We start from the raw sequence: 115,343 nt of genomic DNA, 5'->3' as shown, positions 1-115,343 counted from the left end.
GTCTTCATGCGGTGGATGTCCGGGATTCTCGTGGTGTGGTGTGGTGTGGTGTGTGGACGGCGTCGGAACCGACCGGTTGGTATGTGCGAACACCATAACCCCGGAGGGGGCAGCCGGCGCAAGGGTTCTGGGGAAAGAATTCCGGCGCGGCATGAGGAACGGACTTCCTGGCTCCTTTACAGTCGTTGGCATGACGCAGCCCGTATATCCGCCGCTCCCGTTTCAGCCGTCCGCTCCCGACTCCCCGGGCTGGCCCATGCCGGCGTCGGTACCTCCGGGGATGCGGATGGAGTTGAGTCGGGCTCGGTTGTTGGATTCCAGGGAAGCGGAGTTCGACAACTGGATGGCGATGCTGCATGAGCGCTATGACGAATGCGTTGCGACTCTGGGCCGGGAACTGATGGCTGTGGAAGCCACCTTCCTGAACCAGGAAGCGGACGGATCCTGGTGGATGTACCATTTCCAGTTGCTGGGGGAGGCCAGCCCAGGGTTGATTCCCGACAATCCGCTGGACCAGGCGCACCTGGAGTACGGCATGAAGACCAAGCATCGGGGGTGGGAGGAGTTGCAACCGCGGTTTTTTCTTTGCCCTCCTGCGGTGCGTGCCGCTGTCGAGGAGGCTGCTGCTCCTCGGGATTAGGGGCTGAGTGGGCTGGTGCTGGCGCTGGCGGTCGCGTTGGGCAGTCGATTTGCTGACGGCTTGCCGATATTTCTGCTGGCGCTTCGCTACAACGTCAGGTCCGATCGGATAAACAGAAGAACCCCGCACCGACGGATCGGTGCGGGGTTCTCTGTTGTCTCTTGTGCCCTCGATAGGATTCGAACCTACGGCCTGTTGCTCCGGAGGCAACCGCTCTATCCCCTGAGCTACGAGGGCAAGGACTCCGGTAAACCGGCAGGTCCTGTGGGACTCAAGAAGCTTAGCAGGTTTCAGGCGGACGGGGAAAACCCATGTTCCGGAGCGCAGGCGGGGCACCGATACGCTTCCCCGCTGTGCTGTCCTGAGGAATGAACTCTGCGGCCGAACGTTTGGGTGCAAATCGGTTCTCAGAGCTCTGTATTACGGGTAGGTAGTGGTCTTCGAAAGACAGGTATTTCTTGTTTTCCGGGAGGGCCGTTTTTGGTCTGTTTCCGGCCCGGAAATGTCAGTGCCGGGTGAAATCCTGAGGGTATGGATCAGCTCGGAAACACCGGACGGACAACCGAAAAACAGGATCGTAACGACCAGCAGCCAGCAGGCTCGGCTGGCGACGAGGATGCTTTACGCACGCCCTGCACGCTGGCGGTATATCGGGCGGTTCCGGATGCCAGTGGCGACGCTGGCGACGGTACGGACTCCGACGACGGCGGCACTCAGGCCGGCACTGACGGTTCCGCAGACACCGACACCGGCGATGCCTCTACCGATCCCGCCGCATCTCCTGCTGCCACCCTCTTTGACGCGGCCATTCCCGCGCCGGATTCCGACTTCACCGCAAGACCGGCGGCAGGGTCCACATCGGATTCCGCTGCGGGGCCGGAGACCGGATCCGCATCCGCCGACCACGGCCGAACGGCTGCAGCCGCCGAACCCGAACCCGTCCCAGAGGACACCACGGGTTCGGCGGCCGCTGAGCCTGCGGAGCCCGCCACAGGTGCCACCGGTGCTGATGGTGAGGGCTTTCCGGATGGGTTTACTGGGGTGCTGGCGATGGCGAATCTGGAGTCCTTCGACGAACACGCCACCGGCGAGGTGTTGGCGAGGCTGTCGCATTTGGTTCGGTGGACGCAGGCCCAGCAAGCCCGGGCGATCAACCATATGGAGGAACTCTTCCGGAACCATCTGTCGTCTACCTGGGGGAAGGAAGGGCCGGGGATCGCGTTCAGCCTCGCTGCCTCCGAATGCGCCGCGATCCTGAACGTTCCCCAGACCACCGCCCAAGGCATGGTGGTCGAAGCCGGCAGACTCTGCACCACCCACACCGCCACCCTCAACGGATTGGAACAAGGACGCTTCAGTTACGCGCACGCGCAGGTGGTCCTGGATCAGTGCGAGAACATACCCTCCGCGGAACTTCCCGGGTTTGAGGCGGAGCTGCTCGCCAAAGCCGAAGGCATAACCCGGCCACAGTTCTGCGCCAAAGCCCGCCGGCTGCGGGAGAAAACCTATCCCGAAACCATTCCCGAACGGCACCGGACAGCGTTCGAGAAACGCAAGGTGGTCCTGGAACGCGATGAGGACGGCATGTCCTGGCTGTCGGCCCATCTACGGGCCGAGCATGCCCAGCAGATCTACACAGCGTTGTGTACCTCAGCCCGTGGTGAACAGGCGGACGGGGACCCGCGGACAGCGGACCAGCTGCGGGCCGACATCCTGACCCAACTGCTCATGGGCGGCCTTGGTTCACCCCGTAGCGGCGGTGGCGGGGTCCTGCGGGAGGGTGCTGGTCGGAGCGGAGGACGCGGCGGGGCCGGTAGAGAGGACGGGTTCAACGTGCGCGGTGGACGCGGCGGACGTGGAGCCGGCAACGCTAACCAAGCAGGCACGCCCGGCAAAGTCGGTGACCCCGAATCTGATGAGTCGTCCGGGTCCATGGGTGTTCTGCCTCGGGCGGAGATCATGGTGTTGATCAACGCCGAAACGTTGTTCGGTGCCGACGAGAAGCCTGCCGAGCTGCACGGCTACGGGCCGATCAGCGCCGACGCAGCCCGCAGACTCGCCCGCAACGCCGCCCACTGGACCGGACTGGCCCAGGACCCCACCACCGGAGAGATCCTCGGGGTAGGCAGACGCCGGAAAGTCCCCGCCGGACTCGCCCGCTGGCTCAGAGCCCGGGACGGAACCTGCCGGTTCCCCGGCTGCCGGGTCAGCACCGCGGTCACGGAAATCGACCACACCACCGACTGGGCGAAAGGCGGCGACACCGAACACGGAAACCTGGAACACCTGTGCCGCCGGCACCACCGGTTCAAGACCCTGGGATTCTGGAAAGCCACCCAACCCGAACCGGGAGTGATGGAGTGGACCTCACCGACGGGACGGGTCTACCGGACCGAACCGTTCCTGGAACTGGGGCGCTCAGAAGCGGGACGTCTGAAACCGGAATCGCCCGCTCAGGATCGGGATCGGCAGGATCGGGACCGGCAGGGACAGACATTCCCGCTCGGCGGCCAGGAGGACGGCAGGGAAGAGCCTCCGCCCTTCTAAGCGGCGGACGTTCTAATCCATGGCCAGGCTGAGCCGCCGCCGGTTCACCCACGAGCCTGTAGCCTGCCTCGGTCTCAACCGGAGAACCCGGTCTTTACACCGGATGGATGAGGGCGCCTCGGCCGGCGGCGTATCTCTGCGGCGGGTACCCGGTGGTCCAGACGTGGGCACTTGGCAGCCATGTTGGAACCCAAGAGCCCCGGAACCCAGGAGTTCAGGAACCCCGGAGCCCAGGACCTAGGAGTTCAGGAGTCCAGCGAGAGGCCCGGTGCCGGGTACCCGTCGCTGAGACGCCCAAGAGTCCAGGGAGAGGACCCGGTAGCCGTCGGAGTACGCCTAGTAGCCCAGGAACGGATCCGTACGGATCCGCCGCCCCCCGGCACCGCGGACGGCTTTCCGGGCCGCAGCCACTGCACCGGGCGAACCGGAAACATACACGGCCCGGTTGCTGATGTCGGGAATTTCCCGGCTGAGGACCGCCTCGTCGGGAAGCCCCGGACCCAGCCAGGTCCATCCCGGAATCCCGGGATCGGAAGGGGTGCAGACCAGCACGCGAACATCCATCGATTGCAGCTCCCCGGCATAGGCAAGTTCCTCAACGGAGGATGCCGCATACACCAGCACAATGTCCCGGTCTTCGCCGCACACCTGGCGCAGCTGGCTGATGAACGGAGTAATGCCGATACCGGAGGCAATCATCAGCACCGGTTTGCTCCGGTCCCGCGGAAGCAGGAAGTCTCCGGCCACCGTAGTCGCCGTCAGCTCGGCACCCGGACGCATCTTCAGCAGGCTTCTCTTGAAGCTGCTGGAAGGATCAGCCACCCGGAGTCCCACCGCTGCAGTGTCCGGCTCCGAAGGAGCCGTGGTGATGCTGAAGATACGGCGGGTTCCCCGCGAGTCCGGCTCAAAGTGCGGCACCGAAAGCTCAAGATACTGCCCCGCACGGAAGCGGACAGGACGGGACGGCTGAAACACCAGTTCCCGGGCGGTCGGCGTCAGTTCACGGGTTTCCAGCAGCCGCAGCCGGACAGCTCCCCGCTGTCCCAGCACAAAGGCGAGCGCATTGCCCACGAGCAGGGCCAGCTCCGGAGACATCAGAACCGGACCCAGGGACAGCGGCACGGCAAAAAGCACGCCGACGACGGCGGCCTCCAGCAGCCGCTGAACGCGCAGCGGAGGAAGGGTCAGCGGCTCGGTGAGCATGAATCCGGCCAAAAACACCAGGGGATAGGAACCCGTCACGGTGACAAGGGCATCAGCAGGCGGTTCACCGTTCGCCGCAAAGCGGAACAGGAGCACCACCACGGCTGTCAGGGCGAACACCGCGGCCATCGGGAGTAGGCGGTTCCGGTACAGGATCAGCAGCGATGCCGGCAGCACGGCAACCAGCATCCACGGCGTAGCCACCCACCAGACAGCCCCGCCGAGACCGGTGGCAGCAACCACGAAAGCTCCCACGGCCACGGGGTTGAAAATGTGCCGGCGCCGGACGGCAAGGACGTATTTCGACGCCGTCGCCACAGCACCCGCCAGTGCTACGGTGCCGAGTTGCATGCCCTCGGTGCCCGGCCAGAACAGGAAATACAGCAGCAGGCCGGTAATCAGCGAGGAGTCGGTCTGTGGACGCGTGCGCAGGAGCAGCCCGGCAACCCGGCTGGTGACCAGAGTGGAAGCCACAGCGGTCAGCAGCGTGGCCCCCAGCTCGGCCGGGGTGTAGAAAAGCACTCCGGCAAGGGAGAGCACAAAGGACCAGGCGACACAGGCCAGCAGCAGCCAGACCGTCAGCCGGTACATGGTCCAGCGGCCCAGGAAGGTGTTCAGGGTCCGCGGTGCGGCAGGGGCGGAAATGCTCATGTAAACAGGACTCCAGCCATTGCAGGGGAATAGTCGGCCCGGCCGTCGCTGAACATCCGGACATAATCAAACTCGAATTCGGAGGCCAGCGCCTGCGGTTCAGCGAAGAACAGGGCAGTGGCCAGGCCGTCGGCAGTCATGGCATCCGCTGCCAGCACCCAGGTGGCCGCCACGGTATCCACCGGGGCTCCGGTGCGGGCATCGAGCACGTGGTGCAGCCCGTCCCCCCACTGCCGCCGGTTCACGGCCGAGGCACACAACGCCCGGTCCGAAAGGGTCACCACGCCGATGCCCCGGGTGGTGTCATACGGATGCTCCAGCGCCACACGCAGGGGTTCGCCTCCGGCCTGGCGCAGGTCGGATCCCGCGTCCACCACATACTCCCGGAGGCCCGCCTCCGCCAGGAGCGCACTGACCAGATCCACCAGCTGGCCCTTCCCGGCGGCACCGATATCGAAGGTGACCGGAGCCGCCGTCGTCAGGACGGAGCCGCCGGCGTCGGCAGTCCAGGACACCGTGTCCTTCCACCCGGCTGCCCTCAGCGGGGGACCGGAGGGCTGGAAGCTGTACCCGGCGTCGTACCCCAGGACCTCCAGCGAGCGTCCCACCAGCGGGTTCACTGCTCCGTCCGTCAGCCGCTGCAGGGCATCGAAGAGCGTCAGCAGGGGTGCCGCCGAGGCGGGCAGTTTCCAGTTTCCTGCTGCCCGGGCCATCCGTGCCACGGTGGAATCGGACCGGAAGCGTGAATAGGTCCGGTCATAGCCGTCGACCAGTTCCGCGACCGCAGCCCGGGTCTCCGGGGCCAGGGGCTCTGCGGTGGACAGGGACCACTGCGTGCCGATCGCCTCAAACCCCAGGGTATGCACGGGTGCTGTCCTAAGACGTAGCTTCGGAACGGATGGCATCCAGGGCACGGTTGAAGCCCTGGCTGGTCAGCGAGGAACCGGCCACCTTGTCCACATCGAGTTCGTCCAGACTCTTACCGACCACCTGCTCCTTGACGCCGGACGTGAATTCACGCTGGTACTGCTTGGAGGTCGGGTTCTTCTGCGAGGTCTCGACGTCCAGTTCCGCCACTACGCCGTTTTCCAGCCGCAGCGTCACATCCACGTCCTCCGAGGTGCCCGACGGCGGGATGTAGCTACCGGTGCCGGTGTACTCGCCGTCGGCGTAGCTGCCGGAACCGGCTGCAGCGTCGGGGGCAGCGTCGGGGGCAGCGTCGGGGGCAGCCGCGGGGGACGACGCGGGGGACGAAGCAGGAGCCGAAGCAGCGGACGACGAAGCGGGAGACTCAGCCGGAGCCGGATCTGCGGTGGCGGTGTCCTCGCCCGAGGCACAGCCGGCGGCGGAAAGCAGGGACAGGCCGGCGGCGGCGCACAGCAGGGATTTGCTCGCTCGGTTCACGGTTCTCCTTGGAGTGGGGGACTCTACCCTTTCATTACATCGCATCGTGGATACCGTTGCAGGGTCGGCGGGCTGTGAACCCGCAGAGAGTAAGGCCCGTCATACAAAACAGGACGCAGGCCGCACCCGGCTATGCTTAACCGGTGACTCCTGAAGAACTTTCCTCCGCCGTAACCGCCTGCCTCCAAGCCGCCATCGATGCCGGTGACTTCAGCATCGAACTGCCGGGGGAGGTGCGCGTGGAGCGCCCCAAGAACCGGGACCACGGTGACTGGGCCACCAACATCGCCCTGCAGCTCTCCAAGCAGGCCGGTATGAACCCCCGCCAGTTCGCCGAGATCCTCAAGGGCCGCCTGGAACAGATCGACGGGGTGGCCAAGGTCGACATTGCCGGCCCCGGCTTCCTGAACATCACCCTCGACGCCGGTGCGGCCGGTGAACTGGCCAAGGCCATTGTCGACGCCGGCCCTGCCTACGGCACGTCGGAAATCCTCAAGGGCACGCGGATCAACCTGGAGTTCGTTTCCGCCAACCCCACCGGCCCCATCCACCTGGGCGGCACCCGCTGGGCCGCCGTCGGCGATGCCCTGGCCCGGGTCTTCCAGTCCCAGGGCGCCGAGGTCACCCGCGAGTACTACTTCAATGACCACGGCGCGCAGATTGACCGCTTTGCCCGCTCCCTCCTTGCCTCCGCCAAGGGCGAGCCCGCACCGGAAGACGGCTACGCCGGCGAGTACATCGTGGACATTGCCAACCGGGTGCTGGCGGCCGAGCCGGGCATCATGGACCTGCCCGACGCCGAAGCACAGGAACGCTTCCGCGCCGTGGGTGTGGACTTTATGTTCGGCGACATCAAGGAATCCCTGCACAACTTCGGCGTGGACTTCGACGTCTTCTTCCACGAGGACTCCCTGCACGAAAACGGCCAGGTGGACAAGCTCCTGGAACAGCTCAAGGGCTCGGGAAACCTGTATGAGAAGGACGGCGCCTGGTGGCTGAACTCCAGCGAGTTCGGCGACGACAAGGACCGCGTGGTCATCAAGTCGGACGGCAACGCCGCCTACATTGCCGGTGACATTGCCTACATCCACAACAAGCGCGAGCGCGGCTTCGATCTGAACGTCTACATGCTGGGCGCGGACCACCACGGTTACGTGGCACGCCTGAAGGCCGCGGCAGCAGCACTGGGCCATGACCCGGAGTGCGTGGAGGTGCTGATCGGCCAGATGGTCAACCTGGTCAAGGACGGCAAGCCCGTACGCATGTCCAAGCGCGCCGGCACCGTGGTCACCCTCGAGGACCTCGTGGATGCCGTGGGCGTGGACGCCGCCCGCTACACCCTGGCCCGCTTCTCCGCCGATTCCAACATCGACGTGGACCTGGACCTGCTGACCAAGCGGAGCAACGAGAACCCGGTGTTCTACGTCCAGTACGCCCACGCCCGCACCCACGCCCTGGCCCGCAACGCCGAGGCCGCCGGCGTGGACGATTCCGCGTTCGATGCCTCGCTGCTGAGCCACCCGACCGAAAGCGCGCTGCTGGCTGCGCTGGGACAGTACCCCGGCGTCGTCGCGCAGGCTTCCGCCTTCCGCGAACCGCACCGCGTCGCCCGCCACCTGGAAGTCATTGCCGGCACCTACCACCGCTGGTATGACGCCTGCCGCATCGCCCCCCAGGGCGACGAGGAAATCACCGACACCAACCGCACCAGGCTGTGGCTGAACCTGGCCGCACGCCAGGTCCTGGCCAACGGCCTGGGCCTGCTGGGAGTCTCCGCACCCGAACGGATGTAATTCATGACTGCTTCACCCCTGGCTCCGCACTGGCTGAGCCACCCCGAGGACGCCAACGTCCTGCGCCCGCAGCTGTGGGCGCAGGACGTGGCGCGGGGCGACGGCGGCGAACTGGAGATCTCCGGCATTCCCGTGTCCCGGATCGCGGAGGACTTCGGCACGCCGGTGTTCGTGATGTCCGAAACCGACTTCCGTGCCCGTGCCCGTGACTTCAAGGACTCCTTTGACGCGGCCTTCGCAGACCTGTGCGGGGGAGTGGACGTCTACTATGCGGGCAAGTCCTTCCTCTGCACCGAAGTGGCCCGCTGGGTCTCCTCCGAAGGGCTGCGCCTGGACACCTGCTCCGGCGGGGAACTGGCCGTGGCACGCCGCGCCGGCCTCCACGGCAGCCAGCTGGGCCTGCACGGCAACAACAAGTCCCTCGCCGAACTGACCCGGGCCCTGGACATGGAGCTGGGCCGGATTGTGGTGGACAGCCTGGACGAACTGGAAATGCTGGGGGACCTGGCTGCCTCCCGCGGCGAACGTGCCCACGTGATGCTCCGGCTGACCCCGGGCGTGCACGCCTCCACGCATGAGTTCATTGCCACCGCCCACGAGGACCAGAAGTTCGGCCTCTCCATGGTGCCGGACCCGGCCCTGGACGGAATGTCTCCGGCCCTGGCCGCCGTGGAGCGGGCGCTGAAGCACGACGGCGTGCTCCTGGTGGGCGTGCACTGCCACATCGGTTCGCAGATCTTCGAATCCGCCGGATTCGAGCTCGCTGCCCGGCGGCTGCTCGGCTTCCTGGCCGAGGTGAAGCAGGGCTACGGCGTCGAACTGGCCGAACTGGATCTGGGCGGCGGCTACGGCATTGCCTACACGGAAGCCGATGCCCCGCGTCCGGCGGCCGAGATCGCCAACGCGATGGCCGCCGTCGTCGGCAGTACCTGCGCCGAACTGGGACTGGCCGTTCCGCGGATCTCCATTGAACCCGGACGCGCCATCGTGGGGCCGAGCACCTTCACCCTCTACCGCGCCGGCACCATGAAGACCGTGCGGGTGGACATGCCCGACGGCGGCACCTCCCCGCGCCGGTACGTCAGCGTGGACGGCGGGATGAGCGACAATGCCCGGCCCGTGCTCTACGGAGCGGATTACTCTGCGGTGCTGGCCTCGCGGACCTCCGAAGATGACGCGGTTATTTCACGGGTGGTTGGCAAACACTGCGAAAGCGGCGACATAGTGGTGAGGGACGCCTACCTTCCCGGTGATGTTGCCGCAGGGGACCTGCTGGCCGTTCCGGGAACCGGAGCGTACTGCTGGGTGCTCGCCAGCAACTACAACTACCTGACCCGCCCGCCCGTGGTGGCCGTCCGGGACGGCGCGGCACGGCTCATTGTGCGCGGCGAGACCGAAGACGACCTGCTGGCACGCGACGTTTCCTAATCCCTGCAAGGAGTTGGCACAACATATGAAGACCCTGAAAGTAGCCCTGCTGGGGTGTGGGAACGTGGGTTCACAGGTGGCCCGGATCCTCCTCGACGACGCTGCGGACCTCACCGCCCGCCTCGGCGCCCGGCTGGAGCTCACCGGCATCGCCGTGCGCACCGTGGATGCTCCGCGCGATGTGGACCTGCCGGTAAACCTGTTCACCACGGACGCCGAGTCCCTCGTGGCAGACGCGGACATCGTCATCGAGTTGATGGGCGGCCTCGAGCCGGCCCGCACCCTGATCCTGCACGCCCTCGGAGCGGGAGCCGCCGTCGTCACCGGAAACAAGGCGCTGCTCGCGGCAGACGGCGCGTCCCTGTATGAAAAGGCCGACGCCGCGGGCGTCCAGCTCTCCTACGAGGCCGCGGTTGCCGGGGCCATCCCCATCCTGCGGCCCATCCGCGACAGCCTCTCCGGAGACCGCATCACCAAGGTCATGGGCATCGTCAACGGCACCACCAATTACATCCTCGACGCGATGGACTCCACCGGAGCGCAGTTCGTCGATGCCCTGGCCGATGCCCAGCGCCTCGGGTACGCCGAAGCGGACCCCACCGCCGACGTCGAGGGGCACGACGCCGCGGCCAAGGGGGCCATCCTGGCGTCCCTCGCGTTCCACACCGGCTTCGATCTGTCTGCCGTGTCCTGCGAGGGCATCAGCTCCGTGACCGCCGAGGACATCAGCGCCGCGAAGGATGCCGGGTTTGTCATCAAACTGCTGGCCATCGCCGAGAAATTTGCGGACGGCGACGGCGGCGAAGGCGTCAGCGTACGCGTGCACCCCACGCTGCTGCCGCGCCGGCATCCGCTGGCCGCCGTGCACGGGGCCTTCAACGCCGTGTTCGTAGAGGCGGAAAATGCCGGCGAGCTGATGTTCTACGGCCAGGGTGCCGGCGGCGCCCCTACCGCCTCGGCAGTGATGGGCGACGTTGTGACCGCAGCGCGCCGGCTGGTGCTGGGCGGGCCGGTTCCGGCCGGGCGGCCCAGCGGATCCCTGCCGGCACTGCCGCTGGAGACCGTCACCACCAGCTACTCGATCGGATTGGAGGTGGCGGACCAGCCCGGCGTGCTGGCCGCCGTCGCCCGTGTCTTCTCCGAACACGGCGTCTCCATTGAAACCATGCGCCAGACCATCCACGGTGAAGGGGCCAGCGCCGAGCTGCGCTTTGTCACGCACCGTGCTTCCGAGGCCGCCCTGGCGGCCACCGTTGAGGCCATCAAGGACCTTGACGTCATCACTTCAGTCAAATCCGTCCTGCGGGTAGAAGGAGTCTGAGCCGTGGCTCACCAATGGCGCGGCGTTATCCGCGAATACGCTGAACGTCTTCCGGTCACCGACAGCACCGAGATCATTACCCTGGGCGAAGGCGGTACCCCGCTGGTCCGGGCCAAGGCGCTGTCCGAACTGACCGGCTCCGAGGTCTACCTCAAGGTCGAAGGCATGAACCCCACCGGATCCTTCAAGGACCGCGGGATGACCATGGCGATGACCGCCGCCGTGGAATCCGGTGCCAAGGCCGTGGTCTGCGCGTCCACCGGCAACACCAGCGCCTCGGCCGCCGCCTACGCCACGCAGGCCGGCATCACCTGCGCCGTGCTGGTTCCGGACGGCAAGATCTCCATGGGCAAGCTGAGCCAGGCCATTGCCCACGGAGCGCAGCTGCTGCAGGTCCGAGGCAACTTTGACAACTGCCTGGAGGTGGCGCGCAAGCTGGCCGAGGCCTACCCGGTGTTCCTCGTGAACTCCGTGAACCCCGCGCGCATCGAAGGCCAGAAAACCGCGTCCTTCGAAGTGGTGGACTACCTCGGCGACGCCCCCGACTACCACCTGCTGCCCGTAGGCAACGCCGGAAACATCACCGCGTACTGGAAGGGCTACAAGGAGTATTCCGCCCCTTACACCAACGTGACGGGCGAGGAACTGGCGCCGGTGGCCACGAAGACTCCGCACATGTGGGGCTTCCAGGCCGAAGGTGCCTCGCCGCTGGTGAAGGGCCACCCGGTCACGGACCCGGACACCATCGCCACCGCCATCCGCATCGGCAACCCTGCCTCCTGGGACGCCGCCATTGCCGCCCGCGATGAATCCGGCGGCCTGATCGAGGCCGTCACGGACACGGAAATCCTGGATGCACACCGCTGGCTTTCCTCCCGTGAAGGCGTGTTCGTGGAGCCGGCGTCCGCGGCAGGCGTGGCCGGGCTGCTCAAAAAGCATGCCGCCGGGGAAGTTCCGGCCGGGAAAACCATTGTCATCACGGTGACCGGCCACGGCCTGAAGGACCCGCAGTGGGCCCTGCGCACCGCCGACGGCTCCGATGTTGAACCCACCAAGGTGGACTTCGACGTCGTCAGCGTGGCAGCTGCGCTGGGCCTGGAAGCGGCACCGTCCGCCGCCGGCGCCAAGTAGGTCCGCAGATGCAGGTGGATCTGCCCGGACAACTTTCCGGTGCCATGGTGCTCGCCGGCCAGGAGGTGACCGTCACGGTCCCGGCCACCAGCGCAAACCTCGGCCCGGGATTCGACTCCCTCGGCCTGGCCCTGACGTTGTATGACACGGTCCGGGTACGCACTTCGGACACCGGGGGCATCGTCGTCGACGTTGCGGGAGAGGGAGCGGGAGACGTTCCGCGGGATGCCTCGCATCTGGTGGTCCGGACCCTGCTCTCGACCCTTCAGGATGCCGGATACGGCGTCCAGGGCCTGCACCTGAGTGCAGAGAACGCCATTCCGCACGGCCGCGGGCTGGGATCCTCGGCCTCGGCCATTGTCTCGGGCGTCCTCGCAGCGAATTCCCTGCTGCCCGCCGAAGCCCGCCTGGATACTGCCGGCCTCCTGCATGCGTGCTCGGCCCTCGAGGGGCACCCGGACAACGTGGCGCCCGCCCTCGCCGGCGATCTCGCCGTGTCCTGGGAGACGGACGGGGTTTTCCGGTCTGCCCGCGCGGCCGTCCACCCCCGGGTGATTCCCGTGGTCGCCATCCCCGACGTCGAGCTTTCCACTGCCAGTGCCCGCGGCCTGCTGCCCGCCACCGTGGCGCACCGGACCGCAGCGGCCAATGCGGGACGCGCCGCACTGCTGATCCACGCGTTGACGGTGGACCCCTCGCTGCTGCTTGAGGGAACCCGGGACGCCCTGCACCAGGAGTTCCGTGCACCCGCCATGCTGCCCAGCGCACGGCTGCTGCAGGCACTGCGCTCCGCCGGCTTTGCGGCCGTGATTTCCGGAGCCGGTCCCACAGTGCTCTGCCTGGCCGACGGCGATGCTGCCGCCCGGGAGGCGGAACAGGCCATGACCGAACATCTGCGGGCAGCGGGATCCGGCGAAAACTGGCGTGTTCTGCGGCTTGGTGTGGAGCGAGATGGTGCTAGAGTGGAAGGGCACCAGCGGTAAATTCTCCGTTTTGTGCTTCCGCAGGTAGCCGTCCGTTTCGGGCCGCCCCGGGCTTTCGTTGAAAGCACTTTGCCGCCGTCAGGTGTCACTACACCCGTCTCGCGGTGATCTTCCTTGATTCAATTGCCCACCCGCGGAGGCACAGTCTCCGGTGCAGCCTTCAAAGGAACCGCCAAGAAGCGGCGTGTCCCGCTTGAACGACGCGTGTTCGGCAGCGAAGCTGTCCAGACGCTGCGTGGATTCTTCTTATGCAAGGCACCCAGCAGATTCGCCTTTCTCCGGTCAACGGACCGGTAGCCAAGCGAACCCTGGCCCAATGTCTGATCTTTGGGGCCGGGGCCAATCACCGCGGCCGGCATTGCGCCGGACCGCCCGACGAGGGGGAAGGATCCTTCGTGACAGATACCACTAGCCTGACTGCAGGCGTGGATTCAGCATCCGCCGGTTCAACCGGCGAGAACACATCCAAGAGCACAGGTCTTGCAGGCCTGAAGCTCGCGCAGCTCCAGGCGCTTGCCGGACAGCTCGGCATTACCGGGGGGTCCCGTATGCGTAAGGGAGACCTGGTGACGGCCATTTCCAATCACCAGCGCGGCGGCGCCGTAGCCGACCGCCCCGTGCGCGGTTCCCGCAGCGAAGCCGGTGACGCAGCCAAGGGCATCTCCGCACCGGAGAAGACCGCAGCTGCTCCCGCAGAGCAGTCCGCGGACGCCGAGCCGACCCGCCCCCCGCGTACCCGCAACCGCAACCGCCGCGCAGCCAGTGACGGCGTCGTCACCTCTGCTCCGGCCGAGGCTGCTCCGGTTGAGCCGGCGGCACCCGCAGCGGCGCCCGCCGAGGAAACGGCTCCGGCCCGGAACCGCGAGGCACGCGAAGACAGCGGACGCGAAGAGGGCCAGCGCGAGCGCGGCAACCGCCGCAGCCGCAACCGCCGCAGCGACTCCAACGAGTCCAACGGCACGGTAAGCGCTTCCGCCGATGCACCCGCAGAGGAGGCCGCGTCCAACAATGCTGCTTCGAACAACACTGCTTCGAACAACGCTGCGTCCAACAACGCGTCTTCGAGCAACGCTGCTTCAAACAACGCGTCTTCGAGCAATGCTGCTTCGAACAACAACGCAGCGTCGAATAACGCGTCCGGGAACGGATCCGAGAACCGGAACGCCGGCGACGACGAGCGCGGCGAACGCCGTGAGCGCCGCAGCCGCTCGGACCGCGACAACGGCGGCAACCGGGACAACAACCGCGACCGCGACAACAACCGCGACGGCGACAACAACCGGGACCGCGACAACAACCGGGACCGCGGCAACAACCGGGACCGCGATAACAACCGGGACCGCGATAACAACCGCGACCGCGACAACAACCGGGACCGCGATAACAACCGCGACGACAATGACGAGAACGGGCGCGGACGCAACCGCCGCAACCGGAACCGCAACGAGCGCAATGACCGCGGCGACCGGAACGATCGTTTCCGTGACCGCAACGAGCGCCGCCGCAACCGTAACCAGAACCCCGAGGTCGATGACGTCGAGGTCACTGAAGACGACGTGCTGCTGCCCGTAGCCGGCATCCTCGACGTCCTGGAAAACTACGCCTTCGTCCGCACCTCCGGCTACCTGCCGGGCCCGAACGATGTCTACGTTTCCCTCGCCCAGGTCAAGAAGTACAACCTGCGCAAGGGCGACGCCGTCGTCGGCGCCATCCGCGCCCCCCGCGAAGGTGAAAACCAGGGTGGAAACCAGCGCCAGAAGTTCAACGCGCTGGTCCGCCTCACGTCCGTCAACGGCAAGCCCGCCGAGGACAACAAGGACCGCGTGGAGTTCTCCAAGCTGGTTCCGCTGTACCCCTCCGAGCGCCTGCGCCTGGAGACCTCCGCCAAGGTGATCGGCCCGCGTGTCATTGACCTCGTGGCTCCGATCGGCAAGGGCCAGCGCGGCCTGATCGTTTCCCCGCCGAAGGCCGGCAAGACGCTCATCCTGCAGGCGATTGCCAACGCCATCACGATCAACAATCCTGAGGTCCACCTCATGATGGTCCTCGTGGACGAACGTCCCGAGGAAGTCACGGACATGCAGCGCACGGTCAAGGGCGAGGTTATTGCCTCCACCTTCGACCGCCCCGCCGATGACCACACCACCGTTGCCGAGCTGGCCATCGAGCGCGCCAAGCGCCTGGTGGAAATGGGCAACGACGTCGTGGTGCTGCTGGACTCCATGACGCGTCTGGGACGTGCCTACAACCTGGCCGCCCCGGCGTCGGGCCGTATCCTCTCCGGCGGTGTCGACTCCTCGGCACTGTACCCGCCCAAGCGTTTCTTCGGTGCTGCCCGCAACATCGAAAACGGCGGATCGCTGACCATCCTGGCCACGGCCCTGGTGGAGACCGGATCCAAGATGGACGAGGTCATCTTCGAGGAATTCAAGGGCACCGGCAACATGGAACTGCGCCTGTCCCGCAACCTCGCGGACAAGCGCATCTTCCCGGCCGTGGACGTCAACGCATCGGGTACCCGACGCGAAGAGAACCTGCTCTCCCCGGATGAAGTCAAGATCATGTGGAAGCTGCGCCGGGTCCTGTCCGGCCTGGATACCCAGCAGGCGCTGGAACTGCTCACCGGCAAGATCCGGGAGACGCAGTCCAACGTCGAGTTCCTGATGCAGGTACAGCAGACCACCCTGGGCACCAAGGACAACTAGCTGCCCTACGAGCCGCTCATGCTCCCTCCCGCCGGCCGGCGGAAGGGAGCCTGGGCGGCTCGTGCGTTAACGCCGGGAAACCGGCGGGCGCGCAAACCGATAAACTTCGTTGTGGGATACACAGCTTTACGCAGAACCCCGGCTTGACGGGAGATCCCGTCTTGTGGGAAACACAGCCGAAAGAGGAATCTAGAACATGTTTGAGTCCATTCAGGGCCTGTTGGATGAGCACGCTGAACTGCAGCTGCGCCTGTCCGACCCGGCAGTGCACGCGGACCAGGGCCTGGCCCGGCGGCTGGGACGGCGCTACGCCGAACTCAGCCGGATTGTGGACGCCTACAACCGCTGGCACGGACTCGAGGATGACCTCGCGGCCGCGTCCGAAATGGCCGATGAAGATCCGGAGTTCGCCGCAGAGGTGCCCGTGCTTCAGGAGCAGCTGGCAGATGCGCAGGAGAAACTGCGCCGCCTGCTGATCCCGCGTGACCCCAACGACGGCCGTGACGTCATCATCGAGGTCAAGGGCGGTGAAGGCGGCGACGAAGCAGCCCTGTTTGCCGGTGACCTGCTGCGCATGTACACCCGCTACGCGGAACACCGGGGATGGCGCACGGAAATCATCTCCGCCACGGAATCGGACCTCGGCGGCTACAAAGACGTGTCCATGGCCATCAAGGGCAACTCCAATGACCCGGCCGAAGGCGTCTACGCACGCCTGAAGTACGAAGGCGGCGTGCACCGCGTGCAGCGCGTTCCGGTCACCGAGTCCCAGGGCCGCATCCACACCTCGGCTGCCGGCGTCCTGGTGCTGCCCGAAGTGGACGAGCCCGAAGAGGTAGAGATCAGCCAGAACGATCTGAAGATCGACGTCTACCGTTCCTCCGGCCCCGGCGGACAGTCCGTGAACACCACTGACTCGGCCGTGCGCATCACCCACCTGCCCACCGGCATTGTGGTGGCCATGCAGAACGAAAAGTCACAGCTGCAGAACCGTGAAGCAGCCATGCGCGTGCTGCGCTCCCGCATCCTGGCCCACGAGCAGGAGAAGATCGACGCCGCCAACTCCGACATCCGCAAGTCGCAGATCCGGACCATGGACCGCTCCGAGCGCATCCGGACGTACAACTATCCGGAAAACCGGATTGTGGACCACCGGACCGGTTACAAGGCCTACAACCTGGACACCGTCCTCAACGGCGAGCTCGAAGCAGTAGTGCAGGCCGCCATCGAAATGGATGAGCAGGCACGGCTGGACGCCATCGGTGACGAAAGCTAATAGCCCCGCCGGGTCCGGCGCCGGGCGTGGCGCCGGCCCAACCCTGGCCGAGGCACTGCGGCAGGCGGCGGCGGAACTCGCCGCCGCCGGCGTTCCCTCACCGAAGGTAGACGCCGAACTGCTGGCTGCGCATCTGCTGGGGGAGACCCCCGGACGGATCCGGGCGCTGGCCTTCACCGACGTTTCGGCGCCGGAGGGGTTCGCGGAACTGGTGGCCGAACGGGCGGCCCGGGTGCCGCTGCAGCACCTGACGGGAAAGGCCCATTTCCGGTACCTGGAACTGGCCGTCGGTCCCGGCGTGTTTGTGCCGCGGCCGGAAACCGAAACCGTGGCGCAGCTGGCGATCGATGCCGCCCGCCGGGTGGAAAAGCCGAAGGTTGCGGACCTTGGCACAGGCTCCGGCGCCATTGCCGCCGCAGTGGCCACGGAGGTGCCCGCCGCCCAGGTGCACGCTGTGGAGCTCAGCCCCCTCGCCTACGCCTGGGCGGAACGGAACCTTGTTCCGCTGGGCGTCCATCTGGTCCTTGAGGATCTGCGGACCGCCCTGGCGCAGCACGATTCCAGTTTTGACGTGGTGGTGTCCAACCCTCCGTACATCCCTGAAGACGCGGTCCCGAACGAACCCGAAGCGGCCGTACACGATCCGGCCATGGCCCTGTACGGCGGGGGAGCGGACGGCCTGGAGCTGCCCCTCGCGGCAGCCCGTACCGCCGCCCGCCTGCTGGTGGCGGGCGGTTACTTCGTGATGGAGCATGCCGAGGTGCAGGCTCCCGACATCGCCCGGCTGCTTGCCGCCGATCCGGCGTGGACCGCTGTCCAATCCCACCGGGACCTCAATGACCGCCCCCGCGCGACGTCGGCGATCCGACGCCCGGCACCGGGGGCCTCTACAAATGAAGGAAAGTTGCTTTGAGCACCAGTTTTGACTGCAGTAACCCCGGGGAACTCAGCGAAGGCCTGGCAGCGGCCCAGCGGGCCATAGCTGCGAAGGCCTGCGTGGTCCTTCCCACCGACACCGTGTACGGGATCGGTGCAGACGCGTTCTCGCCGCAGGGCGTGGCGACGCTCCTGGCGGCCAAGGGGCGGGGCCGGAGCATGCCGCCTCCTGTCCTGATCCCGCGCCTGCAGACCATGGACGGACTGGCCATCGACATATCGGAGGACGCGCGTGCCCTGGCCCGTACCTTCTGGCCCGGCGGGCTGACCCTGATCTTCCACGCCCAGCCGTCCCTGAGCTGGGATCTGGGTGACACGCTGGGAACCGTTGCCCTGCGCATGCCCGACGACGCCGTGGCCCTGGACCTGCTGGCAGTCACCGGCCCGCTGGCCGTGTCCTCGGCCAACCGGACGGGATTCCCCGCCGGACAGACGGCGGCGCAGGCCCGCGAACAGCTGGGCGAATCCGTGGAGGTCTACCTGGAGGCAGGGCACCGGCCGGTCGCCGGAAGCGACGGCGTGCCCTCCACCATTGTTGATGCCACCAGCGAACCGATGCGCGTGGTGCGCAGCGGCGCCGTCAGCCTCTCCGCGCTGCGCGAAGTGGTCCCGGGAATCCTGGATCTCGGCGAAGAGCCGGCGTCGGCCCCGAGCCTGGCCAAGGACCCGGCACCGACCACGGACTAGGTCTCGGCCAGGGATCAGGTCCCGGCCAACGAGCCGGCGCAAGTCCCGGCACCGGCAAGGAGCCAGGCCCGGCGGGTCAGGTCCGGGAAGCTTCCAGGACTTCCCGGACCCGGGGCTCGGGCACGTTGCCGGTGGACTCTGCCCACCCGGGCTCCTGGCGCTGCCCGAACCACATCATCTCCACCCGGCGCAGGGACCCGTGCAGCCGCTCACCGGCCAGGGAGGACAGGGCGTAACCGCCGCGCAGCACCGTACGGCAGAACCAGGCAGGCAGACGGGCCGGCCGCCGGCCGCCGGCTGCTTCGAGCACGGCGGAGACCGAGGCCCGTTCCCAGGGCTGCAGCACCACGGCGGGCACCGGGCCCTGGTGGAAACCGACCCGCACCACAAAATCGACCAGTGAATGGACCGAACTCACCGGGCTCGGCGCGGAACCGGAGCCGGCCACCGAAGCGAGCGGCGAGGCCGCGAGACGGGCAAGCTTCGCCGTCGTTGCCCGGCCCGGCCCCTGGACCGAGGTGGCCCTGACCGTCGCAACGCTGCAGGATCCGCCGTCCCGGGCGGAGAGGACCTGTTCCCCCAGTGCCTTGGAACGGGAGTAGGCCGAGAACGGCTCTACATGGCCGGTTTCGTCGAGGAAGGGCCGGTGTCCCTGCACGGCGGCACTGCTCAGGTGCACCAGCCGGCGGACACCGGCGGCATCGGCGGCATCGGCGGCCAGCGCCGGCAGCAGTGCATTGGCGCCCCGGAGCTTGGGCGAGTCCGTGGCTCCCGGAGTCGCCAGCCCGGCGGCATTGACCACCACGTCCGCACCGTCGAAGGCGTCGGCCAGCCGGCGGCGTTCACCATCGAGGGCCGCAGCGGCGGCAATCAGTGCCGCGGCGTCGGTACCCTCGGCGCTCAGCCGGGGAGCGGACACCTGACGGACAGTCACGCCCCGTTCTGCCAGGGCGGAGCAGATGGCCGAACCGATGAACCCGGAGGCGCCAAGGACCGCCCATACCGGGGAAGAGCCGGGGGCCTGCTCCGGGGAAGAGGCGGGGGAAGGGACGGAGGAATCTGGAGCGGAAGACGTGTGGTTCAAACCTGTTGCTTTCGGATGGCTGGTTCCGGTTTGCCGGATCCCAGCGGGGACATCGGGAGCCAGGACGGATCGCGCAGAATGCGCCGGGCACCGCGCCAGCCGGCCCAGAGCCGGCCGACACCGCGCAGCTGATGCTCGACGGCGGTTAGCCGCAGCAGTTCCTTCCCGGCGGTGAGGAACGTGCCCAGGGCGAATCCGAACCGGTGATACCGGCCGCGGAGCTGGAGGTACCGGGCGGTATGGCCCCGGTTGCGCATGGACGTGAAGCGGCCGAGGTCGCTGGAATCGTTGAGGTGCCGGATGCCGAGGTCAATCTGCCTCTGCGCACGGACCTTGCGGAGGACAAAATCGTTGACGTAAGCCACCGGCCGGTCCAGGGAGGCGAGCCAGCCGTACATCAGGTCGTCGCCGTTAATGAAGTAGCGCGCATCCGGCAGGCCGATCCTGCGCACCTGAGCGGCGCTGATCAGCATCCCTTCGAAGCAGCCCACATTCGTCTCGAAGACGGGGGAGTCACGGAAAACGTTGCCCCGGACGGGCAGATGCACTCCCAGGAACGGCACAAAGCGGTGCTGCCAGAAAAACGGTTCGCCGGCTTCATCGAAGCGCCGGCCGTGGATGCAGTCATAGCGGCCGGTCCATTTGCGCAGGGAGGCCACGGCGTCCGGAAGGACCTCGACGTCGTCGTCCATCAGCCACATCCACTCGGCGCCCGCGGCCAGGGCGGCATCCACGCCGGCCGCGAAACCGCCGGCCCCGCCGGTGTTCGTATCCAGCCGCAGCACGGTCAGGGGCACCGGAAACCCGTCACGGGCTGCCTCCAGGACCTGCGGCGTCGCGTCGGTGCTCGCGTTGTCCACCGCGATGACCGCCGCGGGAGCCGGGTCGAGGGCCGCCACACTCTCCAACAGCCCGGCGAGGTAGCCCGAGCGATTGAACGTGGTGATGACGATCGTCAGCCGGGCCTCGGATGATGCGGCCACGTCAGAACCCGAAGTCCGACGGCGGCCCGAAGCGGCGGCCGCCCATGCCTGCCGCGTACGCGCGCAGCCAGTTTGCGAAGCCCCGGGGATCCCGGGTTCGAGCGAAGTGGAGGGGGTACCCCGCCGCGTCGGCCACGAAGGACTTGACCCGTCCGTAGCGGCGGGTGAGGAAGCCGCGGTTGCGGTAGAAATAGAACTGCTTGAACGGCGTTTCGGGGACCAGGACATGCATCCGGTCTCCCAGGACAGGCTGCACCTCGGCCCAGGCGGCCGGGTGTGTGAGGGCCACCGTGGTGACGGTGCCGAAGCTGATCCCCGCACGGCGCAGCCGGATCATGAAGTCTGTTTCGTCACCCCGGATGAACAGCCGCAGGTCCGGAAGCCCCACCCGGTAGAACACGTCGGCCCGGATCAGGGCCCCGTTGAAGAAGTGGCCCACGTTGGGCAGGAAGCCGCGGGCAGCCACCTGCGCCCGGTCATGGGTCAGTTTTCCGTCCAGGCGGAAGTGGAAGGAAAGCGTGTCGGGCGCGCCGGGGGCCACCACGAGCGGCAGGACCACGTCGAGCTGCCGGTCCTTGGCCGCGGCCAACAGGGTTGCCACACACTCGGGATCCTCGGGATGGGCGTCGTCGTCCATGATCCAGATCCATTCGGCACCCGAGGCCATGGCTGACAGAATCGCCAGCGAGAATCCGCCCGCACCGCCCAGGTTGGTGTTGGACCGGATGTAGTTCACCGGTGCCGGGGAGTTTTCAGCGATATCCGAAACCGGGTTCTTGCCGGAGTCCACGAGTGCCACGGACGTGATGTTGCCGCTCTGCGCGGCCAGTGCCTCCAGCAGCGTCTTGACGTCATCCGGACGGTCGAAGGTCACTGCTGCTACGGCCACGGAGTCCGGCAAGATGGTCCTTTCGGGCAACCCGGGGGATCGGCCTAAACCGAAACCGGAGAGGGTGTGCAGTTAGTATGCTGAATAGATTCCAGTCTATTACACCGGATTCTTTCACCAGTTCTTCGCACTACCGAGAAGAGAGCCGGGTAGCTACCCGTTGAGGACCATGAGGCAAAAACCTACGGACAACCACCACCTTCCCCGGGGGGAAAAGCCGGTCCTGTGGCTCTGGTCGCAGTACATGCTGGACTCCCTGGCCTGGATTGTGGCCATCTTCCTTGCGCTGGTGCTCCGCTACGAACTCACCGTTGAGCAGATCAACCCCGGCGGACTCGCTGTCTTCTGCGCGGTCGCCGTCCTGACGCAGCTGGTTGTCGGCTATTCGTTTGCCCTCTACCGCGGCCGCTACAGCTTCGGCAGCTTCCATGAAATGCGCCTGCTGGCCGTGGTGACCCTCATAGTGTCCGCCATCCTGGTCCTTGCCAGCGCACTGTTCGGCCTCGTGATCGACATTCCGCGCAGCACCGGCATGATCGCCTTCCCGTTCGCGTGCCTGTTCATGGCCGCCATCCGTTACCTCAAGCGGATGTACGTGGAAAGCAAGGCGCGCCCGGGCGAGGAAGCCCAGCGCACCCTCGTGTACGGCGCCGGCTTCCTCGGCGGATCCCTGGTGGCCCGGATGATGAAGGACCCGGAATCCCCGTACTACCCCGTTGGCCTGGTCGACGACGACCCGGCCAAGAAGCACCTGAGGCTCGCTACCGTTCCCGTCCTCGGCAAGCTTGTGGACCTCCCCGAGCTGGTGCACCGCACCCGCGCCACCGTGCTGATCGTGGCCATCGCCGACGTGGAAGCGAAGCAGGTGCGGGAGATTTCCGATCTCGCCGAAGGCCTGGACCTGCGCGTGCTGGTGCTTCCGCCGCTCAAGGACATGCTGTCGAAGGGCGACGGCGCCGGATTGGGGGATTTCCGCGACGTAGCCGTGGAGGACCTCATCGGCCGCAGGCCGGTGGACATCCACGTTGACGAGGTGGCCGGCTACCTGTCCGGTAAAAAAGTGCTCGTCACGGGTGCCGGGGGCTCCATCGGATCCGAGCTGTGCCGGCAGATCACCGCGTTCAACCCCGGCGAACTGATCATGGTGGACCGGGATGAGACCGGCCTGCAGCTCACCCAGCTCTCGATCACCGGCCGCGGCCTGTTGGACGGCCCGGACACCGTACTGGCCGATATCCGGGATTCCGAGGCACTGGAGCGTATCTTCCGGGAACGCCGCCCCGACGTCGTTTTCCATGCCGCCGCGCTGAAGCACGTCTCCCTGCTGGAGCAGTACCCGCAGGAAGCGTGGAAGACCAACGTCATCGGCACCGCGAATGTCCTGGCCGCTGCACGCAAGGCGAACGTGCGCCACTTCGTGAACATCTCCACGGACAAGGCGGCCAACCCGACCACGGTCCTCGGGCATTCCAAACGCGTTGCGGAGAAGCTGACGGCGTGGATGGCGCGGGCCACCGGGGAACAGTACGTTTCGGTGCGGTTCGGCAATGTGATCGGCAGCCGCGGTTCGATGCTTCCGCTCTTCAGCGAGCAGATCCGGCAGGGCGGCCCGCTCACGGTGACGGACCCGGAGGTAACCCGCTTCTTCATGACAATCCCCGAGGCCTGCCAGCTGGTCATCCAGGCCGGTGCGATCGGGCGCGGGGGAGAGGTCATGATTCTGGACATGGGCGAGCCCGTGAAGATCCTCGACGTCGCCCGCCGCATGATCGCCATGTCCGGCAAGGACATCGAGATTGTCTTCACCGGCCTGCGCCAGGGCGAAAAGCTTCATGAAATCCTGGTCGGCACCGGAGAAGAGGACTCGCGTCCCCTGCATCCGAAGATCTCCCACGCCGCCGTTGCCGTACTGGACCCCGCCGACCTGGACCTCGCCGACTGGCTGCGCCGCTGCAGCATTGAACCCGACAGCGTGCCGACGGACGGGGCCGAAACGGACGCCGGCGAGATTGTGCGGATCCCGGGTGCCCGCCGCCCCGGCACTCCGGGCGACGGCGTGCAGGAGCCGGGCGAACCCTACAGCGAACGGCGGACCGGCTGATGCTGCTGGCGCTCTGCGTGGCGGCCGCCTTCCTGGTGAGCCTGCTGCTGCCGTTCCTTTTTATTCCGCTGCTGCGCCGGCTGGGTGTCCTGGACATCCCCAATGAGCGCTCCTCCCACACCAAAGCGGTGATCCGCGGGGTGGGTGTCACCACTGCCGCCGGGGTCCTGGCCGGTCTCGTGCTGGCACTGTTGACCGGGCTCGTTGCCGTTGACCGGTCCGTGCTGGCCATCCTGATCGCCGTGATCGGAGCGGCCTCCCTGCTGGGCTGGATCGAGGACTTCAGGGGTGTCTCCGTCCGCACGAGGGCGGCCACCCAGCTGGCCATCGGACTGGCAGGGACGGCCGGACTTGCCTGGACCATGGAGCAAAGCTGGTGGTGGGTTCCGGTGGGCGGCATCGCTATTGCCGCCTACATCAATGTCGCCAACTTCATGGACGGCATCAACGGCATCTCGGGCCTGCACGGGCTGGTGGTGGGAGCGCTTTATTCCGTCAGCGGCGTGCTGTCGGACCATGTCTGGCTGACCGTGACGGGAGCCGTGGTGGCCGCGGCATTTGCTGCCTTCCTCCCCTGGAACCTCGGCCGCGGACAGGTCTTCCTCGGGGATGTGGGCAGTTACCTGCTGGGATCCTCCATCGCCGGTGTTGCCGTGGCAGCGTTCCTTGCCGGCGTCTATGTGGAATACCTGCTGTTCCCGCTCATGGTCTACCTCGCGGACACCTTCTCCACGCTGCTGCGCCGCATGCGACGGGGGGAGCGGTGGTACGCCGCTCACCGGCAGCACGTCTACCAGCGGCTGACCGACACGGGCCTGAGCCATGTCCAGGTCTCCCTGATCGTGACCGGCTGCACCCTCGCCCTGGGGATCACCGGCCTGCTGACGGCCGGCGCAGGCGCCGGGGCGACGGCTGCCGGAGTCCTCTTCGCCGTCGCCGTACTGGCGTTTTACCTCGCATCTCCGCAGCTGTTTGCCCGCCGCACAGTGGCATAACCAGGCCCCGCGCCACCCATGCGGGGAGCTTCTTCTATGTACTGTAGAATTCAAGGGTCGCGGTAACCCGCGCCTTCCCCCAAGCCCCAGGCTCTGAAGAACCAGCAAGGAAGACTGCCTCACCATGAGATCCGCTGAAGGTTCCCGCTCCGGCGGGTACCTGACCGCCTCCGGGCCTACGAAGGCCCCTTGGCTGGGGATTCTCAGGTCAGCCCTGGCACTGTCCGGCGGTGCAGCGGTCCTCGCGGCAGCTGCGGCCGCCCCAATCTCCGGGCCCGGCGCCGCGGCGAGTGCCCTATCGGGATGGTTCCTTATTGCCGCATTCTTCGGAATCAGCCTCCTGGTGGGCCACGTCGTAGGACGCAGCAACCCCTCCGGGGCCATTGGAATGTTCGTGGTTACTTATGCGATTAAAATCGCCGGGTTCGCCGTCATTCTTCTCGTCCTGGGAACACCGGAATGGCTGCATACGGAATGGTTTGCCCTGACCGCCGTAGGCGCAGTGGTCCTGTGGCAGTTTGCCGAGATCCGCGCTTTTTCACGGAGCCGCCACCTGATTTACAGCGATGTTACCGACACGGCCCGCAAAGGGGGATCAGATGCCTAAGAATCAGCCCGCATCGGGACCTGCAGCCTTCCAGGCTCCTGCCAGCCGCCGCCGCGCAATCGTACAGTATCTGCTGGCAGGAATCATCGCCCTGGGTTTGATAGGGTGGAGCCTGGATAGTCTCCTGGGAACTCGCTGGATTTTACCGGCCGGTATCGTCCTGGGTGCGGTCAGTGGCTATTATGTCGCCTTCGCACACAGGCGCGCCTCGGGTGCAGACCGCCCCGGAGCGGGCGGAAAACAGCCGGATACGGATAAATCGAATTGATTTCACAAAACCGAAACAACGGGCGCACCTCGAGCGTGCCCGCCAATGATATGCCCAACGACGGACACAGCAGAGAGGAAACGCGTTGATCGCGCTTGCGCTTCCCGCCTCCAATGAAGAGGGATTCGTTCCACCCACCCTCGAAGACATGCACCTCCCTGAGATCCTTCCCTGGGGCGCCGAAAGTGGTGAAGGATTTGGAAAGCAGATGCTGCTTATCCTCCTCTCCGTCATCCTTATCGGCTGGTTTTTCGTAGCCGCCGCCCGCAAGGGACAGATGGTTCCGGGCCGGCTGCAGTTCCTGGGCGAATGGAGCTACAACTTCGTCCGCAACTCGATCGGCCGGGACATCATCGGTGAAAAGGACTTCCGGTCCTTTACCCCGCTGCTCTTTGCGCTGTTCTTCTTCATCCTGATCAACAACCTGTGGGGCACCATCCCGCTGGCCCAGCTGCCGACCACGTCCCACGTGGGTACGGCCTATGCGCTGGCCGGGATTGTCTACTTCACCTGGATCATTGTCGGCATTCGGAAGCACGGCCTCGCCTACTTCAAGTTCGCCACAGTGCCGTCCGGTGTGCCGATGGCCATCCTGCCCCTCGTGGTCCTGATTGAAATCATCTCCACCTTCCTGGTCCGCCCGATCACGCACAGCCTGCGACTCTTCGCAACCATGCTGTCGGGCCACCTGATCATCATGCTGGCGGGTGCCGGAACCTCGTTCCTGCTCCTGGAGGCTGAGGGACTGCTGAAGCCGCTGGGTGTCCTCACCCTGGTAGGCGGCGTCGCCATGTTCCTGTTCGAAGTTTTGATCCAGGTCCTGCAGGCCTATGTCTTCACCCTGCTGACCGCGATCTACATCCAAGGCTCCCTGGCCGAGGAACACTAAACCTCCCCTCACCGGGGGAAACCCCTGAACCAAACAACCTGCCCCCGGGCATCTTGAAAGGAACATCCATAATGGAAATCTCCATCGACGGTAACCTCAACCTCATCGGCTACGGCCTGTCGGCAATCGGCGGCGCCATCGGCGTGGGCCTGGTCTTCGCGGCGTACATCAACGGCGTTGCACGCCAGCCGGAAGCACAGCGCGTCCTGCAGCCGATCGCCTTCCTGGGTCTGGCACTGACCGAAGCACTGGCTATCCTTGGTCTGGTTTTCGCGTTCGTTCTCTAACTTCAGCGCGAATTTTCCTAACCAAGTAGATAGGACGGATTGAAATGAACGAGGCACTAATCCTCGCCGCCGAAGAAGGCGCGAATCCTCTGGTCCCGAACATCTGGGAGATCCTCGTAACACTGCTTGGCTTCGCCGTGCTGATGTACATCGTCGTCAAGTTTGTCGTCCCGATGTTCGAGAAGACGTATGCAGAGCGTACCGAGGCCATCGAAGGCGGACTCAAGAAGGCCGAAGCTGCACAGGCTGAGGCCAGCGCGGCGCTCGATGAATACAAGCAGCAGCTGATCGATGCCCGCACCGAGGCTAACCGGATCCGTGAGGAAGCACGCGCCGAAGGCGCCCAGATCCTCGCAGACCTGAAGGCCAAGGCCGGCGCAGAATCCGCCCGCATCATGGAACAGTCCCACGTCGCCATCGAGGCTGAGCGCCAGGCAGCTGTCGTCTCCCTCCGCAGCGAAGTGGGCACCCTTGCCACCGAGCTGGCCAGCAAGGTTGTCGGCGAGTCCCTCGCCGACGATGCGCGTGCCGCCCGTGTGGTTGACCGCTTCCTTGCCGACCTGGAAACCCAGAACGCAGGTGCGGTTAAGTAATGGCAGGTATATCGAGCGAGTCACTGGCCGCAGCTCAGGAGAAGCTGGAAGCCATGCTTCCCGGTGCAACCCTGACCCTGGCCGAGGAACTCTTTGGAATTCTGGGCCTGCTGGACAGCGATGCTGGCCTGCTGCGTGCCCTGACGGATCCGGCTCGTGAAGCCTCTGCAAAGGGAGCCCTGGTCTCCACGCTGGTCGGCGGCAAGGTTTCGACCGATGCCGAGCAGCTGGTTGCTTCTCTGGTGGAGTCCCGCTGGCGCACGCCGCGTGACCTGGGCGATGCCCTGGAAACGCTGGGCGCTACGGTCGTCTCCGCTGTCGCGGAAAACAAGGGTCCCGGCCTGGCCGGCCTTGAAGCCCTGGAAAGCGATTTGTTCCGCTTCAACCAGGCCGTTGCAGCCAACCACGACGTGCAGCGTGCACTGCAGGAACCGCAGGCATCGGCTCAGGCGAAGGCCGTACTGGCACACAAGCTGGTACCGGGCATCGGAGCCGAAGCAAAGGTGCTTATTACGCAGGCAGTAACCGCCCCGCGCGGTCTGCGTCCCGCAGCACTGGTTGCCCGCTTCATGGAACTGGTGGCCGGCCGCCAGCAGCGGTGGATTGCAGAAGTGCAGTCCAGCCGTCCGCTGACGCAGGAACAGCAAAAGCGTCTGCAGTCCTCTCTCAACGGACTGTATGGCCGTGAGCTGAAGATCAACGTCAATGTGGACCCGGCGATTCTCGGCGGCATTCGTGTCACAGTGGGGGATGAAGTAGTTGATTCCACCGTTGCGACGCGCCTGACTGAACTTCGCCGAAAGCTCGCTGTCTAGTCACTTTGACGGCCCTCACCGGCCTTCAAGAACAATTGAGAACCAATCACGGTCATCGGCTTTTATTCGATGATCACAACATAGGAGAGCAGGGACTGCAGATGGCCGAATTGACCATCAACGCCGACGACGTCCGTAATGCGTTGAATGAATTCGCGGCGTCCTACGAACCCGGAAACGCAGAGCGCGTTGAAGTTGGCCGCGTAACAACCGCCAGCGACGGCATTGCCCGTGTGGAGGGCCTGCCCTCCGTTATGGCGAATGAGCTGCTTCGGTTTGAGGACGGCACGCTGGGCCTGGCCCAGAACCTTGACACCCGTGAAATCGGTGTCGTTGTACTTGGCGATTTCGCCGGTATCGAAGAAGGCCAGGAAGTTCACCGCACCGGTGAAGTCCTGTCCGTACCCGTAGGCGATGCCTTCCTGGGCCGCGTTGTCGACCCGCTGGGCGAGCCGATGGATGACATGGGCCCGATCGCCGCTGAGGCACGCCGTGCACTGGAACTCCAGGCACCGGGCGTGACCATGCGAAAGTCGGTCCACGAGCCGCTTCAGACCGGCCTCAAGGCAATCGACGCCATGATCCCGATCGGCCGCGGCCAGCGTCAGCTGATCATTGGTGACCGCAAGACGGGTAAGACCGCCATTGCCGTTGACACCATCCTGAACCAGAAGGCCAACTGGGATTCCGGCGATGTGCAGAAGCAGGTTCGCTGCATCTACGTTGCCATCGGCCAGAAGGCTTCCACGATCGCTGAAATCAAGCGGACGCTGGAAGACAAGGGCGCCATGGAGTACACCACCATCGTGGCCTCCCCGGCATCCGACCCCGCAGGCTTCAAGTACCTGGCACCGTACGCCGGCTCGGCCATCGGCCAGCACTGGATGTACGGCGGCAAGCACGTCCTGATCATCTTTGATGATCTGTCGAAGCAGGCAGAAGCGTACCGCGCCGTGTCGCTGCTGCTGCGCCGTCCGCCGGGACGCGAAGCCTACCCGGGCGACGTCTTCTACTTGCACTCCCGCCTGCTGGAGCGTTGCGCCAAGCTCTCCGACGAGCTCGGTGCCGGTTCGATGACCGGCCTGCCGATCATCGAAACCAAGGCAAATGACGTCTCGGCCTACATTCCGACCAACGTCATCTCCATCACCGACGGCCAGATCTTCCTGCAGTCGGACCTCTTCAACGCCAACCAGCGCCCCGCCGTCGACGTCGGTATTTCCGTCTCGCGCGTCGGTGGTGCTGCACAGCAGAAGGCCATGAAGAAGGTCTCCGGTACGTTGAAGCTGGAACTGGCCCAGTACCGCGACATGCAGGCGTTTGCCATGTTTGCCTCGGACCTGGACGCCGCTTCCCGCCAGCAGCTGACCCGCGGTGCACGCCTGATGGAACTGCTGAAGCAGGGCCAGTACGCCCCGTTCCCGGTGGAAGACCAGGTTGTCTCCATCTGGATGGGTACCAACGGCTACCTCGACGACGTCCCCGTTGAGGACGTCCGCCGCTTCGAGTCCGAGTTCCTGGAGCACGTACGCCGCTCCTCGTCCGTCATGACCGTCCTGGCCGAGACGAACAAGCTCGAGGATTCCACGGTTGATGAGATGAAGAACCTCATCACCAACTTCAAGCAGGGTTTCTTCGGCGAAGGTGACAACCGCATGGTTGCCGCCGGCCACGAAGAGGCTTCCGCCTTGGACGAGGACGCCGTAGACCAGGAAAAGATCGTCAAGCAGAAGCGCTAGCGGCTGTGGAGTTCCGCTGCCGGGCTTAGGTGCCCGGCAGCGGAACCCCGAGCCATTGCCTTAGCCCCTAGCTCCAACGCTAGGAACTGAAAGGAAGAGTATGGGAGCCCAAATTCGGGTCTACCGCCAGAAGATCGCGTCGACCACGTCGATGCAGAAGATCTTCAAGGCGATGGAGCTGATTGCTGCCTCTCGCATTGGAAAGGCGCGCACCCGTGTGGCTGCGTCACTGCCTTACTCCAATGCGATCACCCGTGCCGTTTCTGCTGTGGCATCCCAGTCGGAGATCGATCATCCGCTGACCACCGAACCGGAGCAGATCCGGCGCGCAGCCGCGGTCATCATGACCTCCGACCGCGGTCTTGCCGGATCCTACTCCGCCGGTGTCCTCAAGCAGGGCGAAGCACTCAATGAATTGCTCCGTGAAGAGGGCAAGGAAGTTAAGACCTACCTTGTTGGACGCAAGGGGCAGGCGTACTACGACTTCCGGAACCGTTCCGTGGAACGGGTCTGGACCGGCGGTACCGACGCACCCGAGTTCGAAACAGCCCGTGAAATCGGCAAGGCACTCCTCGATGACTTCAACACGGCCTACGAAGACGGCGGCGTGGACGAAATCCACATCGTCTACACGCGCTTCAAGTCCATGGTTATTCAGGAACCTGCGGTTATCCGACTGCTGCCGCTGGAAGTAGTAGAGGAAGAAGCCCAGTCAAGCGCTGAGTTCCTGCCGCTCTACGAATACGAGCCTGAGCCGGAAAAGGTCCTGGACGCACTGCTGCCGCGCTACATCGAGTCGCGCATCTTCGCAGCCATGCTCCAGGCAGCCGCTTCCGAGCTTGCAGCCCGCCAGCGCGCCATGAAGGCCGCAGGGGACAACGCCACGGACCTGATCAAGAAGTACACGCGACTCCGCAACAACGCGCGTCAGGCCGAAATCACCCAGGAACTTTCCGAGATCGTAGCCGGTGCGGACGCGCTCAGCGCCTCCTGACCAGCTGCAGTTCAAGACAAGTTCCAACGCATAAAAAACTTAGTCCACACGCCATCTAACTGAGTGAAGTGAGAGAGATGACTGCCCAAACTGTCGAGCACGGAGCTAATTCCGTAGCCTCGGGTGCCACCGGCCGTATCGCCCGTGTCATCGGCCCGGTTGTCGACGTCGAATTCCCGGCTGACGCAATCCCCACCATCTACAACGCACTGACCACCGAGCTGACGCTCGACGGCCAGACCCGCACCATCACGTTCGAGACCTCCCAGCACCTGGGTGACAACCTCGTCCGTGCCATCTCCCTGCAGGCCACCGACGGCCTGGTCCGCGGCGCTGCCGTATACGACACGGGTGCTCCCATCTCCGTCCCCGTAGGCGACGGCGTCAAGGGCCACATCTTCAACGTCCTGGGCCAGCCCCTGGACGTTACCGAAGACAAGCTGGAGATCTCCGAGCGCTGGCCGATCCACCGTTCAGCCCCGAACTTCGCTGACCTTGAGGGTTCCACCGAGATGCTGGAAACCGGCATCAAGGTGATCGACCTTCTCACCCCGTACATCAAGGGCGGCAAGATCGGCCTGTTCGGCGGTGCCGGCGTCGGCAAGACCGTGCTGATCCAGGAAATGATCACCCGTGTTGCCCGCAACTTCGGCGGTACCTCGGTATTCGCCGGTGTCGGCGAGCGTACCCGTGAAGGCAACGACCTCTGGGTTGAAATGGAAGAGGCGAACGTCCTGAAGGACACCGCCCTTGTATTCGGCCAGATGGATGAGCCGCCGGGAACGCGTCTGCGCGTGGCACTGTCGGCTCTGACCATGGCGGAGTACTTCCGCGATGTGCAGAACCAGGACGTGCTGCTCTTCATCGACAACATCTTCCGCTTCACGCAGGCAGGCTCCGAGGTTTCCACTCTTCTCGGCCGCATGCCTTCCGCCGTGGGCTACCAGCCGAACCTGGCTGACGAGATGGGTCTGCTGCAGGAGCGCATCACGTCCACCAAGGGCCACTCGATCACGTCCATGCAGGCCATCTACGTGCCTGCAGATGACTACACCGACCCGGCCCCGGCCACTACGTTCGCCCACCTGGATGCGACCACGGAACTTTCCCGTGAAATCGCTTCCCGTGGCCTGTACCCGGCCGTGGATCCGCTGACCTCGACGTCGCGTATCCTCGACCCGCAGTACGTCGGCCAGGCGCACTACGACACGGCCATCCGCGTCAAGCAGATCCTCCAGAAGAACAAGGAACTGCAGGACATCATCGCCATCCTCGGCGTTGACGAGCTCTCGGAGGAGGACAAGATCGTCGTGTCGCGTGCACGCCGCATCCAGCAGTTCCTCTCCCAGAACACCTACACCGCCAAGCAGTTCACCGGTGTGGAAGGCTCGACGGTTTCCATCAAGGACACCATCGAAGGCTTCCGCATGATCTGCGACGGCGACGTTGACCACATCGCCGAGCAGGCCTTCTTCAACGTCGGCGGCATGGACGATGTCGAGCGTCAGTGGGCAAAGATCCAAGAGCAGACCGGAAAGTAAGCCACATGGCCAACGAACTCGAAGTTGAGATTGTTGCTGCCGACCACTTCGTGTGGTCGGGAGCGGCAAAAATGGTCAAGGCCCGCACCAGCGACGGCGAGATCGGGATCCTTCCCGGACACTCACCGGTGCTGGCCATCCTGGCAGAGGGCGGCCTGGCCATCGAGCCGGTGTCCGGTTCCCGCATTGAGGTAAGTGTTGACGGTGGATTCTTCTCCGTGGACAACAACCGCGTAGTCATCGTGGCAGACAATGCCAAGGTGACCAGCGACGCACCCGCCGGGACCCGCTGACCCCTTCCGATGGACAGCTCCTATGTGTTCATTGCGTTGGCCGCCCTGTTTGGGCTGCTTGTCCTTGCAGTAGTGCTTTTCGGGGTGCGCCGCAGCCAGCTGCGGCGCGCCCTGGGAACCTTCGATGCCTCCATCCGCTTCCCCCCTTCGGGGTGGCGGATGGGGGTATGCCGTTATACGGACACCCATCTGGAATGGCTGCGCCTGGTCTCGCTGAGTCCCCGCCCCCCGTACCGTTTCCTGCGCAGTTCGCTGGAAATGGCCGGCTGGCGGGAGCCCACCGAGGCCGAGCGTGCCCGGATCCAGCCGGGCGCCGTCGTCGTCCGGCTGAATTACCAGGGCAGCGAAGTCCTCGTCGCCATGAACTATGAGGCCTACGCCGGACTGTCCTCTTGGGTGGAAGCCGGCCCCGTTGTGGGCATCGGCACCTGGCGCTAGCGCCCGCGGAAAAAGGCACAGGGAATTTCCCTGTGCCTTTTCTGCTGCCCGGAGACGGCGCCCGCGGCCACTTAGGATGGAGTCATGGAAGACGTCATTGTTGTTACCGGTCCGTCCACCCTCCGCGGCACCGTCACCGTCCCGGGCGCCAAGAACAGCGTCCTGAAGCTTATGGCAGCGACCCTGCTGGCGCAGGGCCGCTCCGTCATTACGAATGTGCCCAACATCCAGGACGTATGGATCATGGCCGAGCTGCTGCGCCGGCTGGGCTGCACGGTGGATTACGACGTCGATGCGGGCTCCGTGGCCGTGGACGTCCCCCAGGAACTGGGCCACCAGGCGGACTATGACCTGGTCCGGGCCATGCGTGCCTCCATCTCGGTGCTGGGGCCGCTGGTGGCACGCTGCCGCCGGGCGGAAGTGGCCCTGCCCGGCGGTGACGCCATCGGCTCCCGCGGACTGGACATGCACCGGGCCGGGCTGGAACTGATGGGCGCCGAGATCGGCATCGACCACGGATACCTCGTCGCATCCGTTCCGGAAGGGCTGCACGGCGCGGACCACATCCTGGATTTCCCCTCGGTGGGCGCCACCGAAAACCTCATGATGGCCGCCACCCTGGCCCGGGGACGCACCGTCATCGACAACGCCGCCCGGGAGCCGGAAATCACGGACATTGCCCGGATGCTCAACGGCATGGGCGCGAAAATCAGCGGCGTGGGGACCAACACGCTGGTCATCGACGGGGTGCACGAACTGTCTCCGGTAGAGCACCGGGTGGTCCCGGACCGGATTGTCGCCGGGACCTGGGCCTTCGCGGCGGCAATCACCGGCGGCGAGATCGAGGTGCGCAATGCTGACGCGTCCGCCCTGACGGTGGTGCTGGACAAGCTGGTCCAGTCGGGCTGCCGGGTCAGCACGGAGGATAGCGGCTTCACGGTCAAGGGGCCGGCCCGTCCCGAGCCCATCAACGTGTCCACGCTGCCCTACCCCGGCTTCCCGACCGATCTGCAGCCCTTCGTGGTGGCACTGAACGCCGTATCCACGGGGTCCGGCATGGTGACCGAGAATGTTTTCGAGGCGCGCTGGGGCTTCACCTCGGAACTGGCCCGGCTTGGAGCCGTGGTGCGGCTGGACGGGCACCACGCCCTGATCCAGGGGGTGCCGCGGCTCTCCGGTGCTCCGGTGGTGGCCAATGATATCCGCGCCGGTGCTGCCTTGGTTATTGCGGGTTTGGCGGCGGAGGGGACCACGGAAGTACGCGGTGTGGAGCATATTGACCGCGGTTATGAGCGGTTCATGGAAAACCTGCGCGGTCTGGGAGCCGGTGCGGTCCGCCGCCGCGGATAAAGATTCCCGGAAGGAAAATCAACAAAACACAAAGGAAGGCCCCCGGCAGGTGCCGGGGGCCTTCCAATATGTCAGATAGGCAATTGTCTGCGGTGCCTACGAAAGCTGTGCCTACGAAAGCGGTGCCTACGAAAGCTGTGCCTTGGAGGCGAGTGCCTTAGCGACGAGTGCTTTAGAGAGCGGTGCTTTAGAGGGCGGTGACGCCGGTGGCCTGGGGGCCCTTGGCGCCCTGGCCGATCTCGAAGGAAACCCGCTGGTTCTCGTCGAGGGTCTTGAAGCCGTTGGTCTGGATTTCGGAGTAGTGGACGAAGACGTCGCCGTCGGAGTCGTCCGGGGTGATGAAGCCGAAGCCCTTTTCGGCGTTAAACCATTTGACGGTGCCCTGAGCCATTTGTTTCTCCTCATAATGTGGAACCTGCCGGCACGGTCCGTGCCGGTTATGTTACTGAAGCAAGAAAGCCCAAGTTCTTGCTGTTCAGCAGTTCCTTGAGGAGCTTCTCACTCGCAACGGTCTTGCGAGCATGAAAAAACACCTACACAAAGACTTGATATCAGCGTGGCATAACCGAAATGGCTGGTCAATGGAGAAAACGAAATATTTAGGAAAGTTTTTCTCCTAAGTGTTTCTTCAGCGAGGCAGCCACGTACCGCTGCGCAGGACGGCATGCAGTTCGAGTTCCGGCGACACCACCAGGGCGTCGGCACGCAGGCCCCGGCGCAGGGCACCGACTTCGTCGGCCAGCCTCAGGACGTCCGCCGGCACCGCGCTTGCTGCCTGCACGGCGTCGGCCAGGGGAACCCCGGCGTCAACGGCGGTCCGCACGCACTGCAGGAGCGTGGCGGTACCGCCGGCCAGCCCGCCGTCCGTTCCCAGCCTGGCGGTACCGCCGCTGACCACGACGTCGGCGGGTCCCAGGCGGTAGCTGCCGTCCCCCAGCCCGGTGGCGGCCATCGAGTCGCTCACCAGGGCCACATTCGCCGGACCGGCCAGGTCAAAGACGGTGCGGATCATCGCCGGGTCCAGGTGCACGCCGTCGGCAATCAGCTCCACCACCGCATCGCCCCGCCTGGCGGCCCGCAGGCACGCGGCAACGGGGCCGGGGGAGCGGTGGTGCATGGGGGCCATGCCGTTGAACAGGTGCGTCACGGTGGGACGTGGGGCGTAGCCGTCAAAACCCGCCTCCTCCATTTCCTCCCGCGCCCACTCCAGGGACGCGGCGGCGGTGGAATCCGAAGCATCCGTGTGGCCCAGGGACGGTGTCACGCCCCGGGTGATCAGCCGGTCCACCAGGTCTTCGGCACCCGGCAGTTCCGGTGCGTAGGTCATGGTGACCAGTTCGCCGTCCGAGGCAGCGAGGAATTCATCCACGAAGCCAGGCTCCGGGGCAAGGAGGGACGCGGGGTCCTGCGCCCCGCAGCGGACGGCGGAGAGGAAGGGCCCCTCGGCATGGATGCCGGCAATGAGTCCCTCCCGGGCCACGGCCCCGAGCCGTCCCGCGGCAGCCAGCAGCACGTCCTTGGGTGCGGAAACGGTGCTCGCCAGCAGTGTGGTGGTGCCGGCTGCATGCAGGAACGCGGCAGCACGGCGGATTCCCGCTGCGTCCGCCGTGGTGAAGTCGCTGCCGACGGCGCCGTGGCAGTGCAGGTCCACCAACCCGGGAATGATGAGGGCACCCTCCGGCGCGGTGACAGGATCCGGCCAGCCGCGGCCGTCGAAACCGTCCGCCGGCCCGGCATAGACGATGCGGTCACCCTCGAAGGCCAGTGCGCCGTCGGCAATGAGTTCGTCCGGGGCGAGCAGGGCGCCGCGGATCCAGCCGCGGTCCCGGCTGCGTGCAGTTGGGTTCATGCACCGATTCTAAGCACGGGTGCCGGTCCGGCAGGCGGGCGGGGTGTCAGAACAGCCGGGAATCCCGGTCATCCACGCCGCGCATGGCGTCATAATCGAGCGTGAGGCAGGTGATCCCGCGGTCCTCGGCCAGCACGCGGGCCTGCGGCTTGATCTGCTGGGCGGCGAAAATGCCCCGCACCGGTGCCAGCAGCGGGTCGCGGTTGAGCAGTTCCAGGTAGCGGGTCAGCTGCTCCACGCCGTCAATGTCTCCGCGGCGCTTCAGCTCCACGGCCACCGTGGCGCCCGTGGCATCGCGGGCGAGGATGTCCACGGGACCAATGGCGGTCATGTACTCGCGGCGGATCAGCGTGTGGCCCTCGCCGAGCCGGTTGATCTGTTCAGCCAGCAGACGCTGCAGGTCTGCTTCGACGCCGTCCTTGATCAGGCCGGGATCAGTACCCAGGTCATGGGAGACATCGGAGAACCGCTCATAGATGCTGATGACGAGGCGGTCATCGGTTTTGGCGCTCTGGACGTTCCAGACCTCGGTCACGCCGGCCTCGGCGTCCGTTTCGTCGGGTTCCAGGGTCCGGAGGGTGGCCGGAGGGCTCATCCAGTTCAACGGTTTGTAGGATCCGCCGTCGGAATGGATGAGGACGGAACCGTCGGCCTTCACCATGAGGAGCCGAACGGCCAGGGGCAGATGGGCACGGAGGCGGCCGACGTAGTCAACGGAGCAGCGGGCTATTACTAAACGCACAGTTGCACTTTACCGGCTGAACTGCGGCAAAATGACTTATATGCCCCGTTCGAATCATCCCCGCCGCGCGCCCGCCTCGGGCAGCGCCGCCGGCCGGAACGCACGCCGCAAGTGGGCATCGGCGCCGCCGGAGCGGGATCTGGAGCGCACCCGGGCCGGTATTCCGATGCGCGAAAGCGGTCCCGACGGCGAGTGGTCCGTGCGCCAAATCACGGCCGGAAACGCCGCAAAGGACTACCGGTGCCCCGGCTGCGCGCAGATCATCCCGCCCGGCACTGCCCACCTGGTGGTGTGGCAGGAAGACTCGCTGCTGGGACGGCAGAGTGCCGTCGAGGGCCGCCGGCACTGGCACAACCACTGCTGGCGGATCCGCCGCCGGTACTGACCGGCCGCCGCGGCCGGTGCTGCGTCAGTTGGCCGGATCAGTGCCCGGTCAGTGCCCGTCCTGGCGTGCGATAAAGACCTCCTTGAGCAGCAGCAGGGTGGCAGCCGCCGTCGGAATGGCTATCAGCGCCCCCAGCACCCCCAGCAGGCTGCCGCCGGCAATCACGGCGATCACGGCGACGGCGCCGGGCACCGCCACGGCCCGCTGCATCACGCGCGGGGAGACGAAGTACGCCTCAAACTGCAGGTAGGCCATGTAGAGGATGGCGAAGACCACCGCTGTCTGCCAGCCGGCGGTGAGGGCCACCAGGGAGACCAGCACCAGGGCGATGGGCGGGCCCACGAGGGGAATGAAGGCCAGCAGCGCCACCAGGAAGGCCAGCAGCACGGAGAAGGGCACACCGGTGATGGTCATGACTATGAAGGCATAAAGGGCGTCGAGCAGCGCCACGAAGCCCTGGCCGATCACGTAGTTGCCGACGCTGCCGGTGATCTCCTCGGACAGGGCCTCCACCCGACGGCGGCGGCTGCGCGGCGCCAGCCGGTAGGCCCACTTCTTCATCGAGGGTAGGGACGCCAGGAAGTACAGGGTCAGGACCAGGATGATCAGGGCGCCGAACAGGCCGTTCGCGATCACGGTGCCGGCGCTGAGCACGCCGCCGAAGATGCCGCCCACGGCGTCGCTGTTGGAGAAGAACTTGGTGACCTCCTCATTGATGCGGTCACGGATCTGGAACTGTTTGTCGACGTTGACGAAGAAGTCGGACGCCAGGAACCTGTTGATGTATCCGGGGGCGTTGGCGATGATTTCCGTCGTCTGGCTCACGATGGTGGGGATGAGCGTGGCGAAGAAAGCCGCAATCACCCCTGCCAGCACCAGAACCGTGATGGCGATGCCGGCGGGGCGGGGTATTCCCCGTGCCGCGAGCCAGCGGACCACCGGATCCAGTCCGAGGGCGATGAACAGGGCGGCACCAATCCAGACGAGGAGCTCGCCGACGTTGGTGATGACGAAGAAGAGCAGCAGAGCCAGGCCCACGCCGACCGTGAGCATAAAACCAAAGTAGATGGGGTGGGAGCGCATGCTCCCGGGCTCGGCATCCTGTGCGCGTCCGCTGCCGCTGACGCTCAGGCGCTCATCGGGAAGACGCACGTCCTCGTCGACGGTGATTTCCGGATCAGCCGTTTCCTGGGGCGGGAATTCGGGCGGAATTTCGAAGCGCGGCCTCGGCCTTGCGCCGGGCATTCCGTGGCGCAGGCTGTAGCGGACCCGGTCCGCAGCCGTGGAAAGGAACCCGGGCAGCGGCGTGCGGCCCGCTGCGGGGCCGGGACCGGTGTCGGCTGCACCGCTGTCCGGAGCGGCAGCGCCTGCCGCATTCCTGCCTGTTGCACTCCGGCCGGAGGTGCTTTTGCCTGCTGCACCTTTGTCCGGGGCATTTTTTTCCCCGGGTCCGGGGAGCGGCGCGTGGACGGGCACGTCCTCCTGATCGCTCATTTCGCGCCTTTCTCCTCTGCCTTCGGGGGCTCTCGTACGAACCGAAACCTTACCAGCAGGCGCGCCGCCGGCACCGGGTTTCCGGTGGACCCGGGACCGGGAACATGCAGGCCTGCGGGAGGGCGAATGGGTGCTCCGAACGGATTTCGTTACCATTGGGTTACCAAGTGCCAGGACAATTTGTGCCCGCCGTGATTTCGCGCCTGCATTCCGGAGCCCTCGTTCCAGCGTGCCTGCGGGGAATTCGCCGCCCTGCCATGTCATTTGCCCAGACCGAAGATAGGTAAGTTGTGCGAAAAAAATTTGCAGTTCCGCTGATAGTCCTCGGGGTGCTGCTAATGCTCGTAGGCATTGGCCAGCGCACGTTCTGGGCACCCCCGGAAACCGAGTCGGTCTCCGTGGATCCCCGCAGCAGCGAAGAATCCGCTGCAGTCACCGTCCTGGAACCGGAGCTGCTGGCGGACTATCCGGACGGCGTGGACATCACGGTCCGCTCGGAGCAGCCCTTCACGCTGGCGGTAGGCCGCGCCAATGACGTCCAGGCCTGGGTGGGAGACGCTTCCGCCACCCGGGTGGGCCCCGGCGAGGACGGACTGTCCCTGACAGTGGGCACTGACCGGACCGGAATCACGGCCCCGAATCCCGCAGGGTCGGACCTCTGGGTCGTGGAGAAATCCGGCGAAGGCGAACTGTCCTATGCCTGGGAGGCGCCTGCCGAGGGCGACTGGCGGATTCTGCTTGCCGCTGACGGCACCGCTGCCGCACCCACCGACATCACCCTGAGCTGGGAAAGCGATGCCACCAGCCCGTTCGCCGTTCCCCTGATCGTGGCCGGTGCCCTGCTGGCCGTGCTGGGCCTGGCCCTGGCCTTCCTGCGCAGCGGCTCGGACGGTCCGCGCCGCGGCGGGAACCGCAGCACCGAACCCGGCACCGAGCCGTCCGGCCCGCAGCCGAAAGACACGCAGTCGAAAGACACCGCGCCGAAAGACACCGCGCCGAGCGTGTCGGGAACGACGTCGGCCTTCGCCGCCGCCGCCTCCGGCCGCCGTCGTCCGGCCTTCCTGGCTGCTGCCGCTGCCGCCGTCCTGGTGGCCGGCTCCGCCCCCGCAGCGGCGGTAGCGGAGGATTCCGCGCCCCGAAGCCGTCCGGTGATCGTGGATTCCCAGCTGACCCGCATCCTGGATTCCGTCGCCGGGACGGTCCAGGCAGGGGACGCTGCCAAGGATGCCTCGCTGCTGGCCCCCCGCGTCGGCGGCGCCGCCTACGCCATGCGGGAAGCGAACTACGCCGTGGCGGCAAAATCCGCCGACCACTCCGCCCCGGTGCCCGTGGCCGCCGAGACGCTGCGCACCCAGTCCATCGGGACCGCCGCTGGCTGGCCCCGCACCGTGGTCGCCGTCACCCAGGGCAAGGACAACCCGGTGCCGCATGCACTGCTGCTGGTCCAGGACTCGGCCCGGGACAACTACAAGCTGGTTTCCGCTGTGCAGATGCTGCCCGCCAGCACGTTCCCGCAGCCCCCTGCCGCCGACGCAGGCGCAGACCAGATCCGCACGGAGTCCGACAACGGGCTGGCCATGTCGCCGCAGTTCGCCGTTGAGGCGCTGGCTGATTCCCTGACCGTGCCGGACGGCTCGCAGAAGGACACGTTCGCCGCCAACCGGTTCAGCGAAGACGTGGTCAAGTTCCAGCAGCAGGTGCAGACCGACCCGAAGAACGAGTTCGCCTCCAACAAGTTCCGGCACGCAGCCGACCCGTTGGCTACGTATGCCCTGCGGACCGACGACGGCGGTGCCCTCGTGTTCGGCTACCTCTACAACTCCTTCTCGAGCACACCCAAGGAAGCAGGCGACACGGTCAACCTCGAAGGCACTGTGTACGAGGCACTGACGGGCAAGCCGAGTACCGACAAGGGTATTGACGTCCTCCACGGCGAAGCCGTGATGCTCTACGTTCCGGCAGCCGGCGGCACGTCCCAGGCCCTGGTGGTGGGCGCATCCCAGGAACTGCTGTCCGCAAAGCTCAAGTAGGCCCGGTGCGGGCTTGCCGGTGGACGGGCGGGGCGTAATAAGGTGAAGAAATGAGTACACCGAACCACCGCCCGTCACCGGCGGCCCCCTCCTCCATGAACCTGCGGGGGGCAGTAGACCTTTCCGCCCTCAAGGCCCGGTCAACTGCTCCGGCGGCACCGGCGTCGACAACCCCGGCAGCCGGCACCGCTCCCGCTCCGTCGCCGTTCGTGGTGCAGGTCTCCGAGCAGACCTTCCCGCAGGTGGTCCAGCTGTCTGCCGAAGTCCCCGTGGTCATTGACCTGTATTCGGACGCGAGCCCGGACTCACAGCAGGTTTCAGCCATCCTGGCTGCCATTGCCGTGGAACAGAACGGACGGATGCTGCTGGCCCGTGTGGACGCCGCTGCCTACCCCCAGATTGCCCAGGCCTTCTCTGCGGTTGCCGTTCCCACGGTTGCCGCGGTGATCAAGGGCCAGCCTGTCCCGCTGATGGACCGGCTGCTGCCCGAGGACCAGATCCGGGCCCTGATCGGGGAACTGATGCAGGTGGCCGCCTCCAACGGCGTCAACGGCTCCCTCGAAGGCGGGACGGAGCAGGGCCCCGCAGAGGACGCGCCGCTGCCTCCGCTGCATCAGGAAGCCTTCGACGCCATCAACGCCGGGGACTATGACACCGCCGCCGCGGCGTACCGCCGGGCGCTGGCCGAGCAGCCCGCCGATGCGGAAGCCAAGGCCGGGCTGGCACAGGTTGAGCTCATGGCGCGGCTGCGCGACGCGGACGCGGATGAGCTGCGCCGGGCCGGCGCCGAGGAACCGGACAACGTGCAGGCACAGCTTGCCGTTGCGGACCTGGATATTGCCGGCGGGCACGTTGAAGACGCCTTCCGCAGGCTGACCGGCCTGATCGGGAGGATCCGCGGCGAGGACCGCGAAACTGTCCGGCTGCGGCTGCTGGACCTGTTCGAGGTGGTGGGGGTGTCCGATCCCCGGGTCACCAAGGCACGCTCTGCCCTCGCCCGGGCACTCTTCTAGGACGGCGGACCACTCCATGGACACCCCGTCCCTCTTTGACCCCCTCACCCTGCGCGGCCTGGAACTGTCCCACCGCGGCTGGGTTGCCGCAATGTGCCAGTACAGCGCCGACGCCGAAAACCCGTCGGATCCGGCCAACGCCCCCGGAGTGCCCAACGACTGGCACCTGATGCACCTGGGTTCCTTCGCCGCCGGCGGAGCCGCCCTGATCATCACCGAGGCGGCCGCCGTGAACCCGGCGGGGCGGATCAGCCCGCAGGACGCCGGCATCTGGAACGCCGAGCAGGCCGGCGCCTGGCAGCGCATTACCGATTTTGTGCACCGGCACGGCGCGGTGGACGCCCGGATCGGCATCCAGCTGGCGCACGCCGGCCGCAAGGCCTCCACTTACTCACCGTTCGCCGCCGGGCACGGCAGCGTGCCGCCGGAGGACGGCGGCTGGCAGACGGTTGGACCCACCCCGCAGCCGTTCGGCAGCTATGCTGCCCCGGCGGAGCTGGATGAAGCCGGGATCCGGCAGGTCATCCGCGACTTCGCCGACGCCGCCGTCCGCGCCGTGGACGCCGGCTTCGACACCATCGAAATCCACGGCGCGCACGGCTACCTGCTGCACCAGTTCCTCACCCCGCTGGTCAACACCCGAACCGATGCATGGGGCGGCGACGAGGCCGGGCGGAACCGGCTGACCCTGGAGGTCATCGACGCGGTTCGGGCCGTGATCCCCGATTCCATGCCCCTGCTGCTGCGCATCTCCGCCACGGACTGGATGCCCGGGGGAGTCGACGCCGAGTCCTCGGTGGTCCTGGCCCGCGCCGCCCGCGAGCACGGCGTGGACCTGGTGGACGTTTCCACCGGCGGAGCCGTTCCCGGGGCCTCCATCAAGGTGGGCCCGAACTACCAGGTGGAATATGCCGAGGCGGTCCGCCGCGGTGCGTCCATCCCCACGGCCGCCGTCGGGCTCATCGACTCCGGGGCCCAGGCCGAGGAGATCCTGAAGGCCGGCTCCGCAGACGCGGTCCTTATTGCCCGTGCCGCGCTGCGGGACCCGCACTGGTGGATGCGTGCCGCCGCGGACCTGGACGCCAAGCTGCCCTGGGTGCCGCAGTACGAACGGGGTGCCCGCCCCGGGAAGTTCTAAGCGGACGGCCGCCCGGCCTAGTCCGCGTGGCGGATGGCCGGGCGGCCGGAGCGGGGGACAACCAGTCCCTTGTGCGGAGGACGGGGCGGTGCCCGGTGGCTACGCTGGTGCCATGACATCCACACCGGATCCCGTCCCGGCCCTATCCCTCCGGGGGCTCGTCAAGCAATTCGGCAGCAAGACGGCCGTCAACGGCATCAGCCTCGATGTTCCGCAGGGTTCGTTCTACGGGCTGGTGGGCCCCAACGGGGCCGGTAAGACCACCCTGCTGTCCCTGGCCACCGGGCTGCTGCGCCCGGATGCAGGATCGGCCCGTGTGCACGGCACGGACGGGTGGGCGCAGCCGCTGGAAGCCAAGCGGCTGATGGGGATCCTGCCGGACGGGGTCCGCCTCTTTGACCGGCTGACCGGTGAACAACTGGTGACCTACGCCGGACTGCTGCGCGGGATGGACCGGGAAACCGTACAATCCCGCACCAGGGACCTGCTCGCGGCCATGGACCTCACGGCCGACGCCGGCACGCTCGTGGTGGACTACTCCGCAGGTATGACCAAAAAAGCAGCCCTGGCCTCGGCTCTCATCCATGCACCCCGCCTGCTGGTCCTGGATGAGCCGTTTGAAGCGGTGGACCCCGTCTCGGCCGCCAATATCCGCGACATCCTTACCGGGTACGTCCGCTCCGGGGGCACGGTGATTGTTTCCAGCCACGTCATGGACCTGGTGCAGCGGATGTGTGACCACGTGGCCGTCGTTGCCGGCGGCAACCTGCTGGCGGCGGGCACGGTGGACGACGTCCGCGGGGACGGCAGCCTGGAAGACCGCTTTGTGGCCCTGGTCGGCGGCCGCACGCACTCGGAGGGGCTGGAATGGTTGCGCACCTTCTAAGGCTGAAGCTGCTGCTGCTGCGCAACTCGCTTCGACGCAGCCCCTGGCAGCTCGTGGGGATCATCCTCGGCGGGCTGTATGCCCTCGGCCTGCTGGCGCTGCTGCTGGCCGCCCTGTTCGTGGTCGGTGCCGATCCGGCGCTGGCACGGACTGCGGTGGTGCTGGCGGGAACGGTAACCGTTGTCGGCTGGGCGGTGGTCCCGGTGGTGTTTTCCGGGGTGGACCTGACCCTGGATCCGGCACGCTTCACTACCTACGCCATTCCGGTTCCGCAGTTGCTCACCGGCCTGGCCGTAGGCGGGCTCATTGGAATTCCGGGTGCCACCACGCTGCTGGCAGTGCTGGCCCAGGCGTTGAGCTGGTACCGCTCGCCGGTGGCGCTTGCCGCGGCGCTGCTGCTTTCCGCGGTGGCAGTCTTTACCTGCGTGCTGGCCTCCCGCGTTGCCGTGGCCGCTGCCGTGTCCCTGACCGGATCGCGCAGGTTCCGCGACCTCACGGGAGTGCTGCTGGTTCTTCCGCTGGTGCTGCTGGGCCCCATCATCAGCGCGGTGGGGGAGGGGATCAGCGCAGGCGCCTCCTTCCTTCCCCGTCTCGCCGACGGGCTGTCCTGGACGCCGCTGGGCGCGGTCTGGGCCGTTCCGGGCGATATTGCCGCGGGCAGCTACGGTCCCGCCGCGGCCAAGAGCGTCATCAGCATCCTGTTCCTGGCCGTGCTCGCTGCGGCATGGCGAACCCTGCTGCTGCGGGCGCTGGTCCGTCCGCCGCAGGCCGCCGCGGCCCGCCGGAGCGCAGGAGCCGGACTGTTCGCCCGCTTCCCGGCAACACCCACCGGGGCGGTAGCCGCCAGATCGCTGATCTACTGGCTGCGGGATCCGCGGTACAGCACCTCGCTGCTGGTAATGCCGCTGCTGGTCGTGGTGCTGGTCTTTGCGGGCCGGGATTCGCAGGCCGGCAGCGGACTCCTGGTCACCCTTGCCCTCGGCCCGCTGATCGGATTCCTGATGGGATTCTCCCCGCACGCCGATGTGTCCTATGACAACACGGCTTTCGCCCTGCACCTGGCCACGGGCGTGAGCGGGCGGGCAGACCGGGCCGGACGGGTCCTGGCGTGCGCAGTGTTCGCCGTCCCGGCCGTAGTGCTGGCCTCCGTGCTCCCGGCCGTCCTGACCGGGCATGCGGGGCTGGCGGTCCCGGTCCTCGGCGTCGGCCTGGCCGCACTGCTTGCCGGCCTGGGGCTGTCCAGTGCCGTCTCCGCCCGCTATACCTACAACGTCCCGCTGCCGGGGGAAAACGCGTTCAAGACCCCGCCGGGATCCGCCGGCCGGTCTCTGCTGGTGCAGGGGGCCTTCAGCCTGTTGCTGTTCGCGCTGCTGCTGCCGGTCCTGGTGCCGGGCGCGGCCGCCGTCGTTCTGCAAAGCACCCTCTGGGGGCTTGTGACACTGCTCGCCGGGCTGCTGGTGGGTGCCGCGGTGCTGATCTCCGGGATCCGGCTGGGCGGGCGCTGGATGGACGCCCGCGGGCCGGAGCTGCTGCAGCAGGTCTCCGTCAACAGATAGCCGCCTGGTACTAAGATGGAACGCATGAGCCTGCCTCCCGATCCTTTCGAAAACGATCCCCGCCGCCTGGACGACAACGGTACGTCCACGGCCACCATCGAGCGCGAAGAACTGCGCGAAGAGCTGGAACCCGGCGATAGTGAGCGTTTCGCGCACTATGTCCGCAAGGAAAAGATTATGGAATCCGCACTGTCGGGCGAGCCTGTCATTGCCCTCTGCGGCAAGGTCTGGACACCGGGCCGCGATCCGCAGAAGTTCCCGGTCTGCCCCACCTGCAAGGAAATCTACGACGGCCTGCGTCCCGAAGGCGACAGCCCCAAGGGTAAGAAGTAATACGTCCTTCCGGCCGTTGTATGCCCGCCCCGTTTCCAGCCTTCCGCGGTGAAGGCAGTTAGTCCTGATGCCTGCATGACCTCTGTTATTCCCTCTATGCACCTTTCACCTGCGGCTGAACCCTGCCGCGCTGCGCTGCCCCCAGCCGGCGCGGCAGCAACCCGTCGCAAGCCGGAAAGGGAGGCATATCCCGCATGAGTTCCGAAACCCTGTTCGGCGCCGGTGCGTCCCTGCCCCCGGCCTACCCGGAACGGGCCGCCTGGGGCACGGCCCCGAAGCTGCGGCAGTGGCAGGCGGAAGCGCTGGAGAAGTACTTCGCGTCCAATGCCAGCGACTTCCTCGCCGTCGCCACCCCGGGCGCCGGCAAAACCACCTTCGCCCTCCGCGTGGCCAATGAGCTGGTGGAACGGGGCATCGTCAACCGCATCACGGTCGTCGCACCGACGGACCACCTGAAGCGGCAGTGGGCCGACGCCGCCGCCAAGGTGGGCCTGGCCATCGACCCGAACTTCAAGAACGCGGACGGTCGGCACGGGCACGGGTTCATCGGCGTCGCCGTCACATATGCCCAGGTGGCGTCCAAACCAATGCTGCACCGGGCCAAGACCGAGGCCGCCCGCACCCTGGTAATCCTGGACGAGATCCACCACGGCGGCGACGCCCTGTCCTGGGGCGACGGTATCCGCGAGGCCTTCGAACCGGCAGTGAAACGGCTTTCCCTCACGGGTACCCCGTTCCGCTCGGACACCGCCGCCATTCCGTTTGTGGAGTATGTCCAGGACGGCGACGGCATCCGCCGGTCCAAGGCCGACTACACCTACGGCTACGGCCAGGCGCTCAAGGACCATGTGGTGCGTCCGGTGATGTTCATGGCCTACTCCGGGCAGATGCGCTGGCGCACCAGTGCAGGCGATGAAATGGCGGCGTCGCTGGGCGAGGCCGCAGTGACCAAGGACATTACGGCGCAGGCCTGGCGGACGGCCCTGAACCCCACCGGCGAGTGGATCCCCGCGGTGCTGGCAGCCGCGGACCGCCGCCTCACCGAGGTGCGCCGGTCCGTGCCCGACGCCGGCGGCCTGGTGATCGCCACGGACCATGACGACGCCCGGGCCTACGCGGGCTGGCTGAAAAAGATCATGGGCGAATCCCCCACGGTCATCCTCTCGGATGATGCGAAGGCTTCCGAAAAGATCGAGGAGTTCTCCGCCGGCACCCAGCGCTGGATGGTGGCCGTGCGGATGGTGTCCGAAGGCGTGGACGTGCCGCGGCTCGCCGTCGGCGTGTATGCCACCTCCACCGCCACGCCGCTGTTCTTCGCGCAGGCCGTGGGACGTTTCGTGCGCGCCCGCAAGCGCGGCGAAACGGCGTCCGTGTTCCTGCCGTCCGTGCCGAACCTGATGGCGCTGGCCAACCAGATGGAAGTTGAACGCGACCACGCCCTGGACCGGCCGGACAACCACCTCGAGGAGGAAGGCTTCGGGCTCGAGGACAGTCTCATGGAGGCTGCGAACCGTGAGGAAAAGGCCTCCGGCGAGCTGACCAAGCAGAAGTTCGAGGCGCTGGAGTCTCAGGCCTCCTTTGACCGGGTACTGTTCGACGGCGGCGAGTTCGGCACCGGAGGCGCGCTGGGCAGCGAGGAGGAACAGGACTTCCTCGGCATTCCCGGACTCCTGGACGCGGACCAGATGAGTACCCTGCTCCGCCAGCGCCAGCACGAGCAGCAGTCCCGGCGGGGGCGCCGGGCCGGTGCGGCGGAGGCGGCACCGGTGGAAGCGCCCGAAGTGGTGGACCACCGCCGGCTGACCGAGCTGCGGGGCGAGCTGGCGAAGAACGTGTCGGCCTGGTCCGCCCGGTCCGGCATGCCCCACGGGGTGGTGCACAGCGAACTGCGGCGGATCTGCGGTGGCCCGCCCGTGGCCCAGGCCAACGAGGAGCAGCTGAACAAGCGGCTGAAGAAGCTGCAGGACTGGTTCATCGGCCGGAAATAGCGTGGTTTTCGAATAGAAAAGAAGGACCGGCCGCTTCAAGGGGCCGGTCCTTCTTCTTTGCGGGTCCTTCTTCTTTGCCGGTCCTGAATCGCCGGTGCTGAATTGCCGGTGCTGAATTGCCGGTGCTAGAGGTCGATGATCTCCACGCCGGCGTCTTCGCATTCCGCCCAGGCGGCGAGTGTGGTTTCCCGCTTGATGCCGCGGCACAGTTCCGGAATCACGGCGGTGGTGTAGCCGGCGGCCACGGCGTCCAGCGCGGTGGCCCGGACACAGTAGTCTGCGGCCAGGCCCACCACGACGACCTCGTCCACATCGTTTTCCCGCAGCCAGTCGTCCAGGCTGAGCGTCTCCGTGTCGGGCTCGGCTTCCGCCTCGCCCAGGGGCACCTCGACATCCGGGGCCAGGACGCCTTCGAAACCGGAATACGCTGCTTCGTACTGTCCTTTGCGGAAGAAGGCATCCACCAGCTCGGTGTCCAGGTCCGGATGCAGCTGCGCGCCGGCAGTGCCCGCCACGCAGTGCGGCGGCCAGGACTGAGCGAAGTCCGGTGTCTCGGAGAAATGCGCACCGGGTTCGATATGCCAGTCCTGGGTTGCCGCTACGAGGTCATACCGGGCGGCGGAGGTTTCCACGTAGTCCGTGATTTCCCCCGCAAGGTCCGCCCCGCCGGCCACGGCCAGCGAACCGCCTTCGCAGAAGTCGTTCTGTACGTCCACAATGATCAGGGCGCGGGCCATGCTTACTCCTCGTATTCGGTGGGAATGGCCGGTTCGCCGCGCTGCAGGCGGTTCACCGAGGGGGGCAGTTCGGCAAGGGAGGCCGCGTGCCGCTGCACCGCACGCGTCACCGCCTCCGGGCCGGTCCAGCCGGGCAGGACCTTACCGTCGGCCACGAACTGGTGCAGCAGGGTGCGGTCATCGCCGTCGTTCTCCGGTGCGTGGCCGATGCCGATGACCTCGGCGGTGGCCGTACCCTGGCCGTCCAGACGGCGCAGCGCGTACTTCCGTCCGCCGAGGGAGACTTTGTTCTTCGCGGCCTTGGCCACGGAGACGAACTCATGGTCGTCTCCCTCGCGGCTGACCAGCTTGTAGACCATGCCGGCGGTGGGCGCGCCGGAACCGGTGACCAGGGAGGTACCCACGCCGTAGGCGTCCACCGGTGCCGAGGCCAGCGCTGCAATGGCGAACTCATCCAGGTCGGAGGTGACCATGATGCGGGTCTTGGTGTTGCCCAGCTCGTCGAGCAGATCGCGCACCCAGCGTGCCTGGGCCACGAGGTCCCCGGAATCGAGCCGGACGCCGCCCAGCGAGGGCCCGGCGACCTCCACGGCCGTGCGGACCCCCTTCTCGACGTCGTACGTGTCCACCAGCAGGGACGTGCCCGCTCCCAGCGCCGCCGTCTGCGCGGTGAAGGCTTCCTTCTCCGAATCATGCAGGAGCGTGAAGGAATGCGCAGCCGTTCCGACCGTCCGCAGGCCGTAGCGCCGTCCCGCTTCCAGGTTGGAGGTGCTGTCGAATCCGGCGATCACCGCGGCACGGGCCGCGGCCACGGCGGCTTCCTCATGCGTGCGGCGCGAGCCCATTTCTATGCAGGGGCGGCCGTCGGCGGCAGAGGACATGCGGGAGGCTGCGGAGGCAATGGCGCTGTCATGGTTGAGCATGGACAGGACCATCGTCTCGAGGATGCAGGCCTCGGCGAAGCTGGATTCGACAATCAGCAACGGAGACTGCGGGAAGTACGCCTCGCCCTCGGCATAGCCGTAGATGTCGCCGGAGAACCGGAAATCCGCCAGCCACGCGAGGGTGCCGTCATCCACCACGTTGGTGGCGGCCAGGAAATCCAGCTGCGGCTGGTCAAAGCGGAAATTCTCCAGGGCTTCAAGGATCCGGCCCGTACCGGCGGTGATGCCGTAGCGGCGGCCGTCCGGCAGGCGCCGGGCAAAGACTTCGAACACTGACCGGCGTGAGGCGGTGCCCGCGTGGAGGGCGGCCTGGAGCATGGTCAGCTCGTAATGGTCCGTGTAGAGGGCGGAATTCGGGGCGGAGGCGGGACTGTTCACAGGCAAAACTCTAACCCGCTTATCCCCGTTGGGTAGACGGTAGCCGGACGCAGGTGCTGAACGGTTTCCTCACTACAATTGAACCCATGGCTACGAGCACTGCGACCGGAACGGACACCCTGACACGTGAGGAGACGGATAGCCTCACGGCGGCGGACATCCCCTGGGTCGTGATTGTCTGGAATGATCCGGTAAACCTGATGAGCTACGTCAGCTATGTCTTCCAGAGTTATTTCGGTTACTCGGAGTCCAAATCCCACCGCCTGATGCTGGAGGTGCACGAGGCCGGGAAATCCGTGGTGGCAACGGGATCCCGGGAATCGGCCGAGCGGGATACCCTCGCGATGCATTCCTTCGGACTGTGGGCCACCTTCCAGAAGGCGGACACAGCCTAGCGCCGCCGGACACCCTTCGCGCCTTCAAAGAGACTTCAACAAGAAACGGATCGACTGTGGCCACCGGCTTCAAGCTCACCCGCAAGGGGATCACCGCAAACCTGGAACCGGGGGAGCGGGACCTGCTGCGTAAACTCTTCACCGACGTGCAGGAACTCCTGGAACCGGACACTGCGGCGGATTCCGATCCCCTTGCAGCCATGGTGGGCATTGATTCCTCAGCGGCTGTTCCCGAGGATTCCGCCCTGCTGCGGCTGCTGCCCAACGGCACCGCGGGCAGCGACGAGGATGCCCTGGAGTTCCGGCGGTTTACGGAACGCTCGCTGCGGGAATCGAAGCAGGGAGCCCTCCGTGCTGCCGCCCTGCAGCTGGAAGCGGCTCCGCTGCGGCTGGACACCGAGCAGGCGCAGCTCTTCGCGCGGGCGTTGAACGATGTGCGGCTGGTGCTGGCCGACCGGCTGGGGATTGATGATGACGAGGCAGCCGAACGGCTGCATGACATCACCGACCCCTCCAAGGCCGAGGACGTCGACGGGTATCTCGCTCTGGTGTACAACTTCGTCACATGGATGCAGGAAACGCTGATGCAGGCACTGCTCGACTCCCTGCGCTGACGGGGAATCCGCCTGGATTAAGAAAAACCCCTGTGATTAAGCGCACTGGTACGTGAATGTGCCCGTACGCGGGGGAGGGCTATTGTCGTTACATTATGAGTTCGAACCCGGCCAGCACCTCCGCACACCCACTGGGCATGTCACAGCCTGAATCACTCCGGGTCAAAGACCCGGATGCCCCGATCGGCATCTTCGACTCCGGCGTCGGCGGCCTGACGGTAGCCCGCGCCGTCCTGGACCAGCTGCCGAACGAAGCCATCATGTACGTGGGGGACACGGCCAAGGGACCGTACGGGCCCCTGCCCATCGCCGAAGTCCGCGCAAATGCGCTGGGCGTCATGGATGAACTGGTGGACTCCGGCGTCAAGCTCCTGGTCATCGCCTGCAACACTGCCTCAGCCGCCGTCCTGCGCGACGCCCGGGAACGCTACACACACCGCTACGGCATTCCGGTGATCGAAGTCATCCAGCCCGCTGTCCGCCGCGCCGTCGCGGCCACCCGCACCGGACGGATCGGCGTCATCGGCACCGCCGCCACCGTGGGCTCCCGCGCCTATGACGACACTTTCGCCGCGGCCCCGCACCTGCAGGTGTCCTCGGTGGCCTGCCCGGCGTTCGTGGAATTTGTCGAAGCCGGCATCACCTCCGGGCCGGACGTGCTGGCGACGGCGGAGGAATACCTGGCTCCGCTGAAGGCCCGTGACGTGGATACCCTGGTCCTGGGCTGCACCCACTATCCGCTCCTCACCGGCGTGATTTCCTATGTCATGGGCGACGGCGTCACGCTTGTCTCCAGTGCCGAGGAAACCGCCAAGGACGTCTACCATGCCCTGATTTCGCACGGGATTGAACGGAGCCGGCAGACCGCCCCGCAGCACACCTTTGTTGCCACCGGAGACTCGGCTTCCTTCGAACTGCTGGCCCGGCGCTTCCTGGGCCCCGAGGTCCTCAGCGTCCAGCAGGTGGACCACGTGGCAGCGCATTACCCCACCGGCAGCATGGCACGGGTCACCCCGCAGATGATTGCCGACGCCCGGGCGGACGCCCCTGAACGCTTGGAAGCGCACAGCGGCGTCTTCCGGAACGGCTCGGAATGAAACTGACCATTGTGGGCTGCAGCGGCTCCTTCCCCGGCCCGGCCTCCCCGGCGTCGTGCTACCTCGTGACCGCCAACGACGGCGTCCGCGACTGGCGGATCCTGCTGGACCTGGGCAACGGCAGCCTTGGTGCCCTGCAGCGCTACATGGACCTGCGGGACATCGACGCCGTCCTGCTCACCCACCTGCACCCGGATCACTGCATGGACCTGTGCGGGCTGCACGTGGCGGTGCACTGGGACCCGGCGGGCTGGAACCGGGACCGGATCAAGGTCTGGGGGCCCGCAGCTACGGCGGACCGGATGGCCACCGCCTACGGGCTGGAGCTGGACCCGGGCATGCACGAGGATTTCGAATTTTCCGACTGGACGGCCGGCAGCGCAGTGGAGATCGGCCCGTTCACCGTGACGCCGTATCCGGTGCGGCACCCGGCCGAAGAGGCATACGCCCTTCGCGTGGAAGCCCGCACCGTGGACGCCGACGGCGAACCCGTGCTGCGCACTTTGGCGTATTCCGGGGACACCGATTCCTGTCCCGGACTGGAGGACGCCGCCCGGGACACCGATATCTTCCTCTGTGAAGCGGCCTTCCATGAGGGCCGCGACGACGCGATCGAGGGAGTGCACCTGACTGGCCGCCGCGCCGGAGAAGCCTCCACGGCGGCAAACGCCCGGCGGCTGCTGCTCACGCACCTGCCCGTCTGGAACGACGCCAGCATCAGCGTCTCCGAGGCCCGCGAAACCTACGCGGGGGACCTGGCGGTTGCCGTCGCCGGTGTCTCCTACGACGTCGGGACCCCGTTCACGGCGCCGCTCGCCGTGCCCGGGGTCATCCGCCCGGCAGGATTGGCTCCCTAGCGGCCCCTCCCGTGTCCGTGGCCGTCCCCGTGGCCGTCGCCATGTCCGTGGCCCTTGCCGTGTCCCTTCCCATGGCCGTGACCATCACCGTGCCCGTGGCCGTGGCCGGAATCCTCCGCGTATTCGCGGTCATTGACGAATTCCGCGGGACGGTATCTGATGAAATCGGCTTCGCCCAGGCCGAGGGACTCGGCGACCCGGTCCAGCTGCCCCGCCTCGGCCACGTTCCCCCAGCGTCCGGTGTCCAGTCGCTGGTCCATGGCCAGCACAGCGGCCACCCGCTCAGCGTCGGTGAAGCTGCAGTGCCCGGTCCGCTCGATGTAGGACTGGCGCAATAGCGTGCCGGCACCGGCCTCCCGGACGGTCTCCTCGTATTCCTCCATGTACTGGACCGGCGCCAGGATGTCGGCCAGCGTATGCATGGTCAGCACCGGCATCAGGAGCTCGCCGTGCGGGGTGGAGGTGCGCTCCATCCACTGCAGGGCCTCCGGATCCGGGGTGATGTCCGCAGTGGACGTGATGGTCTGCAGATCCTCCCGCAGGTCCAGCCCGGCACCGCGGTACAGTGCCTTCACCTGCTGCTGCTGCGCCGAGTCCCGCAGCAGGGAGCGGTAATCCACCCCTTCATTCCAGCCGCTGTCGCCGTCGGCGGCGTTGACAATGGAGGAACGCGAGCCGACCACAAACGGGATCGTCTGCAGCAGCCAGTTGTACTGGGCCTCCTGCTGGGCGGCGTAATCCCTGCGGTCCGGCTCCGAGTCCCCGCTGAACCAAGTGGGGATGTTCATGAGCGCCGCCGCCAAGGCCAGCCGGGCCCGGCCCTCCGGCGTCGTCTGTGCCTGCTGCACCGCCCCCATCAGGGCGTTGATGGTGACGCCGGCTTCCTCACCGGTGCGGAATCCGGTCAGCTGCAGCTCCACGCCCGGCAGCAGCAGCTCGGCCAGCGCATGAATGCCGTCCAGCTGGTAGTTGTTCAGGTTGATCCCGCCGCCCAGCAGTCCGCAGGTGCTCACCGCCCCGTCCACGCCGCTGTCCGGGGTTTCGGCAATGAGGCTGCTGACCAGGCCGCCCATCGAGGTGCCGAAGGCGATGGTCCGGTCCGGCTCTGACGCCGCGGACGAGAAAGCCGCCAGGGTATCCAGCTGGTCCTGGACCGCTGTTCCCAGGGCCCAGCCGGGGGTTGCGTAGGACGAGGCCGCAACCGCATAGCCCCGGTCCGTGAGCGCCGAGGTTGTGGATGCGAAGCCCGTATCCTCTGCCGGATTATCCGGGCCGGGTCTGAAGCCGTGGCTGTAGAGCACCAGAGTGCCGTTCCAGTCCTGCGGTACCTGCGCTGTCCACGTTGCTCCGTTCGGGAGCGTCCCCGTGAGCTCCGCAGCCGATGGTTCAGCGGCCGTTGCCGTTGCCGGGGCCGCTGTCAGGGCCAGCGAAACGGCCACCCCCAAAAATGTCAGTCTGCGCATGTGCGTGCCGATCCTTTCTGCTTCATTGCAGCGGGTCGTGCCCTTCATCCCGCCCGTATCCGGGAGGGCCTCGAGGGGGTCCGACGGTACGGCGCCACCCTAGGGGCACGGCAGCGGGCAGGGAAGGGTGGAATGAGCATCCCGCCGGACCGGACCAGCCGGCCGATAGACTGGGCGTATGACAACCGCCGCAAACAGTCCTGTTTCCACCTCGCCCTCCACCGTCGTCCGCTCCGACGGCCGCACCCCCGACCAGCTGCGGAGCATCACTATTACGCGGGGCTGGTCGAAGCAGGCTGAAGGATCGGCGCTGATTGAGTTCGGCAATACCCGGGTGCTGTGCACCGCCTCGCTGACGCCCGGCGTGCCGCGCTGGCTCAAGGGCGAAGGCAAGGGCTGGGTCACTGCTGAGTACGCCATGCTCCCGCGGGCCACCAACACCCGGAATGACCGCGAATCGGTCAAGGGCAAGTTGGGCGGACGCACGCATGAGATCTCCCGGCTGATCGGCCGTTCGCTGCGGTCCATCATCGACACCAAGGCCCTGGGCGAGAACACCATTGTCCTGGACTGCGATGTCCTGCAGGCCGACGGCGGCACCCGCACCGCCGCGATCACCGGCGCCTATGTGGCGCTCGCCGACGCCGTGGCGTGGGCCAAGGACAACAAGCTCATTGCCAAAAACGCCTCTCCGCTGCTGGACACCGTGGCAGCCATCAGCGTGGGCATTATTGACGGTGTGCCGATGCTGGACCTGCCGTACGTCGAGGACGTCCGGGCCGAAACCGACATGAACGTCGTAGTCACCGGCTCGGGCAAGTTCGTCGAGGTGCAGGGCACGGCCGAAGGCGCCCCGTTCGACCGCGCTGAGCTCGACGCCCTGCTGGACCTTGCCCTGGCCGGTACGGCGGAACTGGCAGTCATCCAGCGCCGCACCCTGGGTCTGGCCTAATGCCGCAGCCTTCCGCCCGCCTGGTCCTGGCCACCCGTAACCCGGGCAAGCTGCGTGAGCTGCGCGAACTGCTGCGCGGGCAGGTGCCCGGACTCGACGTCGACACGCAGGTGATCGACGCCGCGGCGGCCGGGGCTCCCGACGTCGCCGAAACCGGCGTGACCTTTGAAGAGAACGCCCTGCTCAAGGCGCACGCGGTGGCGGCCGCCACCGGCCTGCCCGCCGTGGCCGATGACTCCGGACTGGCCGTGGACGTGCTGGGCGGAGCGCCGGGCATTTTCTCGGCGCGCTGGTCCGGCAGGCACGGTGACGACGCCGCGAACCTGGACCTGCTCCTCGCCCAGCTGGCAGATATTCCGGCCGGGCACCGCGGGGCTGCCTTCGTCTGCGCGGCTGCCCTGGCGCTGCCGGACGGCGGCGAAACGGTGGAACGCGGCGAACTGCGGGGGACTCTGCTCCCGGCGCCGCGGGGGACGGGAGGCTTCGGCTACGATCCCATCCTGCAGCCGTCCGGACTGACGGCCAGCTGTGCGGAACTCAGCAGCGGGGAAAAGAACGCAATCAGCCACCGCGGACAGGCCTTCCGTGCGCTGCTGCCTGCCCTGGTTGCCGCCCTGGCGGACGGGACTCCGGGCGTTTCCTGACCCGGAGCCGGGATGTGTGATGTGTCCCAAACACGCCGGGGGACGGTTCGCGGATTCTTCCCTGTCCGTGGCCCTGGGGCAGAATTGAGCGCGAGATGACTATTACACCTGCGTTGACCCCAGCCACCTCCGTTGCCGTCGAAGGCCCTGCCTCAGACGAGCCCTCCGCCCTTGGGGGTGTGGCGGACTGGGCGGTCGGCATGATGGAAACCATCGGTGCCCCCGGCGCGGGATTGGCCATCGCGCTGGAAAACCTGTTCCCGCCGCTGCCGAGCGAAATCATTCTGCCGCTGGCCGGGTTCACCGCCAGCCAGGGGAACTTCTCGATCGCCGCCGCGCTCTTCTGGACCACTCTGGGCTCCGTCGTCGGCGCCCTGGCCCTCTACGGTCTCGGTGCGTGGCTGGGACGGGACCGGACGCGCAGGCTGGTGGCCAAGGTGCCGCTGGTGGACCTGGAAGACGTGGACAAGGTGGAGGCCTGGTTCGGGCGCCACGGGAACAAGGCGGTGTTCTTCGGCCGGATGATCCCGCTGTTCCGCAGCCTGATTTCCATCCCCGCCGGTATCGAGCGGATGTCGCTTTGGACGTTCACCGCGCTGACCACGGCGGGCAGCCTGATCTGGAACACGATCTTCATCGTGGCTGGCTATTACCTGGGGGAGAGCTGGCACATCGTGGAGGAGTACGCCGGTGTCTTCCAGAAGATTGTCATCGTGGCGGTGGTTGTCGCGGCTGTCTGGTTCGTGACGTCCAAGGTCCGCAGTGCCCGGCGGAAGCGTGCGGCGCTCGACAATGCCTGAGGCAGGACTGAGCTTTACCGCAATAGATTTTGAAACGGCCAACGGCTTCCGCGGTTCCCCCTGCTCCGTGGGCCTGGTCCGGGTCCGCGGAGGACAGGTTGTTGAAGAGGCGTCCTGGCTGATGCGTCCGCCGGAGGGGCATGACTTCTTCGACCCGCGCAACGTGCGGATCCACGGCATCGAACCAGACATGGTGGCCGGGGCGCCGCGGTTCGGGGAGCTCTTCCCCGAGATCGGTGCCTTCATCGGCGAGGACCTCCTGGTGGCGCACAATGCAGCCTTTGACATGGGGGTGATCCGCTCCGCGCTGGAGGTCTCCGAGCTGGCCGGACCGGCCTACGACTACACCTGCACCGTGGTCCACTCCCGGCGCACCTACCAGCTGCCCTCACATTCGCTGCCCTTTGCGGCGGAAGCGGCCGGAGTGCCGCTGCTGAACCACCACGACGCCACCGAGGACGCCCGCGCCTGCGCCGGAATCATGATCGACATTGCCCGCCGCAGCGGCGCACAGACCATGCCGGAGTTCTTCCTCCGTGACGGACGGCCGCCGTCCCGCCTGCCGGCCTATGTTCCGGGGCAGCACCCGCTCTCCAAAGCCACGCGGGACGCCCTGGCCCGGGGAACGGGCACAGCGGCGGCAGCCGGTACGGGCTGGCAGGGCTGGCCGTCCGAGGGAGACAACCCGCCGCCGAATCCGCTGGCGGACCCGGCGCATCCCCTGTTCGGCCAAACGGTTGTTTTCACCGGCGACCTGGGCATGTCCAGGCAGTCCGCCAAGGACCGTGCCGCCGAAGTCGGGGCACGCACGGCCAGCAACGTCACGCGTGCCACCAGCGTCCTGGTGGTGGGGGACGGGTTCGAGCCCGGGGACCTGCGCAGCGGACGCCTGACCGGCAAGGCACGGCGGGTCCTGGACCTGCACGAGCGCGGCCAGCGCATTGAGGTGTTGTCGGAAGCAGAGTTCCTCCAGACACTGGGCGGGATCTGGCCGAAGGCCTCGCAGTAGGCAGGTACCCCGGGGTTAGGGGGCGATCGTCGCGGCGATGAACCCCGCAGCGAGTTTCTCAATCATGGTGCGTTCGCGCAGGGCCTCGAGATCGGCGTCGGGGAGGGCTGCAAACCGGGTCCCCAGGAGGCTTCCCGTGACGACGGCGGCCGGGGCGCCGCCGGCGGCTGCAGCGATGCGGATGGCGGCAGCCGTTGCGGCGGCGAGGTCCGCTGCGTCGTCGTCGGCGCTTGCTGGCTGTTTCCTGGCGGCGACTTCCAGAGCCGTGTCTTCCACGGCAAGGGCTGCGCGCAGGCCAATGGTTAGCGCTTCCTCAGCGGTGGGCATCCGATCCGGGATGACGGCGGCGTCGTCGTCGGCCGGTGCCGTAGCCGTCCCGGACGCGCGGGAGGGGCGATCGGCGGTGCCCGCGGCGTCGTCGGCCAGTGCCGCCTGCAGCCGGTCGGTGAAGTCGGGTGCCGCGTTTTCCCGCGCGCGGTCCAGTGCTTCCCCTGCGGCGGTCCGAAGCGTTGCCCCGGGAGCGAGCAGGCCGTGGACCGTGGAGGCGAAGACTGCAGCGCAGTGCCGTGCCGCAGGATGTCCGTGCGTCAGAGAGGCGGCGTCGAGCGCCAGCTTGTAAACCGTTTCAGTCTCCACGTAGGGGAGCAGTCCGAACGGAGCCGAGCGCACCAGGGCGGCAGGAGTGTCGGCGCCGGTGTTGAGCGGGCGCTGCCGCGTGCCCATTTCCCCCGTGGCAAGGGCCGAGAGGACGTCGGGATCCACGGCCCCGGCGTCGCCGGTTCCCTCCGGCTGCAGCAGGGGCTCGGAATCGATGGGCCTCGGCAGCGGCGACGGACCGGCCGCGGGAAGCTGCAGCCCCCGTCCGCGCATCCAGCGCAGATAGGCCAGCCAGACGCATGCCGTCTCGTCCGCTCCCACTCCTTCGTTCGCCCACTCGATGGCCTCGAGCAGCCCGTCCAGCGAATAGAGGGCCAGCTGGGTGTGGGCGGAAATCGACGTGCCGGACGACGCACCGGTCCCGGAAGCAGCATCACCCAGTGCGCCGCCGAGGAGGCAGCCTCGGATCTTGGCCGACAGGGCTGCGGAGGAAAGGAAATCGGGAGAGGAAACGGGTTCGGGGATCACTGTTCCAGCATAGGCGGTGGGTTCGGAACGTCCGGTCCGGCTGCCGGGCAGCCGGGCGGTTGGGCTGGTGGGGTGCTGGGCGCCGGGGCTGCCAGCGCTGTTGGACACCCGGGCACGGGCCGCAAGGGGGCAGGGCAATACCCTTGGCCGGGCGGGCCGGGCGGTTGGGCTGGGGGGGCCGGGCCGGGTCAACAACCTGTCCCGGGCAACACCCTTTCAGTTCGAGATCGCGGCCGGACTTCCCAGTCTTTGGGGCAGATGTCGCCTCGTGTGGTCCCACAGGTCACAGGAGCACCACTTGGTGGGAACTGCGCGATGCGGGCGTGGGCATTCCCAGCTTGTGGGGTAGATGTTCCTTCCTGTGGTCCCACAGGTCACAGGAGCACCACTTGGTGGGAACTGGTGAGGTGGATGTGGGTCCGCGGGCTGCTGCGGCCGGGTAGCTTCGGGTGCTGGGTGCTGGGTGCTGGGTGCTGGGTGCTGGGTGCTGGGTGCTGGGTGCGGGTGCCGGGGGCCGGGTGCCAGGTGTCGAGAGCTGAGAGTCGGCTGCCTGGGTCAGGGCGCACGTGCGGGAAGGGGGTGTCCGGACAGCAATCCACCGGTAAACAGGGCAAATTCAGGAAGTTAACAGGCTGCGCTGACAGGCTGGGGTAGTTTGAAGTGAGTTAGTGCATCTTCCGGCCACCGGCACGTACCGGAACGGCCTGTGTCGCAGCACCGCTTGCAAGTACCCGCGGCCGCGAATCCAGCGCCGCCAACCCCATGTTAGGAATTCCTCTTTTATGTCATCTGAGTCCTCAGCACTGCACGGAGCCCGGGCCGCAGCGCCCGTCCGCGACCGGACGCCCGTGAACGGTGGCTACACCTTCGGGTTCCTCGGACGGGCGGTAGCCGAGGCTATCGGATCCTTCCTTCTGCTCTTCGTCGGCGTCGGAATCGCCATCTTCGGCAGCAGCAGCGGCGGCGGTATCACCTCGCCGCTGGCCTTCGGCCTGGCCCTTGCCGGTGCCATGGTGGCGTTCGGCTACATTTCGGGCGGCCATTTCAACCCTGCCATCACGCTTGGCAGCGCAGTTGCCGGACGCACGGCCTGGAAGTTTGTCCTGCCGTACATCCTGGCCCAGCTGGTGGGCGCCGTCCTCGGCGTCGCCATGCTCTGGGTGGTCATCGCAGGCCATGAGCAGATCGGCGAGCAGACCCGGGAGTTCCTGAGCGCGACGGCCAACGGTTACGACGAGCACTCGACTAACCTCTTCCCGCTTGCCAGCGCGCTGCTGATTGAGGTCATCGCCGGTGCCCTGCTCACCGCCGTCTTCCTCGGCGCAGCGTCCCGCCGGGCAACCGCAGAATCCCGCCGGCCCGCCGCGGCCAAGGGCGCCTTCGCCGTCGGCGTGACCTACGCAGTCCTGCTGACCGTGCTTATCCCCGTCACCAACGGCGGCATCAACCCGGCCCGTTCCACCGCCGTCGCCGTCTTCTCCGAAGGCTGGGCCCTGGAACAGCTCTGGCTCTTCTGGGTTGCACCCGTGCTCGGTGCCGTGATTGCCGGCCTGATCTTCCGCAGCGTCGACATGACCATCGATGCCCACCGCAATGACGAAGCCCCCGCACTGGAGACGGACGCGGGCGCCACCGGTGACGCCACGGCCGCCGACCAGGCACCCGCCAAGCACACTCCCGCGAAGCACACCCTTACCAAGCCGGCCGCCGGCGCCGGCAGCACGGCCCCCGCAGCCGACGAGGAAGCCCGCGGCTTCTTCGACAAGCCCGCTGAGGGCACCGGCAGCACCGGTCCGGTGGACGGCACCACCCGTCCCGAGGACGGCACGCCGGGCACGCGCATCTAGCGCAGCAGGGATTTCCGCCGGGATTCACCACCGGCACCCCACGGGGGCAGCGGCAGGCGCCGCTGCCCCCGATCCGTTAACTGTCGGTGCCGGGCTGTACTTTTTAAGACATGCGTTTACTGCACACTTCAGACTGGCACCTGGGCCGCTCCTTCCACGGCGTCGGCATGCTCGAGGCCCAGACGGACTTCATCGACCAGCTGGTGGACACCGTCCGCAGCCGGGGGGTGGACGCCGTGCTGATCTCCGGAGACGTGTATGACCGCGCGCTGCCGGCGGTGGACACCGTACGGCTGCTGGATACGGCACTGGAACGCATTACGGAAGCCGGGGCCGTGGTGGTGCTCTCCAGCGGCAACCATGATTCCGCCGCGCGCCTGGGTTTTGGCAGCGCCCTGTTCGAACGCGCGGGCGTCTACCTGCGCACCCGCTATGCGGACATCGCCCGGCCCGTGGTCCTTCCCCTCGAGGGCCGGCCGGTGGCTGTGTACGGCATTCCGTATCTGGAACCCCGGTTGGCGGCCGGGGACCTCGGTGTCGATGTGCCGAACCACTTCACCGTCGCCGCTGCTGCGGTGCAGCGGATCCGCGAGGACATCCGTGCCCGGGAGCAGGCTGAGGGTCCCCTGGCCTCCGTGGTCATGGCGCATACCTTCGCCAGCGGCGGCATCAGCAGCGACAGTGAACGGGACCTCGCCGTCGGCGGCCTGGGCGCCGTTCCCCTGGACCTGTTCGAGGACTTCTCCTACACGGCGCTGGGCCACCTGCACGGCCGCCAGCAGCTCAGTTCCACGGTCCGTTACAGCGGGTCCCCGCTCCCGTACTCCTTCTCCGAGGCCCGGCAGGCCAAGGGCGGATGGCTGCTGGAGTTCGACGCCGGCGGCCTCGCCTCCGTGGAACCGGTGACCTGGCCGGCCCGGCGCCGCCTGGCGGTGCTGCGCGGCAAACTCGAGGAGCTCCTGGCGGATCCGTCCCTGTCCGACGCCCAGGACGCCTACTGCCAGGTCACCCTGACGGATAGCCAGCGCCCGGCCAGGGCCATGGAACAGGTGCGCACCAGGTTCCCGGACACCCTGGTGCTGGCTTTTGACCCGGAGGGCGGGGCACGGGGCCCGGCACAGACCTACAGCCAGCGGCTGGCCAAAGCCACGGATGACCTCGATGTCTGCTGCGGTTTCCTCGAGCATGTCCGGTCACGCAGCGCAGCGGATGAGGAAAAGGACCTCTTCATCGAAATCCTGGACAAGGTCCGCGAAGCAGAGGCAGCAAAATGAGAATCCACCGGCTGGAAATGCAGGCCTTCGGTCCCTTCGCGGACCGGCAGGTCATTGACTTCGACGAGCTCGGTGCCCACGGGCTCTTCCTGCTGAACGGTCCCACGGGTGCCGGTAAGACCAGCGTGCTCGACGCCGTCTGCTTCGCCCTCTACGGCACCGTCCCGGGCGCCCGGCAGCAGGGCCGGCGGCTGCGCAGCGACCACGCCGACCAGGACACGGCCCCCGAGGTGGTTCTGGAGTTCAGCTCCGGTGAACGGCGCTTTGAAGTGGTCCGGAGCCCGCAGTGGGAACGTCCCGCCAGGCGCGCCGGCGGGAAGAGCACGGTTACCGAGCAGGCCAAGACCCTGCTGCAGGAGTTCATTGACGGCGCCTGGGTGCAGAAGTCTTCCCGCAACGATGAGGCCTCCGCGGAAATCACCGAGCTCCTCGGGATGAACCGGGAGCAGTTCACCCGGGTGGTCATGCTGCCCCAGGGGGACTTCGCCGCGTTCCTGCGCGCCGATGCCGCCTCCCGGGAACAGCTGCTGCAGCAGCTGTTCGGCACCTCCCGGTTCGAAGACATTGAACGCCGGCTCAAAACCGAACTGGCTGAAGCCACCGACCGCTTCGAGGCCGCGCAGTCCCGGTCCGAGACCGTGCTGCTGCGTGCACGGGACGAGATCCGCCGCTACCGCAGTGAGCTTTCCGGCAGCGGCGAGGGCAGCGGAGAGGCCGGGGAGGACGCCGTCGAGCCCGAGGAGGGGGAGGCCGAACTCGAGCAGTTCCGGGCGGAACTGGGATTCCGCACCGCCGCTGCCCGGAAGGAACTCACCGAGCTGCACACGGCCCGGGACCGCGCCGAGAAACACCTGCAGGAATTCGAACACCGGCGCGCCCGCGGACTGGCGTTGCAGCAGCTGATCCGTGAGGAAGCCGAACACGCCCGGGCCGAAGCAGAGATTGAGCCGCAGCGGGCGGCGCTGCAGACCCACGCGGCCGCATCCGTGCTGGCCGGCAATGTCCGGACGGCGGAAGCAGCCGCACAGCGTGCCGCAGCCCGACGTACGGAAGCCGGCGACGCCCTGCAGGAGCTGGCCGGCCACGCGCTCGCGCCTGCCTACGACGTCCACCCGGACGCCGGAACACCGCTGCCGGACGGACTGGAGGCACGTGTCGGAGCGGACCTGGCAGCCGCACGTGCTGCCCTGGAAGACGAGGAACGCACCGACGCGCTGCTGGCCCGGGCCGGGACGGAAACGGAAGCCGCCGAAGGATCCCGGGACCAGGCCGCCGCCGCAGCCGCTGTGCTGACGTCCCTGCGTACGGAGCAGACGGAGCTGGCCGGGGAAGCAGCAGAGCTGGGACGGCTGGCAGAAGGGGAAACCCGGGCGGAAACCGCCCTGGCCGCTGCGCAGGAGCTGGTCGCCACCATCAGCGGCTATGCCGAGGCAACCGCCCGCGCGGAGGCTACCGGCACGGCCGCCGCCGATGCACGCCAGGATTACCAGGACCTTCGGCAGGCCTGGCAGGACCTGCTCCAGGCACGACTGGACCAGGCTGCCGCCGAACTGGCGCAGGACCTCGCCGACGGCGCACCCTGCCCGGTCTGCGGGGGACTGGAGCACCCGCGCCCGGCGCAGCTGCCTGACGGTGAGGCGCCGGCAACCCGGGAAGCCGAGCAGGAAGCGAAGGCACGCGCGGCCCGGGCGGAAGCCGCCTATGACGAAGCCCGGCAGCTGGCCGCCGCCGCCGCTGAGGAAGCCGCCGCCCTGCGTGCCCGGGGCGGCGCGGGGGATGCGGACTCCGCGCAGGAGAAGCTCGACGCCGCCCGCACCGGCCTCGAGCAGGCCCGCAGCGCCGCCCGGGCACTGGCCGACGCCGAGCGCCGCCTGAGTGAGATCGGTGCGGAACTGGCCGCTGCAGACTCAACCCGCTCCGAATCGCTCATTGCCGCCGCCCAGGCGGACTCCCGCGCCGCAGCCGCCCGCGACCAGGCCGCCGAACTCTCGGAGCGCATCGCCGCCGCGCTGCAGGGGTTCGGCAGCATCAGCGAACGCGTCCGGGCCCTGACAGCCTTCACGGAGCTTGCCGCTGCGGCGCGGGAGGCCGCCGGTGCCGCTGCTGCGGCTGCGGACGAGTCGGAGCGGGCAGACACTGAACTGGAGGCAGCACTGGCCGGAACAGCCTTCACCACGGCGGCCGAAGTCACCGCCGCTTTGCTGGACGCCCGCACGGCCGAGGCCTACGCCGCAGCCGTCTCGGACTGGGAGGACCAGGGCCGCCGGCTGCTGGTGCGCCGGGAAGCCCAGGCCACAGCGGAACCGGAGGACGCCGCGGGGGAGCCCCCCGCAGTACCGGACGAGGAAGACGTAGCCGAGGCCGCAGAACAGGCAGCAGAGATACGGAAGGCCCAGGAGGAAGCCGCAGTGCTGGTCCGCCTGCTGGAAGGCTCCGCCGTCCGGCTTGCCGAATACTCCGTGGAACTGGAGGAGGCGCTCCGGCGCACCGCACCCCTGCGTGCCCGCCGGGACCTTTTGCAGTCCGTCACTGACACCGCCCGCGGTGCCGGCGAGAACGAATACAAGATGACCCTGAGCACCTACGTCCTGGCCGCACGCCTGGAGCAGGTGGCAGCGGCGGCTACGGAGCGCCTCGCCGCCATGACCGGCGGCCGCTATGCCCTGGTGCACAGCGATTCAAAGTCCGGCAACCGCAAGGCCGGCCTGGGCCTGCACGTCACCGACGAGTGGACCGGACAGCGGCGGGATACCTCCACCCTCTCCGGCGGGGAAAGCTTCATGGCCTCCCTGGCCCTGGCCCTGGGCCTGGCCGACGTGGTCCAGCAGGAAGCCGGCGGGGTGAACATCGAGACCCTGTTTGTGGACGAAGGGTTCGGCAGCCTCGACGAGCAGTCCCTGGAACAGGTCATGGATGCGCTGGAAGGCCTCCGGGACGGCGGGCGGGTGGTTGGACTGGTCAGCCACGTAGCGGAACTGAAACAGCGGATCCCGGCGCAGCTGCAGATCCTCAAGGGCCGCAACGGGTCCACGGTGCGCTACAGCGCCGGTGACCTGGTGAGCCCGTGATGCGCAGCGGAAACCGCGGTTAGGCACAGCGGGTCCGGATGGGTAAAATCGTCTCAGAACAAGGGTCGGGCACACCGGGAGGGGGGACGGTGTGCGGTTCAACGTATCTGGATACCGCACCATGACCCAAGACACCTCCGCCCCTGCTCAGGCATCGACCCCTGACTCCACCCCCGCCGCCCCGGAAAAAACCGCGGCCACCGGCGGCCGCTACCAGGCCATCTTCGCCCTGGCCGGCACCTCCTTCTTCCCCATTGCCTTCCTTGCCCGGCTGCCCCTGGCCATGCTCACCATCGGTGCGCTGACCCTCATTACCGAGGTTTCCGGTTCCTACGCGCTGGGCGGCTTTGCCGCCGGCGCCGTGGGCATCGGTTCAGCGGTGGGAGCCCCGCTGCTGGGGTACCTCGCGGACCGGATCGGTCAGCGTCCCGTCCTGCTGGGCACCGCCGTGCTGAACCCGGTGGCCATCGGCCTGTTCCTCCTTACGGCTCTCCTCCTGGACCCGTCCGACGCGCCGTTCTGGATGCTCGCCGCCGGCCTGGTCATGGGTGCCTCCACACCCCAGGTCGGACCCATGGCACGGGTGCGCTGGATGGCCATGACCTCCCGCCGTCCGCAGGGCCGCGAAATGGACACCGCCCTGGCCTATGAGGGAACCGCTGACGAACTGACCTTTGTGCTTGGCCCGGCCCTCGTAGGCCTGCTGGCCGCCGCCGTCGCCCCCTGGCTGCCGCTGGTGCTTGCCGCCGCACTGACTCTGACCATGGTGACCGCTTTTGCCGTACACCGCACCGTGGAGCACGTGGTGCCCACCTCCCGCCGTCCCGGGATCTCCGGCGGACCGGATGCTGCCTCGCCGGCGGCCCCGCGGGAACGTCCGCAGTGGCTGCTGATCATGGTTCCGGTGCTCGGCATGGTTGCCATGGGCTCCTTCTTCGGGTCCACCCAGACCAGTCTCACGGCGTTTGCCGGCAGCTTCGACATGGCCACGTCCGCGGGCATGATCTACGCAGCCATGGCCCTAAGCTCCGCCGTTGCCGCCTTGTCCGTTGCCTTCTGGCCGGAGCGCTTCGGCACTGCCGGCCGCTGGGTGCTGTGCGCCGCGGCGATGCTGGCCTTTACACTGCTGCTGTTCGTGCCCTCCAGCATCGGAGCCATGGTGGTGATGCTGCTGATCCTGGGCCTGCCCGTGGGACCGACCATGGTCAGCATCTTCGGCATCGGCGCCATTGTGGCCCCGCGCGAACTGATGGGTACCGTGATGACCATGCTGGCCAGCGGCGTCGTCACCGGCACGGCACTGGGATCCTCCGTAGCCGGACGGCTGGCGGACTCCTCCGGCTACAGCCACGCCTTCATTGTTCCCACCTGTTCGGCGGCAGCCCTCCTGGTGCTCAGCCTGTTCGCGGTCCAGGCAGCCCGCAAGCGGACGGCAGCCTGAACCGCCGGCAGGTGTCGGCCGGGCCACAGGTGGCCTAGTATCGAATAAGCAGGCCAGAGCATGACGAAGGAGACACATCATGGGAAACAGCGATAAGGAAGCCGCCGGGAACGATCAGTCAAAGACTGGATCGCAGGGGCCCGACGGCACCATTCCCCAGAGCGAGGACGGTATTTCGGCGGCCAGCACCGGAGAAGCTTCGAACTTTGAACCCGAAGAGGATGAAGCTGCCGACGAAGGCAAGTAGCCTCCCCTGACGCAGACAGGAAACGGATCGGTCCCTCGGGACCGATCCGTTTCCTGTCTGCCGTGTGCCTAGCCGAGGCTGGGAGCGTGCGGCGGCGGAGCCGGAATGTAGATGTTGCCGGTGGTGACGCCGGCCGCTTCGCCGGTGACGGGATCGGGGTACGCGGACCCGTCCGACGCCGGTGCGGTGCCGGGGACCTCAGGCGGATGCCCTTCGGACGCGACGGAACGCAGCGCCACCGCTACTTCATGGGCCTCGGGGCGCGCGTCCACCAGACGGGAGGTCATGGCGCGCAGGATGCCCGTCCACTCGGCTCCGACCCACTCCGGAATCTCGGGATCGCGGAGCAGGCGGGCCACCGCTGACTCTACGATCGGACCCGGGAACGCCTTTTCCCCGGTGAGGCACTCCAGGAGCACCAGGCCGAGGGAGTACACATCGGTGCGCGGATCCACGGCGGAACCCTGCGCCTGTTCCGGGCTCAGATAATTCGCGGTCCCGATGGTGGCACCGTGCGCGGTGGCTATGGTGGCTTCGACCATCCGGGCAATCCCGAAGTCCGTGAGGCGCGGATACAGCCGGGTATCCATCTCTTCCTGCGGGAACAGCAGGATGTTCGCGGGTTTGACGTCGCGGTGGATGACCCCGTTGCTGTGCACGTAGTTCAGGGCGTCGGCCAGATCGGCACCCAGTGCTGCGGTTGCCGAGGAGGACAACGGACCCTCTTTGAGCATCCCGCGGAGGTCGGGACCGTCCACCAGTTCCATCACGAGGAAGCTGGAGCTGCGCCCCTCGTCATCGACGGTGACGCCGGCGTCCAGCAGGGTGACCAGCCCGGGGTGGTTCAGGGTCGCCAGAAGCTGCAGTTCGGTTTGCTGGCGGCGGGCTTCGTCATCACCGCTGATCCCGGCACTGAAGAGCTTGACGGCTACTTCCCGGCCAAGATTCTCATCCACCGCGCGGTAGACGGCAGCAGCACCCCCGGAGCCGATGAGTTCGGTGGTGCGGTAGCGCTGGCCCAGGAGTACATCCACGGGTGTCCTCCCTAGGGGTAAACGAAATCAAGCCGAAATAATCAGCAGGCTGATTATTATCCGGCTAGCCCACCGGCCATTCCATCGTAGCCGGTATCTGCGCGGGTTACCGGGACACCGCCGCCTATGTGATGAAGCTGTAATCCCGGCGGGGAGCCGCTACCGGGCCAGGAATTCCACGGCAGCGGTCTTGAACGCCCGCGACGTCACGGCATTGGCGTGGGTGCGTGCCGGCAGGGTAACCAGTTCGGCCTGTCCGCTCAGGGCCGCCAGTGCCGGCGCCGTTGCTGCCAGGTCATCCCGTTCCCCTGCAACCAGGAGCAGCGGCATGGCCGGAACTGCAGCCTCGGGGGAGAAGGGTTCCTCCTTGACGGCTTCGATCATCCGGAACAGGGCGGCCAGGTCATTGCCGGGGACCAGCTGCGCCATCCGCAGGAGTTCGGCCGTGCGGGCATCCTGCACGGGCGCCCCGCCCGCAGCCGCTTCCCGGGCGGCGTCCAGATCGAAGTCCGCCAGCGGGTCTCCGCTTCCGGGCCCTCCCAGCACCATGCGGTGCACGAGCTCGGGCTGGGTCGCCCCGAATTCCCAGGCGAGCCGGGAGCCGAGGGAGTAGCCCAGAATGTCCAGGCCGCTGGCCGGGTTCCCCTCGGCCAGCGGAAGGACGCCGGAGTCCTGAAGGATCTGCAGCAGGTCCGCCCGGATGCGGCTGGGACGGTAGGAGTCCCGGTCCTGCGGAGCAGCGCTGCCGCCGTGGCCGGGCAGGTCCACGGTGAGAACCCGGCGGCCGGCGGCGGTCAGCGCGGTGATCCAGCCCGAATCGTGCCAGTTCAACTGCGAGCTGGAGGCAAAGCCGTGCAGCAGCAGCACCGGGCGAAGCGCCGCGGCGTCCGGCCCGCCGGCAGGCTCAATGACCTCTACCAGCAGGCGCGGGTCGGTGCCTTCCACGAGGGAGCCGGTGCGGGGATCGGCCACCGGCTAGTCCTCGTCCAGCGCTGCGGTCAGACGGACCCGGCGCCGGGCGGGGGCCTCCTGCGGCACGGTGCCGACAATCCCGGCGGTGTTGTCCGGAACCTCGAAAACGATGAGCGGTTCGCCCACGTTGATCGTTTCACCGGGCTCACCGTAGGTGCGGGCAACGCGTCCGGCCTGCGGAGAGGGCAGTTCCACCGCGGATTTGGTGGTTTCCACCTCCACCAGCGGCTGGTTGCGTTCCACCTGGTCGCCCACGGCCACCAGCCACTCCAGGACGGTGGCCTCGATCAGGCCCTCGCCAAGGTCGGGAAGGGGGAAGGGGATTTCAGCCACGCCGGTACTCCAATACTCGCTGGATCCCGAACAGGATGCGGTCAATGTTCGGGATGTATTCGTCTTCAAGGTCGCCTGAGGGATACGGTACGTCGAATCCGGTGACGCGCCCAACCGGAGCGCGCAGGGTATCGAAGCACCGTTCCGTGATGAGCGCGGCCACTTCGGCGCCGAGGCCCGAGGTCAGCGGCGCTTCGTGGACGACGACGGCGCGCCGGGTCCGCGCCACGGACGCGGCAAGGCCTTCCGCGTCGATCGGCTTGAGCCAGCGCAGATCCAGGACCTCCACCTCGATGCCGTCCTCGGCGGCCAGCTCGGCAACCTGCAGGCACCGTGCCACCATGGCGCCCCAGGCAATCAGGGTGACGTGCTTGCCGGGTCGGACCACCTTGGAGCCCTGCAGGGGGCCGGCGTCGTCAAGGAATACGTCGCCCTTCTGCCAGTAGCGGCACTTGGGTTCCATGAAGATCACCGGATCCGGAACCGCCACCGAGGATTTGAGCAGGTGGTACGCCTCGTGCGGGCTGGACGGGGACACGACTTTCAGGCCCGGCACGTGGGCGAAGAGGGCTTCGAGGGATTCGCCGTGGTGCTCGGGGGCGCGGATGCCGCCGAAGCTGGGCACGCGCAGGGTCACCGGCATGGGCATGGTGCCGCGGCTGCGGTAGTTCATCCGGGCCAGCTGGGTGACAATCTGGTTGATTGCCGGGTAGGCGAACCCGTCAAACTGCACTTCGGGAATCGGATGGAAGCCGGCCATGGCCAGCCCCACCGACATTCCGAGAATGCCGGATTCCGCCAGCGGGGTGTCAAAGACGCGCTCGGCGCCGAAGCGTGCCTGCAGGCCGTCCGTGATGCGGAAGACCCCGCCGAGCCGTCCCACGTCTTCGCCCAGGACCACGGCCCGGGGATCTTCGGCCAGTGTTTCGGCCAGGGCGCGGTTCAGGGCGGCCTGCATCGAGAGGTGTTCCATCCGCCCTTCGCCGGCCTCCGGGGAGGGTGCCTCCGCGGATTCCTGCCCGGCGGCCAGGGCGGCGTTCCGGGCGGCCGCCTCCAGATCGGAGGAGGCCACGGTGTCGCTGAGCTGCTCAGACATGTTCGGATTCCTCCCGCCAGGCGCGTGCCTGGGCTTGAAGTGCGTCGGTGGGCTCGGCGAAAACGAAGTCGAACATTTCGGATCCGGGGCGGGGGCCGAGCGCCATAACCCCCTCGCGGACGCGGTCCGCGTTGGCGTTGGCGTCCTGCAGGGCCGCGTCCAGGAATGCGGAGTCGGCGATGCCGTCCGCCAGCAGGCGGTCCCCGAGCAGCCGGACGGGGTCCGGGCCTTCGTCGCGCCGTTCCTCCGCCAGGGAACGGTACCTGCCGGGATCGTCGCTGGTGGAGTGCGGGCCGCGGCGGTAGGTCATGGCCTCGATCAGCACGGGTCCGTGTCCGGTGCGGGCGTGTGCGGCAGCCTCGCGGGTGGCCTGGACGACGGCGGCGGCGTCGTTGCCGTCGACGGTGATGGCCTTGATGCCGTACCCGGCCGCGCGGGCTGCGACAGTTCCGCCCGCCACCTGCGCCTCGGTGGGCAGCGAAATGGCCCAGCCGTTGTTCTGGACGAAGAAGATCACCGGAGCCTTCAGGATCCCGGCGAAGTTCATGGCTTCATGGACATCGCCCTGGGAGCTGGCGCCGTCGCCGAAGTAGGTCAGGGCCACGCCCGGGGTTCCGGCGAGGGTCTGTCCGTGGGCCCAGCCCACGGCGTGCAGCACGGACCCGGCCACCACTGCCTGAATCGGTGCGAGCCGAGTCTGCACCGGGTTGTAGAGGCCGCCGTGCCAGCTCGCCTTATGGGTGGACATGTAGGCGGTCATGTCCACGCCCAGAGTGAGCGCCACCCCCATTTCCCGGTAGGTGGGGAAGATGAAGTCATGCTTGGGATCCATGGCAAAGGCGCTGCCTACCTGGGCGGCTTCCTGGCCCAGCTCCGGGGCATAGCCGGGAATGATGCCCTGGCGCTGCCAGGCGATCGCGGCGAGGTCCAGCTGCCGGACGGCGGTGACCAGGCGGTACAGCTCCCGGAGTTCCTCCGCAGGCAGGGCCGCAGGTTGCAGATTAGTGTCCATAGTCCGCAATTTAGTGCTTCACGCCACAGTGGGCAAACAGGCAGCCGAATATGACACAGTCTGTACAAATAGAATGGTCGACTGCGCCACCGGCTATGCACTTTGCAAGGGCCGGGCGGGCGTCAGCCGTGGCTCGGTGCGCCTAGCCGGCGGAGCTGCCGGAGTCGGCGTGCGCCCGGGCGGCACTGCGCCGTTCGAACGCCCAGGCCAGGAGCACCAGTACGGTGCTCAGGGCCGCCGTCGCCAGCAGTTGAATACGGACACTGGGGTCGAAGAAGCCGAGGACCACTATGCCCGCCAGCAGCGCCAGGGCGAAGTAGGACAGCCACGGGAAGGCCCACATCTTGAAGGTGAGTTCGACGCCGGCAGCCTCCGCGCGCCGCCGCAGGATGATCTGCGAAACGATGGAAATGCCCCAGACCACCAGGCAGGTGGAGCCGACGGTGTTGAGCAGGATCATCAGCACTGTGTCCGGGTACAGGTAGTTCAGCGCCACGGCAATGAACCCGAACACCACCGATGCCAGCACCGCCCGGCGCGGCACTCCACCGGAGCTGAGCCGGCCCAGGGCAGCCGGTGCCCGGCCGCGTTCGCCCAGGGAGTAGATCATCCGGGAGGCGCCGTACAGGTTGGCGTTCATGGCGGACAGCAGGGCAATGACGATGACCACCGCCATGACGGTATCCGCCCCGGGCACCTGTGCCGCATGCAGGACCGCAACGAAGGGTCCGGTGCTCAACGCCTCGCTGTCCCAGGGCAGGACGGTGACCATGACCAGGACCGAGCCGATGTAGAAGACCAGGATCCGCCAGATCACCGAGTTGATCGCTCCGGCAATGTTCTTGGACGGTTCCTCCGTGTCCGCGGCGGCAATGGTGATGATCTCGGTGCCGCCGAAGGCGAAGACCACCAGCAGCAGCCCTGAGGCGACGCCGGTCAGGCCGTTGGGCATGAAGCCGCCGTTGTGGAAGAGGTTGGAGGTGCCGGGGGACTCGACGCCGGGGAGCAGGCCGGCCACGAAGGCGACGCCTATTCCGAGGAAGACGACAATCGCGGCGACCTTCAGGATGGCGAACCAGTACTCGAATTCGCCCAGGCTGGCGGCTCCGGCCAGGTTGACGGCGGTGAAGATGATGATGAACGCCAGGGCCAGCATCCACTGCTCGACGCCGGGGATCATGGATGCGACGATGGCGGCTGCCGCCGTGGCCTCGGCGGCGATGACAATGACGATCTGGAACCACCACATCCAGCCGACCGTGGTCCCCGCCGTGCGGCCCAGGGCTTTCTCCGCGTAGACGGAGAATGCTCCGCTGCTGGGATCGGCTGCGGCCATCTCGCCCATCATGCGCATGATGAGGATCACCATGGTGCCGGCGATCAGGAAGGAAATCAGCACCGCGGGACCGGCCGCTGCAATGCCTTCGCCGGAACCCACGAACAGGCCGGTGCCGATGGCGCTGCCCAGGCTCATCAGGACGAGGTGCCGCGGCTGCATTTTCCGCGCTGCGGGCGGTTCCCCGGCCAATACTTCAGTGTCGGTGCCGGACGGGCGGGTGGAGCTGGGCATAGCGGGAGGGGCCTTAGAACGAACGGACGGGCTGCAGATGCAGGCACGGGCTGGCGGTGGAGCCGCCGCGGAAATGTACACCTCATTCCATCTTAAGGCCGGTTTGTGTATCCCCGTTTCCGGCCGGCGGCGCCGTTGCCTTTACAATTTGTACACTGCCTGTGTTCTGTCCCTGAAAGGACCCCATGCCCACCGACGCGCTGGACGCCCGTATCGTCACCCTGTTCACCGACAATCCCCGCATGTCGGTGCTGGAGGCTTCGCGCCGGCTCTCCGTTGCCCGGGCCACCGTCCAGGCGCGCCTGGACCGGATGCAGGAGACCGGCGTGATTGCCGGATGGGGTCCGCGGATTGACGCCGAGGCCCTGGGGTATGACGTCGTGGCGTACTGCTCGCTGACCATCCGCCAGGACACCGGGCACGATGCGGTGGTGGCAGCGCTGTCGCGCATTCCGGAAATCCAGGAGGTCCACACCGTCTCGGGGGAGAGTGATCTGCTGGCGCGGGTTGCCGCCCGGTCCAACTCTGATCTGCAGCGGGTCATCGATGCGATTGTCTCCACCAATACCGTCCTGAGGACCTCCTCGGTCATTGTGCTGAATACCCATTTCCAGGGACGAATGCTGCCGCTGCTGCACGCGGCTGCGGACACCGGATCCCAGCCTCCGGCAGCGGTCACCAAACAGTAACTTCATCTTCCGCGCGCCGGACTGAGACGTACGTCACACCCGTTACACTCGGCCCATGTCCAGCTCTGATGCGGCGCCGGCCGCCGTTGCCCTCGGCCGCGCGGCGGCCCCGAAGCTCGCCCGTCTCCTCACCTACCGCACCGTCTCCTCACGGGTGCCGGAGGAGGTGGAGGAGGACCAGTTCGAGGGCTTCATCGCGGCGCTGCCGGACCTGTTTCCCCGGGTGTCGGCGGCCCTGCAGCTGGAGCGGGTCAACGGATTCGGGCTCCTGTACCGGTGGGAGGGGCAGGACGGGCAGGAAAGGCAGGACGGGCAGCACGCATCGGGCATGACCGGCGCGGACGGGAGGGGGCCCGTGGTGCTGATGGCCCACTATGACGTGGTCCCGGTGGAGGATCCTGAACGGTGGGAATATCCGCCCTTCGCCGGCACCGTAACGGACACCACCATCGAGGGCCGCGGCACCCTCGATGACAAGGGTGCCATGGCCGCCGTCCTGGAGGCGGCAGAACAATTGCTTGTCCAGGGCTTCACACCGGCACGGGACATCTACTTCTCCTTCGGCAACAACGAAGAAACCGCCGGTGACACCGCGGCGGCCGCAGCGGCCCTGCTGGAGGCACGCGGTATCCGCCCCTGGCTGGTGCTGGATGAAGGAGGAGCGGTGGCCTCGGGCGCCTTCCCCTTCGTGTCCGCTCCGCTCGCCGTCGTCGGCGTCTCCGAAAAGGGCATTCTCGACGTTGAACTGGCGGTCCAGGACGCCGGCGGCCACGCGTCCACCCCGAACCGGATGGGAGCAACCGCGCGCCTGGCCCGCGCCGTCGTCCGGCTGGACCGCAGCCCCTTCCCGGCCTCGCTGCCGGACGTCAGCGTGGAGATGGTCCAGCGGCTTTCCGGGTCGGCGCCGCTGCTGCCCCGCCTGGTCCTGGGCAACGCTGCGCATCTGCGCGGTGCGTTGACCAAGGTGTTCGGGCTACTCGGCGGGGAGCCCAACGCCATGACCCGCACCACCGTGGCCGTTACCCAACTGCGGGGAAGCAAGGGCTCCAATGTCCTGGCCACACGAGCCACCGCCAATGCCAACATCCGGGTCGCCGTGGGGGAGACGGTGGAATCCACCATGGCGCGCCTGCGGTCCGTCATCCGGGACCCCAGGGTCACCCTGCGCGTGGTGGAAGGCAACGACCCGGCACCGGTCTCCGCCACGGACAACGCCCAGTTCGGCCTGCTGGAGGACACCATCAGGGCGGTATTCCCGGATGCCGTGCCGGTGCCCTACATCATGCTCGCGGGAACCGATGCGCGGCGCTTCACCTCCATCTGCGACGCAGTGTACCGATTTGCCCCCTTCCGGATGAGTGCCGCGGACCGGGCCGGCATCCACGCCGATAATGAGCGGCTGGGCATCGAAACGTTCGGCGAGGGCATTGTCTTCTACAAGGCCCTGATGGGAGCGCTCTGATGTCGGCGCCGTCGCTGCCCGGAATGCGCATGATCGGACCCCTGGTGGGGTTCCTGGTGCTGGTGGAAGTCACCAGCGGCATCCTGCAGGGCTACTACACGCCGCTGCTCACGGACATTGCCCGGCACCTGAACATTGACGACGGCGACGTCAACTGGTTTGAATCGGCCCAGCTGATGCTCAGTGCCCTGGCCGTGCCGATCCTGGCGAAACTGGGGGACATCTACGGGCATAAGCGCATCCTGCTGATTTCCACCGTGTTGACTGCGGCGGCTTCCTGGGGTGTGGCCTTCGCCCCGGGTTTTTGGACCTTTCTGGCCGCGTGGTCGCTCCAGGGTTTCTATGTGGTCTGGCTGCCGATGGAAATCGCCCTGATCTTCAGCCGGGTGCGCCGGGCCCCCAACCGGGCCGTGCTGACCCGCCGGGCCGCCGGCCTGCTGGTCGGCGCACTCGAGTTCGGAGTGATTGCCGGAGCACTGCTGGGCGGAATCCTGGTGGAGCAGCTGCCGCTGTGGCTCACCCTGTGCGTGCCCGCCGCGGCGGTGACCCTGTGCATTTTCGCCGTGTACTTCGGGGTTCCGGAGTCCGCAGCGCTGGACGGCGGCACCGTGGACCGTACCGGGTTCGTGCTGCTGGCCGCGGGGCTGCTGCTGCTCACCTCCGGGCTCACCTTCCTGCGGATCAACGGGCCGGGAACCTGGTGGGTGTGGGCCGTGCTGGCCGCCGGTGCCGCCGCCTTCCTTCCCTTCGTCCGGTATGAGCTCCGCCGGAAGGATCCGCTGGTGGACTTCAGGATGCTGCGCAGCCCGTCCATGTGGCCGGTCCAGCTGACCGCCGGGCTGTTCGGGATTTCGGTGCTCGGCGCGCAGGCACCCATGTCCACGTTCGCTCGCACCGATCCGGCTCTGCACGGCTACGGCCTGGGCCTGGCGGCCTCGCAGGTGTCCATCATCATCGGCACCTACGTTTTCGCCATGCTCGCGGGCGCACTGCTCTTCCCCGTGGCGGCGCGGCGGACCACCCCGCGGAACACTCTCGTGGGTGCTTCGCTCCTGGTCGGCATCGGCTACGGGCTGTTCCTGCCCTTCCATGACACGCTGCCGCAGGCCCTGATGAACATGCTGGTGGCCGGTCTGGGGTCCGGGGCGCTGGTGGCTGCGCTGCCGTCGGCCGCCGCCGCCGCGGCGCCCCTGAACCGGACCGGCATGGCGACGGGGCTGACCAACACCACCAAGACCATCGGCGGGTCCTTTGCTTCGGCGGTCTTCGGCATCGCCCTTGCCGGTGCGGCCGCGGATGCCCTCTCGGGCGGAGCGGGCGGCGGCGGGACGGCGGCCCCGCTCCCGGGGTACCTGACCGTTTGGGCCGTGTGCTCGGTGACGGCCTTTATCGCGGCGGTTGCCCTGCTGCTGGTGCCCCGCCTGGCGTTCGCCGATCCGCCGCTGGCGGCGGAAGAAGCCGCGGCCTAATCCGCCAGACTCGCCAGGACCTTGTCCGTCAGTTCCTTCAGCTGCGCCAGCTCGGCGCGGTCCAGGGCAGGGGTCAGCAGGTCATGGATTCCGCGGACGTGGACGCGGCCCAGGCGCCGCTGCACTGCCCGGCCCTCCGCGGTCAGGGAGAGTTCGACGCCGCGCTGATCATTTTCCGCGGGCCGGCGCTGCACCAGGCCGCGGGCCTGGAGGCGGTCCACCATCCGGCTCAGGCTGGGCTGGCTGATGAGCAGGTGTTCGTTAAGCTCATTGAGCCGGATCCAGCCGCCGGGGCAGCGGGTCAGGTTGAACAGGACGTCATACTCGCGCATGGTCAGGTCCCGGAACTCCGGATCCCGCTGCAGCCGCCGCATGACGCCTACCTGGACGCGGAACAGCGATTCCCATGCGTCTGCTGCCTGCTTCGTTGTGGCGTCATTAGTTGAGTGCATGGTTCCAGCCTACTGAACCGAGGGGGACGGGACCGTTTCGGCAGCTACCCGGGCAGCTACCCGTGCCGCGTGGACGGGACCCTCGGGAACGTCCGCGGGACGGCGGGCGTCCAGCTCCCTGCGCAGTTCCGGCAGCACGTATTCACCGAAGAGGTCCAGCTGCTCGAGGACGGTCTTCAGCGGCAGGCCGGCGTGGTCGATCAGAAACAGCTGGCGCTGGTAGTTGCCGAAGTAATCGGAGAAGCTGAGGGTTTTCTCCAGTACCTCCTGCGGGCTGCCGACGGTCAGCGGTGTCTGCGCCGTGAAGTCCTCCATGGACGGACCGTGCCCGTAGACCGGGGCGTTGTCGAAGTACGGGCGGAACTCGTTCACGGCGTCCTGCGAGTTCTTCCGCATAAAGAACTGTCCGCCCAGCCCCACGATTGCCTGGTCTGCACGTCCGTGGCCGTAGTGCTCGTACCGCTCCCGGTAGAGTCCGATGAGCTGCATGTAGTGCTCCTTCGGCCAGAAGATGTTGTTCGCGAAGAAGCCGTCCCCGAAGTAGGCGGCGATTTCGGCCACCTGCGGGGTGCGGATGGAGCCGTGCCAGACGAACGGGGCGACGCCGTCAAGGGGCCGGGGCGTGGAGGTGAAGTTGTGCAGCGGGGTACGGAACTTGCCCTGCCAGTTCACGGTGTCCTTGTCCCAGAGCTGGCGCAGCAGGTTGTAGTTCTCCACGGTCAGTTCCACCGAGTCCTGCGGGTCCTTGCCGAACCACGGATACACCGGTGCGGTGTTGCCGCGGCCCAGGACCAGGTCCACCCGGCCGTCGGCCAGATGCTGGAGCATGGCGAAGTCCTCGGCGATCTTCACCGGGTCATTGGTGGTGATCAGCGTGGTGGTGGTGGAGAGGATGATCCGCTCGGTCTGCGCCGCAATGTAGCCCAGCAGGGTGGTGGGGGAGCTGGCGTAGAAGGGCGGATTGTGGTGCTCGCCGGTGGCGTAGACGTCCATGCCGATCTCTTCGACCTTGCGGGCGATGGCCACCGCCGCCTTGATCCGCTCGGCCTCGGTCGGCATCTGCCCGGTGACGGGGTCCCGGGTAATGTCGCTGACGCTGAATACGCCGATCTGCATGGTGTCCTCCGGAGGTTGGGGTGTTCCTAAAGTATATGCATACGCATGTACCTACCCCTCAACGGCCGACTGCCCCGGTTCATTCCCCCGGTTCGTGCCCTCCCGGCTAGGCGCGGGCTGCCCCGGCACCTTCCGTCCGCTGCTGCCGCTTCTCGCGGGAGCCTTCCACCAGCCGGTACAGCACGGGCACCAGGATCAGGGTCAGGGCCGTGGAGGAGATCAGGCCGCCGATCACCACCACCGCCAGCGGACGGGAAATGAAGCCGCCCTCCCCGGTAATGCCGAGCGCCATGGGGGTCAGGGCGAACACGGTGGCCAGGGCCGTCATGAGGATGGGGCGAAGGCGCTGGCGGGCGCCGCGGAAGATCGCGTCCTCCACGTTCATGCCCGGTTCGTTGCCGCGCGGCTGCCGGTACTGGTTGATCAGGTCCATAAGCACGATGGCGTTGGTCACCACAATGCCCACCAGCATCAGCATGCCGACCAGGGACGGCAGGCCCAGCGGGATGCCGCTGACCAGGAGCAGCAGGATGGCTCCGGTCGCGGCGAACGGAACGGAAACCAGCAGGATCAGCGGCTGCAGCAGCGACTTGAAGGTGGCCACCATGATCACGTAGACAATAGCGATCGCCGCCAGCAGGGCCAGGCCCAGCTGGGTGAAGGACTCGTTCTGCTGGGTGGCGGCACCGCTGAGCTCGGCGGTCACGCTGGCCGGCAGATCCACCTCGGCGAGACGGGACTGCACTTCGGTAATGGTGGCTCCGAGGTTGTCACCGTCGGGCGAAACCGAGACCACCGCGGTGCGCTCGCCGCCGGAGGAGGACACCGACGTCGGCACGGAGACCTCTTCCACCGATGCGAGGGAGCTCAGGGGAACGGGACCGGAGCCGGTCGGCACGAAGATGCCGTTCAACTGCTCCAGGGAGGTGATGGGGGTGCCTTCGCCGATGAGCACGGGCAGGTCATCGGTGCCCAGCCGGACAGTGCCGGCAGGCAGCGGACTAATGGTCGAGGCCACCAGTCCCGCGATCTGCTGCTCGTTCAGGCCCGCGGCGACGGCCTTGGCACGGTCAATGGTCACCTGTACCACCGGCTGCGAGGAGGAGAGGTTGCTGCTGGCCTCCGCAACGCCGGGAAGATCGGACATGGCTTCCACCAAGGCGTCACTGGCCGGCTGGAGATCGGCCGGGTCGCCGGCGGAGAGGGCAATGTCCACCGTGTTCGACGTGCCGAAGCCGCCGCCGGTGCTGCCCAGCGTGACGGTGCCGGCGTCGTCGACGTTCTCGACGGCGTCGCGGACGGTCTCCCGCAGGGCCACCTGGTCCACGCCCTCGTCGGTGATCACGGTGAAGTTGGCAACCGAGGAGCCGCCCGCGGTGAAGGCGCCCAGCCCGGAGGTGGACGTGCCCATGGTGACCTGGACGTCCTTCACGCCGTCAATGTCTCCCAGGACCTGCTCCACCCGTTCCGCCGCCTCGGAGGTGCGTTCCAGCGAGGTGCCTGCCGGCAGCTCCTGACGGACGCTGAAGGTGTTCTGGCCGGTGTCGCCCAGCAGGTTCGTCGGCAGCAGGGGCGTCATGGCGGCGGTGGCCAGGAGGATGACCAGTCCGGCAACCACGGTGTAGACCGGGTGCCGCTGGGTGCCGCGCAGGATCGGCAGGTAGCCGCGCTGCAGCAGTGAACGTGCTTCGCGTTTCTCCGCTTCGGCACGGAAGGCTTCCGGATCGGCCACCGGGGGAGAGGACTTCAGGAACCAGTAGGCCAGCACCGGCACAATCGTCAGGGAAACCAGGAGGGAGGCCAGCAGGGCCAGCGAGGTGGTGACGGCGAAGGGGCGGAACAGCTCGCCGGCCAGCCCGCCCACAAAGGCGATGGGGGCAAACACGGCCACCGTGGTGAGCGTGGAGGCGGTGACGGCGCCGGCCACTTCGCGGACCGCGGTGAGGATGGCGGTGCGTTTTTCCTCGCCGTAGCCCAGGTGCCGCTTGATGTTTTCGATCACGACGATGGAGTCATCCACCACCCGCCCGATGGCGATGGTCAGCGCACCGAGGGTAAGGATGTTCAGCGAATATCCGAAGGCCAGCAGCCCGATGAACGTCACCAGCAGGGACAGCGGGATGGAAATCGCGGTGACCAGGGTGGAGCGGATCGACAGCAGGAAGACCAGGATCACCAGGACCGCGAAGCCCAGGCCCAGCAGGCCTTCGGTGGTCAGATCGGAAATGGATTTTTCAATGAAGGGAGCCTGATCGAAAATCACCGTGAACTTGGCGCCGTTGCCCAGTTCGTCCTGCAGGGACGGGAGGAGATCCGTGACTTCATGGGAAATCCCCACCGTGTCGCCGGCCGGTGTTTTGGTAATGGACACGGCCAGCGTGGCCAGGCCGTTGGTGCGGGTGATGGAGGTGGATTCGTCTTCGGTGATGTCCACCGAGGCGACGTCGCCGATGGTCACCGGGGCACTGCCCGGTGATGCCTTGGTGGACGCCACCGGCAGGGCGGAGACTTTCTCCAGGCTGTCCAGCGGCGCGCCCACCTGGATGGAGAGCGTGCGGCTTTCTTCGTCCACCGTGCCGGCCGGCAGCAGTGCACCGCTGTTCTCCAGCGCGTCGACTATTCCGGACGTGGTGACGCCCTGGGCGGCAAGAGCGGCATTGTCGGGCAGGATGGCCACGTGCCGGGTGGACCCGCCGGTCACCTCGGCCGTCCGGACCCCCTCGATTTTCTGCAGGCGGGGAACCGTCAGGCGGTTCAGGTCCGCGCTGAGTTCCGCCAGCGGCTCGTCCGAGGACACGGCGAGGTAGACAATCGGGAAATCACTGATGCTTCCTGCCAGCGACTGCGGATTGGCGTCGTCGGGAAGGAGCTGGCGGGAGTTGGATATGGCCCGGTCCACCTGCCCGCGGGCCCGGTCCAGGTCCGTCCCGTAGGCGAAAGTCAGGGCGATCGTGGAAATACCCGAACGGGACGTGGCCGAGGAGGATTCAAGGCCTTCGACGGCGGTGAGGGCACCTTCCAGCGGTTCGCTGATCTGCGCGTCCACCACCTCGGGGGACGCTCCGGGCAGGGCGGTGATGACGCTGATCTGGGGAAACTCCAGCGACGGGATCAGTTCCTGCTTCAGGGAGCCCATCGAAATGACCCCGAAAACCGCCACGAAAACCGTGATCAGGGCAATGAGCGCCCGGTTGGAGAGGGACAGCTTGGCCAAACGGTCCATGATCCTGCCTTAGGAAGGGCGAACTGGAGGTGGAAGACGCCGCAGAGCCGGCGTCGTAAAGCAGGTTCGCGGCGCAGGCCGCCCATCAGGGGCCGCCTGCGCCGCGGGGAGAGCGGGTGCTAGGACAGTCCCAGGACCTTGTTGGTATCGGCTTCGATTTCCGCAGCCAGCTGCTCGTTCTCGTTAAGCTTCACGCCGTAGCCCGGGATCATTTCCTTGATCTTCGGTTCCCAGCCGTCGAACTGGCGGGGGAAGGCGCGCTTGAGCAGGTTGATCATGATCGGCGTGGCCGTGGAGGCGCCCGGCGAGGCACCGAGCAGGGCGCCGATGGAGCCGTCCGCTGCGGTGATGAGTTCGGTGCCGAACTGCAGCACGCCGCCCTTCTTCGGGTCCTTCTTGATGACCTGGACGCGCTGTCCCGCAGTGATGAGGTCCCAGCCTTCGGTTTTCGCGGTGGGCATGAATTCCTGCAGTGCGGCCGTTTTGCCTTCGCGGGTCTTCAATACCTCGGTGACGAGGTACTTGACCAGGCTCATGTTGTCCTTGGCCACGCCCAGCATCGGCACGAGGTTGGACGGGCGTACCGAAAGCGGCAGATCCAGGTAGGAACCGGTTTTGAGGAACTTCGGGGAGAAGCCGCCGTAGGGGCCGAACAGCAGCGAACGCTGGCCGTTGACGAAGCGGGTGTCCAGGTGCGGCACCGACATGGGCGGGGCACCCACGGAGGCCTGGCCGTACACCTTGGCGTTGTGGCGGGAGATGATCGACTCGTCCGTGGAGCGCAGGAACTGGCCGGACACGGGGAAACCGCCGAAGCCCTTGCCCTCGGGGATGCCGGAGGCCTGGAGCAGGTGCAGGGCCCCGCCGCCGCCGCCGATGAACACGAAGCGGGCGCTTACGGTGCTGGCCGTGCCGGTGGCCAGGTCCTTGACCTTGACGTCCCAGCCGCCGGTGGAGGAACGGGTGACGCCGCCCACCTCGTGCCGGAAGTGCATGTTCACGCCGTTGGCGCCCAGGTACGCGGTCAGTTCGCGGGTCAGCGCACCGAAGTCGACGTCGGTGCCGCCGACCACGCGGGAGGCGGCAACGCGCTGGGAGGGGTCGCGGCCTTCCATGATCAGGGGGGCCCACTCCGCCAGCTTGGCCGGATCCTCGGAGAACTCCATGGTCTTGAACAGGGGCTGGGCGCTCAGCGACTCGTAGCGGCGGCGCAGGTACTCGGAATGCGCGTCACCCCAGACGAAGCTCATGTGCGGCAGCGGATTGATGAAGTTGTTGGAGATGTGGCCGGCAGAGACCATGTGGGACCAGAACTGCCGGGAAACCTGGAACTGTTCGTTGATGCCCACCGCCTTCGCCGGGTCAACGGAACCGTCCGCCGCAGCCGGGCTGTAGTTCAGCTCGCACAGCGCGGCATGGCCGGTTCCGGCGTTGTTCCAGGGGTCGGAGCTCTCCAGCCCCGCGCGGTCGAGGCGCTCGTAGAGGGAAATATCCCAATCCGGCTGGAGTTGCTTCAGGAACGCCCCAAGGGTTGCGCTCATGATGCCGCCGCCGATCAGCAGTACATCAGTTTTCGTTGCGGACTTATCCGCCGGGCTATTAGCAGTCAACTTGTTCTCCAGTCGCGTGGGCGCTAGCCCTAGAAGCGTATCCCCGACCACAGGTCTTCCTAAAATTATCGCTGCAACGAACCTTCCGGCGCGAGGGGACGGCGGGGCCCGCGGCTCGGGGCGCGGGCCCCGCGGTCTCAGCTGTCCGTCAGTTTGACGCGGTTGAAGACTTCATGAAGGACGGGGCTGGTGGGATAGGAGCCCACCCGCGGAGACAGCGCCAGGGCCGAGATGGGGAAGGCGAGCGGAACGGCCGGAACGCGCTCGGAAATGCGGTCGGTGATGCCCCGGTAGGCATCCGTCTGCTCCTGGCCTTCGGTGAGGGTCCGGGCTTTTTCGATACCGCTGAAAACTTCCGGGTCGTTGAAGGAAAACTCATCGGTATAGCGGCCGAAAAGGGTTCCGAGGAAGTTGTCCCCGGCCTCGTAGCTCCCGGCAAGCCCCAGCAGATGGAAGGCCCGGTCCTCCTTGCCCTGCACCTTTTCAAGGTAGCCCTGGGACCAGTCCACGGGGACGGGGCGGATATTGAACCCCGCGGCCGTGAGCTGGCTGCTGAGCCTGGCGTAGATTTTCTCCGGAGTAGGCAGGTAGCTGCGGGTCACGCGGCGGGGGTAGTAGAACGGCAGCTCCCGGCCGTCATACCCGGCTTCCTTGAGCAGCTCGCGGGCCTTGTCGACGTCGTACCCGTAACTGGTGACGCTGTCGGACGTGAGACCCAGCTTTTCCGGGAGGAACTGGTTGGCGGGCTTGGTGCCGTTGAGGAACAGTCCGTCCAGGACGGCCGGCTTGTCGATGGCATGGGCAACCGCCCGGCGCATGAGGACATCGTCCAGGCCGGGGAAGCTCGAGTTGATTCCCAGATAGAGAATGGAATAGGGGTCCCGCTGCTGGATCTGCAGGCCGTTGCGGGCCAGGTCTCCGACGTCGTTAACCGTCACCAGGTCATAGCCGTCCACCTCGCCCTTCTTCAGGGCCCGGAGCCGGCCCTCCGGACTGGCGATGGTCCGGAAGACAACAGTGCCGATCTGTCCCGCTTCACCCCAGTATCCGGGGTAGGCCGCCAGTTCCACGGTGTCATCGTTCCAGCTGACGAAACGGAACGGACCGGTCCCCACCGGGGAGACCCCGTAGGCGGAAACCTTCCGGCCGTTGCGCTCCTGGGTGAGTGCATCGGCGTCCGTGAGCGCCTTAGGCGAGGACATGGCAAATGCCGGAGCGGCAAGGGCGGGGATAAAGCTGTCCAGCGGCTCATTGAGCTCCACCCGGACCGTGTATTCGTCCACCACCACGCATTCGCGGTAGATAGCGGTCTTCGGGGAATCCGAGAACCCGCGGAAAACCGACCGGTACATGAGTGAATCGCTGCGCACGGATTCCGGCAGGGTGTACCAGCGCTCGAAGTTCCGGCGGACCGCCTCCGCGTTGAAGGGTTCGCCGTCGTGGAAGGTGACGTCGCGGCGCAGGTCAAAGGTGTACGTCCTGCGGTCTTCGGACTTGGTCCAGCTCTTCGCCAGCAGGGGAGTGGGGGCCGACGTCAGGGCATCGACGCCCACCAGTCCTTCCAGGACCTGCCGGGTGATCCGGTAGGACTCGGTGTCCGCCGCCAGGGCCGGGTCAAGGGTCGCGGGGGGTGCCGCAGCAGCAAAAACGAAGCGGCCCTGGGGGCCGGCCGGACCGGTGGCCGTGGGGGCTGCGGAGGGGGAATCGTCGGCGGCCTCGGCCGTGCATCCGGCAAGCATAAACGCCGCCGCCACGGCGCCCGCGCGGATAACGGAACGCCGGGAAAGGGCCGGGTTTCCGGAGTCGGAATTCGGAGTGCCGGATACAGGTTTGGCTCGGCCGGATTTTGTCACGGTGATACTCCTCCGGGACGCTCCATCCCTGATATTTCGGTGATTCTTCATTCTAAATGATTAAAAACCGGTAAACAGCTGGGAGACACGCGTCACATGGGGCCGGAGTGGGGCAGGATGGGGAAATGACTGATTTGACCACTGATTCGCCGCTGCTCGAGGTGAGCAACCTCGCTGTTAACTTCCGGACCATGGACGGGGAAGTCCCCGCCGTCCGCGACGCCGGTTTTTCCCTCCCGGCAGGCAAAACGCTGGCCATTGTGGGGGAGTCCGGATCCGGAAAGTCCACTACCGCAATGGCTGTCATCGGGCTGTTGCCGGGCAACGGCAGCATCGCCTCGGGAAGCATCCGTTTCGACGGCCAGGAACTGGTGGGCCTTCCGGAGTCCAAGATGCGCGCCATCCGCGGCCGGTCGATCGGACTGGTGCCGCAGGACCCCATGTCCAACCTGAACCCGGTCACCAAGATCGGCACCCAGGTTGCCGAAACCCTGTTGGTTCACGGTATGGCAACGTCCAAGGACGTGGACCGGAAGGTGGTGGAGGTCCTGACCGCTGCCGGGCTGCCGAACGCCGCCGAGCGCGCCAAGCAGTACCCGCACGAGTTCTCCGGCGGTATGCGCCAGCGCGCCCTGATTGCCATTGGCCTTGCGTGCCGCCCCCGGCTGCTGATTGCCGACGAACCCACCAGCGCCCTGGACGTCACGGTCCAGCGGACCATTCTGGACCAGATTGACCGGATGACCGAGGAACTCGGCTCCTCCGTCCTGCTCATCACCCATGACCTGGGCCTGGCCGCGGAACGTGCCTCCGAACTAGTGGTGATGCACCGCGGCGAGGTGGTGGAAACCGGTCCCGCCCGCCAGCTTTTGGAGGACCCGCAGCACCCGTATACCCAGTCCCTGGTCCGTGCCGCCCCCAGCGTTGCGGCCGTGCGGCTCAGCCCCGGTGCCTTTGCCGGCGGTGCCGCACCGAAGGCCGGGGCATCCGCGGGACCGGCCCAGACGCTGGCCGCCGAACCGGCCGGGACGGAACCGGACAACATCGTTGAATTCCGCGATCTCACCAAGGTCTTCAAGATCCGCGGCCGCTCCGACGATTTCTATGCCGCCAAAAACGTCACCCTGGATATTCCCCGCGGCCGTACCGTCGCCATTGTGGGGGAGTCCGGGTCCGGAAAGACCACAACGGCACGGATGCTGCTGAAGCTGATTGAACCCACCAGCGGAACCATGACCTTTGACGGCATGGACGTCGCCACCCTGGACAAGGCCCAGCTGCGCGATTTCCGGCAGCGGGTGCAGCCGATCTTCCAGGACCCGTATTCCTCCCTGGATCCGATGTACACCATCGAGCGGATCCTGGAGGAGCCGCTCAAGACCTACCGCCGCGGGGACAAGGCAGAGCGCCGGCGTCGGGTGCTGGAACTGATGGAGCAGGTGGCCCTGCCGCCGGAGATGCTGCACCGCTACCCTGCGGAGCTCTCGGGCGGGCAGCGGCAGCGCGTGGCGATTGCGCGTGCCCTGGCGCTGAAACCCGAGCTGATTGTCTGCGATGAGCCGGTCTCGGCCCTGGATGTCCTGGTGCAGGCGCAGATCCTGCAGCTGCTGGGGGACCTGCAGCGCGAGTTCGGCCTCAGCTACCTCTTCATCTCCCATGACCTGGCGGTTGTCCGGCTGATCTCCGACTACGTCTGCGTGATGAAGGACGGGGAGCTGGTGGAGGCGGCCACCTCGGAGGAAGTCTTCTCCAACCCGCGGCATCCTTACACGCGGAAACTGCTGGCGTCGATCCCGGGCAACGAGCTCAATATCGACGGCGAGCTGGCCTCGTAGCAGTGAACACTGTGCAGGCGGGGACCGGGGAGGACCTGGAAGCAGAGCTTCAACGGCTGTTCGAGGCCCGGAACCGGAAGGACATGGCGCCGACCATTACGGCACTGCTTGACGTACGGAACCGGTATCCGGGTAACGCCCGCGTCCTCTACGAAGTCGGCGGCGCCTATGACACGGCCGGCGAAGAGGAAACGGCTGCCGGATTCTACGAGCAGGCGCTGGCCCTGGGGCTGGAGGGTGACGTGCTGCGGCGGTGCTACCTCCAGTACGGCAGCACCCTGCGGCTGCTCGGCCGCGGGGAGGAGTCCCTGGCAGTGTTTGACCGCGCCCGGCAGGCCTTTCCCGGGTCGGTGTCGCTGGGCGTCTTCGAGGCGCTGAGCCTGCATGCCGCGGGCAAGGCGAATGCGGCGCTCGCAGCCCTGCTGGTCCTGCTCGCAGAGAATGTTTCCTCGGAGGACCTGCACCGGTATCTGCCGGCACTGCACGGCAACGCGGAATACCTTGCATCGCTCGACGACGACGACGGTGACGACGGCGGTGACGCCGCCGCCGCCCGGCGCGGCTGAGCTGTGCGGCTGAACCGGCGCGACTGAGCCGTGTGCCTGAACCTGTGCGGCTGAGTTGTGCGGGCCGGGCCGGGAACTGCCCGGGCCGCACAACACAAAAGGGCCTTCCCCGGAATTTTCCGGGAGAAGGCCCTTCTGCTGTCCAACGCGGTGAAAACCGCTGGCAGCTACTTTCTCCGGGTCTTGGGATCCAGAGCCTCGCGCAGGGACTCGCCCAGCAGGGTGAAGCCCAGCGCGGTAACCGCAATGCAGATACCCGGCAGGAAGGCCAGCTGCGGAGCCACACCCAGTTCGGCCTGGGCATAGGTGAGCATCCGTCCCCATTCGGCGGTCTGCGGCAGGCCGCCGCCAAGTCCCAGGAAGGACAGTGCCGCGGCGTCGATAACCGCCGTCGCCAGGGTCAGCGTCGCCTGCACAATCACCGGGCCCATGCTGTTGGGCAGCAGGTGGCTCATGGTGATGGTGCGGCGGCTCAGCCCCAGGGTCTGGGCGGAAAGGATGTAGTCGGCGCTGCGCTGGGAAATCATCGAGGAGCGCAGGAGCCGGGCAAAGATGGGCACCTGCGAAACACCGATGGCGATCATGATGGACGCGGAATTCTGCCCCAGCAGGGCTGCGATGCTCACGGCCAACAGCAGGTTCGGCACGGAGAGCAGGATGTCGACGAAGCGCATGATCACGCTGTCCACCCAGCCGCCCAGGCCGCCGGCGATCACGCCGAGCAGCACGCCGCCGGCCAGGCCGAGGGCCGTGGAGACCACGCCTATGATCAGGGACGCACGTGCACCCCAAAGCAGTTTGGACAGGACATCGCCGCCGAAGCGGTCCAGCCCGAGCGGATAGCCGTCAATATCACCCGGACCCGGAATGCTGGTGGGGGTGATGCTGGTGCGCCCGGGCAGATCGTTGCCGCCGTAGGGGGCCAGCAGCGGGGCGAGGAGTGACACCAGGATGAACAGGCCGACGATCACGGCACCGGCGACGGCGGCCGGGTTGCGGCGCAGCCGGCGGAAGGCGTCTTTCCACATGCCGCTTCCGCTGGCGGGTTTTGCTGTGGGAGCTCCTTCGGGCAGGACGGACCCGCCCGCTGCGGGAGGCAGAGTAGTACTCACTGGACACGCACCCTTGGATCGATGAAGCCGTAGGACACGTCAACGATCAGGTTGATCAGAGAGTAGGCCACGGCAATGAAGACAATGAATCCCTGCAGGACGGGATAGTCGAGGGCGAAGATGGCGTCCCTCAGGAATCTCCCGATGCCGCTGAAGGCGAAGACCGTCTCGGTCAGGACCGCCCCCGAGATCAGCAGTCCGGTCTGCAGGCCGATAGTGGTGGTCACCGGAAGCATGGCGTTGCGCAGCACGAACCGTGCGCGGATGGTTTTTTCCATCAGGCCCTTGGCCCGGGCCGTGCGGACGTAATCCGCGCCCAGGACTTCCAGGACCGATGCCCGGGTGATGCGCACGATGATCGCCAGCGGAATGGTGCCCAGGGCGATGGCGGGAAGCACCAGGTGCAGGATGGCGTCCCAGGACGCATCCCACTCCCGGGTGAGCAGCCCGTCCAAAACATAGAAGTCCGTGACGTGGGTGGCATTGATCCGTGGATTCTGGCGCCCGTCGGTGGGGAACCAGCCCAGCTGGATGGCCAGTATCCACTTGAGGATGAAGGCCAGGAAGAATACCGGAACAGTGATGCCGATCAGGGACAGGACCACGGAGGAGTGGTCCCAGAAACGCCCGTAATGGCGGGCCGCGATATAGCCAAGCGGGATGCCGATGCCGATGGCGAAGATGAGGGCGACTACGGCCAGTTCCACCGTGGCGGGGAAGCGGGTGGCGAACTCCTCGAGCACGGGGCGTCCGGTAACAATGGAGGTGCCGAAATCCCCCTTCAGGAGCTTGCCGACATAAGTGAAGTACTGCTCGATCAGCGGACGGTCGAAGCCGTAGGCCTTATTGATGTTGGCGATGGCTTCCGGAGACGCCTTGTCTCCGAGCAGTGCGGTGGCCGGACCGCCGGGCAGGTTGCGTACCCACAGGAAAAGCAGGATCGAGAGGCCGATCAGGGTGGGGATCAGCATGAGAAGGCGTTTGCCGATGACTCGTAGCACGAGTGTCCTTTCCCAGCCGGAGGCTGGAGGATCTGGGGAGGAAAAGACGAGGCGCGTTGGAGGCCGGGAACCCCGCGGGGTTCCCGGCCTCGGCGGAGCGTTACTTGGTGAGCTTGATGTCGCTGAAGACCTCGTCGTTCACCGGGCTGGCAGGGTAGGACTCCACCCGTTCGGAGAAGGCGAGCGACGGCGCCGGGTGGGCCAGCGGAACGGCAGGCACAAACTCGGCGATGTCCTCATTGATCTGCTCGTAGAGCGGGGTCTGCTCCTCGAGGGTGGAAACCTGGCGTGCCTTTTCCAGGGCGGCGAAGATTTCCGGGTTGTCAAAACCGAATTCCGGCTTGTTCTGGCCGAAGAACACTCCGACGAAGTTGTCGGTGTCGTTGTAGTCGCCGGTCCAGCCCAGCAGGTGCAGGCCGTGGTCCGATCCGGCCTGTACGCGGTCAAGGTAGTCCGGGGACCACTTGTTCGGCTGCGGATTGACCTTGATTCCTACTTCGGCCAGCTGGGCGCTCAGGTTGGTGAAGACCTGCTCGGGCGTGGGCATGTAGGGCCGGGAGACGCCGGTGGGGTAGTTGAAGTCCACGGTGAAGCCGTCCGGGTAACCCGCTTCGGCCAGCAGGGACTTGGCCTTCTCCGGGTCGTAATCGTAGGTGGTGACGTCCTCGTTGTAGCCGTTGACCACATCGGGGATGAACTGCGTGGCCACCTTGGTGCCTTCGGGAAGCGTCTGGGAGACCAGGGCTTCCTTGTCGATGGCGTAGGAGATGGCCTGGCGGACCTTGGGATCGGCCAGCTCGGGCACCTGCTGGTTCATGCCCAGGTACAGGATGGTGAAGGGGTCGCGGGGGATGACCTTGAATCCGGCGTCTGCCAGGGACTCGGTGTCCGCGGGGGCCACGAGGTCATAGCCGTCAATGTCACCGGATTCCAGGGACTGGCGGCGGGCCTGCGGATCGTCGATCACGCGGAAGATGATGTCGGTGACCTGCGGCTCTCCGCCGCCCCAGTAGTCGTCATTCAGGGACAGGGTGAGCTGGTTGCCCACGTCCCAGCCGTCGAACTTGTAGGGGCCGGTGCCGGTGGGGTGGCCCTTGGCATATTCGGTCAGCTCGGGTTCCTCGGCCGTGCCGGAGGAGTTATTGGCGCCGAACTCTTCCAGGGCGTCAGGGCTCTGCATGCTGAATGCCGGCAGGGAAAGGGCAGCCACGAAGCCGGCGAACGGCTTGTTCAGCGTTACCACTGCTTCGGAGTCCGACGTTGCGTCACAGGACTTGTAGGTTGCCGCTTCGGGGTTGTCCGAGAAGCCCTTGAACAGCATGCCGTAGTAGTAGGCCTGGCTTTCGGCCTGCTGGATGCCGCTGAAGTTGTACCAGCGCTCGAAGTTTGCGCACACCGCTTCGGCATTGAAGTCGGTGCCGTCGTGGAATTTCACACCCTCCTCGAGCTCAAAGGTGTAGGTCATGCCGTCTTCGGACGTTTCCCAGGACTTCGCCAGCAGCGGTGCCGGGTCAGCGGTGCCGGGCTTCACGCCCACCAGGCCTTCGAAGATCTGGCGGCTCACGCGGAAGGATTCACCGTCCGAGGCAAAGGCGGGATCCAGGGACTTGGGATCGGAGGAGGCGGCAAAGACGAAGGTGCCGTCGACGCCCTCGGAGCCGCCGTCGGCGCCTTCCTCACGGTCGCTCTGGGCACAGCCCGCGAGCACGAGTGCGCTCAGGGCGAGGCCGGCGGTAAGCGCGGAGGCGCGTTTCTTTGCGGACCGGCCTTTCCGGACGCTGTCTGCTGGGAACATGTTTTGGATACTCCTCAAGGGCGGATGAACGCTAAGCGAGTGTTTGCTGCGGCCGGAAAACCGGCCCGCATGTGTCCGGAGGGACACAAACGTATGGACAGAGCCTAATGGGGAAGTGTTTCTGTTACGTGACATTGATCACCGGCGGCGTGGTCACGATTTGGTCACATGCGGCGCAGCGAGGCGAAAGGCAGTTGCCGGGCACAAAAAATGCCCCGGTCCGAAGACCGGGGCATTGAATGTTCTGTGCGCGAGGAGGGACTTGAACCCACACGTCCGAAGACACTGGAACCTAAATCCAGCGCGTCTACCAATTCCGCCACTCGCGCGGATTTCCCTCCCGGCATTCACGGCCGGGTGCGGGAAACAGGTTTTAGTCTACCCGAGGTTAATCGAGCCCCAGATCACGCCGCAGCTTGGCAACATGCCCGGTGGCTTTGACGTTGTACTGGGCGAGGGCAACCCTGCCCTCGGGATCAACCACCACCGTGGACCTGATCAGCCCTTCATAGGAGCGGCCGTAGTTCTTCTTCTCACCCCAGGCGCCGTAGGCCTCGGCCACGGCGTGGTCCGCATCGGAAAGCAGGGGGAAGTTCAGGCTTTCGGATGCCGCGAACTTTTCCAGCTTCTCCACCGGATCGGGGGAAATGCCCAGAACGGTGTAGCCGGCGCCTTTGAGGCTGTTCAGGTTGTCGCGGAAGTCACAGGCCTCCTTGGTGCATCCCGGGGTGGCGGCGGCGGGGTAGAAGTACACGATGGTGCTGCTTCCGCGCAGGTCCGCCAGGGATACGGTTGTTCCGTCCGCGGAGGGAAGGGCGAATTCGGGTGCGGTTTCGTCCGGGAGCAGGCGGGGCATTGGATGTCTCCTTGATGTCGGTTTCGCGGTTGGCAGGTCACAAGGCGACATTCCAACGTGCGGTGGTTACCCTAGACTGTGGATTAGTGGATCGTCAGCCAACTGACGGTACGCACTGGCCGAAGCCGAGAGGGAGAGTTTTATTTTATGCCGGATATGGAGCGCTGGCCCACCGGACGCCTGTTGTCGACAGCCGCCCGCCTAGTAGAGCACGCATGGAACGAGCGGCTGGTCAGTATTGGCCTGACGCACGCAGGCGTCATCGCCCTGGGTGTGCTGGAATCGCAGGGACCAATGACCCAGGCACGCCTGGCGCAGCTTGTACGCGTCCAGGCCCAGACCATGGGCAAGACCCTGGCCCGTCTGGAGACGCACGGTCACGTGAGCCGTGTGCGCAATGATCTCGACAAGCGCAGCCACATGGTGACGATCACCGAAAAGGGCACCGAGGCCTTCCACGAAGCACAGAACATCGAGCGCACCCTGCTCGACGGCGGCGAGCTCCTGTCCGAGGCGCTGCGCGGTCAGCTGCGAAACGTCATCACGGAGCTCGGAAACCCGCGGTGGCAGGTCGCCGTCGCCGTGCCCGGCCTGCCGGTCCCGCCCGAGGCCGGCGTGGAGATCCTGCCCGAGCAGACGGGGGCGGCGGAGCCCGCGGAAGCCCGGGCTGACCGTTAGCTGAACCTATGCGGCAAGACTGACTTCGAGAAGGCGCATCCCCGGGTGCGCCTTCTTTCGCGTCAGGGGCCGACCGTGACGGGAGGGAACCGTGGAGCAGAAGGTCAACGGGAAATACCTGAACTTCGCCAGTGTGATTGACGGCCCCACCCTGGAGCAGAACATCAAGACCTCCCGGATGCCGTTCATTTATCCGCATTTGGCTTCCATGCCGGACGCGCATCTGGGCAAGGGGGCGGCCGTGGGATCGGTCATCCCCACGCTGGGGGCAATCATCCCCGCGGCGGTGGGCGTCGATATCGGCTGCGGGATGATCGCCGTGCGCACCCAGCACTGCGCCGAAGACCTCGCCGGGAAAAACCGCAGGGTACTCCGCGAAGCGATAGAGCATGCCGTTCCGCTCTCCGCGGGCAACAACAACCGCAGTCTCACGGATTCGGCGCGCCGCCGCGCGGAGGAACTGGCCAACGACGCCGCCGCGGCCGGCTTTGATCCTGCGTCCTACCTTCCGGGCTGGCGCCTCCAGCTGGGCAGCCTGGGTTCCGGGAACCACTTCATCGAAGTATCCCTGGATGAAGAGGGCGCCGTCTGGCTGTTCCTGCATTCGGGCTCGCGCGGGGTCGGAAACAAGATTGCGCAGCAGCATATCCGGTCTGCACAGACCTACTGCGCCAAGCGGTCCGTCGAGCTGCCGGACCGGGACCTCGCGTATCTGGAAGAGGGGACCGATGAGTTTGACCGGTACATTGCCGAGCTGATGTGGGCCCAGAAGTTCTCGCTGCTCAACCGTGAGGAAATGATGGACCGGGTCATCGGCTGCTTCAGTGCCTGGACGGGGGAACCCGTGCGGGAGCGGGAGCGGATCAACTGCCATCACAACTACACCGAGGTTGAGCACCACTACGGCAAAGACATCTGGCTCTCCCGCAAGGGTGCCATTGATGCCTCCCCGGGGCGTCCGGGGCTGATCCCCGGTTCCATGGGCACGGCGTCGTACGTGGTGGAAGGCAAGGGGTACGCGCCGTCGCTGAATTCCGCTCCGCACGGAGCGGGCCGGGAGTATTCGCGGACCAGGGCGCGCAGGACCTTCAGCCAGGACCAGCTGCGCAACGCAATGAAGGGGATCGAGTTCCGGGATTCGCCGGCCTTTATCGACGAAATCCCGGCAGCGTACAAGGACATCGATGCCGTGATGGCGGATGCAAAGGACCTGGTCACCGTCAGGCATGTGCTGCGGCAGATCATCAACGTCAAGGGAAACTAGCCAGCGGTCCGGTGGTTCCGGAAGGGTCAGTCCCCGCCGGGCAAAAAGAAAACCCCGTCCGACCCGGCGTTATGCCTGGTCGAACGGGGTTTTCGATGGTGCACCCCCCGGGACTTGAACCCGGAACCCATTGATTAAGAGTCAATTGCTCTGCCAATTGAGCTAGAGGTGCGCACTTTGCCGGGAGGAAGACCTTCGCCGTGAGGCGCGGTTCGTTCTCCGCAACGACATGAAACACTACCACGTCTGCGCAGGGTGCGCGAAATCGGTCCGCCGGACCGGCGCTGCCGCCCCCGGGCGCAGGCATCCGGCGGGGCTGGAGACGGCAACCAGGGAACAAAGGCAACAAAAAACCCCGTCCGGCCAGGTTCGTAAACCTGATCGGACGGGGTAGTTGGTGCACCCCCCGGGACTTGAACCCGGAACCCATTGATTAAGAGTCAATTGCTCTGCCAATTGAGCTAGAGGTGCGCATTCGTGATGTGGAAGTCTGCGGTTTTTCGTCCGCAGCAGCCATCAGCAACGACATGAAACATTACCAGTAGTTTCACCGGGGAATGAAATTACCCGGGTTTTTGTGTTCCGTTTCACGTTGTATCCCGGTCCGGGGTGGTTTCCGGATGCGGCAGGACCACCAGCTCGTCCGGAGTCCCGTTCCAGTCGGTGCTGTCGTCCACCACCCAGGTCCGGGAGGGAAGGATCGACGCCGGATCCGAAGTGGTCACCGTTGTGACGGCGTCGCGGGGGACGGGGGTGACCGGCAGGTCCGGATCCGGCACGCCGGCGGTGTCGATCCCTGCGGCCAGCCGCACGGCGCCGTGGCCCAGCAGCCGCTCCACCGCCGCCAGGACGGCTGCGGCGGACCCCACCCCAAGGGCTGTGAAGAGTAAGGACTTTCGAGTCACGGCGGCATCCTTCGATCGGCGGAAAGCACATTTCACGTTACGGCGGGCTCCTGCCGCTGTCCATAGCTGCGCGCCCCCGGGCACCGTCCCGCTCCGGCACCGAACACCGGTTACGCTGGCGGGCATGGCCGATATTGAATCCCGCAAGGTCCCGGTGCACACCCTGACCGTGCCCACGCCCGAACTCCTGGAAGCCCTGCAGCCGCTGCCCGAAGGCATGAACGCCGTCCTCTGGGACCTGGCAGGGGAGCCTGTCGGTGCGGCTTACGAAGCGATCGACGCCGTGGTTCTGCCCTATGCCAACGGCGCGGACCACGCCGACGCGCTGGCCAGGGTGCCGAACCTGGTGCTTCTGCAGGCACAGTCCACCGGGTATGACGGGCTGCCCGAACTGGTGGGCCGGCAGACGGCTATTGCCACTGCCGCGGGAGTCCATGCCGCTGCCACGGCGGAAATGGCCCTCACCCTGATCCTCGCCGCGCAGCGGGGGATCGACCAGGCGCTGAGCGCCCAGCACGAGGGCCGGTGGGAAGCGGTCCGCTATCCGGGACTCGCGGACCGCCGGGTGCTTCTGGTGGGGGTGGGCGGAATCGGCCGCGAGATAGCCGCCCGGCTTCGCCCGTTCGACGTCGAACTCACGCGGGTGGGCAGCACCGCCCGGACCGACGACGACGGCGCGGTGCACGGCACCGGGGAGCTGGCCGGCCTCGCCGCCGGGGCCGAGATCCTGGTGGTTATCACCCCGTTGAACGAGCAGACCCGCCACCTGATTGACGCCCGCGTCCTTTCCGCCCTGCCGGACGGAGCGCTGGTGGTCAATGTTGCCCGCGGCGCGGTGGTGGACAGCGAGGCCCTGACCAGGGAGGTGGTGTCCGGCCGGCTGCGTGCAGCCCTCGACGTCTTCGACCCGGAGCCCCTGCCCGCCGAACATCCCCTGAGGCAGGCACCCGGGGCCATTATTACTCCGCACTGGGGCGGAAACACTGCGGCGTTCGAGCCGCGGATCAAGGCCCTGCTGCGCGAACAGGTGCTGCGGCTGGCAGCAGGGAAAGAGCCGCTGAACCTGGTCCGGTCCGGCCAGTGGGGCGGATAGAGGCGCTTATGCCAGTTCCAGGTAAGAGGCCACGAAGGAACGGAAATCCTCCCAGTCGGCGGCCTGCTCCAGCAGGCGCTCGCCCTCTGAAGCGGTAGCCGGCAGCACGGCCTGCGGCTCGACGGCGAATTGGAACACGCGCCCGGTGCTCGTACCGACCTCGTAAGCCTCGGCATCCAGCTCATCCGTGTGGCTGAGGTTGGTGGTGTTCACCGACGTCGGAGCCTCGAGCCCCGCCAGGGTGTCCACGTCGAACGGAGCGAACACCACTTCGGCCGGGCGCCACCGGTAACCCAGCACATAGAAGCCGGTTTCCCCGTCGAGTCCCGGTGTGGCCAGCACCAGGTTGTAGTCACCGTAATTGGGAATCTGGGATTCGAAGACGCGGCGCAGCACCCGCTTCAGCTGGTCGCTGGTGCGGGTGCCGGACTCGGCTTCTGCGGCGGTAACTGCGTCCGGACGTGGAGATCCTGTATCCGATGTCATACCCCCAGTCTATGAACACCGTCCCCCCATTCGGGAAGCCCGGTCCTGCTGGGGGCATGAAGCTTCATCTGCCGTTCACAACCCGTAACAAGAGCTGTGCATGTCCGTCACAAGGGACGTCCATGCGGGCTTAAGTCTTACGATCTACCCATGAGCGGAGACAAAACACCGGATATCAAACCCCGCAGCCGAGTGGTCACGGACGGGATTCATGCGGCACCTGCCAGAGGCATGTTCCGAGCCGTGGGTATGGGCGACGACGACTTCGCCAAACCGCAGATCGGCATCGCCAGTTCCTGGAACGAAATCACCCCCTGCAACCTTTCACTGAACCGGCTGGCCCAGGGCGCCAAGGAAGGCGTCCATGCCGGCGGCGGGTTCCCGATGCAGTTCGGGACCATCTCCGTCTCGGACGGTATCTCCATGGGCCATGAGGGCATGCACTTCTCCCTGGTCTCGCGGGAAGTCATCGCCGATTCCGTGGAGACGGTCATGATGGCCGAGCGCCTGGATGGATCCGTGCTGCTGGCCGGCTGTGACAAGTCGCTGCCCGGCATGCTGATGGCCGCGGCACGCCTGGACCTCTCCAGCGTCTTCCTCTATGCCGGCTCGATCATGCCCGGCTTCGCCAAAATGGAAGACGGCACCGAGCGCGAAGTAACGCTTATTGACGCCTTCGAAGCCGTGGGTGCCTGCGCCGCGGGGAAGATGAGCCTGAAGGACCTGGATACGATCGAACGTGCCATCTGCCCCGGTGAAGGTGCCTGCGGCGGGATGTACACGGCCAACACCATGGCCTGCATCGGCGAGGCCCTTGGCATGTCGCTGCCCGGTTCCGCTGCACCGCCCTCAGCCGACCGCCGCCGTGACGAGTTCGCCCGCAAGTCCGGCGAAGCCGTGGTCAACCTGCTTCGCAAGGGCATCACCGCCCGCGACATCATGACCAAGAAGGCCTTCGAAAACGCCATTGCCGTCACCATGGCCTTCGGCGGCTCCACCAACGCCGTCCTGCACCTGCTCGCCATTGCCCGCGAAGCCGAAGTAGACCTCACGCTCGATGACTTCAACCGCATTGGCGACAAGATCCCGCATCTGGGGGACCTGAAGCCGTTCGGCCGCTACGTCATGTTCGACGTCGACAAGATCGGCGGCGTGCCGGTGATCATGAGGGCCCTGCTCGACGCCGGGCTCATCCACGGCGACTGCCTCACCGTCACCGGCAAGACCGTCGCGGAGAACCTCGCTGCGATCAACCCGCCGGACCCGGACGGCAAGGTGCTCCGCGCCATGGACAACCCGATCCACAAGACCGGCGGCATCACCGTCCTGAAGGGCTCCATGGCTCCCGAAGGCGCCGTCGTGAAGAGCGCAGGCTTCGACGCCGACGTCTTCGAAGGCACCGCGCGCGTCTTCGAACGTGAACAGGGAGCCCTGGACGCCCTCGACGCCGGCGAAATCTCCGCCGGCGACGTCGTCGTCATCCGCTACGAAGGCCCCAAGGGCGGACCGGGCATGCGCGAAATGCTCGCCATCACCGGTGCCATCAAGGGCGCCGGCCTGGGCAAGGATGTCCTGCTGCTTACCGACGGCCGGTTCTCGGGCGGTACCACCGGCCTGTGTATCGGGCATGTGGCTCCCGAAGCCGTGGACGGCGGTCCCATCGCCTTCGTGAAGGACGGGGACCGGATCCGCGTGGACATTGCCGCCCGCAGCTTCGACCTGCTGGTGGACCCCGAAGAGCTGGAAGCCCGCAGGGTGGGCTGGCAGCCGCTGCCGGCCAAGTTCACCAAGGGCGTCCTGGCCAAGTACGCCAAGATGGTCAACTCGGCGTCCACCGGGGCGTACTGCGGCTGATAGGCCTCCCCAATCGTCAGGCGCTGGAGCGCCTGACGATTGGGGCCCCTAAGGCCTTGCAGCCTTATTAAGCCCTGCCGCCACGGTGCCACGTCCAGATCGCCGACACTGTGCCCCGTCGCCGCGGTGGGAAGGGCATCCAAACCCTGGACCGAAGGTCCACATAGTGAGACGGGCGTCTCAATAGATTGACACCCCCGCAGGGGACCGCAAGACTGAACGGTATGCAGATCGTACCCGTCGTCCTTATCAAGCGCGTGGCCTAACAGCCCGACTTGTCTAAGACGTCACGCGCGAACCCCTACGGAGCCCACAGGCACGAGGGGTTTTTTTATTGGCAGAGTTCCTCGTGGCCCTGCCGAACACGGAAGCCGTACCGGGCACCACCCGGGCCGGCCGTCGCATGACCGCACTGACCATGGATTAGCATCCGCAAAGGAAGTTCCGATGAGTAAGGGATCGCCAGTCAGCCCTTCGCTGATGGCCTCAAGGGCACATGCCGCTTCACGCATGGCGGCCGCCAAAACCAAAGACGTGCCCGGATCCGGTCCGGCTTCTGCCGAAGCCGCGGATGAGCGCATCCAGGGGCCCAATAATGTTGTTCCGCCCACCGAGATGACCGGCTCGCAGGCCATTGTCCGCTCGCTTGAGGAACTCGGCGTCAACGAGGTTTTCGGGCTTCCCGGCGGCGCCATCCTGCCCACCTACGATCCGCTGATGGATTCGACGAAAATCCGGCACATCCTGGTGCGCCATGAGCAGGGTGCGGGCCACGCTGCCGAAGGCTACGCCATGGTGACCGGACGCGCGGGTGTCTGCATCGTGACCTCGGGGCCCGGCGCCACCAACCTTGTCACCGCTATTGCCGATGCGCACATGGATTCGGTCCCGATGGTTGCCATCACCGGGCAGGTCTCCAGCGCGTTCATCGGGTCGGACGCCTTCCAGGAAGCGGACATCGTGGGCATCACCATGCCCATCACCAAGCACTCCTACCTGGTGACCGACGCCGCCGACATTCCCCGCGTGCTCGCCGAGGCCTTCCACATTGCGACGTCGGGACGGCCCGGTCCGGTCCTCGTCGACATTGCCAAGGACGCGCAGCAGGCCAAGACCACCTTCTCCTGGCCGCCGAAGATCGATCTGCAGGGCTACCGCACCGTGGTCCGCGGACACTCCAAGCAGGTGCGCGAAGCAGCCCGCCTCATCGCGGCCGCACACCGGCCGGTGTTCTACGTGGGCGGCGGCGTGCTCAAAGCCAACGCATCCGCCGAACTCCTCGAACTGGCCGAACTGGTGGGCGCTCCGGTGGTCACCACCCTGATGGCCCGCGGCGTTTTCCCCGACTCGCACCCGCAGCACGTCGGCATGCCCGGCATGCACGGCTCGGTGTCCGCCGTGACCGCCCTGCAGCAGTCCGACCTGCTGATCACCCTCGGTGCCCGTTTCGATGACCGGGTCACCGGGGTGCTCAGCTCCTTCGCGCCCGGCGCCAAGGTCATCCACGCGGACATTGACCCGGCGGAAATCTCCAAGAACCGGCCGGCGGACGTGCCGATTGTCGGTTCGGTGAAGGAAATCCTGCCCGAGCTGACCGACGCCGTGCGCGGACAGTTCGACGCCGGGAAACCGGACATCTCCGCGTGGTGGGCCGTCCTGGACCGGCTGCGTGACACCTATCCCATCGGCTACGCCGAGCCCGAAGACGGGCTGATTGCCCCGCAGAAGGTCATTGAACGCATCGGCGCACTGACCGGACCCGAAGGCGTGTACGTGGCCGGCGTGGGCCAGCACCAGATGTGGTCCGCCCAGTTCATCAAGTACGAACGCCCCCGGGCCTGGCTGAACTCCGGCGGTCTGGGCACCATGGGCTACTCCGTACCGGCAGCCATGGGCGCCAAGGTCGGTAACCCTGACCGCGTGGTCTGGGCCATCGACGGCGACGGCTGCTTCCAGATGACCAACCAGGAACTGGCCACCTGCCTGATCAACAACATCCCCATCAAGGTCGCCATCATCAACAACTCCTCGCTGGGCATGGTCCGGCAGTGGCAGACCCTCTTCTACGAGTCCCGCTACTCCAACACGGACCTCAACACCGGGCATGACACCGTGCGGATTCCGGACTTCGTGAAGCTCGCCGAGGCCTACGGCTGCGCAGGCCTGCGCTGCGAACGCGACGAGGACATCGACGCGACCATCGCGCAGGCACTGGAGATCAACGACCGGCCCGTCGTCATCGACTTCGTGGTCAGCCGCGACTCCATGGTGTGGCCGATGGTCCCCACCGGCGTCAGCAATGACCTGATCCAGATTGCCCGCAACATGACCCCGATCTGGGAAGAGGAGGACTAGGACATGGCCCGCCACACCCTTTCCGTGCTGGTAGAAGACGTTCCCGGCGTGCTGACCCGCGTCGCCTCGCTGTTTGCCCGCCGGGCGTTCAACATCAATTCCCTGGCTGTGGGCCCCACGGAGGTGCCGGGCATGTCCCGCATCACCGTGGTGGTCGACGCTGAAGGTGACCTCCTCGAGCAGGTCACCAAACAGCTGAACAAGCTCGTCAACGTCATCAAGATTGTCGAGCTGGTTCCCGATTCCTCCGTGCAGCGGGACCACATCCTGGTCAAGGTCCGCGCGGACGCCGCAACACGGCTGCAGGTAACCCAGGCAGCCGAGCTGTTCCGCGCCTCGATAGTGGACGTCTCCACCGACTCAGTCATTGTCGAGGCAACCGGCACCGCCGAGAAACTCACCGCACTCCTCGCAGTGCTTGAGCCCTTCGGCATCCGCGAAATAGTCCAATCCGGAACGCTGGCCGTTGCCCGCGGCTCAAAGTCCATGAGCGACCGCGCGCTGCGCAGCGCGTGAGTTCCACCCAGACCCCTAAGCCTCAAAAACCAGTAGGAGATAACCACAGTGACTGACATGTACTACGACGACGACGCCGATCTGTCCATCATCCAGGGCCGCACCGTGGCCGTCATCGGCTACGGCAGCCAGGGCCACGCCCACGCCCTTAGCCTGCGTGACTCCGGCGTTGACGTCCGTGTTGGCCTCAAGGAAGGCTCCGCGTCCCGTGCCAAGGCGGAGGCCGAGGGCCTGCGCGTACTCAACGTGGCCGACGCCGTCGCCGAAGCCGACCTGATCATGGTCCTCACGCCGGACCAGGTCCAGCGCTTTGTGTACGCCGAGGAGATCGCTCCGAACCTGCAGTCCGGTGACGCGCTGTTCTTCGGCCACGGATTCAACATCCGCTACGGCTACATCCAGCCGCCGGCCGACGTCGACGTCGCCCTGGTCGCACCCAAGGGGCCGGGCCACATTGTGCGCCGCGAATTCGAAGCAGGCCGCGGCGTCCCCGACCTGATTGCCGTGGAGCAGAACGCGTCCGGCAAGGCCAAGGAACTGGCGCTGTCCTACGCCAAGGCCATCGGCGGCACCCGTGCCGGCGTCATTGAAACCACCTTCACCGAAGAGACCGAAACGGATCTCTTCGGTGAGCAGGCCGTGCTCTGCGGCGGCGCCTCGCAGCTGGTCCAGTACGGTTTCGAAACCCTCACCGAGGCCGGCTACCAGCCGGAGGTGGCGTACTTCGAGGTGCTGCACGAACTGAAGCTCATTGTTGACCTCATGGTGGAAGGCGGCATCGCCAAGCAGCGCTGGAGCGTTTCCGACACCGCCGAATACGGGGACTACGTTTCCGGTCCGCGGGTGATCGACGAGAGCGTCAAGGAAAACATGAAGGCCGTCCTGGCCGACATCCAGAACGGCGCCTTCGCCAAGCGCTTCATCGACGATCAGGATGCCGGCGCACCCGAATTCAAGGGACTGCGCCAGAAGGGTGAGGACCACCCGATCGAGGCCACCGGCCGCGAACTGCGCAAGCTCTTCTCCTGGATCAAGAGCGATGACGACTACACCGAGGGCTCGGTTGCCCGCTAGCCGTCCGTAACAGAAGCACCGATTCGCGCAGCCCCCGGGGGCAGGCGCTAGGCTCGAAAAGCAAGCCGAATCGGCAAGGAGGCCGGACCCCACGGGTCCGGCCTCCTTGCGAATAACCCCACCTGAATCTTCCACAGCTAAAGAGGTCACCGGTGTCTGCCACCAAACCAGTCGTACTCCTCGCGGAGGAACTCTCGCCCGCCACCGTCGAGGCCCTCGGCCCCGATTTCGACATCCGCTCCACTGACGGCGCCGACCGCTCCCAGCTCCTCGCCGCGATCGCCGACGTCGACGCCATCCTGGTGCGCTCCGCCACGCAGGTGGACGCCGAAGCCATTGCCGCGGCGAAGAACCTCAAGGTCATTGCCCGTGCCGGAGTGGGCCTGGACAACGTGGACATCAAGGCAGCCACGCAGGCCGGCGTGATGGTGGTCAACGCGCCGACGTCGAACATCATCTCCGCCGCGGAACTGACCGTGGGGCACATTGTGTCCCTGGCCCGGAACATTCCGCAGGCCAGTGCCGCCCTGAAGAACGGCGAATGGAAGCGTTCCAAGTACAGCGGCATCGAACTGTTCGAGAAGAAAATCGGCATTATCGGCCTGGGCCGGATCGGCGCCCTGGTGGCCGCCCGGATGCAGGGCTTCGGCACCGAGATCCTCGCCTATGACCCGTACGTGACCTCCGCCCGCGCCGCCCAGCTCAATGTCCGCCTGGTGTCCCTGGATGAGCTGCTCGCCGAATCGGACTTCGTCACCATCCACATGCCCAAGACCCCGGAAACCGTGGGCATGCTTGGTGCAGAGGCGTTCGAGAAGATGAAGGACACCGCCTACGTGGTCAACGTGGCCCGCGGCGGGCTCGTGGATGAAGCGGCCCTGTATGAAGCACTGCAGGCGGGAAAGATCGCCGGCGCCGGCGTCGACGTGTTCGTGAAGGAACCCAGCACGGACCTGTCCTTCTTCGCCCTGGACAACGTCGTGGTTACCCCGCACCTTGGCGCTTCCACCGCCGAAGCCCAGGAAAAAGCCGGCATCTCCGTGGCGAAGTCGGTCCGCCTGGCCCTGGCCGGGGAACTGGTGCCCGACGCCGTGAACGTGGCCGGCGGCGTCATCGCCCAGGACGTCCGTCCGGGCATCCCGCTGATCGAAAAGCTGGGACGCATCTTCACCGCGCTGTCCCACGACTCGGTGACCGCCATCGACATCGAAGTGGCCGGCGAAATTGCGTCGCTCGACGTCAAGGCGCTGGAGCTGGCGGCGCTGAAGGGCATCTTCACCGACATCGTCTCCGAGCAGGTCTCCTACGTGAACGCTCCGGTGCTGGCGGAGCAGCGCGGCATCGAGGTCCGGCTGCTGACCACCCCTGACGTGGATGACTACCGGAACCTGCTGACCATCCGCGGCGCCCTCTCCGACGGCAGCCGCCTGGAGGTCTCCGGTACGCTCACCGGTCCCAAGCAGATCCAGAAGCTGGTGGGAGTGAACGGTTATGACCTGGAAATCCCCATCAGCGAGCACCTGATCGTCCTGATTTACCAGGATCGTCCCGGCGTCATCGGCGCACTGGGCCGCGTGCTGGGCGAGAAGGACATCAACATCGCCGGCATGCAGGTGGCCCGGAACTCCGAGGGCGGGCAGGCGCTGTCCCTGCTCACCGTGGACTCCTCCGTGCCGCAGGATGTGCTGGAAGCACTGAAGCTCGAAATCGGCGCCTCCGTGGCCCGCGAGGTGGACCTGCAGGACTAGCAGTACCGCGTCCGGGACCGGTTCCGCCATCGCGGGACCGGTCCTGCGCGTTTAACGACATCGCCGGATGGATCCTGCCGCTGCTCCTGCTCCTGCTTCTCCTCCTGCTGCCTCCCGCTACCGGCGGAACCGGGCCAAGGCAGCAACTGAAATTACCCTCGCGGTGCTCGTCGCCATCTGCGGCACGGCCTGGTTCGGGGTGTTGGGCTACGGGCGCGGCTGGACGCCAGGACCTGGGCGTTGTAGTGGCCCTGACAGCTTGGGTTACCGCGGTCATCCCCACGGGGGCACTGCCCGGCCTGGGCTACATGGACCGGTTCGATACGGCTGAATACCCGTCCCCGGCTGAAACAGGGTAATTTTCTTATGTGACTTCTTCCGATTCCAAGACCCCGTTCTACATCACCACCGCCATCTCCTACCCCAACGGTGAACCCCACATCGGGCACGCCTACGAACACATCGCCACCGACGCCATGGCCCGCTTCAAGCGGCTTGACGGCTATGACGTGTTCTTTATGACGGGTACGGACGAGCACGGACTGAAGATGCAGCAGTCCGCGGACAAGGAAGGCATTACCGCCAAGGAACTCGCGGACCGCAACTCCGCCGCCTTTCTGCAGATGGAAGCGGACATGGGCACCTCCTATGACCGGTTCATCCGCACCACGGATGCCGACCATTACGCTGCAGCGCAGGCCATCTGGAAGCGGATGGAGGAGAACGGTGACATCTACCTCTCCAAGTACTCCGGCTGGTACTCCGTCCGGGACGAGGCGTACTACACCGAGGATGAAACCGAAGTCCGCGAGGACGGTGTGCGCTACTCCAAGGAGACCGACACCGAGGTGACCTGGACCGAGGAGGAAAGCTACTTCTTCCGCCTCTCCGCCTACCAGGACCGGCTGCTGGCCCTGTACGAGTCCCAGCCGGACTTCGCGGCACCCCGCTCGCGGTTCAACGAGGTGATCAGCTTCGTCAAGGGCGGACTGGAGGACCTCTCCATCTCCCGCACCACCTTTGACTGGGGAGTGCCGGTGCCCGGCAACCCGGACCACGTGATGTATGTGTGGGTGGACGCCCTGACCAACTACCTCACCGGCGTCGGCTTCCCCGACACCGAGAGCGAGACTTTCAAGAAGTATTGGCCGGCCGATGTCCACGTCATCGGCAAGGACATCTCCCGCTTCCACGCCATTTTCTGGCCGGCCTTCCTGATGTCCGCCAAGCTCAAACTGCCCAAACGGATCATGATCCACGGCTTCCTGCACAACAAGGGCGTCAAGATGTCCAAGTCCCTGGGCAACGTGGTGGCACCAAAGGAGTGGGCGGACCAGTACGGGCTGGATTCCGTGCGGTTCTTCCTGCTGCGGGAGGTGCCCTTCGGCGGTGACGGCTCCTACAGCCATGACGCCGTCGTGGGCCGGATGAACTCCGACCTCGCCAACAACCTGGGCAACCTCGCCCAGCGCTCGCTGTCCATGGTGGCGAAGAACTGCGGGGGAGCGGTACCGCAGCCCGGTGCTTTGACGCCGGAGGATACTGCCCTGCTGGAAGCAGCCGGAAACCTGCTGCAGATCTCCCGCGAGGCGTACGACGTCCAGGACTTCCACGGTGCGCTGGAAGCCACGTGGAAGGTCCTCGGTGACACCAACGCCTACTTCGCCGAGCAGGCGCCGTGGGTGCTGCGGAAGACCGACGTCGAACGCATGAACACCGTACTGTACGTGACGTTGGAGGTGCTGCGCATCGTGGCCATCCTGATCCAGCCCGTGATGCCGGACAGTGCGGCCAAGCTGCTGACCGTGCTGGGCCAGGACGACGACGCCGCGCGGCAGTTCAGCGCGATCGGCACGCCGCTGGTGCCGGGAACTGAGCTGCCGGCACCCACGCCGATCTTCCCGAAGTACGAGGAACCGGCCGAACAGGCCTAAGATCCAAAAACACCCCCGGCAGGTTGCCGGGGGTGTTTTTGCATCCTGCGCAGGTCAGATGGATTCGGCGGAGCCGAGGAACCGCTGCGCGGCCGTCCGTTCCATCACACCGGCCACGTCTTCCTGCTGACGTCGGGCGGTTTCGGTGAGTTCCCGCAGCCGCGCCGTATTGAACCGGTGATCCGTGGCGGAAAGCACCAGCAGGGTCCGCCAGAGAGATTCCTTCATCCGCACCAGGGACTGCAGGGACTCAAGCTCCAGCTGCCCCGTGGCGCCGCCGCCGGTGCTGAGCGGATTCAGCGGACCCAGCTTGCCTGCTGCGGCCCCTACCGCGGCAGCCGCGGCCTTGACCTTGCTGCGGGAATAGCCCAGGGCATGGATCAGGGATTCCAGCTCGTCGCGTTCATCGGAGATCTCTTCCACGAGTCGGGCGAAGGTTTCCTCATAGGGGGACCCTTCCCAGGTGCGCTGCGCGGCTGTGAAAAGGCGGACACCCGTCTCTGCCCCGACCAGATGGTCGTCCAGGTAGGCGGCCAGTGATTCGTGTTCCGTCTGGGACTGCTGCATGTGCTCTCCTCACGTTGTCCGGATGCATCTCGTCGCGCCGGCCGAAATCAGCCTGCTTAGTAATTCATCCTGTTCAGTATCCTTGCAGATCCGCGGCCGGACCGCGAGGAGCTAGTCCGCGGCCAGCCCGGCCACGGGGGAGAGCCGGGCCGCACGCCGGGCAGGAAGCACCGAGGCAGCGAGTCCCGCCAGGAGCGCCACGGCCAGGACGGCGAGCAGCTGCAGCCACGGCAGCGACAACGCCACGGTGGTAAAGGAACCCAGCGCGGATTCCGCTCCCAGCCAGCCGTACAGCGAGCCCAGGACGCTGCCCATCAGGGCGGCCACCCCGGCAATCAGCACGGCTTCCAGGGCAAGCATGCCGCGCAGCTGTCCCCGGGTCAGGCCCAGTGCGCGCAGCAGCGAGGATTCGCGGGTGCGTTCCAGTACAGACAGGGAGAGGGTGTTGGCCACACCCACCAGGGCAATCACCACTGCCACTCCCAGCAGCCCGGTGACCACCATCAGCAGGACGTTGATGATCTGCTCAAAAGCCCCCCGCTCAATGGCTGAACCGGAGACTGCGTAGTCCTCCACGTCCACCGCCGCGGCAAGGTCGGTGCGCAGGTCCATCAGCTCGTTGGTGTTCAGGCCGTCCGCCACGGCCAGCCACAGCTGCGGCTGCACAGGATAGGTATCCGCGTCCGCCGCCGGCAGACCGCCGAGGGTTTCGGCAGTCTCGCTGCTGATCAGCGGCTGCAGCTGGCTGCTGTCCGAGACCACCACCTTCAGTTCGACGCTCTTGGCCGCTCCCTGAACCGTCAGGGTTTTCTCCGTGGTTCCCTGCGGCATCAGGATGACGCCTGACTCCAGTACCAGGGTGGAATCCTGCAGCACCTTCGCGGCGTCGGCCGGGTCCAGGGCATAGACACCGTACGGTCCGTACTCCGTCTCGGTCATGCCGGCCGGAGGCACCAGCACCGCTTCCTGCACACCCTTCACGGCACGGGCCGCGTCCTCGTCGGTGGAGGTAAACGGCGAGTCGTCAATGGGGCCGCTGATGCTCACATCGACCGGGTATTCCGCGGCCAGCACACCGTCCAGGGAGGTCCGGACGGTCGCAGCGCCGGTCATCATCATGGTCACCAGGGTGACGCCGATCAGCAGGGCGGAGGAAGTGGCGGAGGTGCGCTGGGGGTTGCGGACGGCGTTGAGGGCCGCCAGCTTGCCCGGCACACCCAACGGCGCCGCGATCCTGCCGACGGTGCGCACCAGGGACGGAACAAACAACGTGGCGCACATCAGCACGCCCACGAAGCTGAGCATCCCGCCGGGCAGGGCAATGAGCAGGTTCCCTTTTACCGCGCCGACGGCCAGCAGTGCGGCGCCGACGGCCAGCAGTACCACCCCGATGCCCAGGCGGACACGTCCACGTCGAGTTCCTGCACGGACGTCGTCCGCCGGACGCAGGGCTGCCAGGGGTGCAACGGCCGTGGCGGCGCGTGCCGGAACCAGCGAGGCCAGGACTGTCAGCGCGATGCCGACACCCAGCCCGGCGACAACGGCCAGGGGGGAGACCGACAGCGTTGCGAAGCCGCTCTCCGGGATGTTCTTCAGGTAGGCGATAATGCCGCCAACGAGTGCAATGGCTGCGAGGACTCCGGCAACTGACGCCACGATGCCGACGATCAGTGCTTCCACGATGACGGAGCGGCGGATCTGCGAGCGGGCGGCGCCAATGCACCGGAGGAGGGCGAGTTCCCGCGTGCGCTGGGCCACCAGCACGGAGAAGGTATTGGAGACCACCAGGGCACAGACCAGCAGGGCCACGGCAGCGAAGGCCAGCAGAATGGTGGTGAGGATGTCCTCCCCTCCGGTGAAGGAGGCAACCACAGCATCCGTCTGTTCCTGCGCGGTGCGGACGTACACACCCTCCATGCCGCTGATGTCCTGCTGCAGTGCTGCGCGGACGTCCTCCACTGAGGCGCCGTCGGCCAGTGCCACCTGGATACTGGTGAAACCGGACTCGGGCTCACTGAACTCAGCCGCCGTGGCAGAGGTCGAATACAGCTGCGGGGTTCCCATGAGCTGCGGGTCCTTGGACGCGGACACCAGGGCAGTGACCGTAAGCTCGGCCGTTTGTTGCTCACCTGCTGGTTCATCGATAAAGGCCGTGAGGGGTAGCTTCGACCCCTCGGTCAGCTCCTGGCGCTCGGCGGTGTCCTTGTCCACGGCTACCTCGTTGTCGGCGACCGGGAGTGTTCCCTGGAGTACGTCCACGGGGAAGAGGTCCGCGTGCTCGGAGGTGTTGCCCAGCTGGGCGACGTTCAGGTCCTTGCCGAAGGCGACGTAGGACTGCCGGGCCGCGTAGATGCCCTCCACGCCGGGGGTGTCCCGGACCTGGGCGGCGGTGTCTTCATCCAATACGGCTGCGTCCGCACTGTACATATCGCTGGTGACGAGCAGATCGGCGTTCCGGTACGCCTCGCCCACGCTCTGCGTCAGCGAGGCCTTGGACGAGGAATTGATGATGAGGGTGGCAGTGAGGAAACCGACGGCAATCAGCACCGCCAGGGAAACGGCGATGAACCGCCGGGCATTCAGGCGCACCTGCGCCAGGGCTACCTGCAGCATGCCTATGCCCCCAGCTGGGTGAGGGCGGCGAGCACGGACTCGGGGGTCGGCTGCGCCAGTTCCCCGACCAGCTCGCCGTCGTTCATCAGGACCACTCGGTCAGCGTAGGAAGCGGCCACGGGATCGTGGGTGACCATGATGATGCTCTGGCCGAACTCCTTGGTGGAGCGGCGAAGGAGCGAGAGCACTTCGGCACCGGACTTGGAATCCAGGTTGCCGGTGGGCTCGTCGCCGAAGAGTACATGCGGGCGGGTCAGCAGAGCCCGGGCCACGGCCACGCGCTGCTGCTGTCCGCCGGAAAGCTCATGCGGACGGTGCCGGAGCCGGTCCCGCAGGCCGAGGGTTTCGGTGATGAAGTCCAGCCATTCACGGTCCACGGTGCCGTTGGCCAGGGACACCGGCAGCGTGATGTTCTGCTCCGCGGTCAGCGTGGGCACCAGGTTGAAGGACTGGAACACGAATCCCACGCTGTCGCGGCGCAGACGGGTGAGCTCGGCATCCTTCAGCCCGGTGATTTCGGTGCCGCCGACCCAGATGCGGCCCGAGTCTGAAGTGTCCAGGCCCGCGAGGCAGTGCATCAGTGTGGATTTGCCGGAACCGGAGGGACCCATGATGGCGGTGAACGTACCGGTTTCGAAGCTGACGTCCACGTCCTTCAGGGCGTGGACGCGGGTGTCACCGGTTCCGTAGGTCTTGTTCAGGAGCTGTGCGGCGGCGGCGAGACGCGGTTTTCCGGCGCCGGCGGCAGGGGAATGCTGTGCGAGTGATGTCATACCGCCACAGTATTGCCGAAGCGGATGCGGTTACATCGGAGGGCAGGAGGTCATTTTTCTCCGCGTCTCATACCGTGGGTGGAAGGCGGCCGGCCAGCCGGTAGGACTCTCGGAGCAGCTCGGACAGTTCATCCGGAGGCGGACGTCGTCAACCGTGACCATCTCCCTAGGGTGCGACAATCCCCGTCTCGTAGGCAATGACCACGGCGTGCACCCGGTCCCGCGCCTCCAGCTTGGCCAGGATGTGCCCCACGTGGGTTTTCACGGTCGCTTCGGACAGATACAGCTTCGCCGCGATCTCCGGATTGGAGAGTCCTTGGGCAATGAGGGTGAACACTTCGTGTTCCCGCGGTGTCAGGGAAGCAACGGCGGCGGCGTGCGGACTTCCCGGGCTGCCGGCAGTGCGCAGCAGCGGAGCAACGTGGTTCAGCAGGCGGCGCGTGGTGGAGGGGGCAATGACCGCGTCACCGCGGTGCACGGTGCGGATGGCTTCGAGCAGTTCCTCGGGCGGGGTGTCCTTGAGCAGGAAGCCGCTGGCGCCGGCCTGGATGGCGGAGAGCGCGTATTCGTCCAGGTCGAAGGTGGTCAGCACCACTACCTTGAGGTCCTCGTTCCGAACTCCGCCGGTGCCCGCCGCCAACAGCTTCGCGGTAGCCTCTATGCCGTCCATGCCCGGCATCCGGACATCCATCAGGACGACGTCGGCCCGTACCGCGGCCAGCGCTGCGAGGGCCTCGCGGCCGTTGCCTGCCTCGGCCACGACGTCCAGGTCAGGCTGGGAGTTGATCAGCATCCGGAATCCGCCCCGGACCAGCTGCTGGTCATCCACCAGCACAACCCGGATGGGTTCGGTGGAAGGGGATGGTGTTTCGGACGCGGCTGTCCAAGGGGTATCCGGCACTATGCCTAGGCCTCCGTGTAGGGGATGAATGCTTCAACGCGGAATCCTCCGCCGGCCGCCGGGGCGGCCTTCAGAGTTCCATCGTAGAGTGCCAGGCGTTCGCCCATCCCTTTGATGCCCTGGCCGCCGCCGTCGTCGTTGATGCCGGCTACTCCGGCGGCGGCGCCGTGCCCGTCGTCGCGAACGGTGAGGTCAAGACCCCGTGCGGACCACTTCAGCGCCACCTCTGCCCGGGCACGGTGTCCGGCGTGCTTGAGGACGTTGGTGAGGGATTCCTGGATGACCCGGTAAGCGGTGAGTTCCGCACCCGGGGGGAGCGGGCGGCGAGGCGCCCCCTCTGCTCGGACGGTGACCTCCACCCCGCCCCGCCGGACCGAGTCCACCAGCGCGTCCACGTCCGCGAGGGTGGGCAGGGGACGCGTGGAGGCCGCTTCATCGCCGCGGAGCACACCGAGGAGACGGCGCATCTCGCGCAGCGAGCCCCGCCCCGTTTCCGCAATGAGGCCCAGCGTTTTGGGCGCAATCTCCGGGTTTTCGGCGCTCGCATACCTGGCCCCGTCAGCCTGGGTGATGATCACGGAGAGCGAGTGGGCCACGATGTCATGCATTTCCCGGGCAATGTGGCTGCGCTCGTCGGCGGCTGCCAGGTCTCTTTCCTGCTGGCGTTCGACTTCGAGCCTGCGGGCCCGGTCTTCCAGGGCCTGCATGGCCAGGCGACGGGTACGGGCCAGGTCTCCGAAGGTCCAGGCGACAAGGACCACCGCTTCGATGGCGGTCAGGCCGACGCCGTATATCAGCACCTCTTGCGCATCCGTGATGTAGGGGAACTCAAAATACCGGAACAAAAAGAGAGCCCCGCCAGTGAGGGCCAGGGCCAGTCCGGCCAGACTTGCCCAGCGCGGTGCGAAGGCTGCCAGGGAGTACACGGTGACCAGCACGAAGATGTCTGCGGGCAGGCCGGTCACCGGGACCAGAAACAGCGAGAGGATGCATGCGGCGGCCTGGACTGCCGCACTGGCTACGGGCCGGCTGCGCCGCCACGCGAGCGTCATGCAGATGGCTGCGGAAAGGACGAACTCGATGAGGTACGCGCCCCCCGCCAAGAGGAACGGTACGGCGAAAAACAGGCTGCAGCCAAGGGCCTGCCATAGATCAACCTTGGCGCGGTTTGCCTGCATCCAGGCATAGATACGTCGGTGCAGGAGCATGATCATCAACTCTAGGGCTCGCAGCCTGCGCATGCGTCATACCGAGGGAGGAGACTGTATGCGGTGACCAGCATGTGAGATGGCTTGTTCAGTATCCGGACTATTTTCCTAGGATGGGCGGTATGAGCGAAGAACAGCCCGCAACCATTTCCCTGGCAGTCATCCCCGGCGACGGTATCGGCCCGGAAGTTACTGCCGAAGCGGTCAAGGTCCTTGAGAAGGCGACGGCGGCCGGTTCCGTCACGTTTGAACTGACAGAATACGAACTTGGGGCGGAGCACTGGCTCGCTACCGGCGAAACCCTCCCGGACGCAACGCTCGAGGCCATCAAGCAGCACGACGCCATCCTGTTCGGTGCCGTCGGGGCCGCACCGGGGGATACCGCCATTCCCTCCGGATTGATCGAGCGGGAACTGCTGTTGAAACTCCGCTTCAGCCTGGACCACTACGTGAACCTCCGTCCCTCCCGTCTGTACCCCGGCGTCGAAAGCCCCCTGGGCAATCCCGGAGAGGTCGACTTCATCGTGGTTCGCGAAGGCACCGAGGGGCCCTACGCGGGCAACGGGGGAGTACTGCGCGAGGGAACCCCGCAGGAAATCGCCACCGAGGTCTCGCTCAACACGGCCCACGGCGTCGAACGCGTGGTCCGGGACGCCTTCCGCCGAGCCTCCGCGCGCCCCCGGCGCAAGCTCACCCTGGTCCACAAGCACAATGTGCTGGTGAACGCCGGACGGCTGTGGAAGCGCACCGTCGAGAAGGTGGCCGAAGAGTTCCCCGAGGTCACGCACGACTACCTGCATGTGGACGCCGCGACCATCTTTATGGTGAGTGATCCCTCACGCTTCGACGTCATTGTCACCGACAACCTGTTCGGCGACATCATCACGGACCTGGCTGCCGCCATTACCGGGGGCATTGGCCTGGCCGCCTCCGGAAACCTCAATATGGACCGTACCTATCCGTCCATGTTCGAGCCCGTCCACGGTTCTGCCCCCGATATTGCGGGCCAGCAGAAGGCGGACCCCACCGCCGCCATCCTTTCCGCCGCACTCATGCTCCGGCATCTGGGCTTCGAGGCGGAGGCCGGCCGGGTGGAGGATGCCGTCGCTGCGGACATTGCGGCACGTACCGGTGCGCGCCGCTCGACGGCGGAGGTCGGCGATGCCATCGCCGCCGCGGTGTCATAAGCTCTGTACCAAACAACCAAGTAGTCGTAGAACGGGTCTTTGCCGTTCACCGTGGAGGAATCATGACCGTCAGCGCACTGGAATTCACCCAGGAGCTTTCCACCAACCCGAAGTCCGCCTCCGAGCGGGCCACCATCCTGGCCAACCCCGGATTCGGCGACTACTTCACCGACCACACCGCCGTTATTGACTGGAAGGCGGCCGAAGGCGGAGACGCCCAGTGGCAGAATGCCCGCATCGAGCCCTACGGACCCATCTCGATCGATCCGGCAGCCGGCGTCCTGCACTACGGTCAGGAAATTTTCGAGGGACTGAAGGTCTACCGCCACGCAGACGGCTCCGTAGTGAGCTTCCGTCCGGAGGCCAATGCTGCACGCCTGAACCTGTCCGCCCGCCGGCTCGCGCTGCCCGAACTTCCCGAGGAACTTTTCCTAGAGTCCATCCGCCGGCTGGTCGCCCTGGACCAGGACTGGATCCCGGACGGCGACGGTGCTGCCCTGTACCTGCGCCCGTTCATGATCGCCACCGAGGCGTTCCTGGGTGTCCGCCCGGCCCGTGAAGTGTCCTACCGTGTGATTGCCTCCCCGGCGGGGAACTACTTCGGCGGGGAACTGAAACCGGTCTCCATCTGGCTTTCCTCCAAGTATGCCCGGGCAGGACGCGGCGGCACCGGGGAAGCCAAGTGCGGCGGCAACTACGCGGCGTCGCTCATCGCCCAGATGGAAGGCGAAGCCAACGGCTGCAAGCAGGTGCTGTTCCTGGATGAGTTCAACGACAACGCCGTGGAAGAGCTGGGCGGCATGAACGTCTTCTTCGTTTTTGCTGACGGACGCCTGGTCACCCCTGCACTATCGGGCACCATCCTGCACGGCATCACCCGCTCGTCGGTGCTGCAGCTGGGCCGCGACCGCGGCATGGACGTCCAGGAACGCAAGATCACCCTGGACGAATGGCGCGACGGTGTCGCTTCCGGGGAAATCACCGAGGTCTTCGCCTGCGGCACCGCGGCGGTCATCACCCCGGTCGGCCAGCTCAAGTCCGAGACCGAGGTCATCGGGTCCGAGGACGCCAAGCCGGGCGAGGTCACCATGTCCATCCGCGAGCAGCTGCTCGGCATCCAGACCGGCACCGTGGAGGATACCCACGGCTGGCTCACCCGTCTGGTCTAGGCACCTATGCCCACGCTTTCGGAGTCCGGACTGGTCCGCAGCAGTGATCTGACCCGTGTACGGCTCGCGCCGAACCCGGGACCGATGTCACTGGACGGCACCAACAGCTATGTGGTGGCGGCCCCCGGATCCGGAAGCACGGTGGTGGTGGACCCCGGCCCGCAGGACGAAGAACACCTGCGGGGCCTGGCGGCGGCCGGTGTGGTGGAGCTGGTGCTCATCACCCACCGGCACGCCGACCACACCGAGGCCAGCCGCAGGTTTGCCGAACTGACCGGAGCCCCGGTGCGGGCGTTCGATCCGGCCTTTTGCGTGGACGGAGATCCGTTGGCGGCCGATGAACTGCTCTTCGCCGGCGGTGTGGACATCCGGGTGCTTGCGGCTCCCGGCCACACCTCGGATTCGGTCTGCTTCTGGCTTCCCGACGACGGCGCCAACGGTTCCATCCTCACCGGTGACACCATCCTGGGCCGGGGCACTACGGTGCTGGACTACCCCGATGGAACGCTGGGGGATTACCTGGCTACGCTCGACCGGCTGTCGGAACTGGGCCCGGCCACGGTCCTTCCCGGGCACGGGCCCGTCCAGCCGGACCTCAGCTCCCTGGTGTTGACCTACCGGGACCACCGCGAAGAACGGCTGGAGCAGATCCGGGCCGCCGTGGAGACCGTAGGACCGGATGCCCGGGCAGCAGAGGTGGCTGACCTGGTGTATTCGGATGTGCCGGCGAACGTCCGCGCCGCAGCGGAACTGTCTGTAGCCGCCCAGCTCGCATATCTGCGCAGCGGCAGCTAGGCGGTTCCTGCCGTCCAGTCCCTCAGCCGGGATGCGGGGCAGCGAATGTGACGAGGAAAACCGAACTCCGGCTTGCCCCGGCCGCCTGGGGGAGTCCTAAAATGGATGTATCAGCTGCAGGATCCGAGGAACTCAAATTCGGTTTCGGCCGGTTCCGAAGACCGTGCGGCGGATCACTTCGATCCGGTTTGCAAGGACCGGAAGCGATGTGTAAAGTAATTGGAGTCGCCGCGGCCGGGACGCTGGAAAAGCGCCCGAGCATGGCGGCCAAACCCACCAAAAAACCTGAG

At 66.6% G+C, this 115,343-nt stretch carries 100 protein-coding genes and 4 tRNA genes (1 of these 104 running past the window's edge); 63 read left to right on the top strand and 41 right to left on the bottom strand.

Annotated features, from left to right (window positions below; all coding sequences use genetic code 11):
* Positions 1–8: the 5' portion of a TetR/AcrR family transcriptional regulator gene (locus GD627_RS16350; protein ID WP_152273419.1), read on the bottom strand. The gene continues 571 nt to the left of window position 1, outside the view; only the first 8 of its 579 coding nucleotides appear in the window; it begins with the start codon at positions 6–8; the stop codon falls past the left edge of the window.
* A 182-nt stretch (positions 9–190) separates the two neighbouring features.
* Here GD627_RS16350 and GD627_RS16345 point away from each other — a divergent pair, with 182 nt between their 5' ends.
* Positions 191–640 (top strand): DUF6176 family protein, encoded by a 450-nt coding sequence (locus tag GD627_RS16345; protein ID WP_194266087.1) that lies wholly within the window; start codon positions 191–193, stop codon positions 638–640.
* Between the two features lie 164 nt (positions 641–804).
* Here GD627_RS16345 and GD627_RS16340 read toward each other — a convergent pair.
* Positions 805–877, bottom strand: a tRNA-Arg gene (locus tag GD627_RS16340).
* Positions 878–1,171: 294 nt separating this feature from the next.
* Between GD627_RS16340 and GD627_RS16335 the strand changes: the two genes are divergently transcribed.
* Positions 1,172–3,187, top strand: a complete 2,016-nt coding sequence (locus GD627_RS16335) for an HNH endonuclease signature motif containing protein (protein WP_152273417.1) — start codon at positions 1,172–1,174, stop codon at positions 3,185–3,187.
* A gap of 336 nt (positions 3,188–3,523) precedes the next feature.
* Here GD627_RS16335 and GD627_RS16330 read toward each other — a convergent pair whose 3' ends face one another.
* The 3 genes from GD627_RS16330 to GD627_RS16320 are packed head-to-tail and all read right to left on the bottom strand — an operon-like array spanning position 3,524 to position 6,445.
* Positions 3,524–5,041 (bottom strand): FAD-dependent oxidoreductase, encoded by a 1,518-nt coding sequence (locus GD627_RS16330; RefSeq protein WP_152273416.1) that lies wholly within the window; start codon positions 5,039–5,041, stop codon positions 3,524–3,526.
* Positions 5,038–5,907, bottom strand: a complete 870-nt coding sequence (locus GD627_RS16325; RefSeq protein WP_246165578.1) for an FAD:protein FMN transferase — start codon at positions 5,905–5,907, stop codon at positions 5,038–5,040. Before GD627_RS16325 ends, GD627_RS16330 begins: the two co-directional genes overlap by 4 nt.
* A 10-nt stretch (positions 5,908–5,917) precedes the next feature.
* Positions 5,918–6,445, bottom strand: coding sequence for an FMN-binding protein (locus GD627_RS16320; RefSeq protein ID WP_152273414.1), 528 nt, complete (start codon positions 6,443–6,445; stop codon positions 5,918–5,920).
* A gap of 143 nt (positions 6,446–6,588) precedes the next feature.
* Between GD627_RS16320 and argS the strand changes: the two genes are divergently transcribed.
* The 9 genes from argS (at position 6,589) to GD627_RS16275 (ending at position 18,705) form a co-directional block, all read left to right on the top strand.
* Positions 6,589–8,238: an arginine--tRNA ligase gene (argS, locus tag GD627_RS16315; protein ID WP_146361507.1), complete on the top strand. Its 1,650-nt coding sequence runs from the start codon at positions 6,589–6,591 to the stop codon at positions 8,236–8,238.
* A 3-nt stretch (positions 8,239–8,241) separates the two neighbouring features.
* Complete coding sequence (gene lysA / locus GD627_RS16310) at positions 8,242–9,666, top strand: diaminopimelate decarboxylase (protein WP_152273413.1); 1,425 nt, start codon at positions 8,242–8,244, stop codon at positions 9,664–9,666.
* Positions 9,667–9,691: 25 nt separating this feature from the next.
* A complete protein-coding gene (locus GD627_RS16305; RefSeq protein ID WP_152273412.1) occupies positions 9,692–10,987 on the top strand; it encodes a homoserine dehydrogenase in 1,296 nt (431 codons plus the stop codon).
* A gap of 3 nt (positions 10,988–10,990) precedes the next feature.
* Positions 10,991–12,118: a threonine synthase gene (gene thrC / locus GD627_RS16300; protein WP_152273411.1), complete on the top strand. Its 1,128-nt coding sequence runs from the start codon at positions 10,991–10,993 to the stop codon at positions 12,116–12,118.
* Between the two features lie 8 nt (positions 12,119–12,126).
* On the top strand, positions 12,127–13,101 hold the full coding sequence (gene thrB / locus GD627_RS16295; RefSeq protein ID WP_152273410.1) for a homoserine kinase: 975 nt from the start codon (positions 12,127–12,129) through the stop codon (positions 13,099–13,101).
* A gap of 395 nt (positions 13,102–13,496) precedes the next feature.
* A complete protein-coding gene (gene rho, locus GD627_RS16290; RefSeq protein WP_152273409.1) occupies positions 13,497–15,806 on the top strand; it encodes a transcription termination factor Rho in 2,310 nt (769 codons plus the stop codon).
* Positions 15,807–16,002: 196 nt separating this feature from the next.
* Entirely contained in the window at positions 16,003–17,082 is a 1,080-nt protein-coding gene (prfA, locus tag GD627_RS16285) for a peptide chain release factor 1 (RefSeq protein ID WP_146361513.1), read from the top strand.
* Positions 17,069–17,995, top strand: a complete 927-nt coding sequence (prmC, locus tag GD627_RS16280) for a peptide chain release factor N(5)-glutamine methyltransferase (RefSeq protein ID WP_246165577.1) — start codon at positions 17,069–17,071, stop codon at positions 17,993–17,995. Before prfA ends, prmC begins: the two co-directional genes overlap by 14 nt.
* Complete coding sequence (locus GD627_RS16275; RefSeq protein WP_152273407.1) at positions 17,992–18,705, top strand: L-threonylcarbamoyladenylate synthase; 714 nt, start codon at positions 17,992–17,994, stop codon at positions 18,703–18,705. The genes prmC and GD627_RS16275 overlap by 4 nt, the downstream gene beginning before the upstream one ends.
* A 76-nt stretch (positions 18,706–18,781) precedes the next feature.
* Here GD627_RS16275 and GD627_RS16270 read toward each other — a convergent pair whose 3' ends face one another.
* Genes GD627_RS16270 through GD627_RS16260 form a run of 3 tightly spaced genes read right to left on the bottom strand, consistent with a single transcriptional unit; the run spans position 18,782 to position 21,673 of the window.
* A complete protein-coding gene (locus GD627_RS16270; RefSeq protein WP_152273406.1) occupies positions 18,782–19,789 on the bottom strand; it encodes an NAD-dependent epimerase/dehydratase family protein in 1,008 nt (335 codons plus the stop codon).
* Entirely contained in the window at positions 19,786–20,772 is a 987-nt protein-coding gene (locus GD627_RS16265) for a glycosyltransferase (RefSeq protein ID WP_152273405.1), read from the bottom strand. Before GD627_RS16265 ends, GD627_RS16270 begins: the two co-directional genes overlap by 4 nt.
* Position 20,773: 1 nt before the next feature.
* Complete coding sequence (locus GD627_RS16260; RefSeq protein WP_146361518.1) at positions 20,774–21,673, bottom strand: glycosyltransferase; 900 nt, start codon at positions 21,671–21,673, stop codon at positions 20,774–20,776.
* Between the two features lie 157 nt (positions 21,674–21,830).
* Between GD627_RS16260 and GD627_RS16255 the strand changes: the two genes are divergently transcribed.
* The 13 genes from GD627_RS16255 to murA all read left to right on the top strand — a co-directional run bounded on the left by GD627_RS16255 (position 21,831) and on the right by murA (position 34,571).
* Positions 21,831–23,762: a polysaccharide biosynthesis protein gene (locus tag GD627_RS16255; protein WP_152273404.1), complete on the top strand. Its 1,932-nt coding sequence runs from the start codon at positions 21,831–21,833 to the stop codon at positions 23,760–23,762.
* Entirely contained in the window at positions 23,762–24,757 is a 996-nt protein-coding gene (locus GD627_RS16250) for an MraY family glycosyltransferase (protein WP_152273403.1), read from the top strand. Before GD627_RS16255 ends, GD627_RS16250 begins: the two co-directional genes overlap by 1 nt.
* A gap of 124 nt (positions 24,758–24,881) precedes the next feature.
* Positions 24,882–25,364, top strand: coding sequence for a hypothetical protein (locus GD627_RS16245; protein WP_152273402.1), 483 nt, complete (start codon positions 24,882–24,884; stop codon positions 25,362–25,364).
* 353 nt (positions 25,365–25,717) lie between these two features.
* Entirely contained in the window at positions 25,718–26,521 is an 804-nt protein-coding gene (atpB, locus tag GD627_RS16240) for a F0F1 ATP synthase subunit A (RefSeq protein ID WP_146361522.1), read from the top strand.
* Between the two features lie 71 nt (positions 26,522–26,592).
* The gene (gene atpE / locus GD627_RS16235; RefSeq protein ID WP_146361523.1) at positions 26,593–26,808 is read left to right on the top strand and encodes an ATP synthase F0 subunit C; all 216 of its coding nucleotides are present in this window, start codon (positions 26,593–26,595) and stop codon (positions 26,806–26,808) included.
* A 44-nt stretch (positions 26,809–26,852) separates the two neighbouring features.
* Positions 26,853–27,401 carry a F0F1 ATP synthase subunit B gene (locus tag GD627_RS16230; RefSeq protein ID WP_146361524.1) on the top strand — a complete coding sequence of 183 codons (549 nt, stop codon included), beginning with the start codon at positions 26,853–26,855 and terminating at the stop codon, positions 27,399–27,401.
* On the top strand, positions 27,401–28,216 hold the full coding sequence (locus tag GD627_RS16225) for a F0F1 ATP synthase subunit delta (RefSeq protein WP_152273401.1): 816 nt from the start codon (positions 27,401–27,403) through the stop codon (positions 28,214–28,216). The genes GD627_RS16230 and GD627_RS16225 overlap by 1 nt, the downstream gene beginning before the upstream one ends.
* 101 nt (positions 28,217–28,317) lie before the next feature.
* Positions 28,318–29,955 (top strand): F0F1 ATP synthase subunit alpha, encoded by a 1,638-nt coding sequence (gene atpA, locus GD627_RS16220; protein ID WP_146361526.1) that lies wholly within the window; start codon positions 28,318–28,320, stop codon positions 29,953–29,955.
* Positions 29,956–30,055: 100 nt separating this feature from the next.
* Positions 30,056–30,949, top strand: a complete 894-nt coding sequence (locus GD627_RS16215) for a F0F1 ATP synthase subunit gamma (RefSeq protein WP_152273400.1) — start codon at positions 30,056–30,058, stop codon at positions 30,947–30,949.
* Positions 30,950–31,026: 77 nt separating this feature from the next.
* Positions 31,027–32,490, top strand: a complete 1,464-nt coding sequence (atpD, locus tag GD627_RS16210; RefSeq protein WP_146361528.1) for a F0F1 ATP synthase subunit beta — start codon at positions 31,027–31,029, stop codon at positions 32,488–32,490.
* Positions 32,491–32,495: 5 nt separating this feature from the next.
* Complete coding sequence (locus GD627_RS16205) at positions 32,496–32,783, top strand: F0F1 ATP synthase subunit epsilon (RefSeq protein WP_146361529.1); 288 nt, start codon at positions 32,496–32,498, stop codon at positions 32,781–32,783.
* Positions 32,784–32,792: 9 nt separating this feature from the next.
* Complete coding sequence (locus GD627_RS16200) at positions 32,793–33,221, top strand: DUF2550 domain-containing protein (protein WP_152273399.1); 429 nt, start codon at positions 32,793–32,795, stop codon at positions 33,219–33,221.
* 84 nt (positions 33,222–33,305) lie between these two features.
* Positions 33,306–34,571, top strand: a complete 1,266-nt coding sequence (murA, locus tag GD627_RS16195; protein WP_152273398.1) for a UDP-N-acetylglucosamine 1-carboxyvinyltransferase — start codon at positions 33,306–33,308, stop codon at positions 34,569–34,571.
* A 187-nt stretch (positions 34,572–34,758) separates the two neighbouring features.
* Here the strand turns inward: murA and GD627_RS16190 are convergent, their stop codons facing one another.
* The 3 genes from GD627_RS16190 to nucS form a co-directional block, all read right to left on the bottom strand.
* Positions 34,759–34,962, bottom strand: coding sequence for a cold-shock protein (locus tag GD627_RS16190; protein WP_146361532.1), 204 nt, complete (start codon positions 34,960–34,962; stop codon positions 34,759–34,761).
* 237 nt (positions 34,963–35,199) lie between these two features.
* A complete protein-coding gene (locus tag GD627_RS16185; protein ID WP_152273397.1) occupies positions 35,200–36,420 on the bottom strand; it encodes an N-acetylglucosamine-6-phosphate deacetylase in 1,221 nt (406 codons plus the stop codon).
* 46 nt (positions 36,421–36,466) lie between these two features.
* On the bottom strand, positions 36,467–37,162 hold the full coding sequence (nucS, locus tag GD627_RS16180; protein WP_146361534.1) for an endonuclease NucS: 696 nt from the start codon (positions 37,160–37,162) through the stop codon (positions 36,467–36,469).
* A 40-nt stretch (positions 37,163–37,202) separates the two neighbouring features.
* On the opposite strand from nucS, the gene GD627_RS16175 reads away from it, so the two are divergent.
* Positions 37,203–37,547 (top strand): hypothetical protein, encoded by a 345-nt coding sequence (locus GD627_RS16175; protein WP_152273396.1) that lies wholly within the window; start codon positions 37,203–37,205, stop codon positions 37,545–37,547.
* Between the two features lie 48 nt (positions 37,548–37,595).
* Here GD627_RS16175 and GD627_RS16170 read toward each other — a convergent pair whose 3' ends face one another.
* Positions 37,596–39,041: an AI-2E family transporter gene (locus tag GD627_RS16170; protein ID WP_152273395.1), complete on the bottom strand. Its 1,446-nt coding sequence runs from the start codon at positions 39,039–39,041 to the stop codon at positions 37,596–37,598.
* A 290-nt stretch (positions 39,042–39,331) separates the two neighbouring features.
* Between GD627_RS16170 and GD627_RS16165 the strand changes: the two genes are divergently transcribed.
* The 7 genes from GD627_RS16165 to GD627_RS16135 all read left to right on the top strand — a co-directional run bounded on the left by GD627_RS16165 (position 39,332) and on the right by GD627_RS16135 (position 47,985).
* Positions 39,332–41,071: a DUF8094 domain-containing protein gene (locus GD627_RS16165; RefSeq protein WP_152273394.1), complete on the top strand. Its 1,740-nt coding sequence runs from the start codon at positions 39,332–39,334 to the stop codon at positions 41,069–41,071.
* A gap of 50 nt (positions 41,072–41,121) precedes the next feature.
* Positions 41,122–42,084, top strand: coding sequence for a co-chaperone YbbN (locus GD627_RS16160; protein WP_152273393.1), 963 nt, complete (start codon positions 41,122–41,124; stop codon positions 42,082–42,084).
* Between the two features lie 16 nt (positions 42,085–42,100).
* The gene (locus GD627_RS16155) at positions 42,101–43,222 is read left to right on the top strand and encodes an NADH:flavin oxidoreductase/NADH oxidase (protein WP_152273392.1); all 1,122 of its coding nucleotides are present in this window, start codon (positions 42,101–42,103) and stop codon (positions 43,220–43,222) included.
* A 112-nt stretch (positions 43,223–43,334) separates the two neighbouring features.
* Positions 43,335–44,108 carry an ABC transporter ATP-binding protein gene (locus tag GD627_RS16150; protein WP_152273391.1) on the top strand — a complete coding sequence of 258 codons (774 nt, stop codon included), beginning with the start codon at positions 43,335–43,337 and terminating at the stop codon, positions 44,106–44,108.
* Positions 44,090–45,664, top strand: coding sequence for a transporter (locus GD627_RS16145; RefSeq protein WP_152273390.1), 1,575 nt, complete (start codon positions 44,090–44,092; stop codon positions 45,662–45,664). Before GD627_RS16150 ends, GD627_RS16145 begins: the two co-directional genes overlap by 19 nt.
* Positions 45,665–45,688: 24 nt before the next feature.
* Positions 45,689–45,997 carry a DUF3039 domain-containing protein gene (locus GD627_RS16140; RefSeq protein ID WP_146361541.1) on the top strand — a complete coding sequence of 103 codons (309 nt, stop codon included), beginning with the start codon at positions 45,689–45,691 and terminating at the stop codon, positions 45,995–45,997.
* Positions 45,998–46,191: 194 nt separating this feature from the next.
* The gene (locus GD627_RS16135) at positions 46,192–47,985 is read left to right on the top strand and encodes a DEAD/DEAH box helicase (RefSeq protein WP_146361542.1); all 1,794 of its coding nucleotides are present in this window, start codon (positions 46,192–46,194) and stop codon (positions 47,983–47,985) included.
* A 125-nt stretch (positions 47,986–48,110) separates the two neighbouring features.
* Here the strand turns inward: GD627_RS16135 and GD627_RS16130 are convergent, their stop codons facing one another.
* Together GD627_RS16130 and GD627_RS16125 are read right to left on the bottom strand one after the other, a co-directional pair.
* Complete coding sequence (locus GD627_RS16130; RefSeq protein ID WP_146361543.1) at positions 48,111–48,722, bottom strand: isochorismatase family protein; 612 nt, start codon at positions 48,720–48,722, stop codon at positions 48,111–48,113.
* A 2-nt stretch (positions 48,723–48,724) separates the two neighbouring features.
* The gene (locus tag GD627_RS16125) at positions 48,725–50,044 is read right to left on the bottom strand and encodes a nicotinate phosphoribosyltransferase (RefSeq protein WP_281350030.1); all 1,320 of its coding nucleotides are present in this window, start codon (positions 50,042–50,044) and stop codon (positions 48,725–48,727) included.
* An 86-nt stretch (positions 50,045–50,130) separates the two neighbouring features.
* Between GD627_RS16125 and clpS the strand changes: the two genes are divergently transcribed.
* From clpS to GD627_RS16105, 4 genes are all read left to right on the top strand, one after another.
* Positions 50,131–50,439 carry an ATP-dependent Clp protease adapter ClpS gene (gene clpS, locus GD627_RS16120; RefSeq protein WP_146361544.1) on the top strand — a complete coding sequence of 103 codons (309 nt, stop codon included), beginning with the start codon at positions 50,131–50,133 and terminating at the stop codon, positions 50,437–50,439.
* A 56-nt stretch (positions 50,440–50,495) separates the two neighbouring features.
* Positions 50,496–51,053 (top strand): DUF2017 domain-containing protein, encoded by a 558-nt coding sequence (locus GD627_RS16115; RefSeq protein WP_146361545.1) that lies wholly within the window; start codon positions 50,496–50,498, stop codon positions 51,051–51,053.
* 137 nt (positions 51,054–51,190) lie between these two features.
* Entirely contained in the window at positions 51,191–52,150 is a 960-nt protein-coding gene (murI, locus tag GD627_RS16110; protein WP_246165576.1) for a glutamate racemase, read from the top strand.
* Positions 52,147–53,007 (top strand): MBL fold metallo-hydrolase, encoded by an 861-nt coding sequence (locus tag GD627_RS16105; protein ID WP_152273388.1) that lies wholly within the window; start codon positions 52,147–52,149, stop codon positions 53,005–53,007. The genes murI and GD627_RS16105 overlap by 4 nt, the downstream gene beginning before the upstream one ends.
* Here the strand turns inward: GD627_RS16105 and GD627_RS16100 are convergent.
* Complete coding sequence (locus tag GD627_RS16100) at positions 53,004–54,470, bottom strand: alpha/beta hydrolase family protein (RefSeq protein ID WP_194266085.1); 1,467 nt, start codon at positions 54,468–54,470, stop codon at positions 53,004–53,006. The genes GD627_RS16105 and GD627_RS16100 overlap by 4 nt on opposite strands.
* A gap of 178 nt (positions 54,471–54,648) precedes the next feature.
* On the opposite strand from GD627_RS16100, the gene rph reads away from it, so the two are divergent.
* The 4 genes from rph to GD627_RS16080 all read left to right on the top strand — a co-directional run bounded on the left by rph (position 54,649) and on the right by GD627_RS16080 (position 57,875).
* On the top strand, positions 54,649–55,422 hold the full coding sequence (gene rph / locus GD627_RS16095; RefSeq protein WP_152273387.1) for a ribonuclease PH: 774 nt from the start codon (positions 54,649–54,651) through the stop codon (positions 55,420–55,422).
* Positions 55,422–56,066, top strand: coding sequence for an RdgB/HAM1 family non-canonical purine NTP pyrophosphatase (gene rdgB / locus GD627_RS16090; protein ID WP_152273386.1), 645 nt, complete (start codon positions 55,422–55,424; stop codon positions 56,064–56,066). Before rph ends, rdgB begins: the two co-directional genes overlap by 1 nt.
* 95 nt (positions 56,067–56,161) lie before the next feature.
* Positions 56,162–56,866, top strand: a complete 705-nt coding sequence (locus GD627_RS16085; RefSeq protein WP_152273385.1) for a DedA family protein — start codon at positions 56,162–56,164, stop codon at positions 56,864–56,866.
* Positions 56,859–57,875 carry a 3'-5' exonuclease gene (locus tag GD627_RS16080; protein WP_152273384.1) on the top strand — a complete coding sequence of 339 codons (1,017 nt, stop codon included), beginning with the start codon at positions 56,859–56,861 and terminating at the stop codon, positions 57,873–57,875. Before GD627_RS16085 ends, GD627_RS16080 begins: the two co-directional genes overlap by 8 nt.
* Before the next feature lie 15 nt (positions 57,876–57,890).
* On the opposite strand, the gene GD627_RS16075 is transcribed toward GD627_RS16080, so the two are convergent.
* Complete coding sequence (locus GD627_RS16075; RefSeq protein WP_194266084.1) at positions 57,891–59,108, bottom strand: ADP-ribosylglycohydrolase family protein; 1,218 nt, start codon at positions 59,106–59,108, stop codon at positions 57,891–57,893.
* Between the two features lie 674 nt (positions 59,109–59,782).
* Here GD627_RS16075 and GD627_RS16065 point away from each other — a divergent pair.
* The 5 genes from GD627_RS16065 (at position 59,783) to GD627_RS16620 (ending at position 66,877) form a co-directional block, all read left to right on the top strand.
* Positions 59,783–60,847, top strand: coding sequence for an MIP/aquaporin family protein (locus tag GD627_RS16065; RefSeq protein ID WP_152273382.1), 1,065 nt, complete (start codon positions 59,783–59,785; stop codon positions 60,845–60,847).
* A 110-nt stretch (positions 60,848–60,957) separates the two neighbouring features.
* A complete protein-coding gene (locus tag GD627_RS16060; protein WP_152273381.1) occupies positions 60,958–62,121 on the top strand; it encodes an exonuclease SbcCD subunit D in 1,164 nt (387 codons plus the stop codon).
* Complete coding sequence (locus GD627_RS16055; RefSeq protein ID WP_152273380.1) at positions 62,118–65,189, top strand: AAA family ATPase; 3,072 nt, start codon at positions 62,118–62,120, stop codon at positions 65,187–65,189. The genes GD627_RS16060 and GD627_RS16055 overlap by 4 nt, the downstream gene beginning before the upstream one ends.
* A 121-nt stretch (positions 65,190–65,310) precedes the next feature.
* Positions 65,311–66,630, top strand: a complete 1,320-nt coding sequence (locus GD627_RS16050; protein ID WP_152273379.1) for an MFS transporter — start codon at positions 65,311–65,313, stop codon at positions 66,628–66,630.
* Between the two features lie 79 nt (positions 66,631–66,709).
* On the top strand, positions 66,710–66,877 hold the full coding sequence (locus GD627_RS16620) for a hypothetical protein (RefSeq protein ID WP_194266083.1): 168 nt from the start codon (positions 66,710–66,712) through the stop codon (positions 66,875–66,877).
* Positions 66,878–66,945: 68 nt separating this feature from the next.
* Here the strand turns inward: GD627_RS16620 and GD627_RS16045 are convergent, their stop codons facing one another.
* From GD627_RS16045 to GD627_RS16020, 6 genes are all read right to left on the bottom strand, one after another.
* Positions 66,946–67,911 carry a serine/threonine-protein kinase gene (locus tag GD627_RS16045; RefSeq protein WP_152273378.1) on the bottom strand — a complete coding sequence of 322 codons (966 nt, stop codon included), beginning with the start codon at positions 67,909–67,911 and terminating at the stop codon, positions 66,946–66,948.
* Between the two features lie 159 nt (positions 67,912–68,070).
* Positions 68,071–68,883 carry an alpha/beta fold hydrolase gene (locus GD627_RS16040; protein WP_152273377.1) on the bottom strand — a complete coding sequence of 271 codons (813 nt, stop codon included), beginning with the start codon at positions 68,881–68,883 and terminating at the stop codon, positions 68,071–68,073.
* Positions 68,884–68,886: 3 nt separating this feature from the next.
* Entirely contained in the window at positions 68,887–69,216 is a 330-nt protein-coding gene (locus GD627_RS16035; RefSeq protein ID WP_146361559.1) for a biotin/lipoyl-containing protein, read from the bottom strand.
* Positions 69,209–70,189 (bottom strand): alpha-ketoacid dehydrogenase subunit beta, encoded by a 981-nt coding sequence (locus GD627_RS16030; protein WP_152273433.1) that lies wholly within the window; start codon positions 70,187–70,189, stop codon positions 69,209–69,211. The genes GD627_RS16035 and GD627_RS16030 overlap by 8 nt, the downstream gene beginning before the upstream one ends.
* 115 nt (positions 70,190–70,304) lie before the next feature.
* Positions 70,305–71,324 (bottom strand): thiamine pyrophosphate-dependent enzyme, encoded by a 1,020-nt coding sequence (locus GD627_RS16025; protein ID WP_152273376.1) that lies wholly within the window; start codon positions 71,322–71,324, stop codon positions 70,305–70,307.
* A gap of 142 nt (positions 71,325–71,466) precedes the next feature.
* The gene (locus GD627_RS16020; RefSeq protein ID WP_343032401.1) at positions 71,467–72,894 is read right to left on the bottom strand and encodes an amino acid permease; all 1,428 of its coding nucleotides are present in this window, start codon (positions 72,892–72,894) and stop codon (positions 71,467–71,469) included.
* Positions 72,895–73,079: 185 nt separating this feature from the next.
* Here GD627_RS16020 and GD627_RS16015 point away from each other — a divergent pair, with 185 nt between their 5' ends.
* The 3 genes from GD627_RS16015 to GD627_RS16005 are packed head-to-tail and all read left to right on the top strand — an operon-like array spanning position 73,080 to position 76,514.
* Positions 73,080–73,583 (top strand): Lrp/AsnC family transcriptional regulator, encoded by a 504-nt coding sequence (locus GD627_RS16015; RefSeq protein ID WP_152273375.1) that lies wholly within the window; start codon positions 73,080–73,082, stop codon positions 73,581–73,583.
* 55 nt (positions 73,584–73,638) lie between these two features.
* On the top strand, positions 73,639–75,045 hold the full coding sequence (locus GD627_RS16010) for a M20/M25/M40 family metallo-hydrolase (protein ID WP_152273374.1): 1,407 nt from the start codon (positions 73,639–73,641) through the stop codon (positions 75,043–75,045).
* Positions 75,045–76,514 carry an MFS transporter gene (locus tag GD627_RS16005; RefSeq protein ID WP_246165575.1) on the top strand — a complete coding sequence of 490 codons (1,470 nt, stop codon included), beginning with the start codon at positions 75,045–75,047 and terminating at the stop codon, positions 76,512–76,514. The genes GD627_RS16010 and GD627_RS16005 overlap by 1 nt, the downstream gene beginning before the upstream one ends.
* Here GD627_RS16005 and GD627_RS16000 read toward each other — a convergent pair.
* The 5 genes from GD627_RS16000 to GD627_RS15980 all read right to left on the bottom strand — a co-directional run bounded on the left by GD627_RS16000 (position 76,511) and on the right by GD627_RS15980 (position 84,768).
* On the bottom strand, positions 76,511–76,966 hold the full coding sequence (locus GD627_RS16000) for a MarR family winged helix-turn-helix transcriptional regulator (protein ID WP_152273373.1): 456 nt from the start codon (positions 76,964–76,966) through the stop codon (positions 76,511–76,513). The two genes, GD627_RS16005 and GD627_RS16000, sit on opposite strands and share 4 nt — an antisense overlap.
* A 9-nt stretch (positions 76,967–76,975) precedes the next feature.
* Positions 76,976–78,082, bottom strand: coding sequence for a CE1758 family FMN-dependent luciferase-like monooxygenase (locus tag GD627_RS15995; protein ID WP_152273372.1), 1,107 nt, complete (start codon positions 78,080–78,082; stop codon positions 76,976–76,978).
* 106 nt (positions 78,083–78,188) lie between these two features.
* Positions 78,189–81,305: an efflux RND transporter permease subunit gene (locus GD627_RS15990; protein ID WP_152273371.1), complete on the bottom strand. Its 3,117-nt coding sequence runs from the start codon at positions 81,303–81,305 to the stop codon at positions 78,189–78,191.
* Between the two features lie 119 nt (positions 81,306–81,424).
* Positions 81,425–82,915 (bottom strand): malate:quinone oxidoreductase, encoded by a 1,491-nt coding sequence (locus GD627_RS15985; RefSeq protein ID WP_152273370.1) that lies wholly within the window; start codon positions 82,913–82,915, stop codon positions 81,425–81,427.
* A 137-nt stretch (positions 82,916–83,052) separates the two neighbouring features.
* The gene (locus GD627_RS15980) at positions 83,053–84,768 is read right to left on the bottom strand and encodes an ABC transporter substrate-binding protein (RefSeq protein WP_246165574.1); all 1,716 of its coding nucleotides are present in this window, start codon (positions 84,766–84,768) and stop codon (positions 83,053–83,055) included.
* A 125-nt stretch (positions 84,769–84,893) separates the two neighbouring features.
* Here GD627_RS15980 and GD627_RS15975 point away from each other — a divergent pair, with 125 nt between their 5' ends.
* Entirely contained in the window at positions 84,894–86,603 is a 1,710-nt protein-coding gene (locus GD627_RS15975; RefSeq protein WP_152273368.1) for an ABC transporter ATP-binding protein, read from the top strand.
* A 2-nt stretch (positions 86,604–86,605) separates the two neighbouring features.
* A complete protein-coding gene (locus GD627_RS15970) occupies positions 86,606–87,169 on the top strand; it encodes a tetratricopeptide repeat protein (protein ID WP_343032400.1) in 564 nt (187 codons plus the stop codon).
* Between the two features lie 167 nt (positions 87,170–87,336).
* Here the strand turns inward: GD627_RS15970 and GD627_RS15965 are convergent, their stop codons facing one another.
* The 5 genes from GD627_RS15965 to bcp all read right to left on the bottom strand — a co-directional run bounded on the left by GD627_RS15965 (position 87,337) and on the right by bcp (position 91,933).
* The gene (locus GD627_RS15965) at positions 87,337–88,281 is read right to left on the bottom strand and encodes an ABC transporter permease (RefSeq protein ID WP_425481940.1); all 945 of its coding nucleotides are present in this window, start codon (positions 88,279–88,281) and stop codon (positions 87,337–87,339) included.
* The gene (locus GD627_RS15960) at positions 88,278–89,282 is read right to left on the bottom strand and encodes an ABC transporter permease (RefSeq protein ID WP_152273367.1); all 1,005 of its coding nucleotides are present in this window, start codon (positions 89,280–89,282) and stop codon (positions 88,278–88,280) included. Before GD627_RS15960 ends, GD627_RS15965 begins: the two co-directional genes overlap by 4 nt.
* A gap of 100 nt (positions 89,283–89,382) precedes the next feature.
* Positions 89,383–91,077, bottom strand: coding sequence for an ABC transporter substrate-binding protein (locus tag GD627_RS15955; RefSeq protein ID WP_152273366.1), 1,695 nt, complete (start codon positions 91,075–91,077; stop codon positions 89,383–89,385).
* Between the two features lie 247 nt (positions 91,078–91,324).
* Positions 91,325–91,406 (bottom strand) — tRNA-Leu (locus GD627_RS15950).
* Between the two features lie 59 nt (positions 91,407–91,465).
* Entirely contained in the window at positions 91,466–91,933 is a 468-nt protein-coding gene (gene bcp, locus GD627_RS15945; protein ID WP_152273365.1) for a thioredoxin-dependent thiol peroxidase, read from the bottom strand.
* A gap of 147 nt (positions 91,934–92,080) precedes the next feature.
* On the opposite strand from bcp, the gene GD627_RS15940 reads away from it, so the two are divergent.
* The gene (locus tag GD627_RS15940) at positions 92,081–92,611 is read left to right on the top strand and encodes a MarR family winged helix-turn-helix transcriptional regulator (protein WP_152273364.1); all 531 of its coding nucleotides are present in this window, start codon (positions 92,081–92,083) and stop codon (positions 92,609–92,611) included.
* 91 nt (positions 92,612–92,702) lie between these two features.
* Entirely contained in the window at positions 92,703–93,875 is a 1,173-nt protein-coding gene (locus GD627_RS15935; RefSeq protein ID WP_246165573.1) for an RtcB family protein, read from the top strand.
* A 96-nt stretch (positions 93,876–93,971) separates the two neighbouring features.
* On the opposite strand, the gene GD627_RS15930 is transcribed toward GD627_RS15935, so the two are convergent.
* From GD627_RS15930 to GD627_RS15920, 3 genes are all read right to left on the bottom strand, one after another.
* Positions 93,972–94,047: transfer RNA gene (locus tag GD627_RS15930), tRNA-Lys, on the bottom strand.
* Between the two features lie 223 nt (positions 94,048–94,270).
* Positions 94,271–94,346 (bottom strand) — tRNA-Lys (locus tag GD627_RS15925).
* Positions 94,347–94,462: 116 nt separating this feature from the next.
* Positions 94,463–94,780 carry a hypothetical protein gene (locus tag GD627_RS15920; RefSeq protein ID WP_152273363.1) on the bottom strand — a complete coding sequence of 106 codons (318 nt, stop codon included), beginning with the start codon at positions 94,778–94,780 and terminating at the stop codon, positions 94,463–94,465.
* 124 nt (positions 94,781–94,904) lie between these two features.
* Between GD627_RS15920 and GD627_RS15915 the strand changes: the two genes are divergently transcribed.
* Entirely contained in the window at positions 94,905–95,873 is a 969-nt protein-coding gene (locus GD627_RS15915) for a 2-hydroxyacid dehydrogenase (protein ID WP_152273362.1), read from the top strand.
* A 6-nt stretch (positions 95,874–95,879) separates the two neighbouring features.
* Here the strand turns inward: GD627_RS15915 and GD627_RS15910 are convergent, their stop codons facing one another.
* Complete coding sequence (locus tag GD627_RS15910; protein WP_246165572.1) at positions 95,880–96,359, bottom strand: hypothetical protein; 480 nt, start codon at positions 96,357–96,359, stop codon at positions 95,880–95,882.
* Between the two features lie 150 nt (positions 96,360–96,509).
* Between GD627_RS15910 and ilvD the strand changes: the two genes are divergently transcribed.
* From ilvD to metG, 6 genes are all read left to right on the top strand, one after another.
* A complete protein-coding gene (gene ilvD, locus GD627_RS15905) occupies positions 96,510–98,213 on the top strand; it encodes a dihydroxy-acid dehydratase (protein WP_152273361.1) in 1,704 nt (567 codons plus the stop codon).
* Positions 98,214–98,660: 447 nt separating this feature from the next.
* Positions 98,661–100,568, top strand: a complete 1,908-nt coding sequence (locus GD627_RS15900) for an acetolactate synthase large subunit (RefSeq protein WP_152273360.1) — start codon at positions 98,661–98,663, stop codon at positions 100,566–100,568.
* Between the two features lie 3 nt (positions 100,569–100,571).
* Positions 100,572–101,084, top strand: a complete 513-nt coding sequence (ilvN, locus tag GD627_RS15895; protein ID WP_146361580.1) for an acetolactate synthase small subunit — start codon at positions 100,572–100,574, stop codon at positions 101,082–101,084.
* 48 nt (positions 101,085–101,132) lie between these two features.
* Entirely contained in the window at positions 101,133–102,158 is a 1,026-nt protein-coding gene (ilvC, locus tag GD627_RS15890) for a ketol-acid reductoisomerase (protein WP_152273359.1), read from the top strand.
* A gap of 152 nt (positions 102,159–102,310) precedes the next feature.
* On the top strand, positions 102,311–103,906 hold the full coding sequence (serA, locus tag GD627_RS15885) for a phosphoglycerate dehydrogenase (protein ID WP_152273358.1): 1,596 nt from the start codon (positions 102,311–102,313) through the stop codon (positions 103,904–103,906).
* Between the two features lie 368 nt (positions 103,907–104,274).
* On the top strand, positions 104,275–105,840 hold the full coding sequence (metG, locus tag GD627_RS15880) for a methionine--tRNA ligase (RefSeq protein ID WP_152273357.1): 1,566 nt from the start codon (positions 104,275–104,277) through the stop codon (positions 105,838–105,840).
* Between the two features lie 54 nt (positions 105,841–105,894).
* Here the strand turns inward: metG and GD627_RS15875 are convergent, their stop codons facing one another.
* From GD627_RS15875 to GD627_RS15855, 5 genes are all read right to left on the bottom strand, one after another.
* Positions 105,895–106,407, bottom strand: a complete 513-nt coding sequence (locus tag GD627_RS15875; RefSeq protein WP_152273356.1) for a hypothetical protein — start codon at positions 106,405–106,407, stop codon at positions 105,895–105,897.
* A gap of 111 nt (positions 106,408–106,518) precedes the next feature.
* A complete protein-coding gene (locus tag GD627_RS15870) occupies positions 106,519–109,020 on the bottom strand; it encodes an ABC transporter permease (protein ID WP_152273355.1) in 2,502 nt (833 codons plus the stop codon).
* A gap of 2 nt (positions 109,021–109,022) precedes the next feature.
* Positions 109,023–109,793 carry an ABC transporter ATP-binding protein gene (locus tag GD627_RS15865; protein WP_152273354.1) on the bottom strand — a complete coding sequence of 257 codons (771 nt, stop codon included), beginning with the start codon at positions 109,791–109,793 and terminating at the stop codon, positions 109,023–109,025.
* Between the two features lie 166 nt (positions 109,794–109,959).
* The gene (locus tag GD627_RS15860) at positions 109,960–110,694 is read right to left on the bottom strand and encodes a response regulator (protein WP_152273353.1); all 735 of its coding nucleotides are present in this window, start codon (positions 110,692–110,694) and stop codon (positions 109,960–109,962) included.
* Between the two features lie 5 nt (positions 110,695–110,699).
* On the bottom strand, positions 110,700–111,902 hold the full coding sequence (locus GD627_RS15855) for a sensor histidine kinase (protein WP_152273352.1): 1,203 nt from the start codon (positions 111,900–111,902) through the stop codon (positions 110,700–110,702).
* Between the two features lie 122 nt (positions 111,903–112,024).
* On the opposite strand from GD627_RS15855, the gene GD627_RS15850 reads away from it, so the two are divergent.
* The 4 genes from GD627_RS15850 to GD627_RS16695 form a co-directional block, all read left to right on the top strand.
* Positions 112,025–113,089: a 3-isopropylmalate dehydrogenase gene (locus GD627_RS15850; RefSeq protein ID WP_152273351.1), complete on the top strand. Its 1,065-nt coding sequence runs from the start codon at positions 112,025–112,027 to the stop codon at positions 113,087–113,089.
* A gap of 62 nt (positions 113,090–113,151) precedes the next feature.
* Positions 113,152–114,258: a branched-chain amino acid aminotransferase gene (locus tag GD627_RS15845; protein WP_152273350.1), complete on the top strand. Its 1,107-nt coding sequence runs from the start codon at positions 113,152–113,154 to the stop codon at positions 114,256–114,258.
* 6 nt (positions 114,259–114,264) lie between these two features.
* The gene (locus tag GD627_RS15840) at positions 114,265–115,053 is read left to right on the top strand and encodes an MBL fold metallo-hydrolase (protein ID WP_152273349.1); all 789 of its coding nucleotides are present in this window, start codon (positions 114,265–114,267) and stop codon (positions 115,051–115,053) included.
* Between the two features lie 101 nt (positions 115,054–115,154).
* Positions 115,155–115,343 (top strand): hypothetical protein (locus tag GD627_RS16695; protein WP_210250524.1); only part of this gene is annotated, 189 nt, incomplete at its 3' end.

Source organism: Arthrobacter yangruifuii (assembly GCF_009192775.1).
In the GTDB taxonomy this organism is placed as follows: Bacteria; Actinomycetota; Actinomycetes; order Actinomycetales; family Micrococcaceae; genus Arthrobacter_B; species Arthrobacter_B yangruifuii.
Note: the sequence above shows the minus strand (reverse complement) of the source record. Positions and strands in the feature narration are given on the sequence as shown.

Bases quoted from the DNA above. Each gene is read 5' to 3' on its own strand.
- GD627_RS16010 (WP_152273374.1), top strand. From the start codon at position 73,639: ATGTCCAGCTCTGATGCGGCGCCGGCCGCCGTTGCCCTCGGCCGCGCG.
- GD627_RS15855 (WP_152273352.1), bottom strand. From the start codon at position 111,902: ATGCTCCTGCACCGACGTATCTATGCCTGGATGCAGGCAAACCGCGCC.
- ilvN (WP_146361580.1), top strand. From the start codon at position 100,572: ATGGCCCGCCACACCCTTTCCGTGCTGGTAGAAGACGTTCCCGGCGTG.
- prfA (WP_146361513.1), top strand. From the start codon at position 16,003: ATGTTTGAGTCCATTCAGGGCCTGTTGGATGAGCACGCTGAACTGCAG.
- GD627_RS15900 (WP_152273360.1), top strand. From the start codon at position 98,661: ATGAGTAAGGGATCGCCAGTCAGCCCTTCGCTGATGGCCTCAAGGGCA.
- GD627_RS15865 (WP_152273354.1), bottom strand. From the start codon at position 109,793: ATGACATCACTCGCACAGCATTCCCCTGCCGCCGGCGCCGGAAAACCG.
- GD627_RS15840 (WP_152273349.1), top strand. From the start codon at position 114,265: ATGCCCACGCTTTCGGAGTCCGGACTGGTCCGCAGCAGTGATCTGACC.
- GD627_RS16160 (WP_152273393.1), top strand. From the start codon at position 41,122: ATGAGTACACCGAACCACCGCCCGTCACCGGCGGCCCCCTCCTCCATG.
- GD627_RS15875 (WP_152273356.1), bottom strand. From the start codon at position 106,407: ATGCAGCAGTCCCAGACGGAACACGAATCACTGGCCGCCTACCTGGAC.
- GD627_RS16175 (WP_152273396.1), top strand. From the start codon at position 37,203: ATGCCCCGTTCGAATCATCCCCGCCGCGCGCCCGCCTCGGGCAGCGCC.
- atpE (WP_146361523.1), top strand. From the start codon at position 26,593: ATGGAAATCTCCATCGACGGTAACCTCAACCTCATCGGCTACGGCCTG.
- GD627_RS16080 (WP_152273384.1), top strand. From the start codon at position 56,859: ATGCCTGAGGCAGGACTGAGCTTTACCGCAATAGATTTTGAAACGGCC.
- GD627_RS16135 (WP_146361542.1), top strand. From the start codon at position 46,192: ATGAGTTCCGAAACCCTGTTCGGCGCCGGTGCGTCCCTGCCCCCGGCC.
- rdgB (WP_152273386.1), top strand. From the start codon at position 55,422: ATGCCGCAGCCTTCCGCCCGCCTGGTCCTGGCCACCCGTAACCCGGGC.
- GD627_RS16145 (WP_152273390.1), top strand. From the start codon at position 44,090: ATGGTTGCGCACCTTCTAAGGCTGAAGCTGCTGCTGCTGCGCAACTCG.
- GD627_RS15940 (WP_152273364.1), top strand. From the start codon at position 92,081: ATGCCGGATATGGAGCGCTGGCCCACCGGACGCCTGTTGTCGACAGCC.
- GD627_RS16225 (WP_152273401.1), top strand. From the start codon at position 27,401: ATGGCAGGTATATCGAGCGAGTCACTGGCCGCAGCTCAGGAGAAGCTG.
- clpS (WP_146361544.1), top strand. From the start codon at position 50,131: ATGGCTACGAGCACTGCGACCGGAACGGACACCCTGACACGTGAGGAG.
- GD627_RS16330 (WP_152273416.1), bottom strand. From the start codon at position 5,041: ATGAGCATTTCCGCCCCTGCCGCACCGCGGACCCTGAACACCTTCCTG.
- GD627_RS15975 (WP_152273368.1), top strand. From the start codon at position 84,894: ATGACTGATTTGACCACTGATTCGCCGCTGCTCGAGGTGAGCAACCTC.
- bcp (WP_152273365.1), bottom strand. From the start codon at position 91,933: ATGCCCCGCCTGCTCCCGGACGAAACCGCACCCGAATTCGCCCTTCCC.
- rph (WP_152273387.1), top strand. From the start codon at position 54,649: ATGACAACCGCCGCAAACAGTCCTGTTTCCACCTCGCCCTCCACCGTC.
- GD627_RS16025 (WP_152273376.1), bottom strand. From the start codon at position 71,324: ATGGACACTAATCTGCAACCTGCGGCCCTGCCTGCGGAGGAACTCCGG.
- GD627_RS16305 (WP_152273412.1), top strand. From the start codon at position 9,692: ATGAAGACCCTGAAAGTAGCCCTGCTGGGGTGTGGGAACGTGGGTTCA.
- GD627_RS15955 (WP_152273366.1), bottom strand. From the start codon at position 91,077: ATGTTCCCAGCAGACAGCGTCCGGAAAGGCCGGTCCGCAAAGAAACGC.
- GD627_RS15850 (WP_152273351.1), top strand. From the start codon at position 112,025: ATGAGCGAAGAACAGCCCGCAACCATTTCCCTGGCAGTCATCCCCGGC.
- murA (WP_152273398.1), top strand. From the start codon at position 33,306: ATGGAAGACGTCATTGTTGTTACCGGTCCGTCCACCCTCCGCGGCACC.
- GD627_RS16255 (WP_152273404.1), top strand. From the start codon at position 21,831: ATGAGGCAAAAACCTACGGACAACCACCACCTTCCCCGGGGGGAAAAG.
- GD627_RS16085 (WP_152273385.1), top strand. From the start codon at position 56,162: ATGACTATTACACCTGCGTTGACCCCAGCCACCTCCGTTGCCGTCGAA.
- GD627_RS16015 (WP_152273375.1), top strand. From the start codon at position 73,080: ATGCCCACCGACGCGCTGGACGCCCGTATCGTCACCCTGTTCACCGAC.
- GD627_RS16100 (WP_194266085.1), bottom strand. From the start codon at position 54,470: ATGCGCAGACTGACATTTTTGGGGGTGGCCGTTTCGCTGGCCCTGACA.
- GD627_RS16250 (WP_152273403.1), top strand. From the start codon at position 23,762: ATGCTGCTGGCGCTCTGCGTGGCGGCCGCCTTCCTGGTGAGCCTGCTG.
- GD627_RS16065 (WP_152273382.1), top strand. From the start codon at position 59,783: ATGTCATCTGAGTCCTCAGCACTGCACGGAGCCCGGGCCGCAGCGCCC.
- GD627_RS16050 (WP_152273379.1), top strand. From the start codon at position 65,311: ATGACCCAAGACACCTCCGCCCCTGCTCAGGCATCGACCCCTGACTCC.
- GD627_RS16000 (WP_152273373.1), bottom strand. From the start codon at position 76,966: ATGCACTCAACTAATGACGCCACAACGAAGCAGGCAGCAGACGCATGG.
- GD627_RS16055 (WP_152273380.1), top strand. From the start codon at position 62,118: ATGAGAATCCACCGGCTGGAAATGCAGGCCTTCGGTCCCTTCGCGGAC.
- atpA (WP_146361526.1), top strand. From the start codon at position 28,318: ATGGCCGAATTGACCATCAACGCCGACGACGTCCGTAATGCGTTGAAT.
- GD627_RS15915 (WP_152273362.1), top strand. From the start codon at position 94,905: ATGGCCGATATTGAATCCCGCAAGGTCCCGGTGCACACCCTGACCGTG.
- GD627_RS15870 (WP_152273355.1), bottom strand. From the start codon at position 109,020: ATGCTGCAGGTAGCCCTGGCGCAGGTGCGCCTGAATGCCCGGCGGTTC.
- GD627_RS16150 (WP_152273391.1), top strand. From the start codon at position 43,335: ATGACATCCACACCGGATCCCGTCCCGGCCCTATCCCTCCGGGGGCTC.
- GD627_RS15845 (WP_152273350.1), top strand. From the start codon at position 113,152: ATGACCGTCAGCGCACTGGAATTCACCCAGGAGCTTTCCACCAACCCG.
- GD627_RS16155 (WP_152273392.1), top strand. From the start codon at position 42,101: ATGGACACCCCGTCCCTCTTTGACCCCCTCACCCTGCGCGGCCTGGAA.
- GD627_RS16345 (WP_194266087.1), top strand. From the start codon at position 191: ATGACGCAGCCCGTATATCCGCCGCTCCCGTTTCAGCCGTCCGCTCCC.
- GD627_RS16030 (WP_152273433.1), bottom strand. From the start codon at position 70,189: ATGGAACACCTCTCGATGCAGGCCGCCCTGAACCGCGCCCTGGCCGAA.
- GD627_RS16245 (WP_152273402.1), top strand. From the start codon at position 24,882: ATGAGATCCGCTGAAGGTTCCCGCTCCGGCGGGTACCTGACCGCCTCC.
- GD627_RS16620 (WP_194266083.1), top strand. From the start codon at position 66,710: ATGGGAAACAGCGATAAGGAAGCCGCCGGGAACGATCAGTCAAAGACT.
- GD627_RS16060 (WP_152273381.1), top strand. From the start codon at position 60,958: ATGCGTTTACTGCACACTTCAGACTGGCACCTGGGCCGCTCCTTCCAC.
- GD627_RS16335 (WP_152273417.1), top strand. From the start codon at position 1,172: ATGGATCAGCTCGGAAACACCGGACGGACAACCGAAAAACAGGATCGT.
- GD627_RS15910 (WP_246165572.1), bottom strand. From the start codon at position 96,359: ATGACATCGGATACAGGATCTCCACGTCCGGACGCAGTTACCGCCGCA.
- GD627_RS15990 (WP_152273371.1), bottom strand. From the start codon at position 81,305: ATGGACCGTTTGGCCAAGCTGTCCCTCTCCAACCGGGCGCTCATTGCC.
- thrB (WP_152273410.1), top strand. From the start codon at position 12,127: ATGCAGGTGGATCTGCCCGGACAACTTTCCGGTGCCATGGTGCTCGCC.
- GD627_RS16005 (WP_246165575.1), top strand. From the start codon at position 75,045: ATGTCGGCGCCGTCGCTGCCCGGAATGCGCATGATCGGACCCCTGGTG.
- GD627_RS16140 (WP_146361541.1), top strand. From the start codon at position 45,689: ATGAGCCTGCCTCCCGATCCTTTCGAAAACGATCCCCGCCGCCTGGAC.
- GD627_RS16170 (WP_152273395.1), bottom strand. From the start codon at position 39,041: ATGAGCGATCAGGAGGACGTGCCCGTCCACGCGCCGCTCCCCGGACCC.
- GD627_RS15995 (WP_152273372.1), bottom strand. From the start codon at position 78,082: ATGCAGATCGGCGTATTCAGCGTCAGCGACATTACCCGGGACCCCGTC.
- GD627_RS16200 (WP_152273399.1), top strand. From the start codon at position 32,793: ATGGACAGCTCCTATGTGTTCATTGCGTTGGCCGCCCTGTTTGGGCTG.
- GD627_RS16215 (WP_152273400.1), top strand. From the start codon at position 30,056: ATGGGAGCCCAAATTCGGGTCTACCGCCAGAAGATCGCGTCGACCACG.
- GD627_RS16185 (WP_152273397.1), bottom strand. From the start codon at position 36,420: ATGAACCCAACTGCACGCAGCCGGGACCGCGGCTGGATCCGCGGCGCC.
- GD627_RS16020 (WP_343032401.1), bottom strand. From the start codon at position 72,894: ATGCCCAGCTCCACCCGCCCGTCCGGCACCGACACTGAAGTATTGGCC.
- GD627_RS16205 (WP_146361529.1), top strand. From the start codon at position 32,496: ATGGCCAACGAACTCGAAGTTGAGATTGTTGCTGCCGACCACTTCGTG.
- ilvD (WP_152273361.1), top strand. From the start codon at position 96,510: ATGAGCGGAGACAAAACACCGGATATCAAACCCCGCAGCCGAGTGGTC.
- GD627_RS16190 (WP_146361532.1), bottom strand. From the start codon at position 34,962: ATGGCTCAGGGCACCGTCAAATGGTTTAACGCCGAAAAGGGCTTCGGC.
- GD627_RS16105 (WP_152273388.1), top strand. From the start codon at position 52,147: ATGAAACTGACCATTGTGGGCTGCAGCGGCTCCTTCCCCGGCCCGGCC.
- GD627_RS16230 (WP_146361524.1), top strand. From the start codon at position 26,853: ATGAACGAGGCACTAATCCTCGCCGCCGAAGAAGGCGCGAATCCTCTG.
- atpD (WP_146361528.1), top strand. From the start codon at position 31,027: ATGACTGCCCAAACTGTCGAGCACGGAGCTAATTCCGTAGCCTCGGGT.
- GD627_RS16130 (WP_146361543.1), bottom strand. From the start codon at position 48,722: ATGGCCCGCGCCCTGATCATTGTGGACGTACAGAACGACTTCTGCGAA.
- murI (WP_246165576.1), top strand. From the start codon at position 51,191: ATGTCACAGCCTGAATCACTCCGGGTCAAAGACCCGGATGCCCCGATC.
- lysA (WP_152273413.1), top strand. From the start codon at position 8,242: ATGACTGCTTCACCCCTGGCTCCGCACTGGCTGAGCCACCCCGAGGAC.